Annotated in this window: 105 protein-coding genes (2 of these 105 cut by a window edge); 72 read left to right on the top strand and 33 right to left on the bottom strand. The window is 62.1% G+C overall.

Going from position 1 to position 115,343, the window contains the following annotated elements:
- A protein-coding gene (locus BLS13_RS05960) for a hypothetical protein (protein ID WP_093450560.1) crosses the window boundary here: on the top strand, positions 1 to 402 show its 3' portion. Its footprint begins 39 nt before the window's first position; the window shows 402 of its 441 coding nt (coding positions 40–441); its start codon lies off the left edge, out of view; it ends in the stop codon at positions 400 to 402.
- Between the two features lie 22 nt (positions 403 to 424).
- Here BLS13_RS05960 and lldD read toward each other — a convergent pair whose 3' ends face one another.
- On the bottom strand, positions 425 to 1,567 hold the full coding sequence (gene lldD, locus BLS13_RS05955) for an FMN-dependent L-lactate dehydrogenase LldD (RefSeq protein ID WP_093450558.1): 1,143 nt from the start codon (positions 1,565 to 1,567) through the stop codon (positions 425 to 427).
- 222 nt (positions 1,568 to 1,789) lie between these two features.
- Here lldD and BLS13_RS05950 point away from each other — a divergent pair, with 222 nt between their 5' ends.
- Positions 1,790 to 2,605 carry a DUF2189 domain-containing protein gene (locus tag BLS13_RS05950; RefSeq protein WP_093450557.1) on the top strand — a complete coding sequence of 272 codons (816 nt, stop codon included), beginning with the start codon at positions 1,790 to 1,792 and terminating at the stop codon, positions 2,603 to 2,605.
- Between the two features lie 33 nt (positions 2,606 to 2,638).
- Here the strand turns inward: BLS13_RS05950 and BLS13_RS05945 are convergent, their stop codons facing one another.
- The 8 genes from BLS13_RS05945 to BLS13_RS05910 all read right to left on the bottom strand — a co-directional run bounded on the left by BLS13_RS05945 (position 2,639) and on the right by BLS13_RS05910 (position 13,775).
- A complete protein-coding gene (locus BLS13_RS05945; protein ID WP_176943453.1) occupies positions 2,639 to 3,226 on the bottom strand; it encodes a TetR/AcrR family transcriptional regulator in 588 nt (195 codons plus the stop codon).
- 119 nt (positions 3,227 to 3,345) lie between these two features.
- Positions 3,346 to 4,599, bottom strand: a complete 1,254-nt coding sequence (locus BLS13_RS05940) for a spinster family MFS transporter (RefSeq protein ID WP_093450554.1) — start codon at positions 4,597 to 4,599, stop codon at positions 3,346 to 3,348.
- A gap of 150 nt (positions 4,600 to 4,749) precedes the next feature.
- Positions 4,750 to 7,230, bottom strand: a complete 2,481-nt coding sequence (locus BLS13_RS05935; RefSeq protein WP_176943452.1) for a TonB-dependent receptor — start codon at positions 7,228 to 7,230, stop codon at positions 4,750 to 4,752.
- Positions 7,231 to 7,274: 44 nt separating this feature from the next.
- Positions 7,275 to 8,180: an alpha/beta fold hydrolase gene (locus BLS13_RS05930; protein WP_176943451.1), complete on the bottom strand. Its 906-nt coding sequence runs from the start codon at positions 8,178 to 8,180 to the stop codon at positions 7,275 to 7,277.
- A gap of 1 nt (position 8,181) precedes the next feature.
- The gene (locus BLS13_RS05925; protein WP_093450550.1) at positions 8,182 to 9,414 is read right to left on the bottom strand and encodes an amidohydrolase family protein; all 1,233 of its coding nucleotides are present in this window, start codon (positions 9,412 to 9,414) and stop codon (positions 8,182 to 8,184) included.
- A gap of 425 nt (positions 9,415 to 9,839) precedes the next feature.
- Positions 9,840 to 11,453, bottom strand: a complete 1,614-nt coding sequence (locus BLS13_RS05920) for a serine hydrolase (RefSeq protein ID WP_093450549.1) — start codon at positions 11,451 to 11,453, stop codon at positions 9,840 to 9,842.
- A gap of 81 nt (positions 11,454 to 11,534) precedes the next feature.
- Positions 11,535 to 13,076 carry a class I adenylate-forming enzyme family protein gene (locus BLS13_RS05915; RefSeq protein WP_093450547.1) on the bottom strand — a complete coding sequence of 514 codons (1,542 nt, stop codon included), beginning with the start codon at positions 13,074 to 13,076 and terminating at the stop codon, positions 11,535 to 11,537.
- 129 nt (positions 13,077 to 13,205) lie between these two features.
- The gene (locus BLS13_RS05910; RefSeq protein WP_093450546.1) at positions 13,206 to 13,775 is read right to left on the bottom strand and encodes a LexA family protein; all 570 of its coding nucleotides are present in this window, start codon (positions 13,773 to 13,775) and stop codon (positions 13,206 to 13,208) included.
- A gap of 368 nt (positions 13,776 to 14,143) precedes the next feature.
- Between BLS13_RS05910 and BLS13_RS05905 the strand changes: the two genes are divergently transcribed.
- From BLS13_RS05905 to BLS13_RS05895, 3 genes are all read left to right on the top strand, one after another.
- On the top strand, positions 14,144 to 14,341 hold the full coding sequence (locus BLS13_RS05905; protein ID WP_093450544.1) for a hypothetical protein: 198 nt from the start codon (positions 14,144 to 14,146) through the stop codon (positions 14,339 to 14,341).
- A gap of 31 nt (positions 14,342 to 14,372) precedes the next feature.
- Positions 14,373 to 15,131, top strand: a complete 759-nt coding sequence (locus BLS13_RS05900) for a hypothetical protein (RefSeq protein ID WP_143011887.1) — start codon at positions 14,373 to 14,375, stop codon at positions 15,129 to 15,131.
- 121 nt (positions 15,132 to 15,252) lie between these two features.
- A complete protein-coding gene (locus BLS13_RS05895; RefSeq protein WP_093450541.1) occupies positions 15,253 to 15,480 on the top strand; it encodes a hypothetical protein in 228 nt (75 codons plus the stop codon).
- Positions 15,481 to 15,520: 40 nt separating this feature from the next.
- Here the strand turns inward: BLS13_RS05895 and BLS13_RS05890 are convergent, their stop codons facing one another.
- Together BLS13_RS05890 and msrB are read right to left on the bottom strand one after the other, a co-directional pair.
- A complete protein-coding gene (locus BLS13_RS05890) occupies positions 15,521 to 15,748 on the bottom strand; it encodes a hypothetical protein (protein WP_093450540.1) in 228 nt (75 codons plus the stop codon).
- A gap of 27 nt (positions 15,749 to 15,775) precedes the next feature.
- On the bottom strand, positions 15,776 to 16,276 hold the full coding sequence (gene msrB / locus BLS13_RS05885; RefSeq protein ID WP_143011886.1) for a peptide-methionine (R)-S-oxide reductase MsrB: 501 nt from the start codon (positions 16,274 to 16,276) through the stop codon (positions 15,776 to 15,778).
- A 225-nt stretch (positions 16,277 to 16,501) separates the two neighbouring features.
- On the opposite strand from msrB, the gene BLS13_RS05880 reads away from it, so the two are divergent.
- From BLS13_RS05880 to BLS13_RS05870, 4 genes are all read left to right on the top strand, one after another.
- On the top strand, positions 16,502 to 18,328 hold the full coding sequence (locus BLS13_RS05880; protein WP_093450538.1) for a DUF885 domain-containing protein: 1,827 nt from the start codon (positions 16,502 to 16,504) through the stop codon (positions 18,326 to 18,328).
- On the top strand, positions 18,325 to 18,921 hold the full coding sequence (locus BLS13_RS05875) for a DUF2585 domain-containing protein (protein WP_256325723.1): 597 nt from the start codon (positions 18,325 to 18,327) through the stop codon (positions 18,919 to 18,921). The genes BLS13_RS05880 and BLS13_RS05875 overlap by 4 nt, the downstream gene beginning before the upstream one ends.
- 79 nt (positions 18,922 to 19,000) lie before the next feature.
- Entirely contained in the window at positions 19,001 to 19,219 is a 219-nt protein-coding gene (locus BLS13_RS20620; protein WP_176943450.1) for a hypothetical protein, read from the top strand.
- Between the two features lie 31 nt (positions 19,220 to 19,250).
- Positions 19,251 to 20,033, top strand: a complete 783-nt coding sequence (locus BLS13_RS05870) for an alpha/beta fold hydrolase (protein ID WP_176943449.1) — start codon at positions 19,251 to 19,253, stop codon at positions 20,031 to 20,033.
- Between the two features lie 25 nt (positions 20,034 to 20,058).
- On the opposite strand, the gene BLS13_RS05865 is transcribed toward BLS13_RS05870, so the two are convergent.
- Positions 20,059 to 20,964 (bottom strand): DMT family transporter, encoded by a 906-nt coding sequence (locus tag BLS13_RS05865; protein WP_256325722.1) that lies wholly within the window; start codon positions 20,962 to 20,964, stop codon positions 20,059 to 20,061.
- A 190-nt stretch (positions 20,965 to 21,154) separates the two neighbouring features.
- On the opposite strand from BLS13_RS05865, the gene BLS13_RS05860 reads away from it, so the two are divergent.
- On the top strand, positions 21,155 to 22,141 hold the full coding sequence (locus tag BLS13_RS05860) for an SPFH domain-containing protein (RefSeq protein WP_093450686.1): 987 nt from the start codon (positions 21,155 to 21,157) through the stop codon (positions 22,139 to 22,141).
- Positions 22,138 to 22,587, top strand: coding sequence for an NfeD family protein (locus BLS13_RS05855; protein ID WP_256325721.1), 450 nt, complete (start codon positions 22,138 to 22,140; stop codon positions 22,585 to 22,587). Before BLS13_RS05860 ends, BLS13_RS05855 begins: the two co-directional genes overlap by 4 nt.
- Positions 22,588 to 22,774: 187 nt before the next feature.
- Here BLS13_RS05855 and BLS13_RS05850 read toward each other — a convergent pair whose 3' ends face one another.
- On the bottom strand, positions 22,775 to 23,332 hold the full coding sequence (locus BLS13_RS05850; protein WP_093450535.1) for a hypothetical protein: 558 nt from the start codon (positions 23,330 to 23,332) through the stop codon (positions 22,775 to 22,777).
- Positions 23,333 to 23,487: 155 nt separating this feature from the next.
- On the opposite strand from BLS13_RS05850, the gene BLS13_RS05845 reads away from it, so the two are divergent.
- The 5 genes from BLS13_RS05845 (at position 23,488) to BLS13_RS05825 (ending at position 28,034) form a co-directional block, all read left to right on the top strand.
- On the top strand, positions 23,488 to 23,805 hold the full coding sequence (locus tag BLS13_RS05845; RefSeq protein WP_093450534.1) for a hypothetical protein: 318 nt from the start codon (positions 23,488 to 23,490) through the stop codon (positions 23,803 to 23,805).
- The gene (locus BLS13_RS05840; RefSeq protein WP_176943448.1) at positions 23,802 to 25,376 is read left to right on the top strand and encodes a methyl-accepting chemotaxis protein; all 1,575 of its coding nucleotides are present in this window, start codon (positions 23,802 to 23,804) and stop codon (positions 25,374 to 25,376) included. Before BLS13_RS05845 ends, BLS13_RS05840 begins: the two co-directional genes overlap by 4 nt.
- Before the next feature lie 403 nt (positions 25,377 to 25,779).
- Positions 25,780 to 26,115 (top strand): hypothetical protein, encoded by a 336-nt coding sequence (locus BLS13_RS05835; protein ID WP_093450531.1) that lies wholly within the window; start codon positions 25,780 to 25,782, stop codon positions 26,113 to 26,115.
- 72 nt (positions 26,116 to 26,187) lie between these two features.
- Positions 26,188 to 27,720, top strand: coding sequence for a DHA2 family efflux MFS transporter permease subunit (locus tag BLS13_RS05830; RefSeq protein ID WP_093450529.1), 1,533 nt, complete (start codon positions 26,188 to 26,190; stop codon positions 27,718 to 27,720).
- 83 nt (positions 27,721 to 27,803) lie between these two features.
- Positions 27,804 to 28,034 carry a hypothetical protein gene (locus BLS13_RS05825; RefSeq protein WP_093450528.1) on the top strand — a complete coding sequence of 77 codons (231 nt, stop codon included), beginning with the start codon at positions 27,804 to 27,806 and terminating at the stop codon, positions 28,032 to 28,034.
- A 27-nt stretch (positions 28,035 to 28,061) separates the two neighbouring features.
- Here the strand turns inward: BLS13_RS05825 and BLS13_RS05820 are convergent, their stop codons facing one another.
- Positions 28,062 to 28,565, bottom strand: a complete 504-nt coding sequence (locus BLS13_RS05820; RefSeq protein WP_093450527.1) for a glycine zipper 2TM domain-containing protein — start codon at positions 28,563 to 28,565, stop codon at positions 28,062 to 28,064.
- Between the two features lie 227 nt (positions 28,566 to 28,792).
- On the opposite strand from BLS13_RS05820, the gene BLS13_RS05815 reads away from it, so the two are divergent.
- The 4 genes from BLS13_RS05815 to BLS13_RS05800 are packed head-to-tail and all read left to right on the top strand — an operon-like array spanning position 28,793 to position 32,665.
- Positions 28,793 to 29,662 (top strand): FAD binding domain-containing protein, encoded by an 870-nt coding sequence (locus BLS13_RS05815; protein WP_093450525.1) that lies wholly within the window; start codon positions 28,793 to 28,795, stop codon positions 29,660 to 29,662.
- Complete coding sequence (locus BLS13_RS05810; protein ID WP_093450524.1) at positions 29,659 to 30,147, top strand: (2Fe-2S)-binding protein; 489 nt, start codon at positions 29,659 to 29,661, stop codon at positions 30,145 to 30,147. Before BLS13_RS05815 ends, BLS13_RS05810 begins: the two co-directional genes overlap by 4 nt.
- Entirely contained in the window at positions 30,144 to 32,414 is a 2,271-nt protein-coding gene (locus BLS13_RS05805; protein WP_093450522.1) for a xanthine dehydrogenase family protein molybdopterin-binding subunit, read from the top strand. The genes BLS13_RS05810 and BLS13_RS05805 overlap by 4 nt, the downstream gene beginning before the upstream one ends.
- Before the next feature lie 2 nt (positions 32,415 to 32,416).
- Complete coding sequence (locus BLS13_RS05800; protein WP_256325720.1) at positions 32,417 to 32,665, top strand: MoaD/ThiS family protein; 249 nt, start codon at positions 32,417 to 32,419, stop codon at positions 32,663 to 32,665.
- Between the two features lie 47 nt (positions 32,666 to 32,712).
- Here BLS13_RS05800 and BLS13_RS05795 read toward each other — a convergent pair whose 3' ends face one another.
- From BLS13_RS05795 to BLS13_RS05785, 3 genes are all read right to left on the bottom strand, one after another.
- The gene (locus BLS13_RS05795) at positions 32,713 to 34,161 is read right to left on the bottom strand and encodes an aldehyde dehydrogenase family protein (protein ID WP_218123239.1); all 1,449 of its coding nucleotides are present in this window, start codon (positions 34,159 to 34,161) and stop codon (positions 32,713 to 32,715) included.
- A 274-nt stretch (positions 34,162 to 34,435) separates the two neighbouring features.
- Complete coding sequence (locus BLS13_RS05790) at positions 34,436 to 35,527, bottom strand: sensor histidine kinase (RefSeq protein WP_093450521.1); 1,092 nt, start codon at positions 35,525 to 35,527, stop codon at positions 34,436 to 34,438.
- A 259-nt stretch (positions 35,528 to 35,786) separates the two neighbouring features.
- Positions 35,787 to 36,734 (bottom strand): aldo/keto reductase, encoded by a 948-nt coding sequence (locus BLS13_RS05785; RefSeq protein ID WP_093450519.1) that lies wholly within the window; start codon positions 36,732 to 36,734, stop codon positions 35,787 to 35,789.
- Positions 36,735 to 37,307: 573 nt separating this feature from the next.
- Between BLS13_RS05785 and BLS13_RS05780 the strand changes: the two genes are divergently transcribed.
- Entirely contained in the window at positions 37,308 to 38,084 is a 777-nt protein-coding gene (locus tag BLS13_RS05780) for a transglutaminase-like domain-containing protein (protein WP_093450518.1), read from the top strand.
- Between the two features lie 154 nt (positions 38,085 to 38,238).
- On the opposite strand, the gene BLS13_RS20615 is transcribed toward BLS13_RS05780, so the two are convergent.
- On the bottom strand, positions 38,239 to 38,469 hold the full coding sequence (locus BLS13_RS20615; protein ID WP_176943447.1) for a hypothetical protein: 231 nt from the start codon (positions 38,467 to 38,469) through the stop codon (positions 38,239 to 38,241).
- 230 nt (positions 38,470 to 38,699) lie between these two features.
- Between BLS13_RS20615 and BLS13_RS05770 the strand changes: the two genes are divergently transcribed.
- From BLS13_RS05770 to BLS13_RS05760, 3 genes are all read left to right on the top strand, one after another.
- Entirely contained in the window at positions 38,700 to 39,047 is a 348-nt protein-coding gene (locus tag BLS13_RS05770; protein WP_093450515.1) for a hypothetical protein, read from the top strand.
- A gap of 82 nt (positions 39,048 to 39,129) precedes the next feature.
- A complete protein-coding gene (locus BLS13_RS05765) occupies positions 39,130 to 39,558 on the top strand; it encodes a hypothetical protein (protein WP_093450513.1) in 429 nt (142 codons plus the stop codon).
- Between the two features lie 149 nt (positions 39,559 to 39,707).
- The gene (locus BLS13_RS05760; protein WP_218123238.1) at positions 39,708 to 41,450 is read left to right on the top strand and encodes a c-type cytochrome; all 1,743 of its coding nucleotides are present in this window, start codon (positions 39,708 to 39,710) and stop codon (positions 41,448 to 41,450) included.
- A 26-nt stretch (positions 41,451 to 41,476) separates the two neighbouring features.
- Here BLS13_RS05760 and BLS13_RS05755 read toward each other — a convergent pair whose 3' ends face one another.
- Complete coding sequence (locus BLS13_RS05755; protein WP_176943446.1) at positions 41,477 to 43,537, bottom strand: ATP-binding protein; 2,061 nt, start codon at positions 43,535 to 43,537, stop codon at positions 41,477 to 41,479.
- An 88-nt stretch (positions 43,538 to 43,625) separates the two neighbouring features.
- Positions 43,626 to 44,387, bottom strand: a complete 762-nt coding sequence (locus BLS13_RS05750) for an NRDE family protein (protein ID WP_093450678.1) — start codon at positions 44,385 to 44,387, stop codon at positions 43,626 to 43,628.
- A 272-nt stretch (positions 44,388 to 44,659) separates the two neighbouring features.
- On the opposite strand from BLS13_RS05750, the gene BLS13_RS05745 reads away from it, so the two are divergent.
- Both BLS13_RS05745 and BLS13_RS05735 read left to right on the top strand, forming a co-directional pair.
- Positions 44,660 to 47,440, top strand: coding sequence for a patatin-like phospholipase family protein (locus BLS13_RS05745; protein WP_093450510.1), 2,781 nt, complete (start codon positions 44,660 to 44,662; stop codon positions 47,438 to 47,440).
- A gap of 541 nt (positions 47,441 to 47,981) precedes the next feature.
- Complete coding sequence (locus tag BLS13_RS05735; RefSeq protein ID WP_093450509.1) at positions 47,982 to 48,149, top strand: Flp family type IVb pilin; 168 nt, start codon at positions 47,982 to 47,984, stop codon at positions 48,147 to 48,149.
- 33 nt (positions 48,150 to 48,182) lie between these two features.
- On the opposite strand, the gene BLS13_RS05730 is transcribed toward BLS13_RS05735, so the two are convergent.
- Together BLS13_RS05730 and BLS13_RS05725 are read right to left on the bottom strand one after the other, a co-directional pair.
- On the bottom strand, positions 48,183 to 49,310 hold the full coding sequence (locus BLS13_RS05730) for a sensor domain-containing diguanylate cyclase (protein WP_093450507.1): 1,128 nt from the start codon (positions 49,308 to 49,310) through the stop codon (positions 48,183 to 48,185).
- Positions 49,311 to 49,682: 372 nt separating this feature from the next.
- Positions 49,683 to 49,982, bottom strand: coding sequence for a glutathione S-transferase family protein (locus BLS13_RS05725; RefSeq protein ID WP_218123237.1), 300 nt, complete (start codon positions 49,980 to 49,982; stop codon positions 49,683 to 49,685).
- A 155-nt stretch (positions 49,983 to 50,137) separates the two neighbouring features.
- On the opposite strand from BLS13_RS05725, the gene BLS13_RS05720 reads away from it, so the two are divergent.
- From BLS13_RS05720 to BLS13_RS05710, 3 genes are all read left to right on the top strand, one after another.
- Positions 50,138 to 50,434 carry a metalloregulator ArsR/SmtB family transcription factor gene (locus BLS13_RS05720; protein WP_093450506.1) on the top strand — a complete coding sequence of 99 codons (297 nt, stop codon included), beginning with the start codon at positions 50,138 to 50,140 and terminating at the stop codon, positions 50,432 to 50,434.
- Entirely contained in the window at positions 50,410 to 51,078 is a 669-nt protein-coding gene (locus BLS13_RS05715; protein ID WP_143011885.1) for a hypothetical protein, read from the top strand. The genes BLS13_RS05720 and BLS13_RS05715 overlap by 25 nt, the downstream gene beginning before the upstream one ends.
- Positions 51,079 to 51,166: 88 nt before the next feature.
- Positions 51,167 to 51,901, top strand: a complete 735-nt coding sequence (locus tag BLS13_RS05710) for a hypothetical protein (RefSeq protein ID WP_143011884.1) — start codon at positions 51,167 to 51,169, stop codon at positions 51,899 to 51,901.
- Positions 51,902 to 51,951: 50 nt separating this feature from the next.
- Here BLS13_RS05710 and BLS13_RS05705 read toward each other — a convergent pair whose 3' ends face one another.
- Positions 51,952 to 52,350: a putative quinol monooxygenase gene (locus BLS13_RS05705; RefSeq protein ID WP_093450501.1), complete on the bottom strand. Its 399-nt coding sequence runs from the start codon at positions 52,348 to 52,350 to the stop codon at positions 51,952 to 51,954.
- 308 nt (positions 52,351 to 52,658) lie between these two features.
- On the opposite strand from BLS13_RS05705, the gene dcp reads away from it, so the two are divergent.
- The 4 genes from dcp to BLS13_RS05685 all read left to right on the top strand — a co-directional run bounded on the left by dcp (position 52,659) and on the right by BLS13_RS05685 (position 58,794).
- The gene (gene dcp, locus BLS13_RS05700; protein ID WP_093450499.1) at positions 52,659 to 54,797 is read left to right on the top strand and encodes a peptidyl-dipeptidase Dcp; all 2,139 of its coding nucleotides are present in this window, start codon (positions 52,659 to 52,661) and stop codon (positions 54,795 to 54,797) included.
- A gap of 148 nt (positions 54,798 to 54,945) precedes the next feature.
- Entirely contained in the window at positions 54,946 to 56,757 is a 1,812-nt protein-coding gene (locus tag BLS13_RS05695; RefSeq protein ID WP_093450497.1) for an adenylate/guanylate cyclase domain-containing protein, read from the top strand.
- A 143-nt stretch (positions 56,758 to 56,900) separates the two neighbouring features.
- On the top strand, positions 56,901 to 57,200 hold the full coding sequence (locus BLS13_RS05690) for a hypothetical protein (protein WP_093450496.1): 300 nt from the start codon (positions 56,901 to 56,903) through the stop codon (positions 57,198 to 57,200).
- Positions 57,201 to 57,357: 157 nt separating this feature from the next.
- Positions 57,358 to 58,794, top strand: coding sequence for a hypothetical protein (locus BLS13_RS05685; protein ID WP_093450495.1), 1,437 nt, complete (start codon positions 57,358 to 57,360; stop codon positions 58,792 to 58,794).
- A gap of 7 nt (positions 58,795 to 58,801) precedes the next feature.
- On the opposite strand, the gene BLS13_RS05680 is transcribed toward BLS13_RS05685, so the two are convergent.
- A complete protein-coding gene (locus BLS13_RS05680; protein ID WP_093450493.1) occupies positions 58,802 to 59,233 on the bottom strand; it encodes a hypothetical protein in 432 nt (143 codons plus the stop codon).
- Between the two features lie 198 nt (positions 59,234 to 59,431).
- Here BLS13_RS05680 and BLS13_RS05675 point away from each other — a divergent pair, with 198 nt between their 5' ends.
- The 6 genes from BLS13_RS05675 to BLS13_RS05650 all read left to right on the top strand — a co-directional run bounded on the left by BLS13_RS05675 (position 59,432) and on the right by BLS13_RS05650 (position 67,975).
- Positions 59,432 to 59,854, top strand: coding sequence for a glycine zipper 2TM domain-containing protein (locus BLS13_RS05675; protein WP_093450491.1), 423 nt, complete (start codon positions 59,432 to 59,434; stop codon positions 59,852 to 59,854).
- Between the two features lie 608 nt (positions 59,855 to 60,462).
- Complete coding sequence (locus tag BLS13_RS05670; RefSeq protein WP_143011883.1) at positions 60,463 to 62,916, top strand: PAS domain-containing hybrid sensor histidine kinase/response regulator; 2,454 nt, start codon at positions 60,463 to 60,465, stop codon at positions 62,914 to 62,916.
- Positions 62,917 to 63,150: 234 nt separating this feature from the next.
- Positions 63,151 to 63,489, top strand: coding sequence for a hypothetical protein (locus BLS13_RS05665; protein ID WP_143011882.1), 339 nt, complete (start codon positions 63,151 to 63,153; stop codon positions 63,487 to 63,489).
- Positions 63,479 to 64,912, top strand: coding sequence for a phage terminase large subunit (gene terL, locus BLS13_RS05660; protein ID WP_093450486.1), 1,434 nt, complete (start codon positions 63,479 to 63,481; stop codon positions 64,910 to 64,912). The genes BLS13_RS05665 and terL overlap by 11 nt, the downstream gene beginning before the upstream one ends.
- 213 nt (positions 64,913 to 65,125) lie before the next feature.
- On the top strand, positions 65,126 to 66,436 hold the full coding sequence (locus tag BLS13_RS05655) for a phage portal protein (RefSeq protein WP_093450485.1): 1,311 nt from the start codon (positions 65,126 to 65,128) through the stop codon (positions 66,434 to 66,436).
- Between the two features lie 33 nt (positions 66,437 to 66,469).
- Positions 66,470 to 67,975 carry a S10 family peptidase gene (locus tag BLS13_RS05650; protein WP_093450483.1) on the top strand — a complete coding sequence of 502 codons (1,506 nt, stop codon included), beginning with the start codon at positions 66,470 to 66,472 and terminating at the stop codon, positions 67,973 to 67,975.
- 152 nt (positions 67,976 to 68,127) lie between these two features.
- Here the strand turns inward: BLS13_RS05650 and BLS13_RS05645 are convergent, their stop codons facing one another.
- The gene (locus tag BLS13_RS05645) at positions 68,128 to 68,325 is read right to left on the bottom strand and encodes a hypothetical protein (protein ID WP_093450482.1); all 198 of its coding nucleotides are present in this window, start codon (positions 68,323 to 68,325) and stop codon (positions 68,128 to 68,130) included.
- A gap of 62 nt (positions 68,326 to 68,387) precedes the next feature.
- Between BLS13_RS05645 and BLS13_RS05640 the strand changes: the two genes are divergently transcribed.
- From BLS13_RS05640 to BLS13_RS20285, 9 genes are all read left to right on the top strand, one after another.
- Positions 68,388 to 69,359 carry a hypothetical protein gene (locus BLS13_RS05640; RefSeq protein ID WP_093450480.1) on the top strand — a complete coding sequence of 324 codons (972 nt, stop codon included), beginning with the start codon at positions 68,388 to 68,390 and terminating at the stop codon, positions 69,357 to 69,359.
- A 237-nt stretch (positions 69,360 to 69,596) separates the two neighbouring features.
- The gene (locus BLS13_RS05635) at positions 69,597 to 71,111 is read left to right on the top strand and encodes a hypothetical protein (protein ID WP_093450478.1); all 1,515 of its coding nucleotides are present in this window, start codon (positions 69,597 to 69,599) and stop codon (positions 71,109 to 71,111) included.
- 204 nt (positions 71,112 to 71,315) lie between these two features.
- Positions 71,316 to 71,498 carry a hypothetical protein gene (locus tag BLS13_RS05630; protein WP_093450477.1) on the top strand — a complete coding sequence of 61 codons (183 nt, stop codon included), beginning with the start codon at positions 71,316 to 71,318 and terminating at the stop codon, positions 71,496 to 71,498.
- A 3-nt stretch (positions 71,499 to 71,501) separates the two neighbouring features.
- Entirely contained in the window at positions 71,502 to 72,050 is a 549-nt protein-coding gene (locus tag BLS13_RS05625; RefSeq protein WP_093450475.1) for a phage head-tail connector protein, read from the top strand.
- Positions 72,047 to 72,520, top strand: coding sequence for an HK97 gp10 family phage protein (locus tag BLS13_RS05620; RefSeq protein ID WP_093450474.1), 474 nt, complete (start codon positions 72,047 to 72,049; stop codon positions 72,518 to 72,520). The genes BLS13_RS05625 and BLS13_RS05620 overlap by 4 nt, the downstream gene beginning before the upstream one ends.
- On the top strand, positions 72,517 to 72,939 hold the full coding sequence (locus tag BLS13_RS05615) for a hypothetical protein (protein ID WP_093450472.1): 423 nt from the start codon (positions 72,517 to 72,519) through the stop codon (positions 72,937 to 72,939). The genes BLS13_RS05620 and BLS13_RS05615 overlap by 4 nt, the downstream gene beginning before the upstream one ends.
- Before the next feature lie 186 nt (positions 72,940 to 73,125).
- Entirely contained in the window at positions 73,126 to 73,884 is a 759-nt protein-coding gene (locus BLS13_RS05610) for a hypothetical protein (protein ID WP_093450471.1), read from the top strand.
- Entirely contained in the window at positions 73,884 to 74,255 is a 372-nt protein-coding gene (locus BLS13_RS21155) for a hypothetical protein (RefSeq protein WP_093450470.1), read from the top strand. Before BLS13_RS05610 ends, BLS13_RS21155 begins: the two co-directional genes overlap by 1 nt.
- 995 nt (positions 74,256 to 75,250) lie before the next feature.
- A complete protein-coding gene (locus BLS13_RS20285) occupies positions 75,251 to 77,032 on the top strand; it encodes a hypothetical protein (protein ID WP_143011881.1) in 1,782 nt (593 codons plus the stop codon).
- 318 nt (positions 77,033 to 77,350) lie between these two features.
- Here the strand turns inward: BLS13_RS20285 and BLS13_RS05585 are convergent, their stop codons facing one another.
- From BLS13_RS05585 to BLS13_RS05575, 3 genes are read right to left on the bottom strand one after another with little or no spacing between them, the layout of a single operon-like run.
- Complete coding sequence (locus BLS13_RS05585; RefSeq protein WP_093450465.1) at positions 77,351 to 77,545, bottom strand: YqaE/Pmp3 family membrane protein; 195 nt, start codon at positions 77,543 to 77,545, stop codon at positions 77,351 to 77,353.
- Positions 77,546 to 77,584: 39 nt separating this feature from the next.
- A complete protein-coding gene (locus BLS13_RS05580; protein ID WP_093450464.1) occupies positions 77,585 to 78,406 on the bottom strand; it encodes a S1C family serine protease in 822 nt (273 codons plus the stop codon).
- A 36-nt stretch (positions 78,407 to 78,442) separates the two neighbouring features.
- Positions 78,443 to 78,949 carry a heavy metal-binding domain-containing protein gene (locus tag BLS13_RS05575; RefSeq protein ID WP_093450462.1) on the bottom strand — a complete coding sequence of 169 codons (507 nt, stop codon included), beginning with the start codon at positions 78,947 to 78,949 and terminating at the stop codon, positions 78,443 to 78,445.
- 116 nt (positions 78,950 to 79,065) lie between these two features.
- Here BLS13_RS05575 and BLS13_RS05570 point away from each other — a divergent pair, with 116 nt between their 5' ends.
- The 16 genes from BLS13_RS05570 to BLS13_RS05500 all read left to right on the top strand — a co-directional run bounded on the left by BLS13_RS05570 (position 79,066) and on the right by BLS13_RS05500 (position 98,636).
- The gene (locus BLS13_RS05570; RefSeq protein WP_093450461.1) at positions 79,066 to 79,668 is read left to right on the top strand and encodes a DUF2460 domain-containing protein; all 603 of its coding nucleotides are present in this window, start codon (positions 79,066 to 79,068) and stop codon (positions 79,666 to 79,668) included.
- A complete protein-coding gene (locus BLS13_RS05565) occupies positions 79,665 to 80,519 on the top strand; it encodes a DUF2163 domain-containing protein (RefSeq protein ID WP_176943445.1) in 855 nt (284 codons plus the stop codon). Before BLS13_RS05570 ends, BLS13_RS05565 begins: the two co-directional genes overlap by 4 nt.
- Before the next feature lie 206 nt (positions 80,520 to 80,725).
- The gene (locus BLS13_RS05560) at positions 80,726 to 81,142 is read left to right on the top strand and encodes a C40 family peptidase (protein WP_218123236.1); all 417 of its coding nucleotides are present in this window, start codon (positions 80,726 to 80,728) and stop codon (positions 81,140 to 81,142) included.
- Positions 81,132 to 84,503 carry a phage tail protein gene (locus BLS13_RS05555; protein ID WP_093450458.1) on the top strand — a complete coding sequence of 1,124 codons (3,372 nt, stop codon included), beginning with the start codon at positions 81,132 to 81,134 and terminating at the stop codon, positions 84,501 to 84,503. Before BLS13_RS05560 ends, BLS13_RS05555 begins: the two co-directional genes overlap by 11 nt.
- Positions 84,500 to 85,048 (top strand): DUF4376 domain-containing protein, encoded by a 549-nt coding sequence (locus BLS13_RS05550; RefSeq protein ID WP_176943444.1) that lies wholly within the window; start codon positions 84,500 to 84,502, stop codon positions 85,046 to 85,048. Before BLS13_RS05555 ends, BLS13_RS05550 begins: the two co-directional genes overlap by 4 nt.
- Before the next feature lie 10 nt (positions 85,049 to 85,058).
- Positions 85,059 to 85,484: a hypothetical protein gene (locus BLS13_RS05545; RefSeq protein WP_093450454.1), complete on the top strand. Its 426-nt coding sequence runs from the start codon at positions 85,059 to 85,061 to the stop codon at positions 85,482 to 85,484.
- Positions 85,485 to 85,648: 164 nt separating this feature from the next.
- On the top strand, positions 85,649 to 86,341 hold the full coding sequence (locus BLS13_RS20610; protein ID WP_093450452.1) for a glycoside hydrolase family 19 protein: 693 nt from the start codon (positions 85,649 to 85,651) through the stop codon (positions 86,339 to 86,341).
- A gap of 130 nt (positions 86,342 to 86,471) precedes the next feature.
- The gene (locus tag BLS13_RS05535; protein WP_093450450.1) at positions 86,472 to 86,900 is read left to right on the top strand and encodes a holin family protein; all 429 of its coding nucleotides are present in this window, start codon (positions 86,472 to 86,474) and stop codon (positions 86,898 to 86,900) included.
- A gap of 43 nt (positions 86,901 to 86,943) precedes the next feature.
- Positions 86,944 to 88,059, top strand: coding sequence for a hypothetical protein (locus BLS13_RS05530; protein WP_093450448.1), 1,116 nt, complete (start codon positions 86,944 to 86,946; stop codon positions 88,057 to 88,059).
- 215 nt (positions 88,060 to 88,274) lie between these two features.
- Complete coding sequence (locus BLS13_RS05525; protein WP_093450446.1) at positions 88,275 to 91,601, top strand: sialidase family protein; 3,327 nt, start codon at positions 88,275 to 88,277, stop codon at positions 91,599 to 91,601.
- Positions 91,602 to 91,613: 12 nt separating this feature from the next.
- Positions 91,614 to 92,564 (top strand): hypothetical protein, encoded by a 951-nt coding sequence (locus BLS13_RS20275; RefSeq protein ID WP_143011878.1) that lies wholly within the window; start codon positions 91,614 to 91,616, stop codon positions 92,562 to 92,564.
- Positions 92,565 to 93,339: 775 nt separating this feature from the next.
- Entirely contained in the window at positions 93,340 to 94,560 is a 1,221-nt protein-coding gene (locus BLS13_RS05520; protein ID WP_143011877.1) for a glycosyltransferase family 61 protein, read from the top strand.
- Between the two features lie 65 nt (positions 94,561 to 94,625).
- Positions 94,626 to 95,852, top strand: a complete 1,227-nt coding sequence (locus tag BLS13_RS20270) for an alginate O-acetyltransferase AlgX-related protein (RefSeq protein WP_143011876.1) — start codon at positions 94,626 to 94,628, stop codon at positions 95,850 to 95,852.
- Positions 95,853 to 96,216: 364 nt separating this feature from the next.
- Positions 96,217 to 96,417 (top strand): hypothetical protein, encoded by a 201-nt coding sequence (locus BLS13_RS05510; RefSeq protein WP_143011875.1) that lies wholly within the window; start codon positions 96,217 to 96,219, stop codon positions 96,415 to 96,417.
- A gap of 48 nt (positions 96,418 to 96,465) precedes the next feature.
- A complete protein-coding gene (locus BLS13_RS05505; RefSeq protein ID WP_093450439.1) occupies positions 96,466 to 97,041 on the top strand; it encodes a hypothetical protein in 576 nt (191 codons plus the stop codon).
- A gap of 92 nt (positions 97,042 to 97,133) precedes the next feature.
- Positions 97,134 to 98,636, top strand: coding sequence for a Ppx/GppA family phosphatase (locus BLS13_RS05500; protein ID WP_093450438.1), 1,503 nt, complete (start codon positions 97,134 to 97,136; stop codon positions 98,634 to 98,636).
- Between the two features lie 189 nt (positions 98,637 to 98,825).
- On the opposite strand, the gene BLS13_RS05495 is transcribed toward BLS13_RS05500, so the two are convergent.
- Positions 98,826 to 99,734 (bottom strand): AraC family transcriptional regulator, encoded by a 909-nt coding sequence (locus BLS13_RS05495; RefSeq protein ID WP_093450436.1) that lies wholly within the window; start codon positions 99,732 to 99,734, stop codon positions 98,826 to 98,828.
- A 163-nt stretch (positions 99,735 to 99,897) separates the two neighbouring features.
- Here BLS13_RS05495 and BLS13_RS05490 point away from each other — a divergent pair, with 163 nt between their 5' ends.
- Both BLS13_RS05490 and BLS13_RS05485 read left to right on the top strand, forming a co-directional pair.
- Complete coding sequence (locus BLS13_RS05490) at positions 99,898 to 100,212, top strand: putative quinol monooxygenase (RefSeq protein ID WP_176943443.1); 315 nt, start codon at positions 99,898 to 99,900, stop codon at positions 100,210 to 100,212.
- Between the two features lie 103 nt (positions 100,213 to 100,315).
- Positions 100,316 to 100,699, top strand: a complete 384-nt coding sequence (locus BLS13_RS05485) for a VOC family protein (protein ID WP_093450433.1) — start codon at positions 100,316 to 100,318, stop codon at positions 100,697 to 100,699.
- Positions 100,700 to 100,819: 120 nt separating this feature from the next.
- Here BLS13_RS05485 and BLS13_RS05480 read toward each other — a convergent pair whose 3' ends face one another.
- Entirely contained in the window at positions 100,820 to 101,098 is a 279-nt protein-coding gene (locus BLS13_RS05480) for a metal/formaldehyde-sensitive transcriptional repressor (protein WP_093450672.1), read from the bottom strand.
- A gap of 416 nt (positions 101,099 to 101,514) precedes the next feature.
- Between BLS13_RS05480 and BLS13_RS05475 the strand changes: the two genes are divergently transcribed.
- The 3 genes from BLS13_RS05475 to BLS13_RS05465 are packed head-to-tail and all read left to right on the top strand — an operon-like array spanning position 101,515 to position 105,984.
- Positions 101,515 to 102,846 (top strand): carbohydrate porin, encoded by a 1,332-nt coding sequence (locus BLS13_RS05475; RefSeq protein ID WP_093450431.1) that lies wholly within the window; start codon positions 101,515 to 101,517, stop codon positions 102,844 to 102,846.
- 58 nt (positions 102,847 to 102,904) lie between these two features.
- Positions 102,905 to 104,650 (top strand): ABC transporter permease, encoded by a 1,746-nt coding sequence (locus BLS13_RS05470; RefSeq protein ID WP_093450429.1) that lies wholly within the window; start codon positions 102,905 to 102,907, stop codon positions 104,648 to 104,650.
- Between the two features lie 26 nt (positions 104,651 to 104,676).
- Positions 104,677 to 105,984: an ABC transporter ATP-binding protein gene (locus BLS13_RS05465; protein ID WP_093450427.1), complete on the top strand. Its 1,308-nt coding sequence runs from the start codon at positions 104,677 to 104,679 to the stop codon at positions 105,982 to 105,984.
- A gap of 98 nt (positions 105,985 to 106,082) precedes the next feature.
- Here the strand turns inward: BLS13_RS05465 and BLS13_RS05460 are convergent, their stop codons facing one another.
- The 3 genes from BLS13_RS05460 to BLS13_RS05450 all read right to left on the bottom strand — a co-directional run bounded on the left by BLS13_RS05460 (position 106,083) and on the right by BLS13_RS05450 (position 108,832).
- On the bottom strand, positions 106,083 to 106,658 hold the full coding sequence (locus tag BLS13_RS05460; RefSeq protein ID WP_093450425.1) for a cytochrome P460 family protein: 576 nt from the start codon (positions 106,656 to 106,658) through the stop codon (positions 106,083 to 106,085).
- Positions 106,636 to 107,640 (bottom strand): GlxA family transcriptional regulator, encoded by a 1,005-nt coding sequence (locus BLS13_RS05455; RefSeq protein WP_218123235.1) that lies wholly within the window; start codon positions 107,638 to 107,640, stop codon positions 106,636 to 106,638. The genes BLS13_RS05460 and BLS13_RS05455 overlap by 23 nt, the downstream gene beginning before the upstream one ends.
- Before the next feature lie 85 nt (positions 107,641 to 107,725).
- Positions 107,726 to 108,832, bottom strand: coding sequence for an NADH:flavin oxidoreductase/NADH oxidase (locus BLS13_RS05450; RefSeq protein WP_093450424.1), 1,107 nt, complete (start codon positions 108,830 to 108,832; stop codon positions 107,726 to 107,728).
- Positions 108,833 to 108,963: 131 nt separating this feature from the next.
- Between BLS13_RS05450 and BLS13_RS05445 the strand changes: the two genes are divergently transcribed.
- From BLS13_RS05445 to BLS13_RS05435, 3 genes are all read left to right on the top strand, one after another.
- Positions 108,964 to 109,821 (top strand): alpha/beta fold hydrolase, encoded by an 858-nt coding sequence (locus tag BLS13_RS05445; RefSeq protein WP_093450666.1) that lies wholly within the window; start codon positions 108,964 to 108,966, stop codon positions 109,819 to 109,821.
- Between the two features lie 42 nt (positions 109,822 to 109,863).
- Complete coding sequence (locus BLS13_RS05440) at positions 109,864 to 110,517, top strand: alpha/beta hydrolase (RefSeq protein WP_093450422.1); 654 nt, start codon at positions 109,864 to 109,866, stop codon at positions 110,515 to 110,517.
- 257 nt (positions 110,518 to 110,774) lie between these two features.
- On the top strand, positions 110,775 to 115,343 hold the 5' portion of the coding sequence (locus BLS13_RS05435) for a HAMP domain-containing protein (RefSeq protein WP_256325718.1). Its footprint extends 1,056 nt past the window's final position; 4,569 of the gene's 5,625 nt are visible here — the first part of the coding sequence; it begins with the start codon at positions 110,775 to 110,777; its stop codon lies beyond the right edge, outside the window.

Genomic DNA, 115,343 nt, shown 5'->3' with positions numbered 1-115,343 from the left:
CTGGTCGCCGTGATCGCCATCCTCTTCAACGCGATCGGCGTGTTTGACTTCGTGATGTATAGGTTGAAGGGCCGGGCCTATCTCGCCGGCGCGGGCATGACGCCGGACCAGATCGTTTATTATCAAGGCATGCCGGCCTGGGTGACGATCGTCTGGGCGGTTGGCGTCTTTGCGGCTTTGCTGGCGTCGATCCTGTTGCTGTTGCGGAACCGCCACGCATTTCCCGTCTTCGCGTTGTCGCTGGCGGCATTCCTGATCAATCTCCTCCACAGCTATGTCCTCACGGATGGTGGCGCGATCATGGGACGGCAAATGGCGATCACGAATGGCATCATCGCCGGGCTGCTGCTGCTCTTCAGTTGGTACGCGCGGGCAATGGCCGCAAGGCATGTGTTGCGCTGACGGCGCACCGCATCAGCCTTTCCTATCTGACGAGAATATCCGGCCCTATCTGCTCGATACGGGTAATGCCGGTCAGCGCCATGGCGACGCGCATTTCGGCCTCGACGAGCTGCAGCATATGCGCGACCCCCGCCTGTCCGCCACCCGCCAGCGCATAGGCCCAGGCCCGGCCGAGCAGAACGCCGCGCGCGCCCAGCGCCAGCATGCGAACGACGTCGAGCCCGGATCGCACGCCCCCATCCGCGAGCACGGTCAGTTTGTCGCCGACGGCTGCCGCAATGGGCGGCAACATGTGCGCGGTGGAAGGTACGCCGTCGAGCTGCCGGCCGCCGTGGTTCGACACGACAATCCCGTCGGCGCCGATCGCGGCCGCCTCGCGTGCGTCTTCGGGGTCGAATATGCCCTTGAGGATCAGTGGCCCGTCCCAGATGCTGCGCACGAACGCCAGGTCCGCCCAGGAGACGGTCGGATCGAAATTGGCGCGCATCCAGCCGAAGAAATCCTCGATACCGCTTTTGCCGCCCAGCACCGGAGCGACATTGCCCAGATTATGGGGTCGCCCCAGCAGCCCGACGTCCCAAGCCCAGCGCGGGTGGCAGGCGGCCTGCCACAGTCGCCGCATATTCCCCAATATCCCCGGCGCGCCGGCCAGCCCCGAACGATAATCGCGATAGCGCGATCCGGGCACGGGCATGTCGACGGTGAAGATCAGCGCCGAGCAGCGTGCCGCTTTGGCACGCTCCAGCAGATCGCGCATGAAGGCCCGATCGCGGATCATATAGAGCTGAAACCAGATCGGCGCCTTCACGCCGGCGATGACCTCCTCGATCGGGCAGGCGGACACCGTCGACAGGGTGAACGGAATGCCGGCGGTCTCCGCCGCGCGCGCCGCCTGCACTTCGCCCCGCCGCGCACTCATGCCGGCGAGGCCGATCGGCGCGAGCGCCACCGGCATCGCCGTGCTGTGGCCGAACAATGTGGTTCCCAGGTCTATCGTCGAGACGTCGCGCAACACCCGCTGGCGCAGCGCAACCTGTTCCAGATCCGCGATGTTCCGCCGCACCGTTACCTCGGCATAGGATCCGCCGTCGATATAGTCGAACAGGAAACGGGGCAGACGCCGCCGCGCAAGTTCCCGATAATCTGTCGCCGATGCTGCCTTCATGCGCCCTTTCTATCGGTTCTCCCGTCCGCCGCCACCCCGCTATCGGCCAGACTTCGCCACGGCTGAAAACGTCGCGAAAATCTGTTAAACCAGCCTTCCTTCGACTCGACAGTCCCGCTGTCGGAACGACGACCACGATGATGGCCTGCCCATGCGGGTGCTGCGTGCCGATCGACGATCCCGGAAGCCGCAGCGGCGCGGACCGGGCAGGAGGAGGATATCATGATCGCGATCACTGAAAGATCATTGCAGCCTGCGCCCGAAACGATTGAAATCCGCCGGATCGGCGCTGCCGATCTCGGCTGGGCATTGCGGAGGGGCTGGGACGATTTCCGCGAGAAGCGCGGTGATATCATCGTCATTGCCATCATCTACCCGATCGTCGGACTATTCACCGCCGCGATCGCCGTGCAGGGCAAATTATTGCCGTTGATATTTCCACTGTTCGCGGGTCTCTCGCTGATGGGGCCGGCGATGGCGGCGGGCTTCTACGAATTGGCAAAGCGCCGCGAGCAGGGTGAAGACGCCCATTGGCGGCATTTCCTCGATGCCTATCGCGGGGCGACACTGGGGGCGATCCTGCCGGTGACGATATTCCTGGCACTGCTGTTCATGGCATGGCTGGGTGCGGCCTGGTTGTTGTACGTCGCCAGTTTCGGGCCGAATATTGCTTCGGCACCTGATGGCTTCATCGCGATGATGCTGGGAACGGCGGCGGGCTGGCGTGTGATATTGACTGGCAATCTGGTCGGCCTCGGCTTCGCGGCCGTCGTGCTGGCCACCAGCGTGATCTCACTGCCGATGCTGGTCGACAGGCACGGCGATCCGATGGCGGCGGTGATACTTTCCGTGAGGGCATGCTGGCACAATGCCGGCATGATGGCCGTGTGGGGTTTGATCGTCGCTGCGCTGCTGGCGATCGGGACGATGGTGATGCTGGTCGGACTGGCGGTGGTGCTGCCCGTGCTCGGCTATGCGACCTGGCATCTCTATACGCGGATAATCCCATCTTCCCGGGATGGCCGCCCATCCTCATGAAGGTAGCCACTTGATCGCACGGATATGGTGACGTCAATCCAGGGCGAGCTGGCGCAATCGGGCGATCGTATCGAGATGCATTGCGTCGTACAACTTAATGACGTTGTTCAGCGGATAGTCGTCCGGCTGGCGCATCCACCAGGCGAAGATTTCGAACGTGCAACTGGCGTAGAAGCGGATCGAGAGATCCAGCGGCAATGCAGGATTGGCGCGCTGGTAGGTGTCCGCCATCGCCCGTGCGGCCAGCGCAAACTCCTCGCGCATGGCCGAGGCGGCGCCTCCTATCAGCAGCGATTTCCACAGCCTTCGGCGTTGCTGTATATATTCACATGCGTCCCTGCCGCGCTCAGCCCGCCCGGTGTCGAACGCGCGCTTCGTCAACGACAATAATGTGTGGACCTCGCTCCGGGCGATATCGACCAGCAGTTCTTCCTTGCTGGCGAAGCGGCGGAAGAAGGTGGGATAGCTCAACCCTGCGACTTCGGTGATCTCCCGTAGAAGAATCTGGTCGAGCGGCTTGAGTTCGAGGAGTTCGAGAAACGCCGCGTGCAACGCGTCGATCGAACGCTGCGCGCGCGCGTCGATCGGCTTCGTCGGCGTGTTCGTGCGCTTTCTCGCCAAAAAATCCGATCTCCGTGTTGAGGCTATGGTCCGAAATTCCTTGGGACAAGAAACTCCGCTGACCAACATTCATTCTGAGAAAATTCGGGGCTTGGTGCAATTCTTGTTCACGCGCTTCTTCAATTGACGCTGTCCTGCAAGCTTCTTCTAGCCGCAAGCAGGTAGTGGAACGCGGCCCATGGCAGGAACAGGCTGGCGATCAATATGCCGTACCGCAGGCTCTCGGTGCCGAAAGCGGGCGCAAGAAGGTCGCTCGCGAGGCCGATGATATAGGGACCGAACCCCAGGCCAAGTGCCGAGTGGAAGAAGAGCACCAGCGAAACGGCGGTCGCGCGCCGATGGGGCTCGACGAACGCCTGCAGCGCGGCGATGGCTACTCCGGACGCGACCGACGAACCTACCGCCATGACGATCTTGAACGTCAGCGCCATCCACACGACGGGGCTGAGCGCGAGTAGGACAGCGCAGGGAAAGGCGAACAACGTCGCGATTGCAGGAATCCATAGCTCCCAGCGCGTGTCACGGCGTGCCGCCCATGTCGCGACATAACCGCCCGCCAGCAGGCCGAGAATGCTGCCGACCGCCGTCGCCAATCCTGCCCAGGCGCCGACCTGCGCCATGCTTAGCCCAAAGCTGCGCATCAGGTAGGACGGATTCCATTGCCCGATACCGAGCGATGTGATCCCCGCGAGCGTATAGGCGATCATGATATGGATGAATGCCCGCCGGCCGAGCAGCGCCCCGAAAACCCGGCGGATCGGCTCGTTCCCGGCCTCCTTGCGTTGCGGCCGGAGCGACTCCGGCACGGTGAACAGCACCAGCAGCGCAAATGGGAGCCCTGCGAGCCCAATCAGCTGCAAACAGGCGCGCCAACCGAGATAATGCCCGAACACGCCGACGATGAAGGTCCCAACGCTGATTCCGATCGTCCCGCCGCATTGGAATATGGCGATCGTCAAGGTTCGGCGCGTGCGCGGAAAGGTGTCGGCAATCAGCGAATAGGAAGCAGGCAGGCTGCCCGCTTCTCCGATGCCAACGCCGACGCGCGCAAGGAACAATTGTGGAAATGTGCGTGCGAAACCGCTCAGCGTCGTCATGACTGTCCATAACGCCAAGCAGGCGGACAACAGGCGCGTGCGTGAGGCGCGATCGGCATAGCGCGCCAAGGGTAAGCCCAGCGCAGCATAAAGCAGCGCAAAGGCCAGCCCGGAAAGAAGGCCCAATTGCTGATCGCTCAGGTGAAGCTCGCTCTTGATAGGCTGCAGCAACACCGCCAACGCGATTCGATCCATCTGGGCGAGACTGTTGATCGCCGTCAGCACGGCGAGACCGTACCACGCCCTCCAGGGCACCGGAGCCGAAGCCTCGCTCATTTTCTGCTTTCCCTTTGACCAGCAGCTCCACAGAAGCCGACTTTGAACCGGGCACCAATTTATGCGGGTACTCGTAATGCTAACGACACATTCCACATATCGATACGAGAAGGGCGCGGCACCGCCTGAAGGCGGCGCCGCGATAAGGCATCAATTTCCGAAGTTGTAGCGAAGACGGGCGCCCCAAATGCGCGGTTGGCCCAGCAGGAGATTGTCGTAAGCGGCGCTCGACGTTGTGGCGACAGCATAGATCTTGTTGGTGACGTTGGTGCCGAAAATTGCGGCATCGAAAGCGCTGCCCAACACACTGTTCCAGGTGAGATTGAGGTTGAGCAGGTCGGTCGCCGGGAGAACGCCGAACAGCGCGGTCGCATTGGCGACCTGTTTGTCGGTGTGGGTGAACGTTGCCGACACGGTCATGTCGCCGCTCCTGGCCGGCAGGGGCACCGTATAAGTCGCGGTTGCCGTCACCCGATTTTTCGGTGCGAAGGTCAGGCCTGACCCGTTGATGACCGTCGGCGTGATCGAGGTTATGGCGCCTCCGGTCACGGGGACGGACGCCGGAATCCCTGTAATCCTGGTGGTGAGATAGGTATAGCCGACATCGATCCGCAGGCTATTGAAGAATAGCGCCGAACCATCCAGCTCCAGACCCTTGATCGTCCCCACGCCGGCATTGAGGATGGCGATGCTCGAAGTCAGTCCCGATGAGGGGAGCGGTACAGTGGTGCCCGCGACCTGCGCGTCGTGGATTTTGTTGTAGAAGGCTGCGACGTTCAGATAACCGCTGATCTGGCCGTGAAACGTCGTTTTAGTGCCGATCTCGTATGAATCGACGGTTTCCGGTTTCCAGGTTTCCGCGGCGACCGGCGTCGTGTTGATGCCGCCTTGCCGATAGCCGCGCGCATAGCGGCCGTAGAGCATGATACCACCGGTTGGCTTGTAGGTCAGGTTGGCATTCCAGGTCGGTTTGCGTGAGTTCTCGTTGAATTCGGCATGGCATTGGGCAGGGCTGGTTACGGTAAGGGCGTTGGGCCTGCCCGCGGCGTTGAATCCCGAGTTGAAGCGAAATGTGTCGGTGCAGACACGCGCCTGGGTAGCGGTGCCGACGCGTACAATCCGGGAATTCTCGGCCTCCGCGTGTGATTTATCCCAAGTATATCGCGCGCCCAGAGTCAGTGCGAGCTTTTCGGTGAAGTCATAGGTGCCTTCGCCGAACAGGCCCTTGCTGTCATAGTCGTACTTGTTGCGGGATTCCGAGATGGAGCCGATCCCGAATGGGTCGGTGCATTGCTGCGTGTCGTAATTTGTGCAGCTCAGCGAAACAAAATTACGGCGCGGATCGATTTTCGGCTCGCGATTTTTCTCGTAATAGCCGCCCAGCACCCAGTTGAACTTTTCACCTTTGCCCTGAATCTGGAATTCGTCGGTCAAGGCGAATTTTTCGACGCCATCCTGCCCCGGAATGACGCTGGAGACGTTGAGGTTGAACGGCGTGCCGGGGACGAGCGAAATAATAGCTGCGCCCGCCGCCACCTGTAGTCTCGGTGTCCGGGCCGATACGACCGGATTGTCGCTGAACGAACTGATCCGCGAATTCTCGCGGTACTGGCCGTAGCTCGCGATATTCTTGACCTTGATGCTGTCGCTGGCGTCCCAGGTTGTGGTGTTGATGGCCTGCCACTGCTCGATATCGAGAAACGCGCCCGGCGTGTTGACGTCGACATCCAGCAGCCCGTCGCCGCGCGCAGCCTGCCGGTCGATCTGATCGCAGGCTGCCGCCGCCTGGATACCATTGAAGTTGGTGGGGTTGGTTGGTGTGGCTCGGTTGCACGAAATCAGCCGTGCCGCATAGCCGTTGGTCATCGACTTGCTGTAGTGGACGATCGTGACACTCTCGAGGTTGGGCGTCAGCTCCGCGAGGACTGTGCCGCGCAGCGCGATATAGTCGGTGTCGTTGAACGTGTCCGGGCCTATGCCCGAGCGATTGCGCAGATAGCCGTCGCGCTTGTTGCGATCGACCGCGAAGCGCACCTTGAACGTGTCGGCAAGGGGGATGTTTATGACCGCCTGGACGCGGCGCGCAGAATAGTTGCCAAGCTGACCCTCGACCCATCCTTCGAACTTGTCGGTCGGCCGGTTGGGCACGAGCAGGATGGCGCCGCCGGTTGTATTGCGGCCGAACAACGTACCCTGCGGCCCCTTCAGCACCTGCACGTTTTGAAGATCCATGAAGACGCCCGGCCCGACCGTGTTGCCGGAGAGTGAACCGCCCTGGACCCGGATGCCGGGAACTTCGGCGAAATAGACGCCGACCGAGGGCGAGGTGCCGGGGTCCTGGCTGAAGCCGCGAATGGCGAAAGTCGCCCGTTCGGGGCCAAAGCGCTGGTTTACGGAGAGGCCGGGGGTGTAGGAGGCCAGATCCGCGAGCTGGACGACGTTGCGGTTGGTCAGCGCCTGCTGGCTCAGGACCGAGATCGAGATCGGCACGTCGCTGAGTTTTTCTTCGATGCGGCGCGCGGTGACGATGATGTCGCCTTCAGGCTTCTCCTGCGCATATGCTGGTAGCGTCGGAGTCATTCCGATGGCTGTGGTCAGAAGAAGCGCGATTCTGTGATGCTGCTTTTTCATGTCTCTCTCCCAATTTTCATGTTTTTGATTGTTTTGTCGTCGGATCAGCTGTGGCGCAATTCCTCCCGAATAAGAGCGGCGATATGCTTCGCGCCGGTTTCTCCTAGCAGGATCGTATAGTGATTTTCGCCGGAGACTAGCCTGTCGTGCAGGCTGGCGACACGATCGCACCATTGGCGGACGACCGCGTCGGAATATTGCGGATGCTCTTCGTCCGCCATGTTGCGCGCTGCACGGATCAGTGTTGCGCGATGCCGCAGTTGGACCATCGCCCGTTCGGCGAGACCGCTCTGCGCATAGGTGCTGGCAATATCAGCCGTGAATGCTTCGGGTTTCAGATTGCAACGCAACGAAGGTGCCGTTCCGGCCAGATCCGTCGCGAAGGCGCGCTTGATATGTTCGTTCCAGTGGTGGCCGAGACCCGGCTGCCCGCGCCAGATATCGAGATAGGTATCGACCGAGGCGAAGGTCGATGCCAGCCGCGCCAGCACGCGTTGGCTCGCGCGGTCGGTCGATTGGTCGCTAGCAACCCCTGCCGCCGGCGGCAGTCCCCCATCGACCAGCAATATGCTTCGAACCAGATCGGGATGAAGGTGGGCGACAGCAAGCGCCACGACGGCACCCCAGGAGTGCCCGACAAGCACCACGGGAGGGCCGCCCAGATGCGCCAGCACTGCCGCAACATCCTCTACATGGGCTTCAAGCCCATAAGGCGGGGGGAGTTCAGCGCTCGCACCGCGGCCCCTGAGGTCGGGGGCGATCATGCGTGCAGAGCCGGCGAGGCTTTCGCCGAGCAAATGGAATTCGGCGTGGTTGAGAGTCAGTCCATGGAGAGCCAGAACCGACACATCACCCTCGCCCCATGAACCGATATGGAGATCGCCGCCGGCAACCGGGACTTCCAGGCTCTGGAAGTGCGCCATATGCTGTGTCGCCCCAAGCGTTGCCATGTCAGCCGATCTGGAGGCTGGAGGCGCTTGCCGGTGTGAACGAATAGACGCGACAGGCATTGTCCCGGAGGATCTTCGCGCGCTGATCGGTGGTCCGATCGGCCAGATCCCGCTGTGCAGCGGCGGCAGAATGCGGAAATTCCGCGTCGGGATGAGGGAAATCGGTTTCGATCATGACATTGTCGAAACCGAGATAGTCGAGCGCTTCCCACCCAGTATCGCCCGCAATGGCACTGATGAAGATCGATTGGCGAAACAATTCAAGCGGATCGAATCCATCGGGGATGTCGCCAAATACGGAGCGCTCACCGCGCGAAGCGGTATCGCCCGTCAGGATATCGCCTTCGAAGTCGGTCTTCGCCGTCCGTGCCCAGCGCCAGCGGTGGAGATCGCGGCGCATACGTTGGAGTATGGGCGGAACCCAGCCGATGCCGCTCTCCGAAAGCACGATCTTGAGATCGGGATGGCGCAACAGATTGCCGCTCCACATCCAGTCGACAAATGCGTCGACCGCGCCGAGCGCCATGAATGAGGCACCTTCGATCAACGGAGCATCGGGGGCCATCATGCGCCGGACCGAGGTTCCGAGATGGATCGACAGCGGAAGCCCGTTATCGGCACAGGCCTTGAACAAGGGATCCCAATAGCGATTCTTGTCATGGAGCGAGGGTAGTCCGATCGACGAAGGATTCTCTGTGAAGGAAATCGACTTTGCGCCCTTCGCCGCGGCGCGGCGGGCTTCCTCTGCCGCCAGCCCAGCGTCCCATAGCGGCACCAACGCGAGCGGAATGAAACGGTCGGGCGCACTGGCTGCCCACTCATCGATCATCCAGTCGTTATAGGCGCGGATGCAGGCTAGCCCGAGGTCTTTGTCTTGTGTCTCCAGGAATGTCTGCCCGCAGCTGTTCGCATATGTCGGGAAGATCAGCGAAGCGATGATGTGATCCTCATCCATCGCCGCAAGGCGTACTTTAGGATCGCCCGAGCCTGCCGACGGCGGCGCATTCAAATTCATTGGCATCGGGTCCCATTCGGTGCTGGGCGTTCCCGCAACAGCGACGAGGCCTGTAATTACCTTTCGCTTACCCTCCAGCTCCCACTTCCAAACGCCGTCATCGCAGACGACCTTGGGGGCTCGGTCGCGATATTTCGGCGACATATGGCGCTGCCATACATGCGGTGGTTCGACGACGTGATCGTCGACCGAAATCATCCAGTCTTTGTAATTGCTCACGCGTCTGCTCTCCCGGGTGGCCGGTCTATTATTTATCTTTGTTGATTGTCACTTGCGTGGCCATAGGGGTGACCCCGCACGCGGATGCTGTCAATCTGTGGGAGAGTGGCTGCAGGGAAGCGGTAGCTCGAAGATGTGGTCACAGTGGCCCGATCAACCTTTCACCGGGATCATTTCTTGTGAACGTGCAAGTCTGATTATTTTTATATAAATTATTGATATATAATAATATTATTAGAATAAGCGCGTCGCGCCGGTGGCGCTCAGAAATGGTGACTTCCTCATGTATATTCAACATGACTGCAGGCTATTTTAGCAAGTGAAATTGCATTTCATCACAATAGTGTTATATGAGATATACGATCATTGGTTGGGAATTGCCCGTTGGGCGTCGTTGGCCGCGTGCTTGTGATGGCAGTGTCCGGTCACGAGCCCCGCGTTATTCGTCGCGGTGCGAGGTCCTGGAAATCGAAGCTGAAATCGGCGATCGGCGAGATCGCCCGAAGTCTGAGCTGCATCGGCACGCCATTCTCGATCAGGAAGGTCACCACCGCATCTTCGCCGCTCCCCTGGCCGAAGCGGGTGCGGAACGTATCCGGGCCGAATGGTTCGAGGGCGCATTTGAACACGGGCGTGTGGGTGAAATCAATCATCAGCCGGCCGCGCTGCGCGCTGACCACGATATCGCCATACCAGGGATCACGATATCGGCCTGCATAATGATCGAGCGCGAGCGATGGACCGCCGGCTGGAATCGCGAAATCGCCGCCCGAAATCCGGGAGCGTACCTTGTCTTCCTCGGCCGTCATCTGGTGGCGGGTGACGGCGATCCAGTCAGTGCCGCCTGTGCCGAGCAGATAATCAAGCAGGGCGTTGCGCAGGCCGAGGCCCGGCAGGCGGTTTTCGATATTGGTGAACACCGCGAGGCCGACGCCCATTTCGGGGAGCATGGCGATATTGGTAATCTGTCCGCTCAACGCGCCACCGTGCGACAGCAGCCATTGCTTGCGATAATCCGCGACCTTCCAGCCCAGCGCATAAGCGCTGAGCACCGGCCGTGTCGGATCGTCGGGGGTAGGGCCTGTGCTGCTCGCGGTGATCACCTGCGGCGTCCACATCGTGTCGGCGCTGGCCTCGCTCCACAGCCGTCCGCCGTCCGCCAACCGGCCGCGCGCGAGCTGAACGGCCAGCCAAGGGACGATATCGGTCACGCTGGCATGGATGCCGCCCGCCGGACTCGCCGCCACCGACTCGTCGGGCTCCACCACTTCCTGTTCGCCGAAACCGCGTGTCGGCGGGCCGAGCCGGGCGTGGCGCGCGGCGATATTGGTGGTCTTCAGCAGCGCGCGACTGGCGACCGCGGTGCGCATCCCCAGCCGCACGAACAGCCGGGCGGTGACGAACGCCTCCCAGCTCATGCCCGAAATCCGCTCGATCAGGATACCGGCAACGACATAAAGGATATTGTCATAATCATAGCCGGTGCGAAAACCGCGTGCGGGCTTGAGGAAGCGCAGCGCGTGCAGCATGTCGGTGCGGTCATGATCGGTTTGCGGGAATTGGAGGAGATCGCCGGCGCCGAGCGGCAGGCCGCTGCGATGGCACAACAGGTCCCGCACCGTCATCATTCGCGTAACGACCGGATCATACATCGCAAAATCGGCCATATAGTCGACGACCGGATCATCCCAGCCAAGCTTGCCGACCTCGACCAGCATTGCAATTGAGGCGGTGACAAATGCCTTGCTGTTCGATGCGATCGCGAACAGCGTGTTCGTATCAACGGGATCGGGCGCGCCGAGCTTGCATACGCCATAGCCGCGCATAATCGGCGGCTGATCGCTGCGCACAATCGCCACCGCCGCGCCTGGTATCTCGAAGGCCGCGAGGAAGCTACGTATCAGGGCATCGAATATATCGTCGGGCAGCGGCGCCTTTGCCGCGAGGTTTGTGGCGGCTGCTGGCATGGTCGCTGCGAACAGTCCCGCCAAACCCGCAGACAGCGCCATACGGCGGCTGATCGCCATGTCGAGCGTCATCGGTTCGTTCCCCCTGCGTCACGAGGTTGACGGGTGACGGACGCACGTGCAATCGAATTCGCGATTGGTTAGGCCGGCATTTTACGCCCGTCCGAGCTTCTGCGCCATCAACCGTTCGATCTGACGCCGCGACACCTTGTTGCTGAGCAGCATTGGCACCTCTGCGCGTGTGATCGCCACATAAGCGCGCGGCACCTTGTAGCTCGACAAACGCTGACGCAGCTTGCCTTCTATGTCGGCGAAGTCGAGTTCAGCGCCTTCACGAGGGACTACCGCTGCCACTACCAATTGTCCTCTTTGCGTATCCGGCAGGCCCACCACATAGGCCGAGTGGATGCCGTCCAGCTGTTGCATTTCCTGTTCGACCTCGGCCGGCGATACGTTCGCGCTGGCCGTCTTGATCATGTCGCCATCGCGGCCGGTAAAGAGGATGCGGCTGCCCTGAACGAGGCCGAGATCGCCGGTGTGATAGAAGCCGTCCGGCGTGAAATACAGATCGCGTTCGACCTTGTGGAGTCCGGGCGTCAGCGCATAGCCGCGTATCTGGATCTCGCCGATCTCGCCTTCGGCAACCGGCCGCCCCGCTGTGTCGGCTACCCGCACCTCATAGCGATCGGCGATATGGTCCAACGGTGCGCACAGCGGATATCCGGGCACGCGCCGTTCATCGGCGTAGGAATAAGGGCCGATCGTCTCGGTCATGCCGAGCCCCCATATGGTCGCCATCTTCGGGACAGCTTTCAGATCTTCATCGGCCAGCACGCTGCCCAACGCATGGCTGCTGCTGGTGGACGTTCCTTCGGTGCATATCGTCGTCGCGCCGACTTCCCAATGCGGCATCAGGAACATCATCAGTCCGCCGATCCAGAACATCGGCAGCGGTGCGCCGAGTTCCGTGCCGCGCTCGGGCACGATCATCGACCGGATATAATGGGTGCGGAACAGAATCGGGCCGTGATTGTGCCGAACGCCCTTGGGCAATGCCATCGATCCCGACGTATAGATCTCGATCATCTGGTCGGTCGTGTGCACTTCGGATTCGATTTCGCGCAGCATGTCTTCGCTCACCGATGGCGCGGCATCGGTCAGGAACCGCATGTCGTGAAAGGTCGGCGGCAGGTCGTCGCCCGCGGAGATGATCCAGCGAAGATAGGGCGTCTGGGCGATCCGCAGTTCCGGGCTGGCGCCCTTGCGCAGATCGGGGAGTGCTTCGCAGAGGCGATCGACATAGTCATGGCCCAGCAATCTGCGCTGCACGATCAGGCCGCACACGTCGGACTGCCGCAGCATGCGCACCAACTCGTTGGATTTGATCAGCGTGCTGAACGGGATGGCGATTGCGCCGATGCGCGCGATTGCGGCGAGCATCAAAGCGAATGAGGGGCCGTTCCCCTGAATGAAGCCGATCCTTGAGCCCTTGCCCGCGCCGCGCGCGATCAGGCCGCGGGCCAGTTCGGCCGATCGATCGTCAAGCTCGCGGAACGTCAGTGCATCGTCCGGGATCGTATCGCCCTTCAGCCTGATGGCGATATCGTCGCCATAAGCCGCGGCGGTGGCGCGGATGAATTGCGGAAAAGTGGTCGCCAGCTTCGGATCGCCCAATATGTCGTCTTCCCTGCTCACCGAACCATCACTCCCCGCTTCCGCGATCTGGAGAATGCGCTACCATCCATTGTCAGCCCGGCGCCAGCGCGGTTGCGACATATCATCATGGCGCCTGCTCATGCGGAATTGGCCGGGCCATCATCATGCTTACATCCGGCTGCCCCGCCAGATCACCCGCCCGACGATCTCGAACGAACCTTCGCCGACCATTATTTCCTTGTGCACGGGGTTGGTGGAGCAGGGGCTCAGTCGTGCCGGTTCCTCCAGATATTGCTTGAACGTCGTTTCGCCGTCGCCGTTGCGGACGATATAAAAGCGCTTGGGGTAAAGCGCGCGATCGTCGGGATCGACGATGATCGTGCCACCATCTTCGATGATCCGATCCATCGAATCCCCATCCACCCGCACCGCAAACGCATTGCGCGGTGTGCCGGGATCGAACAGCGGCATCCGCTCGCCGGCCAGCGCGATCGCTTCCTTCCAGCGGCCGGCAGAAACCATGCCCAGCACCGGGATGGTACGCGCGGGCGTATCGCCATCGGCCGGCGGGTTGAGCCGCAGCACTTCGCGGATGCGATCGACCTCGTCGGCCTTGAATGCGCGAATGCCCTTCAGCGACTTGGAAACCTTGTCCGGGCTGATGCCGATCCATTCGGCAAGATCCTTGCTCTTCAGACCGATGCTATCCATCCGCGCCCTGATGATGTCGATGTCCATGGTCCTGCCGTGTTGAAGCTTCGATAAAATGCCAATATCGCATTTTTCCGCTTGCGTCAAAAATGCGATTATCGCATCTTTATGGTCATGCTTCGTGATGCGGATTCGCCTCCGCCGATCGTAGCCATTCCGCCGACATTGTCCCGTTCATATTGACAAGAAAACAGTCATATAAACAAATATATAAGGTGAAAATTGGTGACAGATACCTTTGATGAGTCGTTGCGCATTGGGGCTGTGTCGTGGCTTCTGGCCAAGTACCGGTCATGGCATATGCGCCTATCCGATACAGGCAATGCGAAATTCGCAAAATATGTACACTGCCGTCGCACGGGCAGGATGCGACGTGCGGCGAAGGGAGGCCGCTGATGGCGGTAAGGTCTTCGCTGTCGTCGGTGGCGCCGCTCGCCCGTGATGCCGATCCGGCAAAAGCCCGCGCGGCGGCGCGCGAGGCATGGCTTCGGCACGGGCTGATCCTGATCAACCCGGACTGGCTGACGAGTTGGGCCGACCGCAAACAGGCCGAAATCCTTGCCGAATTGCTGCACGGGCGGCGCCGGACCTGATCGCATATATTGAACGGGAGACGATATGGACATGATGCAACAATTCGATCGTTGTGCCGATGCGGTCGAACGGCTCGCGCGGCTGGCCGAGCGGGCGGAACGCGAGGCGGATCGGGTCGCACAGCTGATCGCCGCCGATCGGGTGGCCCGGCCGGCGCGCAAGAGCAAGGCCGGACGCAAGGCGCGGGCGGCGCCGCGTGTCGAGATCGTAGCGCCCACGCCGGAGGCGGCCGCGCAGGCACCCTATGTGCTGCAACCCGTGCATACTGAACAGGGGCAATTGCTGGGCCGGGCGTGGCGCCGGCAGCCATGGTTCGAAAGCCTCGCCAAACGCGAGGCCGGAGAGGCCGAGCGCGCCGGGCGGGTGCCGCTGATCGGCGGTGACGAACTGGCCGCGCTGCGCTTCTATCGCAACGCCTTCGAGATGGCCGAACGATCAGCGATGAAGAGTTCGCTCGACATATTGCCGGGCGGCGCCGGGCCCGGGCAGGCACGCGATCTGCCGCCAGCGGTGCTGACAGCGCGCGCCGACGTCGCCTTGTGTGAAAGCCTGATGGGCGAATGGCGGCCGACGATGCGCGCGGTGGCGATTGAGGATCGCACCTATGCGGCCGTCGCCATGGCGCGGTTCGGATCGCGCAATCAGGACTGGTACGATGGGGCGAGGGGGGCGTTCGTCGCAAAACCGGTTCCGCGATCGAACCGCCATCCGCAGATCATTCGCGCCGAATTCCTGGCCGGATTACAGGCGCTGGCCGAGGCGGTGCGCGGGCGAGTGCGGACAGGGTAGAGCCCTTCCGCTTCAGGCCTCTCCAGGGGAGGGGAAGGTGTGTGAGCGCCATCACATGCTGAACTGTTGGTTTTCGCTAACAGTCGGTGCGTAACAAGCATAGCGGTGAAGAAGATCGAAGATGGGCAGCAAGATAAGAACCCTGGACGAGATTGCCCGTCATCTGGCCGCTGACCGGGGCGTGAGCTGGGAATCGCTGAACGACCACCCCGGCTACGCCAAGAATATATGGCGCGGCGAAGCGCAGTTGATGATTTGCGCGGTGAAGCCCGACGTCATCATCATTCCTGGCAAGACCCGCTGGGACGGAAGTATGTCCGACACGCTCGTGCTCGGCTACGAGCCGTAATCCACTATTTCGGACGGCGACGGCAATCTCCGCAGGCCGATCATCTTCGCTTGTAATATTGCTCGCGCGTGTTGCTCCAGATGATCTGGCACACGCCCACCACTGCCAGCATCGCGCCATAGACGGCCCAATGCTTGTCGCCGACCATGAAGCCGACGCGAAAGGCGAGGTTGAAGCCCTGGAGGATCCAGATGCCGCCCATACACACCATGCCCACGCCGAGCAGGCTGCTCACCCCCCGCATGATCCCGTTGAAGATTTCGCCCATGGCTTTGCCTTTCCTCTCTTCGTGATGTCATGCGGTGGCATGCTGAAACGCCATCGCTGCCCCGTTCATACAATAGCGCAATCCCGTCGGTTGTGGCCCATCGGTGAATACATGACCGAGATGACCACCGCATCGCGCGCAGCGGACCTCGGTGCGCGACATGCCGATCGAACTGTCGTCACGCTTTATGATGGCCTGCGGAAGCACGTCCCAGAAGCTGGGCCAGCCAGTATGGCTGTCATATTTGGTGCGCGCGTCGAACAAGTGCTGGTCGCAGCCGAGGCAGGCGAAAAGGCCAGGGCGATGCTCGCCCAGCAACGGGCTTGAGAAGGGCGCTTCGGTGCCCGCCTGCCGCAGGATCTTGTAGCCGGAGGGAGGCAGCAATGCGCGCCATTCGGCGTCGCTATGCTGGACTGGGAATGTCTCGCCGGACACTTCAGGCAATTTTGCCGTAAAGGCGACCCGCGCGGCAATGGCGACCGCCACCGCGCCGACGCTCGCCATGCCGATGAACTCCCGCCGAGTCATTGTGATGTCCTTTGCGAAATCGTCATCGGTAGCCACCCCGCGGCCCGGCAGATGACGCTAGGCCTGGGGACAAGAGCCTGTCCAGCATCTTTGGCATTCGATCCGATGCGCTGTGATAACACGCTAAGGCGGCTCTGGCGCACCGCGAAATGACGCGCTAGCCTGTGGCCATGCGCGGTCGCTTCGGGCGCCGCACCACCATCTGATCGAAGGTAACCTCCCGATATGAATCTCAACCGTCGCTCCTTCCTGCTGTCTGCTGCGGCTGCCACCGGCCTGGCCGCGATCGGCCGGCCGGCTTTTGCCGCGATCGAACCCAAATTCGCAAAACTGCTCGACGATATAGCGATGCAGAACCTCAAGGATTCGCCCGAGGGCTTCAGCTATCTCGGTCTTGATACCGGCGCCAACGCTTGGGCGCGTGCGCAGCTCGGCGATCGATCGGCGGCGGCACGGGCGAAGACGATTGCGGACATACCGCGCTTCCAGAACATGCTCGCCAGCATCGATCGCGCTTCGCTCGCGGGCCATGACAAGCTGATCTATGATAGCGTTGCCTATGAACTGGCCAGTGGCGCTGCAGGCTCGCGCTTTGCCTATGGCGGAATCGGCACCTTTGGCGGCGGCAACCCTTATGTCATCAGCCAGCAGGACGGCGCCTATCAGGGCATTCCCGAATTCCTGGACTCGGTCCACCGCGTCGAGAACAAGGCGGACGCCGAGGCCTATCTGTCGCGCCTTGCCGCGCTCGCGACCGCACTCGATCAGGAGACCGAGCAGGCGAAGCATGATGCCGGGCTCGGCGTGATCGCGCCCGATTTCGTGCTCGATACCACGCTGGAGGGGCTGCGCGGCCTGCGGGCGACACCGGCGAAGCAGGCGCGGATGGTGACGTCGCTCGTCAGGCGCACCGACACGAAGATCCCAGGCGACTGGGCGCCGCGCGCGACGAAAATCGTCGAGACGATGGTCTATCCGGCGCTCGATCGGCAGATTGTGGCGATGGCGGCACTGCGGGCTAAGGCCACCCATGATGCGGGTGCGTGGAAGCTGCCCGACGGCGATGCTTATTATCGCTGGCTGCTGCAATATTCGACGAGCACCGATCTTTCGCCGGAGGCTGTCCATCAGATGGGGCTCGATCAGGGCCGCGATCTCGATGCGCGGATGGATGCCGTGCTCAAATCGCAAGGAATGACGCAGGGCACGGTCGGCGAGCGGATGTCGGCGCTCAGCCGCGATCCGAAGCAATTGTTCGCCAACACCGATGCAGGCAAGATCGAGGCGGTCGCTTATGTGAAGACCAAGATGAACGAACTGCGTGCGATGCTGCCGCTTGTGTCGCGGATGAAGATGAAGGCCGACGTGACCGTCAAGCGCGTGCCGGTCGATATCGAGGCGGGCGCTGCGCTCGGCTATATGAACTTTGCGTCGCTCGATGGTTCGCGCCCAGCGATCTATTATATCAACCTGAAGGATACGGGTAACTGGCCGAAGTTCACGATCCCGTCGCTTTCGGCGCATGAGGGACTGCCCGGCCATACCTGGCAGGGCGCCTATGTTGCCGAGCATCGCGACGACGTACCGTTGATTGCCTCGCTGATGGGCTTTAACGCCTATACCGAGGGCTGGGCGCTCTATTCGGAGCAACTCGTCGACGAACTGGGTTTCTACAAGGAGGATCCGTTCGGCCAGCTGGGCATGTATCAGGCGCTGCGCTTCCGCGCGTCGCGGCTCGTTACCGATACCGGCCTCCACGCCAAGAAATGGAGCCGTGAACAGGCGATCGATTATCTCACCAGCAGCACAGGCCGTGCGCGCGCGGCCTGCACCAGCGAAGTCGATCGCTATTGTGCGTCGCCAGGGCAGGCATGCGGCTACAAGGTCGGCCACACTCAGATCGTTACCCTGCGCGACAAGGCGAAGGCGGCGCTGGGCACGCGTTTCGACGTGCGCGACTTCAACGACGCGGTGATCCAGGCCGGCGCGGTGCCGCTTGCGGTGCTGGCGACCGCGATCGACGACTATGTGGCGAAAGCGAAAGTTGCGTGACCGGTTTGGGGGGAAGGCGGCTGTGGCCGCCTTTCCGCTTCCGTCTAATAGCGGCGATCATTGCGATCGTCGCCACACTGGCAATCGTACTGCTGGTGATGGGAAGGGCGCCAATCTGCACCTGCGGGACGGTCAGGCTTTGGGAAGGGGCGGTGAATTCGCCGGGCAACAGCCAGCATCTCACCGACTGGTACAGTTTCAGCCATATCGTCCATGGCTTGATTTTCTACGGCGCGACCTGGTGGCTGCTGCGTGGGCGCTTGGCAACTGACATGCGGCTGCTCGTCGCGGTGCTGGTGGAATCGGCCTGGGAAATGCTGGAGAATTCGCCGCTCATCATCGAGCGCTATCGATCGGCTACGATCGCACTCGGCTATACGGGCGATTCCGTCATCAATTCGCTCAGCGATGTGACGATGATGGTACTGGGTTTTCTGTTCGCCGCACGAGCGCCGATCCGGATATCCGTACTGCTCGGCCTGGCACTGGAACTGCTGATGCTTTTTGCCATCCGCGACAATCTGACGCTGAATATCGTGATGCTGATATGGCCCGTCGATGCTATCCGGGCTTGGCAAGCGGGACTATCGTGATGGACAACATATCGAGATCCGACATCGGGATTTTGCCCGTGCGGGCCTGCTCTTGCGGTCGATGAAGGAGAGATTGCCGATGGAACCTGCCGGTCGCCGCGAACATGCCCGGCTCATCCGCCGATCGGATCATGGCACCGAGGATGTGGTGCAAGACGGCACGCTGGCCGATATGGCCAAGGTGTTGTTCGCTCTGCCGCCCGAATTGCGCAGCTTTCATTATGTCGAGACGATCGACGGGCAATATGAGGAACAGGATCTCATCGAGCGGTTGCGATCGGGCGAACTGGAGGGATGAAAGCGGCCGGAGACGATCGGGCAAGCATATGATGATCGATCTGTCCGGAGTGCACATCCATTATCAGGCGCAAGGGGCCGGGCACTGCGCGATATTGGTGCACGGTATGGGCGGAGATCTCCACGGATGGGATCGGCTTTGGCCGCTTCTGGATGCAGGACGACGCTGGCTTCGATATGATCTGCGCGATTTCGGGCGCTCGACGGCGCGTTCCGATGCGGCCTTCACCCATGTCGACGATCTTGCGGAACTGCTCGATGCGCTGGCGATCGATCGGTGCGATCTCGTTGGTGCGTCGATGGGCGGCGGCGTCGCGCTCCGATTTGCGCTCGATCATCCGGATCGGGTGGGGCGGCTGGTCCTGATCAGTCCGCAGATCGCCGGATGGGAATGGTCGGAGGGTTGGCAAGCGCGCTGGGAGCCCATGCTCGAAGCGGCGCGAGCAGGGCGGATGGAGGAGGCGAAGCGGCTCTGGTGGCTGCATCCGATGTTCGACACGATCCGCGAAAGGGATGCTGCCGATGACTTGCGACGGGAGATCGCGCGCTTCGCCGGCCGGCAATGGCTGCGCGACAATCATGCGCTGGTGATGCCCGATATCGAGCGCCTTCACACGTTAAGGCCGGCGACGCTGCTGCTTACCGGTGAAGCCGACATGGCGGAGTTTCAGCTGATGGCCGATATCATCGAATCGAGTTCATCTCAGGTGCGGCGCATCGTCATACCGGGGCGTGGCCACCTGCTTCATCTGGAGGCGCCAGAGCGGTGCGCAGAGGAGTTTGCCACTTTCCTGAACGCGGCTGCAGCGGTGTGAATCTGATGTCGGCGGTGAACGTCAGTTATGGCGCGCGTCGTCGATCTATCGCCCAACCAACCACAATGCCGGTCAAGATCAGCGCCATGCCGATCATGTGGTAGCCAGCGAGATTCTCGCCGAGCAGCGCTGTCGCCAGCAACGCGCCGAACAAGGGCATCAGGCTGATCGTCTGCCCTGCGGCGCCAGGGCCGATCCGGGCGACGGCGGCGTTGTAGAGGAAATAGGCAAATATCGAGGGGAAGATTGCGACGTAAGCGAATGCCGCGAATGTGGCTGGTTGCCACCGCATGGCGGCGATGGCCTGGGCTTCGCCGAGGGCGAAGGGCACCATAGCCAGCGCACTGATCGCGAATGTGACAAAGACGAAGGTTATCGGTTGAATGGCGGGGCGCAGGCGCAGGCAGGCGGTGTACAGAGCCCAACACACGCACCCGCACAGGATGAACATATCGCCAGTTCCGAAATGGAGCGCCAGGATCACCGCGATGTCACCGCGAAAGACGATCAGCCCGACGCCGATCGTCGACAAGGCAATGCCGATGATCTGGCCGACACGCGCGCGATCCCGAAACCCGATCGCACCGACCAGCAGCACCAGCGAGGGGATCAATGCCTGCAGCAGCAGTCCGTTGGTCGCCGTCGTGTAGCGCAGGCCCGAATAGAGCAGCCCGTTGAACGCCGCACCGCCAACGATTCCCAGGAACAGGCTCGATCGCCAGTGCCGCCTCACGACCGGCCACTCGGCGATCAGAGGCCGCAGCGCGAAGGGCGCAAGCAGGATAAGTGCACCCGTCCAGCGGACCAGCGCCAAGGTGATCGGAGGAATGTCGTCGCGAACCGCGCGACCGACGATCGAGTTACCGGCCCAGAAGAGCATGGTGAAGCCAAGCATGACATAAGCGCGCAGCTGCGGGGATTTCGTGAGCATGGTCCTCCTTAGGGGAGAGGTTTGCCGATGGACAGAAGGTGGAAGGTCGTCGGGTGCGGGCGCTGGCTATGGGCGCGATCGTCGGTCGGAGGCGGCTCCGGTGTGCGTGATGCCGCCGGTGGCTGCCACTCGCCTGTGCGGGTTCACCTATGGTAGGTTTGGCAGCATAAACAATTGGAGCGGTGCGATCATGGCTACGGTTATCCTATTCTGGCTTCTCGTCCTGCTCGCCGTGACATTCGTCTGGCGCGCGGTCGTCGTCGTGCGGCAGGGCTATGAATATACGATAGAGCGCTTCGGCCGCTACACCGCCACGGCGCGCCCGGGCTTCACGTTGATCATGCCATTCGTCGATCGGGTCGGCCGGAAGATCAACATGATGGAGCAGGTGCTCGATATTCCTGGGCAGGAGATCATCACCAAGGATAATGCGATGGTCGCGGTCGACGGTGTCGTCTTCTTCCAGGTGCTCGATCCGGTGAAGGCGGCTTATGAGGTGTTCGACCTCTATCGCGCGCTGCTGCAGCTCACGACCACCAATTTGCGCACGGTGATGGGATCGATGGATCTCGACGAGACCTTGTCCAAGCGCGACGAGATCAATGCGCGGCTGCTGAGCGTGGTCGATCATGCGACCGGCGCCTGGGGTGTGAAACTCACCCGCGTCGAACTGAAGGATATCAGGCCGCCACAGGATATCGTCACCGCGATGGGCAGGCAGATGAAGGCCGAGCGCGAGAAACGTGCGCTGATCCTCGAATCCGAAGGACAGCGCGCCTCCGAAATCCTCAAAGCCGAAGGGCAGAAGGCCAGCCAGATCCTACAGGCCGAAGGCCGCCGCGAAAGCGCCTATCGCGACGCGGAGGCGCGCGAACGCGCGGCGCAGGCCGAGGCAACCGCGACCAAGCTCGTCTCCGATGCCATCGCCAGCGGCGAGGCGCTGGCCATCAACTATTTCATCGCGCAGAAATATGTCGAGGCGGTCGGCAAGTTCGCGACCTCGCCCAATGCCAAGACGATCCTGTTCCCGATCGAAGCCACGCAGCTCATCGGTACGCTGGGCGGGATCGGCGCACTTGCCAAGGCGGCGCTGGGCGAAGATGCGCCGGCACCGCCGGCGCGCGGGCGGGCTGCCAGCGGATCGGGCGTGCCGATCCCGCCCGTCGAACGGCCATGAGCACCTTCCTTGCCATGATAGACGGGCGGCTGGTGTGGTGGATCGCCGCTGCCGCCTTGGCGGTGGCGGAGATCGCGATACCGGGGGTCTTTCTGATCTGGCTGGCATTGGCCGCCGCGATTACCGGCGCGATCATGCTGCTGTTGGATCCGCCGACACTGGCGGGATTTGCGATCTTCGTGATTGCCGCGATTGCATCGGTCTATGTCGGTCGCAACGTCTATCGTCGCAATGCCGCCGAGCCCGATCCTCTGCTCAATGATCGCGCGGCCCGTATGGTTGGTGCCCGCGTGACGATTTGCGAGTCGATCGTCGCCGGTCGTGGTCGCGCCGCGGCGGGCGACGGTTCATGGCTCGCGCAGGGGCCGGATATGGCCGCGGGGGCGGTCGCGACGGTCGTCGCGGTCGAGGGGAATGTGCTGACGGTGGAGCCGGTAAGCCGTTAGGGAATTATCCCTTGGCGGAAAGCGCTACATGTCGATGGCGTAACAAACCTGAAATCCTAAAGCTATAGAAGGAGGCAACACGATCTTGCCCGGCCGAGCCCGGGTGGCGGACGTTGCGATCGGCCTGTCGCGCGTGGCGGGGTGTGGCCCCACTGGCCGCCGGATTGCCCCCGGCGCCCCGCCAGGCTCAGGCGCTGGTATTGACGAGCGCCGAGGTGAGGCCGCTCGTCTGCGTGCCGTTGCTGTTATAGGCGCTCGTCGAGGAGAGAGTGGTCTCCAATTTCTGCAGGAAGTCGATCAGCTTCGACAAAGGATTACTGCCGCTGCCAGAGGTCGACGCGGTCTGCGCCGAACCGGTGTTGCCATCGCCGTCGCAATCGCCCCCACCGCTCTTCGCGGACGATTCGCTGTCGGCGCCTTGGGCTTGATGGTGGTGGCCCATCGCCCGCGATGCATCGGCGAACACCTGTTTCAGTTCGCTTGCCTGATCAGCGCTGAGCTTACCGTCCTTGACTTCCTGATCGATCAGACTGTCGACCTTGTCCTTCATCGAAGTTGGCGCTGTCGATTGCGCGGGCGGCCCCGATGCCTTCAACGCCGAGCCGATATCATCGATCGCGCTCGACAGCGCGGTCTGGTCGGCTTGCTTGACGGTGCCAGCCGTTACCGCCGATTGTAATTGGGTGAGCAGCCGATCTCTCGGCGAATGGGACGCATAGGATGCGCCGGTCGAAATGGAGGTCATCTTTCTGTCTCCAGGGCGGAATGGCCCGCGTGTGGAGCTAGAGGAATATGGTTAGCGAGAGGTTTACCATGTTTGTCTCAACCTGAGTGATGCTGCTGCAGACCGGCACCGTGGCGGTTTACGGCCTGATAACGATTAATGGTTAATCGGGCGCGATGACCGATGATCACTACAAGTGCTGTGCAAAACCGTTGCTGGTCGGGCAAATTCTCGGTGCGATGATCGTCTTGGTGGGCCTCGGTCTTTTGGCGCCTCAGGGCAACATGCTCTTGATGCCCCTTAATTCCGGTGGTCGGGTGGCCGCGCTGGCGACCATGAGCGGAGCGCGTATTGTCTCTTCGGCATCGGTTCGAGGGTCGCTGTTAAGTGTCGTCCAGCGCGATCAGATGTTTCTCCCAACGTTGAAGGCGGGAATATTGTTCATGGTGGCGCCGGTCGCAGAATGCGGCGAACGGCAGGTGGCGCGGTCATGATGCGCGAGCTTGACGATCTGCGCCTCCGTGGCGCGCGGATCCTTACGGTGGCAGGGTGGATCGGTGCGGCCGCGATTGTGGCAATCGGCTATCTGCGTGGAGTCGACGGGGCGTGGGGTGCCTTCACCGTTGCCGTTCTCGCCAATATCGTGCCGACGATGGTCGTGCTCCGCAATCGATCCGATAGCGGGGCGCGGATGGCAGTTGGGACGCTCGCGGCGATCATACCGGCGCTGCTTGTTTTCGTCCTGTCCGGCAGCCCCTGGCAGATGGACGCCCATTTGTATTTCCTCGTCACGCTCGCAGGGCTCACGATATTGTGCGACTGGCGACCGATCGCGATCGCCGCCGCCCTGACCTGCTTTCATCATTTGATCTTGGCTTATGTAGCTCCGGCATCGGTTTTCATAGACGGTGGCAATCTGGGCCGGGTTCTGTTGCATGCGTTAGCTGTGCTGATGGAGTTTGCGACCCTGGCTTTCGTGACCAGCCGGTTGAGTGCGCTCATGCTGGAGCAAGGTGCTGCGCGCGTGGACAGTGAGCAGCTTGCCGAGAAAGCCGAGGCTGAACGATGTCGGGCGGATGCCGAGCGGGAAAAAGCTGTTGAGGCGCTGCGGCTTGCACATGCGGCGCAGGCGGAGGCGACCCGCGAGCGTCATCGCCGCGAAGCGATCGAGAGCCAGGCATCGAGGAAACGTCGGGAGGATTTCCTGCAGATTGCGGCCGGTGTGAAGCGATCAGTTTCCGATGTTGCGGTCTCGTTGGAGCGGGCGTCGAGCGCGCTGCTCGGGTCGGCCGCGCGGCTCCACGGTATTGCCCAGGAGACCGCGACTCAGGCGGATGAGGCGGCGGCAGGTGCCGTCCAGGCTTCTCATGCTGCGCGCGGTGTGGCGGATTCGATCGGGTCACTGACCCGTTCGATTGCCGACGTTTCACTCAGTGCGGAGCAGCAGGGGGCTTTGACGCTGGCAGCCCGCACCAATACGGATGCTACGGACGCAGCTGTGCGGGCGCTCGATGAGCGCGCGCGGGACATCGGGAATTTTACCGACGACATCCGGCAGATATCTTCCCAGACCCGCCTGCTGGCGCTCAACGCTTCGATCGAGGCGGCGCGGGCGGGGGAGGGCGGTAGTGGCTTTGCGGTCGTCGCAAGCGAGATCAAAGCGCTGGCGGCACAGACGACGGGCACCACAGGCAAGATTGAGGCGCTGATCGCTTATGTTCAGCAGGGCGTGAATGTCGCGGTCGGGAACCTCGATCAGGCTACGGTTGCTGTTGGCGAAGTCGCAGATGCTGCCGGTGCGATCCGGGTCTCGGTTGATGCGCAGCGTGCGGCCGCCGTCGAAATTGGACATAATGCCACCCGGGCTGCGTCGGGCGCGGATTTGATCGAGCGTCGGATCGAAAGCGTCGCGATCGCCATCAATATGATTGGCGCCCTGTCATCGGATGTGCGTGAAGCCGCGGCGGGATTGTCCGAACTTGCCGGGCGGTTACGCCAGTCAACGGACAGCCTGGTGGATCACCTCCGCCAAGATACCGGTATGCAGGAGGTGGCGGCCGCCTGATTCCGGGTTCGGCGCGTGCGGCGATCGGGCCGCGACCACACCTCCATAGCATATCTGTGTCGCCTTGTCGCAGCTGCCGAAACCAGCGCCCCTCAGTCGCGTTGTGATCTTGCGGGCCTTCGGGGAAACCGCCTGCCTGCTTTCTCATTAAAGTCCCGCCAACCGTGCCGTTACTTGGGGCAGGTGTGCGGGAGCGACAATGTCCGTCTGTGCGATCAGAACTGACAACAGGCTGTCAAACCCGCACGAAGCGCGTGCGGCGACACACAGTGCAGAGCATGTTGCCAGCGATTTCGTGACGCTTCTGGATGCCATGTGTGGCGGAGAAAAGACCAGGCCATCGCTCGCAGCCGCACCCGCGGCGAAAGCGGAAGTATCGAGGACAACTTCGATTGCTGGTGGCGTGCGTCGGATAGTCATCACCTACGCCGATGGTACGTCGGAAACCCAGGTTAGCGCTGCAAGCAGCGAGCAAAGCCATTCGCCGGTGGCTGCGCCGGACAGCGGCAGCGCGTGGGTTCTCGTCATGAAGGGCGACAGCGATCTCGCGCCGGAAATCGGCACGCTCCATGCCGCGACAGCGCGTATCAGCTGGCGCATTCTGCCGAATGGGCGGGCAACGGCCGGAGCCACCGGCGGGGTGGAGCCGCGAAACGAGCGCCGCCGGGATGACCTAGTGCCGGCCGACCTCGATACGGCCAAGACCGGCATGGGCCGGCTCGTCGATATACTTCTCTGAAGGAAGCATACTGGCAAAGTGCTTGCAACCACTGCGTGTTGAAAGCTGCGCTTCCGCCCCGTATGGCAAGCTATGGAGAGCGCAGCACCACTTCCGTCGCCGATCCGGCGATGGCTGATCATCGGTACGGTGATGATGGCGACTTTGGTGCAGGTTCTCGACATGACGATCGCCAACGTTGCTTTGCCGCATATGCAGGCGGCGCTCGGTGCGAATGTCGAAAGCATCAACTGGGTGCTGACGTCTTATATCATCATGGCGGCCATTCTGACGCCCGCCACGGGTTGGCTCGAGGCTCGGCTCGGGCGGCGCAATCTGCTGATGGCCGCGGTTATCGGATTCACGTTGAGCTCGGCGCTCTGTGGCTCGGCCAATTCGCTGCCGGTGATGGTCGCAGCCCGCATCTTGCAAGGCTCGTTCGGCGCGCTGATCTCGCCACTTTCGCAGGCGGTCATGCTCGATTCGTCATCGCGTGCACAGAGGGCTCAGACCCTGACGATCTTTTCGATGGGAATCACGCTGGGGCCGATCATGGGCCCGGTTGTCGGCGGTTTGCTGACCGCCAGCTTCAATTGGCGCTGGGTATTCTTCATCAACATTCCGATGGGTGTGGTTGCCGCAATCGGCGTCTTCCTGTTGATCCCCAAGGTCGATCTGCCGCGGCGCAAGTTCGATCTGTTTGGCTTTTCCTTGTTGGCGACCGGGCTTGCGAGCTTTCAACTCCTTCTCGATCGTGGCAGCCAGCAGGGCTGGTTCGAATCGACCGAAATCATCATCGAGGCGGGGGTGATGATCGCGACGTTCTGGATGTTCGCGATTCATGTCATGGTCAACAAATCGAACTTGCTGCCCATAGCGCTGCTCAAGAATCGCAACTTCGTTATTTCGATGACCTACGTCTTGCTGTTGACGGGGAGCGCAGTGGCCGGGCCGGCGCTGATGGCGCCGATGCTTCAGACGTTGATGGGATATGATACGGTGACGGCGGGGCTGACAATGGCCCCGCGCGGGTTGGGCGGTTTCATCGCCATGCCGCTCGCGGCGATCATGGTGCGTTATTTCGATCCCAGGCTAGTGGTAGGGATCGGGCTTGGCATCACCTTTTGGTCGTTCTGGCTGTTTACCGGTTATAATATCCAGGTCGGACACGGCGAGTGGCTGATTTACGCGTTCATCCAGGGAATCGGTCCGGGAATGGCATATATGCCGGCGAGCATCTTCGCATTCGCCACAATTCCGGCCTATCTCAACACCGAGGCTGCGGCGTTTTCCACCCTGCTGCGCAATCTGGGAGGATCGGTAACGGTCGCCGTGATGGGGGCGATGCTCGCGCACAACGTCCAGGTGAACCATGCCGAACTGGCGGGAAATATCACACCAGCCAAGGTTCCGCTGCTCCAGCCCGGGATCATGAATTCGCTCGGTAGCTATGGTCCCGCAGTGTTTCGCATGCTGGATGGGGAGATCAATCGACAGGCGCTCATGATCGCCTACATCGATGATTTCTGGCTGATGATGTGGGCGACTGCGCTCGTTTTCCCGTTACTGTTTTTCCTGCGCAGGCCTCGTATCGAGGGCGTAGAGCATACGGTCGTCATGGAATAGCGCGCGCAAATTCTACCGTTAGGAACTGTTAAAGCGATTGCCTGCTAGATCAGCGCAATCGTTTTACAACCAGAGGCTCCCTTATGCGCATCACCAAATCCTGCGAGCGCGCCGGCCATGTGGAGAAAGCTGACGCGACCGTACATACGGGCGGCCTACTGCGTTCGGTTTGCGCTCGCTGTGGCGCGCCGCTGGCGCTCAAGATCGGCGGCTGGAAAGTCGTCGCGCCGCAAGAGGCCAGCGCGACGGCTTTCCCGAACGATCGGCGCAAGGGGAAACGCGGCACCGTGTTCAATCGCACGATCAGCCCTTGACGGCTCGGCCGCGCGTTCCCCGCAAGATCACCGGCAGCGAATGCTGTTATTCTGGTCGATCGACTTGCCGATGATCGCACCCAGCGCGCCGCCGATCAGCGTTCCGGCCACACGCGAATGGCCGCCGTCAATGACATTGCCAAGGATGCCACCGCTGGCAGCACCGATGATCAGCCCGGTGGTTCCGTCGCTGCGCTTGCAGTAATAGCGTCCGTCGGACCCGCGATAGACACGGTCGTCGGCAGCCAGCGCGCGCTCTTGGTAGTGCGCATCATCGCGATAATATTTGGCAGCGTCATAGCCATGCTCATCGCGCTCATCGAGCGGGCGAGGCGGCGCATAATCATGGCGCCGCGCAGCATCGCGGATCGCGAAATAGCGGTCGCGCTCGGCCTGGTAGCGCTCCATTTCGGCCTGGTAGCGCCGCTGGGCATAATCCCAGCGCTGTTGATCGTCGACACTTTGAGCGGCGATCGGCACCGCTGCGCACCCCAGACCCGCGACAACCAGCGACAAGATCAAACGACGCATATACTATCCCCTCCGACCACGGCGCCATCATGGCTCCGAAACTGCCATGTTATCATGCTATCGCGCAACTGAATCGGTGATGAACCCGCCTGTCCGAGGGGCAGCGCAAGCCTCGCGGAATGCTTATCCGGCTCCTTCGCCCGACATGCCTGTCATGATGGCTGATATCGGTTGACGAAAAGGTGAGGGGGCAGGAAGCTCCGTCAATCGACCTTCAAGGGAAAACCATGTCTTCACTTGCCTATCACAGACCCGATACAATTCCGCAGGCTGTAAGTTTGCTGGCCGCGGATCCGTCCGCGCGGGTGCTGGCGGGGGGGACTGATCTGTTGATTCAGATTCGCTCCGGCCGGATTGCGCCTGCCAACGTTATCGATATCAAGCGCATCCGTGGACTCATCGGCGTGCGCGTCGAGCGAGACGCTTTCATCATCGGCGCTGCAACGCCCTGCACCGCACTGAAGGCAGATAGCGGGCTCATGAGCGCATGGCCCGGCGTGGTCGAGGCGGCAAATTTGATCGGATCGGTGCAGGTGCGGAACCGTGCGACGATAGCTGGGAATATCTGCAACGCATCGCCGGCCGCGGACGCCGTGCCGGCATTGATTGCCGCAGGGGCGACCTGCCGTATCGCAGGGCCGGACGGCGAGCGCATCGCGGCCATAGAGGATGTTGCGACAGGCCCGGGCCGCACCTCGCTAAAGCCGGGCGAATTCGTCGTCGACATTCGCCTGGCTGCGCGGCCCGCGGGTGGCGGGGATGCTTACCTTCGGCTGATTCCGCGCACCGAAATGGATATCGCGGTGGTTGGTGCCGGGGCCGCGCTGGTGCTGGCGGCGGACGGGATCTGCACCGCCGCACGCATTGCGCTGGGCGCTGTCGCTCCCACGGCTTTACTGGTGCCAGCGGCGGGCGCGGCTCTGATCGGTACGAAGCTCGACGCGGCGGCACTTGATGCCATGGCGGCGGCGGTTCGTTCGGCTGCGAGGCCGATCGATGACAAGCGCGGGCAGGCGGCCTATCGCATCGAAATGACCGGCGTGCTGGCGAAGCGCGTCGTGGCGATGGCCCGCCAGCGGGCCGAGGAGCGGGCATGAGCAAGTTTCGGGTTTCAACCATCATCAACGGCGATACGCAGGAGTTTCTGTGCAATCCCGGTGCGACTTTGCTCGATGTCTTGCGCGACGAGTTACGGCTTACCGGGACCAAGGAAGGTTGCGGTTCGGGCGACTGCGGCGCCTGCACGGTGTTGCTGGACGGGCATATGGTCTGCTCCTGCCTTGTGCTGGCTGCCGAAGCGGAAGGCCGGCAGGTCGGCACGATCGAAGGTGTGGCCGAAGGCTCCGCGCTTCATCCGGTGCAGGCCAAGTTTCTCGAGCACGGCGCGCTGCAGTGCGGATTCTGTACACCGGGTTTCATCGTCGCGTCGAAGACCTTGCTCGATCATAATCCGGCACCGACCGAAAGCGAGGTGCGCTACTGGCTGGCCGGCAATTTGTGCCGCTGCACCGGCTACGACAAGATCGTGCGCGCCGTGATGGATGCGGCCGCCGATTTGCGGCAGGAAAGGGCGATGGCATGAACGCCCCGTTCGACAAGCAGGTTTTTCGCCTCGTCGGTACCCGGCCGGTCCGCCCGGATGGCGCCGAAAAGGTCACCGGCAAGGCCGTTTACGGCCCCGATTTCGCGGTCGCGGGCATGCTTCACGGCGCGATCCTGCGCAGCCCGCATCCGCACGCGCGCATCCGCCGCATCGACACGCGCAGGGCGGAAGCTTTGGCCGGCGTCAAGGCCGTGATCACGGGCGCTGATTTCCCGAGCTTCGCCTCACCGTCAGGGGCCGGCGGCGAATCGCCGCTCGGGATCGTCAAGGTCGCACGCAACTGCATGGCACTCGAAAAGGTGCTGTATGACGGCCATGCGGTTGCCGCGGTTGCCGCGACCAGCATGGCGATCGCCGAGGCTGCGCTGAAGCTGATCGAGGTCGATTATGAGGTGTTGCCGCACGTCATCACGATCGAGGACGCGATCCGGCCTGACGCGCCGCTGCTGCACGATAATCTGTTCACCAAAGGGCTCGAGACGAAACCGGAAAAGCCGTCCAACATTGCGCTGCGCTTCGTGCTCGCCAGAGGCGATGCCGCGAACGGCCTGGCGGGCGCAGCGGCGGTGGCTTCGGGGCGCTACACCACCCAGCCGGTGCATCAGGGCTATATCGAGCCGCATGCGTGCGTCGCATCGTGGAACGCCGATGGACAGGCACAGATCTGGGCAAGCAGCCAGGGCGCCTTCATGATCCGGTCGCTGACCGCAGCGTCATTGGGCATCAGCCTGGCGGACATCCGTGTGATGCCATTGGAAATTGGCGGCGGCTTCGGCGGTAAGACCACCATCTATCTCGAACCCGTCGCGATGCTGCTGTCGCGCAAGTCGGGCCGGCCGGTGCGGCTGGTGATGAACCGCGGCGACGTGTTTCGCGCGACGGGCCCGGCGCCCGGCGCAATCGTCGACGTTCGTATCGGCGCGGCTGCCGACGGTACGCTGGTTGGTGCGGAGATCGAGTTTCATTATTGCGGCGGCGCCTATCCCGGTTCGGATACGCATAGCGGCGCGACGACGGCGCTCGGCCACTACCGGCTCGCCGATTATCGCATCACCGGCTGGGATGTGCTCGCCAACATGCCGAGTACCGCCGCCTATCGCGCGCCTGGCGCGCCGCAGGTGAATTTCGCGGTGGAGTCCTGTCTCGACGAACTCGCGCAGATACTCGGCATCGATCCGATCGACCTGCGGCTGAAAAATGCGGCGCGACCTGGTGATCCCGGCGTCATGGGGCTTCCGCGCGGCGCGATTGGCTATGTCGAATGCCTTGAGGCGGCGAAGGCGCATCCGCATTATGCGGCGCCGCTCGGCCCCCATCAGGGGCGCGGTATCGCTGGCGGAACCTGGGGCAATTATGGCGGCGCTTCGACGGCCACGCTGAGTGTCACGGAAGATGGTTCGGTGCTGGTGACGACCGGTAGCCCCGACATCGGCGGCAGCCGTGCCGCAATGGCGATCATGGCAGCGGAAACGCTCGGCATCGCCTATGAGCGGGTGCGGGTAACGATCGCCGATACGTCGTCGATCGGCTTTTCGATGCTGACAGGCGGCAGCCGCACGACCTTCGCCACGGGCGCAGCCGTGGTCGATGCAGCCCATCAGGTGATCGCGGCGATGAAGCAACGCGCTGCTGCAATGTGGAACGTCGATGTCAGCGAGGTCGAATGGCGCGACGGCGCAGCGCTGTGCCTGGCTGGAGACAAGAGGGGCGAAAGCCTGACGATCGGCGCGATTGCCGCAAAAGCCGATAATTCCGGCGGGCCGATTGCCGCACAGGCTGTGGTCGACCCTGCGGGTTATCTGCCGGGTTTCGGCGTGCATATCTGCGATGTCGAACTCGATCCCGAAACGGGCCATCTTCGGGTCACGCGCTATACGGCGGTGCAGGACGTCGGACGGGCCATCCATCCCGATTATGTCGAAGGCCAGATGCAGGGGGGCGCCGTCCAGGGGATCGGCTGGGCGCTCAACGAGGCCTATATGTTCGATCGCGACGGCCGGATGGAAAATGCCGGTTTCCTCGATTATCGCATGCCGGTCGCATCGGACATGCCGATGATCGATACGGTGATGATCGAGGTGCCGAACCCGGGCCATCCTTATGGGGTGAAGGGCGTCGGCGAAACCCCGATCGTCCCGCCGCTCGCCGCTGTCGCCAATGCCGCCAGCGCGGCGGCCGGGGTGCGCTTGCGCGATCTGCCCCTCGCCCCGGACCGGGTCTATGCCGCGCTGAAGGCGAAGATCTAGCTTTGGCGCGCATCGTCGCGATGCCGCCGTTCGCGGCGGAATTTTTCGGTGGGCAGACGGAATGGGATGTGCCCGCCAGCAACATCTTTGAACTCATTCGTGCGCTGGATGCGCGCGCGCCGGGCTTCTCCGAAAGCGCCGACAGCCGGTTGACGGTGGCCGTCGATGGCGTCGTCACCAACGACTGGTCGGCGCGGCTGTCGGATGGCGCGGAGGTGCTGCTTGTGCCGCGGATTGCGGGCGGAGTGTAGCACCGCCACCCCGCCGGGGGGTGACGGTGCCACGAAAAGAAGGGCCGTCAGGTCGAGATGACGGCGGTCTTCTCGACGGTGAACTCCATGATGTCATCATGGCCGTAGCCGCTGTCCTTGATGCCGCCAAACGGCAGCTCGTAGCGGGTCTGCAGATAGGTGTTCACCCAGACATTCCCCGATCGAATGTCGCGGATGAAGCGGTTCACGCGGGCCAGATTGGTCGTCCACAGACCTGCGGCAAGGCCGAAACGGCTGTCGTTGGCGATCGCGATCGCCTCTTCTTCGGTGTCGAAGGGGATGACGGCGGCAACGGGGCCGAAGATCTCCTCCTGGCAGATCCGCGGTGTATTGTCCTTGGCGATGAATAAGGTCGGTTCCACCCAGAATCCGCCCGGACGTGACGGTACCAGTTCGGGACCATAACGTCCGCCGAAGACGAGTTCGGCCTCGCGCTTGCCGATTTCGATATAGCCGGTGACCTTGTCGAACTGCGCCTGCGAAATCAGCGGGCCCATGGTCGTTTCGGGGTCGAATGGATCGCCGAGCTTGATCTGTTCGGCGATGGCTTTCATCCGCTTCAGCATCTCGGCGAGGATCGACCGCTGGATCAGGATGCGCGATCCGCCCACGCAGGCCTGGCCCGCATTGGTCGTGTAGATCGCCTGCGTGGTCACGCCATAAGCGGCCTTGTCGAGATCGGCGTCGGCGAAGACGATGTTCGGCGATTTGCCGCCAAGCTCGAAGATGCATGAGGTCAGATTGTCAGCGGCAGCGCGCTGGATCGCCCGCGCGGTATCGGGAGCGCCGGTCATCGTGATCTTGCGGACATCGGGGTGGCGGACCAGCGGATCGCCGACGTCGGCGCCGCGCCCGGAAACCATGTTGACGACGCCCGGCGGCAGGACTTCGGCGAGCAGCTCGCCGAAGCGCAGGATCGCCGGGGAAGCCTGTTCCGGCGGCTTGAGGACGACGGTGTTACCCGCGGCGATCGCCAGCGAGGCCTTGGACGAGGCCATGCCCTGCGGCGAGTTGTACGGCACGATCGCGGCGACCACGCCATAAGGTTCGCGCCGCGTGATGCCGAGCGTGTTGGCGTCGAGCGGTACGCTGCGGCCGGTGACGGCATCGAGCGTCAGCCCGGCGGCGCGATCCCAGAGGAAGGCAAGCCCGCCAGCAGGCGACGGTACGTTGCTCTTGCGGGCCTGGCAGCCGATGCCCAGCAGTTCGAGCCGGGTCAGTTCCTCGCTATGCTGGCGGAATATGTCGCCGACTTTGCGCAGATAATGTGCACGGCCTGCCGCCGGCAGCGCCGACCATGCGGGAAAGGCGTCGCTTGCAGCCTTGACCGCGGCTTCCACATCCGTCCGGTCGCTTGCGGGTATGCGTGCCCAGACTTCGCCGGTCGAAGGATTGATCGAATCGAGGCATTTCCCGGACGCGGCCGCCCGATATTCCCCTCCGATGAGATTCTTATATTCTGGCAGTTCGGCCACCTGGCATCTCCTCTGATCGCGATCCGTCTTCTTGATCCTTGATGGCTTCGCACATCATTCCGCAGATCACGACGAACAGCGTAAGCGCATGGCGGGTAGCTAAACAAGTCATCGCGGTGCCAATGGGAGAAAGGCAGCGTGAATTCCTGATTGGCATGAGACGCAATATATATATGAATATATAACGGATCGAATCGGTTCGACCGCCTGTGGTTATGGACGCTGACAGTCTGCCTGGGTGCGGTCAGGCGACGTCGAACTCTCGAGTGGGCGCTTACTGAGGCGCGGTCGGCGAGGCGGCGGCCCGTGGAAAGAAGATGGTGACACGGACTCCCCTGGTGGGAACGGACGTCACCACGAATTCGGCCTTGGCGTTCTGACGCAATGACTGCGCGATCGCGGCCCCCAGCTTGCCGGCCTTGGGCCATGTGACGCCTTCGGGAAAGCCTACGCCATCGTCGGCGATGGTTACGCGGCACCCCGTTTCGTCGATCAGGCTGTGCAGCGTGATCGTGCCGCCCTCTTCGGTGAACGCATGTTTGAGCGCATTGGTCAGCAGTTCGTTCACGACCAGCCCCGCCGGCATCGCGACGTTGATCGAGACCGGCCAGGTGTCGACCTTCAGATCGAGGCGGATGCCCTCGACGGCGTGGGCCTGCATCACCGACGAGGCGATCTGGCTGAGATAGATGCCGAGATCGACGCTTTGCGCGAGCCCGCTGGCCGCCAGCATATCGTACAGAAGCGCCAGCGAATGAACCCGACCCGCGAGGCGATCGAAGCGCTCGCCGGTCTCGTCATCGGCGACGTTGCGCGCCTCCAGACGGATCAGCGCGGTGATCATCTGAAGGTTATTCTTTACGCGGTGCTGCAGTTCGAGCAGCTGAACGTCCTTGTCGCCGAGCGCGCGGATGGCTTCGGCAACGTCGCCGTTCGTGCGGGCGCCGACTTTGGCAAGCGCAACCAATCGAAATAGTTCGGTGCCCTCTTCATCCTCGATGGTGTTGGACCAGGCATCGACCTCAACCGTGGTCCCATCCTGGACGATGGTGAAGGTGCCGACATATTCCTGATCTGTCGCGACCGCCTCGCTGAGGCGCCGGTCATCGCCCTGCGCGGTGGCGATGCCCGGGAGCGAACGCCAGCTCTTGCCCTCGATTTCCGCCGCGGAGAGGCTTGTGATCCGCTCGAACTCCAGATTGGCGTAGGTGATACGTTCGGACGGGCCAAGCTGCGACACGGCGATCGCGACGGGGACATGGTCCAGAAATTGCTTGAAACGATCGCTTTCCAGCGCATCCGCCAGGTGGGGCGTTCCGAGCAGATGCTTAACCTGTTCTGCGTCTTCGTCGGAAGGTTCGTTCATCGCGCAAAAGCCATCCGCGGGCCTATAACATGGCTGGCGGCCGTTTCACCTGGTTTTGGGTGCGGTGTAAAAATTATTTCCGGATTTCCGATCATTACGGGTACGGTTTGCAGATCGCTCGGCTCGGTGTGCCATGGTCCCGGAACCGGCTGTCGACCGCTTCGATGGCATCATGGCATGTTCCGACGCGCAGCACATATTCTCGCCTCGTTCCTCGCGCGATCGTGCGCTGATCTTTTGTGAATGTCGTTTCTGCGGCTCAGATCGGGCCGAGGCGGTCCGCCTTGATCTGGAGAAATTCGTGCGGATAGCCAAGCTCAATAGCACTGGCGGCTTCGAGCCGCCTTATGACATCATCCGTCAAAGTTATCTCCGCTGCGCCCAGACTTTCCTTGAGCTGCTCCGCCCGCGTCGCGCCCACCACGGGGATAACGCCTCGCTGCAGTGACCAAGCCAACGCGATCTGCGCCGGTGGCACCTCCATCTCGCGTGCAATCTCGACCACGACCTTGCCGATCTCTACGGCACGGGGCTTCGCGTAGCTGCGCTCGACGCCCATCAGAACGCCTCGGGCCAAGGGCGCCCATCCCGTTACGGCCAGGCCATGGGCCTTTGCCATCGGCAGCATTTCGCGATCGGCGGTGCGCGCGGCGAGCGAATATTCGACCTGGAGCGCACAGAAAGGTGTCCAGCCGCGGAGTTGCGAAAGGGTCACCGCGCTCGACACAACCCAGGCGGGCGTATTGCTGACGCCAATCGCGATCACCTTGCCGGCCGCCACCAGATCGTCCAGCGCGCGCACGGTTTCTTCCATCGGGGTGCGCTGATCCCAGGCATGGATCCAGAGCAGATCGATATAGTCGGTCCCCAAACGCCGCAGGCTTGTCTCGATGCTGGCGCGCAGGCTCTTGCGGTTGCTGCCGCCGGAATTGGGGTTCGCCGCGTCGGTTTCGAGCGTGAACTTGGTCGCCAGCACGATCGCATCGCGATCCTTTGCGATCATCGGGCCGATGATCTCCTCGCTCCGCCCGTAGATATTGGCGGTATCGATGAAATTGCCCCCAGCCTCCCGATAAAGATCATAGATGCGCTGGCTTTCCGATCGGCCTGCACTCGATCGCCAGTTCATGTCGTTGTCGAACATCATTGTGCCGAGGCACATTTCACTGATGCGGACGCCCGAGCGTCCGAGGAGATGTTCACGCATAATCGTCGTTCACCGAGTTCACCCTGCGATGCAGTGGATATGAGTCATCCTGCGGCCCGCCGATGGTGGCGCGCTTCTCCCCACACGACCTTGCCGCGCACGCAATGGGTTGCACGGATTTTAGCTATCACACTGGCCATGCCCAACATCCTTTCCGGCCATTTATAAATATGCTGCCGGTTAATGCCGAGAAGATCATGAACCCGCGGAGCGAGCAAGAGGCCATTCTGTGGACCAATCCCCTCAGGCCGGAGCCGGTGCCTCTGAATTGAGATGAGTCAATCTGGCAACGGCGTGCCGTGCGAGCAATCTATCGTTGCCCGCAAAGGGAACCTCGTTACGATCTGCGGGTTGAACTCGGATCGCAGGAGAAAGGATTGCCGAGATGGGTAAGGGTTTGATTTTATGGATGCTTGGCGTACCTGGCGTCGTTGTTATCGGTCTCCTCCTGTTCCACGTCATTTAGCCGGGAATTCCTGAATCGCGCAGGGTTCGAGTCAGCATCTGAAGTGACCATGCCGACTTATTTGCAGCAAACGGGCCCCTCACTGCTTCTTATTGGTTAGCGCGCGCATGAGACTTAAGATCCAAGCCCAACTCGATTATCAGTTTGCCGAAACGACCGACGTGCTCCTTCAGTTCGAAACGGCCGCCATCCCCGAACAGACGATCGAGGCATGTCACCTCGACATCACGCAGTGCGAGCATTTTGCGCGCGTCGACGCGCATGATCAAATCGGTCAGCGTATCTGGGTGCGTGTTAAGGGGCGGCTTCTGCTTGACTATAGGGCAACTGTCTCGATCGAACGGTTGTTGACCGACTGCCTCGAACTTCCGAAAGTGCCGCCACATCAATTGCCCGGCGAGACCGTCCAGTATCTGATGGCATCGCGTTATTGTCTGTCGGACCAGTTCCAAACCTTCGTCGAAGCCGAGTTCGGTCACCTCGAAGGAGGTACGCAGGTTATTGCAATGCGCGATTGGGTCATGCGTCACTTCCGCTATGTACCGGGGTCGAGCGATGCCGAGACCACCGCGCTTGACACCTTCGTCAAGCGCCAGGGCATTTGCCGCGACTATGCCCATGTCATGATCACGTTGGTACGGGCAGCAGGCATACCGGCCCGAATGGCAAGCGTTTATGCGTTGGGTGTCGAACCGCAGGATTTTCACGCCGTTGCTGAGGTCTTCCTTGGCGGCGAATGGCATCTGATCGATGCAACCGGTATGGCCCGGGAAGGGGCGATGGCCAAGATCGGGGTTGGCCGCGATGCCGCCGATATTGCCTTCCTTACGGCCTATGGCCCGGCCGAGATGAACAGTCAGAGTGTTCGCGTCGAACCGGCGTGAAGATCATCTCGGTAATGCAGTAAGCGCCAGCCATTTTTTCCGCGTCGCGCCAATTTGATGCCGATGCGGCGGGTGATTTCTCAGTTTCGTCAATAGCCTTGGCGACCGTATGCGCGATGTCGAGTGCCATTGTCGCACTTGCCAGTCGTGCCGGCTATTCCCCGATCCGAAACCGCTTCACTCTTTCTTCCACTTGAGGATTGATTGCCAGCGCCGCGGCGCGGTCGGCGTCGGCCTGAGCGGTTTTGCCGGTGCGGCGTTCGATGATGCTGCGGACGTAGAGCGACCAGGCGTTGCGCGGCTGTGCTGCCACGGCGGCATCATAATCGGCAAGTGCCTTGCCAAGATCGCCGCGCCGGAACCACACCAGTCCGCGGCTGTCCAAAAAAAAAGCGGCCTCGCCGGGCCGCAGCCGGAGCGCCGCGTTGCAATCGTCGAGCGCCTTGTGGAGATCGCCGTTTAGCAGCGCCCGCGCCCAGCAGCGGCCGTTATACGCGGTCGCGCGGCCATTGTCCTCGGGGTGGCTTTTGAGCCATTGGTCTAAGCTGGCAATCGCGGGCGCATAATCGCCGGTTCCGTCATTCCCCGGCGATCGGCACGCTGCTGATCGGCGGCGTGGGGATCGCCTGCTGCTTCCTGCCGCTGCGGTTCCTGCTGGTGCTCAGCGGGGCGGGGCTGATCGCCATCTATGCGGGGATCAGCCTGGCGGTGGTGGTGGGCCGGCACAAGGGAAGCTCGGCCCATGCTTGTTATCGTATGCCGCTCAATCCGCTGGCCCCGCTCACCACCTTCGTCGCTCTCGGTTATGTGATCTGGACAAGTTGGGAGGACGTGGCGGAGGGGCGGCCGGGGCTGATCGTTACGGCCGGGCAGATCCTGCTGTCGGCGCTCTATTACGGGCTGGTGCTGCGGCGGCGCGGCACGTGGCTGCCGCATATTCCCGAAGCCGCACCCGTGCCGTGAAGCGGCGGCGCTGGCGTCGCGCGTCAGGTCCGCTATGAAACCCGCCGCGGCGCATCTGCGTCCTTCAAGCAGGAGTGGTTGAGTGACCGACCGGGAACGCCAGCGCGCGGAGGCGCGCGAAGCGCGCGCGCAGGAGCGCAGCGCAATGGCGCAAGCGCGCGTCGATCGCCGTGCGGCCGAACGCGATCAGGCTTCGCAGGTGCGCCAGCAGTCGCGCGAAGCCCGGCAGCGCGAGGTGGACGAGCGGATGGCGGCGCTGCGGCCCACTCCGGCCGGCACCGACGACGGCGCCGAATCCGCACCGAGGCGTCGCGCGTCGGGCGCGATACGGCGTACCGGCGATGTGCGGATCGAGCGCGACACCCGCCATTATGCGACGCGCGTCGATATTCGCCGTATCCGTGAACTATCCCGCCGCGGGGCGAGCGTCTCTGGCCTGGCCACTGTGTTCGGCATAACAGCTGAAGAGGTTGAAGCGGCGCTCGCCGATCCGCAGGTGGCGGGCGAATGAGCGGCGTGCCGGACGGCGAAATCTGAGGTTTCGATCTTCCGATATTTGAAGCTCGCGTGATGGCAATCACGGACGGCTTCGTGCGATTTGCCGATCATGTCGGGCAAGATCCATCGATCGGTACGTGATCGGGGCAGGGGAGATCGGCGATGATGAACCGGGGCGGGCTGCGTGGCATTGCGGCGCTGGCTGGCGGGGTCGCGGCGTTGATCGCGATCGGCGGCATCGCGTCTCGCGGAACAGCGCAGGCGGGCCTGCATTATCTGGACCAGGGGAACGACTGGACCGAGGCGGCCCGGACGGAGTTCTATTCCAAGGATCAGGGATCGCAGATCATCAAGCTGGCCTGGCTGCAGGCACTCAGGCAAGAGGACGGCCAGCCCTTTCTTGCCGACGGGTTGGCGCGTTATGGTTATCTCCATAACCCTGACGCGTCGTTCAACTTGCCGGTCGGCTTCACGGTGGCGGATACGGCGTCGGACAAAATCGTCGGCATGACCTGTGCCGCTTGCCACACACGGCAGATCAATATCGGCGGTGCTGCCTACCGGGTCGATGGCGGCCCGGCGATCAGCGACTTCCAGGCCTTCCTGACCGATCTCGATCGCGCGGTCAGCCGTGTGATTGCCAGCGATATTGCGTTCGACGCTTTCGCCCGTGCGGTGCTCGGTTCGGGTGCGACGCCGGGCAGGGTCGCCACGCTGAAGGGCGAAGTATCGCTCTGGCATGATCGCCAGCACACGTTGTTTTCGCGTGCGCTGCCAGCGCAAAGCTGGGGCGTCGGCCGGCTGGATGCGGTCAGCATGATCTTCAATCGGGTGTCCGGACTCGATATCGGGCCGGCGGCCGATGGCATCATCGCCGGGAACATCCAGCCGGCCGATGCGCCGGTGCGCTATCCGTTCATCTGGGACGCGCCGAAGCAGGACAAGACCCAGTGGCCGGGCTTTGCCGAGAATGGCGACGTGATCCTGGGAATGGCGCGTAATCTGGGCGAGGTTTACGGCGTGTTCGCCGAGTTCCGACCGGCCCATCGCGGCGGGTTGATCCCTTATGATTTCCGCAGCGTCAATTCGGCGAACTTCAAGGGGCTCAATCGGCTCGAGGCGCTGGTCCGGCTGATGGGGCCGCCGCGCTGGCCCGAACAGGGCGACGCCGCGGAAACGGCGCGCGGGGCGGTGTTGTTTCAGCAGAACTGCGCGAGCTGCCATGGCATTACACCGGGCAAACCGCGTTTCTTCCCGATTTCGACGACCTGGCATACGCCGCTGGTCGATGTCGGTACCGATACACGGCAATATGATGTCCTGGGCCGCATTGCCAGCAGCGGCGTATTGGCGGGCGCGCCATATGGACTGGGCAAAAATCTGCAGCCGACGGACAAGCAGTTCAATATCCTTGCGGCATCGGTGATCGGATCGCTCGCCGAGCGCTTTCTGCATGATGGCTTGCCCAAGGGCAGCATATTCGGCCGGCTGCCCGCATGGCCGGTCTCGGGCACGGCGCCGATCGGTTCGGCGAAGCGGGAACTGCTGACGACATATGACAGCGATGCTGCCAACCGATCGCCGCGCGAGGCCGCACATCCTTATGAAGCGCGCGTGCTGCGTGGGATATGGGCGACGGCGCCCTATCTGCATAACGGATCGGTGCCCACTTTGGCGCAGCTGCTGACTCCGTCCGACCAGCGGGTGCGGGTGTTCGAGGTGGGTGCGGATTATGACATGGACAAGATCGGCCTCGCCGAGCGCCAGTCGGGGTGGCGCGAAATCCGGACAACTACCGGTTGTGAGGATCGGCATTCGGGCAACAGCCATTGCGGGCATGATTACGGGACGCAGCTTGGCGATGCCGAAAAACGGGATCTGCTGGCCTACATCAGAACGCTTTGAGTCATTCGCTTTTCTGCAGGCACAGTTTAACGCGACTCATCCAACGCCGAGCGAACGAACCGGGCAAGTTCGGCAACGCTGAACGGCTTGCGCAGGATTGGCCGATCATCCTGTTCATTCTCATCGCGCTCGAACCCGGAAACGAAAAACGTGCGAATGGCGGGTTGAAGCCGGGCAATCCGTTTCGCCAGTTCGCGCCCGCTCATACCGGGCATGACGATGTCGGTCAGCACGATCCTGATGCCGGGCCATCGTTGGACGATGATGAGCGCGTCTTCGCCGTCCGCCGCATGGAGCACCGTGAAGCCGATGCTGCGCAATGCTTCGACCGTGGTGGTGCGTACCTGATCCTCGTCCTCGACGACCAATATGATCTCTTCGGGCTTTCCTTCGGGCGTTTGACCATCCTTCAGGGAAGTCTGGGTCTGGATCAGCTCGCCTGTGCGGAGGCGATGGCGAGGCAGGAGAATGGTGACGGCGGTTCCCTTGCCCGGTTGGCTCGATATTAGGGCTTCGCCGCCCGACTGAACCGCAAAGCCGTGAATCTGCGACAGGCCGAGCCCGGTTCCGCGGCCGACATCCTTCGTGGTGAAAAAGGGTTCGAATGCCCGGGAGACAACGTCCGGCGTCATGCCGGTTCCGGTGTCGGTCACGGTGATCGCGACATGATCGGCCTTCTCCCCCGGTCGCCGGTCGACATTCGCGGTTGTGATCGTCAGCGTGCCGCCGTCGGGCATGGCATCGCGTGCATTGATAGCGAGATTGAGAATGGCATTTTCAAGCTCGGCAGCGTCGACGAAGGTTGGCCACAGATCGGCGGCCAGCCGGGTCGCGATCGTGATATCGGCGGCGAGCGTACGATGCAGCAGTTCGCCCATTGTCGAAATGAGTTGGTTGGTATCGACGGGGGCCGGAGTCAGCGATTGGCGGCGCGAAAATGCCAGCAGCCGGCGGGTGAGATCGGCGGCGCGGTGGGCGCCGCCCATTGCATTGTCCAGATAGCGTCCAATGTCGGTATCGCCTTTGGTAAACCGGCGCTGAGCCAGATCGAGACTGCCGATGATGATGGCCAGCATATTGTTGAAATCATGAGCGATCCCGCCGGTAAGCTGGCCGACGGCTTCGAGGCGGCCCATCTGCTGCGCGCGCTGGTCAGCCGCCCGCCGCTGTGCGACGAGGTTCAGGATGACGAAGGTCAGCAGAACGGCAAGAGCAAGGCTGGCGAGTGCCGCGAGTATTGATGCAAGCCGCCCGCTGGTTTGGGGCGTATCGATCAGCGCGGACGATACCGCGACGTGCGAGCTCCAGCCCGTCAGAGGTGAGGTCGTGAAGGCCGTATAATTGGGAAACCCCTCCCAAGTAACGCCCTTGTAAAGTCCGCTCCGGCCGTGGGCGATGGCATTTTGCACATAGATGGTGCCGGGTGTGCCCAGCCGTTCGGGCCATCCCTTGCTGCGCGCTATGAACAGGCCATTCCGATCGACCACGGCGCTGACACCTTCATGCGGAGCTGACGCGAGCAATATCCGCTGAACAAGTTGCGGATTGAGGCTGACCTTCAAGAGATAGGTGGACCCAGGAGCCGCGCCGATCGCCAGAAAGGCCTGGATTTCAAATTGGCGATCGGGGCCGGCAACAACGCCGCTGAAGGTCGGCACCGTGCGGCTGCGGACGGCGAGTGCGCGCGCGGTCGTTCCATCGATGTGCCGGCTCTGGCCTTTGGGGCGTCGCAGATCAAACAGCTCGGTGTCCTCTTTGAGGTCGATCAGCGCAACGCTCTTCCAGTCGGGATCAAGCGCCGCGATTTCAGCCGAGCGATCATAGGCCTCGCTCCAGTTCCGGGCCTTGATCGACCTGATCGTGCTCAGGGCACGCATCGTTGCGGCTGTGGCTTCCAGCCGGGTGTCCACCCGATCGCCGATTTGCCGGGCACGGGCGAGTGTGGCCGTCTCGGTCGTTACACGATCGTCGCGATAGTCCAGGCTGATCGTGATGAACGCGTAGATTGCCAGGGGCAGCATCGTTGCCGCGATCAACGCGAACAGCATCCGCCAGCCGAGGCCAAACCGTTGACTGGTGTCGATCACCTGCATGGTCTGAAAGCTAGCACGCAGGGCCGACCGCTAACAACGGCGTTCGGCACGTCGCCGTATCGACCGGTGACGACATTCGCGGTCAGGCCGGCCAGGCAAAGGCTATCGCTGTTTCGCCAGCGGTGTTGCCATCGGGCGTGAAGCGTCGCTCGATCATGATCCCTTTGCCATCTGTGTCGATTGCGATCACGGTGCTGCAACGTGTCCCATAGACGGCATTGCGGATGAAGATCGGCGTGATGGGCGGCCCCTGCGCGGCATCGGAAGGCTGACCCGGATCGAGCCCGAAATCGGGCAGGGTTTCGATGCGGAGCGGCTCGAACAGGTCCTCGGGATGTTGTGCGCCAGAGACGATCCATGCGAGCATGTGCGCTTTGAGCTGTATCGTCTTGGGCCATGGTTCATCGAGCGAACCGTTGGACAAGCCATAAACACCGGGGCCCAGCTGGCTGCAGATTGGTTCGGGCCGGTTCGATAGGAAGCAAGCGTGGCGGTTGTCCGCGACGATCAGATTGAAAGGGTTGAAATCGGTCAGATCGGCCTGCGCCGGATCGGCATGAAGTCCGTGGCCGGTCAGAAGATCGGCGACCAGCGCTCCGCGCGATGCCCGGCGCGGATCGGGATCGCCATAGCCCCGAATATTGGTGACGACGGCAAAGCGCCCCTGCTCGGAAACGCCCATCCAGGTTCCGCCTGATTGCAGATCTCTGCCGGCGATCACATGATCGGGCTGCACCCACCGTGCGAGCGGAGCCGCCGGCCGAATATGTCGCTCGTCACGATTGCCGGCGGCGACGAGGCGCCAGCGAGGATGAGCCCGCCACGCGAGCACCAGGATGCACATCGGCGTCTTATCGCCGAACAATTGCGGCAGGCGAAGGGAAATCCGCCAAGGCGGCCAGCGTTCGTATTCGATCTGTTTCTATATAGATCCGATTCGGTCCTAAATTGTCGGTGCCGCAACGACAAATATGCTATTCTCAAAAGATACCCGGCTGTGGCCGATGAAGAACGGAATGAACCGCATGCGGCGGGCGATGGTGCCGCGCGAAATTCGGATCAGGGGCGGGCCATTTTTTCTCGCCAATATCTTGGTGCGCCGGGGGGAGATAAGTGATGAGGCTGCTTGCGATCGTCCACGGGTTGAAGCGCAAGGCTGAAAGAGTCCGGCCGTTCGAAGTGGCCGCGGCGACTGCCCAAAAGCTCGATGAACGGCGCCTCGCGCTGGAGAAGAGCGGCTATGTTGCCGATGGTGAGCCGATCGAAAAGGGCGCGATGGGACTTGCCTTTTCGGGTGGGGGCATCCGTAGCGCCACGATTTCGCTGGGCGTTGCGCAGGCGCTCGCGCGATATCGGCGGTTGCTCGATTTCGATTATCTCTCCACCGTGTCCGGCGGCGGCTATACCGGGAGCTTCCTGACCAGCCTGTTCCTGCCCGACTCCGCGCGCGGCGCGGCGAATCACGATCCCGCACCGCCAACCGCTGCCGAACTCGCCGAAAAGCGGGCCTTTGCCGAGCAGGTGTTGACCGAGGCGCCGGATGTTCACGAAATGGGAGATCGCGGGCATCGCCAGCCGATATGGTGGCTACGCGAGCATAGCCGCTATCTGGCACCCAACGGTGCCACCGATTTCGCGCGGGCGGCTTTCTATATGGTGCGCAACTGGGTGGCGATGCTCTACGTCTTCACCCTGCCACTGATGTTGTTCTTCCTCGCGATGACGGTCGGCGGGTGGTGGGCGCTGCATCATCTTCCGCATATCGCGGGCGATCCGCTGCACTGGCTGGCCAAAATCCATGTCGGAGGCGGCGTTATCGTCGACGATGACTGCGCCTGCGTACGGGACGTTGGCAAGGCGGCCGCGATCTACGTGATCAGCCCTGTGCTGCTGCTGGTTCCTTTATCTGCTTTTGTCTGCCTGTGTTGTGGCATCGCCTATTGGCTGACCGAGAATCTCAAGCTTGGGCTGATCTGGCGGAAAGGAACGAGTTCGTCGCCGCGGGTGCCTCCGCAACTGAAGGTGTTCGGGTTGATCGGCACGGCAGCGCTCGGCGCAATCGGCCTCTATCTGTTCATCGCGGCAAAGCCCTTCGATACCAACCTCTTCACCCAGGCCTTCCTGCGCTTCGGCGAAGCCCTTGCGCTGGGGGCCGCGGTGATCGCCACCCTCGGCGTCATCATCACGATGTGGAAGGCTTGGCGCCAGGCGCGCGACAGGCGTGGGCAACCGGAAGATGCGTTCACGATCAGCATAAGATCGACGCTAACTGGCATCGGCACATGGTGGATGATGTGCACGTTGATCCTGTTGATGCTGGGCGTTGTCGATACGCTGGCATTGGCGATCCACGATCATTGGGAGGAATGGATCGCGCCGCGTAAGTTCAAATCGATCTTTTCGACCGCGCTGATTCCGGCGGCGGCATGGCTGATCAACAAGATCTCGGCGGCGATGTCGGACAGCGAAGGCAAGTGGACAAAGGCGCTGTCGGTTTATGCTCCGGCGCTGTCCGCTGTGGCGGGCGTGTTGCTGTTCGGCGCGCTCGCGGTGGCGGCCGATGTAATCATCCAGCTGGCAATCTGGCGGGGTGATGTGAGCTGGCCGATCGATCGGTTTCATGGCGGCGCGACCTATCGCGAAACCATCTCCCTGATGGCGGGCGCGGTGACATTGCTTGCCGGGATTACGGGCTATTCGACAGGCTTCATCAACCTGTCGTCGATGCATAGCCTCTATGCGTCACGCCTGACCCGTGCCTATCTCGGCGCTACCAATATCCAGCGTCTCAAAAGCCGCAAGCCGATCACTGATACCGACAGCGGCGATTATATCGATATCGCCCGCTATCAGCGTCATGCGACGGCCGCGCCGCTCCACCTGATCAACGTCACGCTGAACGAAACGCTTCACCGTGGAGGCTCGACGCTGGTGGTGCGCGATCGCAAGGGGGTGCCGCTGGTCTTCGCGCCGGAAGGAATATTCGTCGATGCCGCACATGATGATGCGCCGGGCGTCGAGCGCAGGCATATGCCGCCGACGGTGCATTCGTGGGAATGCCTGCGTGAGGCCGGCGTGGAGTCGCTGAACGTTGGGCAGCTCTGCGCGATTTCCGGGGCGGCGGCATCGCCCGGCATGGGCGCACGGACTTCACTCGGCACATCGCTTGCACTGACGTTCGCGAATATCAGGCTCGGATATTGGTGGGATGTCGGCAATTTGCTGCGCGTTCCATGCCAGCAGCGCCGCATGCGCCGCTGGCTCGCCCGGGGCGCTACCTTGCTGCACACCTATTTCTATCTCGGCAATGAAATGCTCGGCCGATATTCGCGCGACTATAAGCGCGTCTATTTGAGCGATGGCGGCCATTTCGAAAATAGCGGCGCCTATGAACTGTTGCGGCGCGGCGTGAAGCTGATCCTGGTGTGCGACAATGGTGCCGACCCGGCCTATCGCTTCGAGGATTTCGAGCAATTGGTGCGGAAGGCACGGATCGATCTTGGCCTCGAGCTGCGCGTTGCGCCAGGGGAGAGCGTTGCGGCGATATTCGGAGATCTTGGCGCGAAACTGTTCCTGAACCGGTCTGGCGACAGTTGGCGCCCGGCAGATGGCGAACATCCGACGCGGGCGTTCGTGCTGCTGGTCGAGGTCTTCGACGAAGAGGGCAACCATAAGGGATGGATGTTCTGGATGAAGCCAACCGTAACCCCCGACATGCCCGAGGACGTCGTCGGCTATGCGAAGGCGCATCCCGATTTCCCGCAACAGACGACCGGGGATCAGTTTTTCGACGAAGCACAATGGGAAAGCTATCGCATGCTCGGCTACGGCATGATGGAGCGACTGCTGACCGGGACGGCAGCCGGAACCGATTGCCTGAGGGCGGTGGTGAGTTGACACACTGAGATTCTGAAGGCCAGCTCGCCGCGCTTGAGGGCCAGCTTCTTGTGTCGGCAGAAAAAAAAGTACCGGATTGTTTTTCCGCGACATCAGGTTTCTGGAGGACCATATGCAACGCGGTGACAAGGATGCTTATACCGGTAAAAAGAAGCGCAAAGCCGAGCATGTCGAGGCATGCTATGGGGGCGCGGCGTGCCGAAGGCGGAGGCCGGACGGCGAGTTCGGGCGACGGTTAACAGCGACTCCGGTGGCGGTAATCAATCCGGTTCCGGTCGCGGCGAGGACTCCATTCATATGTCGTCCTCACGCGGTCGCGTGCACAAGTCGGGTTCGTCCGAGCAGTGCTCCCCCGCGGCACGCAAGGGATGAGGAACGCGTAAGCATTCGGCCGGCCGAACCGATAGGCTGAGCGGTTGGGGCTGCAGCGTCGCTTGGCTTTGACGCGGAATTATCGGTTACGGCATGTTAAGCGCCATTCCTCTCACCATGTTAATAAGAAAGAGGAATAAGCGAGGCATAGCCAGGCAGGGGTTCTTGAATGTGGAAATTTTCAGGCATGTTGCGCGAACAACGCGGCGCCACTGCCATCGAGTATGGGCTCATCGCAGCCCTGATCGCTGTTGCAGCGATCGGCGCGATGTCGACATTGGGTGGGCAGATCTCGACGACGTTCAATAACGTCAGTGCCAATATGAAGGCGTCGTAGCCCCCGACTTGAGGTTCCCGCGCGAGCCGGCAATCAGCCGCCGTTGTGGGCGATATCAAGATTATCCTGTTTGGCGCGAACCAGCGCTTCCTGCGCACAGCGGAGGAAATGTTCAAGGTCAGCGCCGTGGCGCGGGCCGAAATGATAACCGATCTTCGCACCGACTTCGATCGCCTGTCCCTCAATCGAGTAGGGCCGGATGATCGTCGAGACGATGCGGCGCGCGAGCATTTCGGATTCATGGGAATTGGCGGTTTCCATCTGAACAATTGCAAACTCATCGCCACCGAGGCGTACCGCGAAGTCGCCGGCCCGCAGGATCCGGTTCAGCCTTTCGGCGACCGCCTTCAACACGGCATCCCCGGTGGGATGGCCGTAATGATCGTTGAGCGGCTTGAACCGATCGAGATCGAGGCAATGAAGCGCAATCGACGAGCCATCGTCGGTCGCGTCAAGCATCGCATCGAACCGTTCGCTGAGCAGCAGTCGATTGGGCAGGCCGGTCAGTTGATCGTGCCGCGCCAATGTCGAGAGAAGGCGACGCATCGTGACTTGCGCAGCCGTGGTGCGATAACGGTTAGTCATACTGACGATCCCGCCTGCAAGAAACATCGCCATCAACAGCGCGGTCATCCAATAGGCCGGACCGGGGCCGAATGGCATGACCAGGATCGTGGGGACGATCGCTATCAATATGCTTGGCACGCTGATCCAGGGGCGGAGCGATACGCCAGCGGCAACACCCGCGCCATAACCGACGAGAAGGCAGACGATCATCATATGCGCTTGCGGCGTCGCTATGAGGAAGGCACGTACGGAAAAGACTGAGAAAATCGCCGCAAACGCGAAATAAGCGCCCGCGAATCTCAGTTCGAGTGTGCGGGCTGCCTCCGGATCAAGATCGTCCGCCGTGGCGCGTTTGCGGTGGGCGATCAGCACGGAAACGCGCGTTATTCCCGCAAGTGCGCATAATGATACAATCAGGGCCAGCGGTGTATCCGGCGTCTCCTGAAGAATCAGCAGCCCGGCTGCGACCAGACCGGCAGACATTATCGATGCCGGAAGCAGTGTGATGAACAGGCTTCGCACCAGTTCGACATAGGTGCCGTCAGGCAGGGATCGATTACCTTCGTCCGCCTCAAATGCCAGTTGTCGAGCCATCTATCGCGTTTCAGCCTCTCCGCCCGCGGCAAGGTGCCGCGCAAACGCCATGCCACCGCAGCTGTTGCCAAGCAGATTATCGCTCGGTTATCGACGCTGGCCCGCTATAAAACGGATCGAAACGGTTTCACGACGGTAGCACCATAATCGGTCAAAACTGATCCGAACAGCGCCACTTGAAGGAGCATTTGTACCGTTGTGGAACGAACGATCGTCGTACAACGCGGGCGGTAGCCATTTGTCCAATATGGGGAGGCCGAAATTGAGCCGCCGATTGGCGTTGCCGGCAATCCAGTGAGAGCAAGCGCTGGTGGTTTCGATCAATCTGCTGCTGCCGGTAGTCACCGAATTTTCGACCGGGATGGCGCTCGATCACCAATCGCTGACGTTGATCATCTGATCCATCTTCGCAGCCGCCTTGGGATTGGCGGGCGTCAGCGCGGGCTCGGGCAGGATGCGATCGATATAGCGGAGGATCGCCTGCGTTTCGTACAGGCTGAATCCCTCATGTTCGATCACCGGCACCCGCGCGAACGGATGGCGCGCAAGATGGGCCGGATCGCGCGGGCTGGTCGGCTGCAACCGCCAGCTCGCGCCTTTTTCTTCCAGCGCGATCAGCACCGATCGGCCGAAGGGGCTTCCGGGCACGCTATAGACGGTGAATTCGGTCATGCATCCTCCTTCGATCGATCGCCGGCGCGACTGGCGATTCCGTCAGCCATCAGATCGGGGGATGATAAATCAACGCTGGCCTTTGTCGATCAGGCAACAGCTTGACAGCTCATTATTCGTTATTTATCTAATTAGTAGATATCCGAAGGATGGGTATGGACGTCTTCGCCGCACTCTCCAACCCCGTACGCCGCGACATCCTGGCATTGTTGCGCGATGGCGAGCGTTCGGCGGGCGAACTCGCCGAGCAGTTTTCGCTGAGCAAGCCGACTCTGTCAGGCCATTTCACCGCGTTGAAGGAGGCGGGACTGATCCTTTCGGAACGGCGCGGCACGCAGATCATCTACAGTATCAACCTCAGCCTCCTCGAAGAGACTTTACTCGGATTGATGCGAAGGGTGTCCAAAGGGAGCGGAGAGGAGGGCGCATGGTCGTTCGGCAAACGCGGATAGTCGCAACGCTGATGCTGGCGACGATCCTGGCGATAGCGCTGGGATCGGTGCTGTGGCTCGGCACCAGCTATCCGTTCCTCGTGAAACGCAACGCGGATGGCAATGTCCTCTCGGTGACGACGGCAGGGCATGCCGCGCTGATGTGCGGCGGCAATGCGTTGCTGTGGCACGGGCTTTGCGAATGGGCGCTGCGGGTGAGGCGCTGGCGCCGGAATATCATTCGCGCGGGCGGCATCTTTGCAACCAGCTGGATTGGATCACTGACGCTGGTGCTGGCGATGCAGATGATGGCGCTGGCCGATGTGATCGGGCAGCCGTTCGATCATCACCGCGCCTTTGCGATCGTGGTTGCGGTGTTGCTGCTGTTCAAGGCCAATCTGCTACCCAAGTCGCGGCCGGGCTGGTTCAACGGCGTAACATTTCCATTGTTCGTGCGAGATCCCGATGTCTGGCGGCGAGTGCATCGCGCTTCGGCGATCAGGATTGCCGTGGTGGCGGTTGCGACCTTGCTGATGGCGGTGGCATCGGGGCCGGATCCGCTGCCGATCGTTATGCGATTGCTGATGGCCGAACTCTGCGGAGCCACGTTGCATGGCCTGTGGCTCGGCAGGCGGCCGGGCCGTAAGCGAGTGGCACGCAGCTAACCAGATCATCCGTCCAGAATCGACCCCGTCATCCTTCGCGCGGCGGAGGCTGGGTGAGCCTTGCCGCGCGATCGACATGGAGACCGGAATGGGACACCCAATAGCGGAAATCTATCGGCGGGGCTTCGGGTTGGTGGTGGCGCTGCCGTGGCTGTTGGCGATGCCGGCGGCGGCTGAGTTCGCGCAGCATGGCGCCGAAATCTTGCTTGGCATGTATGGGCCTGGCGGAATGCCGTCGGGTGGCGAGACGGTTCGCCTGAAGTTCGGTATCGTAAAGATCGTGTCGATCTTTGTCGTGCTGCTGGTCGCGCTTCGCTGGTGGCGGTTCGATGGCGACATGCATCGCGCGATCCGGCCGACATGGGCGATGGCGCGCGGGCTGGTGATAGTGCTCACCGTCCAGCTTGGCGGCGAGGCGCTGACTTTGCTGACGGGGACGGAGCTGGCCGCCATGGTGGGGGCGTTCGGGCCGAGGGCACGGTTCGCAACGCTGATCACCCCGCTGCTGGTGTGGCTGTTTGCCGCGGGCTTGCTCTTTCCCTGGTATGTCGGACTTCTCACCGAGGATCGGACGATGGGCCTGCGCCGATCGGTGCGTGCGACGCGATCGCAGCTACCGGCGGTGTTCGGGTGCCTGTTGGGTGGGGTCTTGCCGCTGATGATCGCTCATTATGCGATCGGCTATGGTTCGATGGGCCGGGCGGCTCCCCTTGTCTGGTCGCTGATGGCAATTGATGCCGCGATCGTCGCCTTGCTGGCGGCGATGCTTGCGGCAAGCTATTTCACGATTTACCGCCGGGCGGCGGAGCGCCAGCCGTTCTGACGCGCCAGCCTCTCCGTTTTGTGCGAGAGGGGGCCGCTGGTGTCCTCCAGCTATGCCGCCGTCGGCAGGCCCGTGCCGCCCACCGGTGCCGTCTCGAAGCGGCTGCCGAAGCCTGCGATCATCGGGCGGCCTTCGGCGATGGCGGCCTGAACGGCCGGGAGCTTGAGCGACGCCATATGGCTTTCCTTGCTGTCCCAGACTTCGGTGATCCAGATCGCGTCGTCGCGGGCGAGATCGGCGGCAACGATATAGGAGAGGCAGCCGGGCATTGCTGCCGATGCGCGTGTCAATATGGCGATCAGCGCATCGCGCTTTGCCGCGATGCACAGCATCTGGCCGATCAATCCGTACATGGGTTTCGCTTTCATTGGGGCCGCGATCGCGGGAAGCACGGCCGTCAGTGCGAAGGCGGCGCCGGCCAGGGTGAAATCGCGGCGGTTCTTATCCATTCCCGGAGGTTAGGGCGGCGTTTGCCGGGCGGCAATCGATCAATGCTTCGTTCACGAGCGGATGCTCCAGAAGCCCATTTCGCCGATATGAGGCTGGAAGCAAAGCGACCCGTTTAATCATCAAGCATTCCCGAGTTAGAATCTTTCTATTTTTTAGGTTCAGGACGATTGAAAATTACGGTCCATCGGAAAAATTCCGATTGCGATGCCGTTCGTTGTCCGATGGGCTTGTCGTCACCTCGAAATTTCCGCATCTCCGTTGGCACAGAAGGAAGGCGCGTCGGAAGGCCGCCGAGGAAAGGACAAATATGCATCCGAAAACCCGCCTGAAGGCCGCTGCTGCGATGGCCGTAATGGTTGCCGCCTTGCCGGCCGTGGCCGCCGCGCCGAAATCACATCACCTCAATCCGTTCGCCGTCGCCAGCACCTTGCCGTTGCAGGCACCGCCCTTCGACAGGATCAAGGATAGCGATTACCAGCCGGCGATGGAGCAGGGCATGGCCCAGCAGATCGCCGAGATCCAGCATATCGCGACCAACCCGGCCGCGCCGACGTTCGACAATACCATTGCTGCGATGGAGCGTTCCGGCCGGATGCTCGAACGGACGAGCCAAGCGTTCAACGGCGTGGTGCAGGCCAATACCAACGATGCGTTGCAGAAGGTGCAGACGATCGAGGCGCCCAAGCTCGCCGCGCATCAGGATGCGATCTTCCTCAATCCGAAGCTGTTCGCGCGGGTGAAGGCGATCTGGGACAAGAGCAAGACGTCGAAGCTTGATGCCGAGCAGCGCAAGGTGCTCGACGTCTATTATCAGCAGTTCATCCATGCCGGGGCGCAGCTTTCGGACCCCGATAAGGTGAAGCTGCGCGGGCTCAACAACCAGCTTTCGAAACTGGAAACAGCGTTCCAGCAGAAATTGCTCGCCGGCACGAAGGCTGGAGCCTTGGTGGTCGACGACAAGGCCAAGCTAGCGGGCTTCGACGATGCGCAGATCACCAATGCAGCGAACGCGGCCAAGGACCGAAAGCTCGACGGAAAATATGTGATCCCGTTGCAGAATACGACGCAGCAGCCATCGCTTCAGTCGCTCCAGGATCGGGCGACCCGCGAAGCGCTGTTCAATGCGAGCTGGACGCGCACCGAGAAGGGTGACGCCAACGATACACGCGATACGATCGCGACGATCGCGCAGTTGCGTGCTCAGAAGGCGAAGCTGCTCGGCTATCCGACCTATGCCCATTATGTGCTGTACGACCAGATGGCAAAGACCCCCGAGGCGGCCGAGAAGTTCATGGCACAGCTCGGGCCGGTGACGGCTGCCGAACAGCGGGCCGAAGCCGCGGAAATCCAGAAGATGATTGCCAGCGAGGGCGGCAATTTTGAATTGAAACCGTGGGATTGGAACCATTATTCGGAAAAGGTCCGCAAGGCGAAGTACGATCTCGATGAAAGCGCCGTGAAGCCCTATTTCGAGTTGAACCGGGTGTTGCAAGATGGCGTCTTTTTCGCGGCGAACCAGCTTTATGGAATCAGTTTCAAGGAGCGGAAGGACATTCCGGTCTATCATCCCGACGTCCGCGTGTTCGACGTGATCGACAAGGATGGATCGCAGCTGGGGATGATCTATTTCGATTATTTCAAGCGCGACAACAAATCGGGCGGTGCGTGGATGAGCAACTTCGTCAACCAGTCGAAGCTGCTCGGCACCAGGCCGGTGGTCTATAATGTCGCCAACCTGCCCAAGCCCGCGGCCGGACAGCCTGCCTTGATCAGTTTCGATGACGTGACGACGATGTTCCACGAATTCGGCCATGCGCTGCACGGCCTGTTCGCGGCGCAGACCTATCCGACGATCTCCGGCACGAATACGGCGCGCGACTTCGTCGAATTCCCGTCGCAGTTCAACGAGCATTGGGCGCTCGATCCGAAGGTGCTGGCCAATTATGCCAAGCATTACAAAACCGGCGAACCAATGCCGCAGGAACTGGTCGACAAGATCCAGAATGCCGCGAAGTTCAATCAGGGCTATGCGCTGGGCGAACTGGTCGAGGCGGCAGAACTCGATATGCAGTGGCATGCGCTGGCCGCGAACAGCCCCAAACAGGATGTCGACGCTTTCGAGGCAAAGGCATTGGCCAAGACCGGGCTCGATACAGTCGACGTGCCACCGCGTTATCGATCGAGCTATTTCCTGCACATCTGGGCGAACGGCTATTCGGCCGGCTATTATGCCTATCTGTGGACGCAGATGCTCGAGAATGACGCATTCAGCTGGTTCAAGAAGCATGGCGGGCTGACCCGCGAAAATGGTCAGCGCTTCCGCGACATGATCCTCTCGCGCGGGAATACGATGGATTATGGCGCCATGTTCAAGGCGTTCTACGGCAAGGATCCGGATATCGGACCGATGCTCGAGGATCGCGGACTGATCAAGAAAGCGGACTGAATTGCCGCGGCGTGTCACCCCCTTGCCGGGGTGACACAACCTTCCGGGCGATCACGACGCGATCTGCAAGGGCGTGCGCGAACTTCTGTGCTATCAGCCTTCCGATGGGCCGTGCGGGGGCATCCGGGCGGCATAAGGGAGGGGCGTCGTGACTCATCTGCAACCGCTTTTGCGCGACGATGTTCTGAGCGTATCGGCGCCTGATTCCACGCCGATCGACAAATTTCGACTCATCATGCGGCTGACCATCGGCTTTAAGATATTGGGGATCGCGATCGGCCTGCTGGTGCTGACGATGGCGGCGGCGCTGACCGTGCTGCGGATGACCCAGAAGGTTGACGATCAGCTTGCGTTGGTCAGCAGTAATTATCTGCCGGCTTATGCGAACCTCGCCCTGGCGAACAATCGCTCGCTTGCGGAATCCGCTTATATCCGGCGCGAGATGCTGGCCCTGGGCGAAGACCCGCGCGACGATGCGAAGGTCTCCGATCTGCAGCGGCGCGCGGCGGCTGCCGCAGCCGACAGCGACCGGGAGACGGCGCAGGCGCGCCGGCGGATCAACGAGCAGATCGACGATGCGCTCGACTTCGACGACAATGTCGCGCTCGCGCGGCTCGACACCCGCATCGAGTTTTTGCAGGATGAGCGTCGGCAATATGAAGGTCTGCACGCCCAAGTGCTCGATGCGGCCCGTAACCGGCGTCCCGAGGTGCTTTCCTTGCTGACCGATCTCGATCGCATCCGCGACGATTACGATCAGCGGATCGGCGCTGCGCAGGGCGAAATGCGCCGGCTCGCTGACCAGGCGATCGCCGACACGCGTGCCTATCAGCGGCATGTCATTCAGATCGGACTGGGGCTGCTCATCGTGGCGGGGCTGCTCGGCATCACCATCGCCGCAGCGGTGACCAAAGGGCTTGTCCGCCCGGTGCACCGGCTGCTCGCGGGTACGGTCGCAGTGCAAGGGGGCGCACTCGACACGGTGGTGGCGATCACGTCGAGTGACGAGATCGGGCGGCTGACCCAGGCGTTCAACCATATGGTCGGCGAGTTGCGCACCAAGGCGCAGATTCGCGAGACGTTCGGTAAATATGTCGATCCGCGCATTGTCGCCGGGCTGCTCGACCGGCCCGAACTGACCGATCCGCAGGGTGCGCGGCGCGAGATGACGATCCTGTTCTGCGACATGGCCGGGTTCACGAGCTTCAGCGAGCGGATGACGCCGGTCGGGCTCGTCAATGTGATGAACCGCTATCTGACGATGCTGTCGGATCCGGTGCGCCGCAACAGCGGCATCATCGACAAATATATCGGCGACGCGATCATGGCGTTCTGGGGCCCGCCCTTCGTCAGTGCTGAAGACGAGGCGCGGCTCGCCTGTTTTGCGGCGATCGAGCAGCTCGCCGTGCTGCCTTTCTTCCAGGCCGAGTTGCCCGATCTGACCGGGGTGCGGCACGGCTTTCCACAGATCGGCGCGCGCATCGGCATCGCCACCGGCGATGTCGTGGTCGGCAATATCGGCTCCGAGCAGACGCGCAACTATACCGTGCTCGGGGACACCGTAAACGTCGCCTCGCGGCTCGAAGGCGTCAACAAGGTCTATGGTACGCGCATCCTGATCAGCCAGCGCACCCATGAGTTGGCCGGTGATGCGGTGGAAACACGCGAGATCGATTCGGTGCTGGTGGTTGGCAAGAACGAGCCCGAACGCATCTTCGAAGTGCTAGGCCGTCGAGGGGAGGTCGCTCCCGAGCGACTGGAGCTGCGCGATACATTTGCCGCCGCTCTCGCCGACTATCGCGCGCAAAAATGGGACATATCGGCCAAGGGCTTCCGTGCCTGCCTGTCAATCGTGCCCGACGATCCGGCGAGCCAGCTGTTCCTCGATCGCATCGGGCGGCTGCGCATCGACCCACCGCCGGGTGACTGGGGCGGGGTGTGGACGCTGAAACTGAAGTAAGGTGCGATCTTCTGTCGCAGGCCGTCAATGTAAAGGTGAGAAAAATATTGGCCTTGCCAAAATTGGAAAAATAATTTGTGTCGTTGCCGTTTGATGTGATCTGACGAATATTGGCGATGTCGGGCAGGATGAGGCTAATTTCGATGATATTCGTGATTCTTGCTCAAGTCGGGTCAACGCTGCCCGCCATCGACTTCGACCTGGCAAAGGTCGTGGCGGATGGGCCCGCTTGCGGGACGGCGCCGGGCGGCGGCGATATCGTGGTCTGCGCGGGCAGGAGGCATGACCGCCTGACGCCGCTGGATCCCATGGCGACAAATGTCATGCCTATGGCCGATTTTGGTCTGGTCGGGCAGCTTCGCGGCAAGGTTCAGTCAGAACAGGCTGATGTCGGTGGATTTGCGAGTAATCGCGTCAAGCTCACGCTCGGTGTGCCATTCTAGGAGCAGCCGCGACCTGCTGCGTGCAGCTGCGGCGCGAATGTAAATTTTGATCGCAAAACAAAGGAAACGGCCTTCGCGGCCGCACAAAAATTCTCCTTGCTGCAATTGCGCTGCTCAGTCATCCTGCGGGCGTTCGATTGTATCGGCCAAGGGGGCTATGGCGGCAGGAGCCAAGACCTATCCATATCCAACCGTCCTCGTCGCGATCGCGGCGGGGGTTCTGGTGCAGATCGCGGCCTATTGGCCGGGCATCATGATCTGGGATTCGACGTACCAATATACGCAAGCGCTTAGCGGCCATTATGACGACTGGCACCCGCCCGCGATGAACTGGTTGTGGCACCAATTGGTGCGGATTCATCCAGGCCCGGCGCCGTTCTTCATACTGCAAATGCTGCTATATTGGGGTGGCTTCGCGTCGTGGAGCGCCTGGGCACTGCGGCAGCGGCGGCCGCTGCTGGCGATCGGGATTGTTGGTTGCGCACTGATTCCGGTGGGCTTCGCGCTGATCGGCGCGATGATCAAGGACAGCCTGATGGCGGGCGCGTTGTTGACAGCGTCGAGCCTGCTGGCTTGGGTTCACGCCACGGACGGCCGATATGTGCGCCGGATCTGGATTCTGCGGATCGTGGCGGCTTTTCTGGTGCTGTTCTCGGCAACGTTACGATTCAATGCTTTCGTTGCGGGTGTGCCGCTGTTGGTCGCGTTGATGCCGGGGGTGTGGCAGTCGACACGACTGCGAATGGCAACCATGTCTCTGCTGGCGGCGGTCCCGTTGTTTCTTGCGGTGCCGGTGGCCAACCGCCTGCTTCATGCCGAACGCAGCGGGGTGGAATATTCGCTGATCATCTTCGATCTGGCCGGGATCACCGAATATAGCGGCGTCGATGTTTTTCCGAAGGTGGCGGTTGCCGATCCTGTGGAGGTCAACGACAATTGCTATATTCCCGAAAAATGGGATCCCTATGCGTGGTGGGACAAGGATCATTGCCCGATCGATTTTGGTAAGGTGCGCGCCGCACTGAAGGCGAGCGGGCAAAGTCCCTATCGCTTCTGGATGTCGGCTATCGTCGCGCACCCGCTGGCTTATGCCGAACATCGCATCATGCACTTCAACAGCAACACCTATTTCCTGGTGCGCGACGAGGATTATGACGAGGATGATTCCCCGGCGTTCAGCCAGTCAGATCCCAATCCGTGGAATTACCAGATCCGGCAGAACGATATCGAGCCGGTGATCGAACAGGTCGTGCTCACGACGCTCGAGACCCCGCTCGGCTGGCCGATTTGGTGGATGGCGATGACGGTCGGCGTGCTGATCCTGAGTCCGCGCCTGCCGTCGCGCGCGATCCTTCTGCCGATCGGGCTGTCGGCCTTGTTCTATGGGCTGGCCTATATCGTCGTGAGCGTGGCATCCGAGATGCGCTATCATTTCTGGACGATGACGGGGGCGGCGATCGTGATCGTGATCGCGGCGAGCGATCTGCGCAAGGATGTACGGGTTTCGCGTCGACGGGTGGCGTTGGCGGTGGCGCCAGCGGTGCTGGTCGCGTTGTTGGGGACGGCCTGGCGGCTGGCACCATTGATGGGGTGATGTAAGCTCACCCCAGCGGCGCGTCTGCCTTCTTGCCCACCTTCCGTGCTGCATCTGCAGGCGGGATCGTGCGGATTGTCGCCGCATATTCGGCGAAGAGCACCAGCACCCAGATTTCGACGCCCTTCCAATGGCCGGCATGCAGGCCGTGCGCGACATCGAATGCAAGGAATGCCAGCGACATCATGCGGAACCACATCATGCTGAACGCGGGAAGATCCGCCCGCAGCGAAGCGCTCAACATCATCATGAGGCAGAACAGGCCGGCGAAGATCTTACCGCCGAGCGTTTCGGCGATGCGCAGCTGATCGAGCGCCACGAAGAACCAGAACAGCCGCGACACAGCATATTGCGTCTGCCGCGTGATCTGACAGAGTTTGATGACCGGCGGTATGAACAGGGTCTTGCCGATCCACAGGTCGATTTTGGTCAAATCCATGGCAGATCTGTAATGCCAGAGGGGTCTCCCCTGCCAGTGCCAATTCGATCGATCTCGCTTCAGCCACACCACGTTGCAGGCTTAAAACCGTGGTCCGACGATGAATAGCCGCTGACAGAGCCGTTCAGCGTTGCGGCATGGCGAATCACCTAAAAGGCGATCGTGGCCGGATGGATCGGCCTGTGAAAGGATCATGTGATGTTGCGTAAGATAATCATGTCCACGGCGCTTGCGGCATCGGCTGCAATGGCGATCGCGCCGACCGTTGCCAATGCCCATGACTATGACGGTCGCGGCTATTATCGCGAGCATCGCGACGACGACGATCGTGGCTATCGCCGGCATGGCGAGTGGCGCGGTGATCGCGGCTACCGCGGTTATGGCTATGCGGCGCCCTATGGCGGCTATTATGCCGGCAACGAAGGCTATCGCGATCGCGGCTATTATCGCCGCGAATCCTACCGCTGCCGCAATGACGGCACCGCCGGTACGGTTATCGGCGCGATTGCGGGCGGCCTGATCGGCAACAACGTCGCCGGCCGTGGCGATCGTGCAGCCGGCACGATCATCGGCGGCGGGCTGGGTGCGCTGGCCGGTAATGCGATCGGTCGCGATTGCTGATAGCGTTTGAAGAGATGAAGGCCGCCGCCGGCAATCCTCCGGCGGCGGCATTTGATGATATCGTTTCGAACCCAATTCCCGATTGAGATAGCGATAGGGTTGGTCAACGAGATGGGTGGGCGTTTGCGCCAATCGGATGCCACCATACCATAAGCGTGGATCAAGGTAGGCACGGGGCCGCGGCTTCCGGCCTTCGAACCAGGAAATAGGGAATTTCGTGCCGTCCTTCGACGTCGCCAAACGCTGCTTCACGGTCATGGCCCACGCATCGAAGCGGGCGGGAAGCGCCAGTACCATCATGGGCGGCGTATTCGGTCGCACGACATAAAGCATCGGCAGCGCCGCGGCCGCCATGATCAACAAGGCAGTGCAGGCGAGCGGTGAGATCGGGCGGTGCGTCATCGCTTCCCCTGAATTGCGCGGACTGGCCGGAAATATGCGGCGGTGCCCCCGGGCGTTCGCAACCCTTGTCGGTCCGGCACCCTGTTGCGAAAAGACAGCCTGGGCGCCATTTCGTTTTCGCGAATGCGGAATCGGGATAGTCTGTGCCGCATGCCGACTCGGCATGCGTGTATCGGGCGGATATTGGGGGCATCGATCTTCTTGGGATGACCAGCGACAGAGCGTTGAAGGCGCGATCTGGGATTGCGGTGATCATCGTCATGATCGCCGCCGCGACCCTGATCGGCGGGGCGCTGAATATTGCGATTCTCAAATCGTTCCTGCCCGGCCTGGCGACGATGAAGGTCAATACGGCTATGGCCCTTGTTGCGGCGGCGGGTTCGGTCGCCGCGATCGGGCGGCCATCCCGCTCCACCCGGATCGTAGCGGTGGCGGGGGCATCAATCGCGGGTCTGATCGGCCTCGCCACTTTGATCGAATATGCGGCGGGGCTGGATCTGGGAATCGATCAACTGCTGGTGCGCGACCCGGATCTAGCGTCGCTAACTTATAGCGGGCAAATGTCGCCGGCGACGGCGCTCAGCTTTGTCGGGATCGCGACCAGTCTTGCGCTGCTGGCGCTGAATACATCTCGTCCCGCCGCGATGGCGGCCCATCGTATTGCATTGGTTCCCGCTACCGTCGGTTTTCTGTCGCTGTCGGGCTATGCCTATGGCGTCGAGCATTTCTATAATTTCGGGCGCTTCATATCGATAGCGCTGCACACCGGAATATGCCTGCTGCTAATGGCCGCCGCCTTATTGCTGGTGCGGCCGGGCGAAGGCTGGGCGAGGGCGATCCAGGGGCGGCCGATCGCGCGGGCGGCCTTCCTGCAGATTGCCTCGCTGGCGCTGATCCTGCCATTTGCCACGGGCTTGCTGGTGGTGTGGGGCAATCGCGCCGGCTTCTATCAGGCGCAGTTCGCACCGGCATTGTTCGCGGACGCCGCCGCGATGTCGCTGCTCCTGATGGCATTCCGTTCCGCCAGCATATTGGGACGCGCCGAATGGGACGTGCAGGTCGCACGTCAGGATGCGCAGGAAAAGGCGGACGCTCTGGAGCAGAGCGAGAGCCGTCATCGCGCCCTGGTTGAGAAATTACCGCAATTGGTCTGGACGGCGCGCCCCGATGGATGGTGCGATTATCTGAGCCCGCAATGGGTGGCCTATACCGGCATTCCGATGGACGAGCAGCTCGGCCAGCAATGGTTTGCGCAGATCCACCCCGACGATCGCGAACGCACGCTGGTCCATTGGCACGGCGCGCTCGCGGGTGAACATTCATATGATATCGAATATCGAATTCGCGGTGCCGATGGCAGCTATCGCTGGTTCAAGACCCGCGGGACGCCGATCGGCGATGCCAATGGCACCGTTACCTATTGGTTCGGCACCAGCACCGACATCCAGGAAATCGTCGAGGCGCGTGACGTGCTGCGCGGTTCGCAGATCGAGTTGGAAACGCGGATCCATGAACGTACCGCCGAACTGATGGCTGTTGAGGAGCAATTGCGCCAATCGCAGAAGATGGAGGCAATCGGCCAGCTGACCGGCGGGGTCGCGCACGATTTCAACAATTTGCTGACGGTGATCCGCGGTTCGGTGGATCTGCTGCAATTGCCGAACCTGCGTGATGACCGGCGGAAGCGCGCGATCGATGCGATCGCCGATTCGACGGACATTGCCGCCAATCTCACCAGCCAGTTGCTGGCCTTCGCGCGGCGCCAGGCGCTGCGGCCCGAAATCTTCGACGTACGGCAGAATGTGCTCGCGCTTCGGGATATGCTGGGCACGTTGACGGGCGCGCGGATCGACGTGGTGATTGATGCCGGCGACCAGCCGCTCTTCGTCAAGGCCGACCCATCGCAGCTCGGAACGTCGCTGATCAACATGGCGCTGAACGCTCGCGATGCCATGAACGGCCAGGGCACGCTGACGATCACGGTCCGCGCGATGAGCGATATTCCGGCGGTACGATCGCGGCCGGCGATTTCGGGTCAGCACGTGGCGATTTCGCTGAAGGATACCGGCACGGGCATTCCCCCGGACAAGCTCGATCAGATCTTCGAGCCCTTTTACACCACCAAGACGGTGGGATCGGGAACCGGGCTCGGCCTGTCGCAGGTGTTCGGCTTCGCGAAGCAATCGGGCGGGGAGGTGCATGCGACGAGCAGCGACAAAGGTGCGACGTTAACGCTCTATCTGCCGCAGGTGGCGCAGCCCCCGATTGAGGCCGGCGAAGCGCGCAGCCCGCTTTCGCGCGTACGGCGCGGCGTGCGGGTGCTGGTGGTCGAGGACAATGTCGACGTCGGCGCTTTTGCGATCCGCACACTGGAGGATATGGGGCACAGCGCCGTATTGGCCGCCGACGCCGAATATGCGCTGAGCACGCTGGCGGAGGACGGCCGGCATTTCGACATCGTATTTTCGGACGTGATGATGCCGGGAATGAACGGCATCGAACTGGGCAATGAGATTCGCCGGCTCTATCCGGGCCTGCCGGTGGTGCTGGCGAGCGGCTACAGCTCTGCGCTCGTTCAGGATGGTGCCCGGCAGTTCGAACTGCTGCGCAAGCCCTATTCGATCGCGCAGCTTTCCGGCGTTCTGGAGAGCGTGCACTGACGGGGAGATTATTTCAGGGACGCAATGCTGATTACTGATGCGGCTTGCTTGGCGAACGCTGGAGCACGCAATTGCATTGCGTCCCCGAAATATACGACGCCGGAAAATTATGTTCTTGATATGTTCTTTTTTCTTGACGTCGGGGGAGATCCGGTGTAGCTTTATTACAAGCTTAGAAATCCGCCCGGGACGAACGATCGTCGCCGGGCTTTTTCATGTCCAAGGGAGGCTGCGATGGCGCGAGGAGCAGGTGGGGCCGGCGCTCGTTCGCGCGGACCAGTGCTGGTGCATCCGGCGCCTGCCGCAGCGCCTCGCAATGCGACGACCGAAGCGACGCTCGCGGAGCTTGCGCGGGAGCACTGTGCGTTATGCCTCAATGTCCTCGCCCAGATAGCCGGGAATGCCGATGTCGTCGCGTCAACGCGAGTGTCGGCGGCGGTAGCCTTGCTCGATCGCGGCTGGGGGAAGCCGGCGCAGGTGGCGTCCGCAGAGGCACAGGCGCCAGTGATCAAATATGATCTGACGCTGGACGATGTGATCGCGGCCCGTGCCGAAATCCTCGATGAATGCTAGGCGTGCTGCGGCTTCGCTCGCGCGGCAGGCGGAAGCGCGGGCATCGCTCTACTGGTTCACTCGCTACGGCTTTCTCCAGCAGAGGCGACAAAAATGGCTGCATAACTGGCATCACCGGGCGGTTTGCAAGAAGTTGGAGGCGGTGTTCGAAGGGCGTTGCCGGCGGCTGATCATCAACATCCCGCCACGTTATTCGAAGACCGAGATCGCGGTCGTCAACTTCATGGCCTGGGCGCTGGGCAAGGCGCCCGATGCGGAGTTCATCCATACGAGCTATTCTGCCCAACTGGCGGTCAGCAACAGTTGGCGGTGCCGGGAGATCGTGCGGACCGAATGGTATAGGGTGCTGTTCCCTGATGTCGAAGTCGCGGTCGGCGCGAGTGCGAAGGATGACTGGCGGACGACGCGGGGCGGGGTGGTCTATGCAACCGGTGCGGGCGGCAGCCTTACGGGCTATGGCGCGGGGCGAAAGCGCGAGGTGCCGGGGTTCGGTGGTGCGATCATCATTGACGATCCGCACAAGGCCGACGAGGCGACGTCGGACGCAATGCGCGGGCATGTGATCGACTGGTTTCGCAATACGCTCGAAAGCCGGGTCAACAGCCCCGAAACGCCGATCGTGGTGATCATGCAGCGGCTGCATGAACATGATCTGGCGGGGTGGCTGCTCGGTGGCGGCAATGGCGAGCCATGGGAGCATTTGAGCATCCCGGCGATCGGCAAGGACGGCCGGGCTTTATGGCCGGCGATGCACGATGCCGAGGCGCTGCGGCGCATGGAGCAATCGAAGCCCTACGAATTTGCGGGTCAATATCTGCAGCGGCCCGCACCTTTGGGTGGCGGCATCTTCCGCACCGGCTGGTGGCGCTATTATGATCCGGCGGCTTTGCCGCAGGTGCGGCGGATCGTGCAGAGCTGGGATACCGCGTTCAAGACGGGAGCGCAGAACGATTATTCGGTGTGCATGAGTTGGGCCGAGTGCGTCGATGGCAATGTCTATGCGCTCGATCGCTGGAAGGCGAAGGTCGAATATCCCGAGCTCAAGCGGATGGCGGTGGCGCTGGCGGCGCGACATCGCCCGCATGCGATCCTGGTCGAGGACAAGGCTTCGGGGCAGTCGCTGATCCAGGAGTTGCGGCGCGACAGTGCGGGTCTCGCGATCGTGCCGATCAGGGTGGACACGGATAAGATCGCACGGGCCTTTGCCGTGACGCCGCTGATCGAGAGCGGCCGCGTGTTGCTGCCCGAAGGCGCGGACTGGATCGCCGATTATGTGATGGCGATGGGGATGTTCCCGAACGGCGCGCATGACGACGATGTCGATTCGACGACGCAGGCGCTCGGCTATCTGTCGCGCGGCGGCGGGGCGACAGGGTTTCTCGATTTTATAAGGGGCGAGGCGGAGGCTGTGCGGGGGGAGTGAGCCTGCGTGCTGCCATCGTCATGAAAGCGAAATCCCATAGGCCGTAACATTAGCGATTACGGCGTTGTTTCAGTGTGATGCGATCTCACATCCTAATCGTCATTCCCCCGAAGGCGGGAACCTATAATCTCCGAACCGCAAGAGGTTCGAACTCCAGAGCATATGGGTTCCCGCCTTCGCGGGAATGACGATTGGCAGACGGGGAGTTTTTGAATGCCCGATCACCAGTCCACCGCGACGCGTACCGTAATCGCCCCCGGCCTCATCGCCCGCATCTCGCGCGCAATCGAGGTTGTGCGCGGCGGTGATGCGGCGTGGTTCGGCCCGTCGCAACCGATAGCGCCGGTCGCCGACGCGCCCGCCGACGCAACCCAGGGGCGCCGCTTCGACTATCCGTTCGGATGGAACCAGCAGACGGCCAAGCGCGGTGGGGCGCCGGTCACCTTCGATCAGATGCGGGCGCTCGCCGATGGCTATGATCTGCTGCGGATCGTGCTGGAGACCCGCAAGGATCAGATCGCGAAGCTCAAATGGCGGATCGTGCCGATCGATCCGGCGGTGAAGCCCGGCGATGCCGCGAAGGCAGCAACCGATTTCTTAGCCTGCCCGGATCGCGAGCATGATTTCGCGACCTGGGTGCGGATGCTGGTCGAGGAAATGTACGTCACCGACGCCGCCTGCATCTATCCGCGGCGGACGCGCGGCGGGAATGTCTGGTCGCTCGACCTGATCGACGGGACGACGATCAACCGGCTGCTCGACGGCACCGGCCGCACGCCGACCGCGCCCGATCCGGCCTATCAGCAGATTTTGCACGGGCTACCGGCGATCAACTATGCGGCCGCCGAACTGATCTACCGCCCGCGCAACGGGCGGGTGTGGAAGGCCTATGGCTATAGCGCCGTCGAGCAGATCATCACGACGGTGAACATCGCGCTGCGGCGGCAGGTGAACCAGTTGTCGTTCTTCACCAACGGCAATGTCCCGTCCTTGATCTTCAACGTGCCCGAGGCGTGGGGGCCGGACCAGATCCGTCAGATGCAGAGCTGGTGGGACGAACTGACCCTCAAGGGCCGTGACTATAGCGCGCGCTTCATTCCCGGCGGGGTGAAGCCGTACGATACGCGCGAGCAGTTGCTGAAGGACGACTTCGACGAATGGCTGGCGCGGATCGTCTGCTTCGCTTTCTCGATCGAGCCGACCCCGTTCGTTAAGCAGGCCAATCGCGCCACCGCCGAAACCGCGCGCCAGCAATCGCTAGAGGAGGGCGTGGCGCCGATCCAGTTGTGGATCAAATCGGTGGTCGACCAGTGCCTTCGGGCGATGGGGCTCGGCGATCATCATTTCACGTGGGACGACGAGCGTTCGATCGATCCGCTGGTGCGGGCGCAGATTGCGGAGATCTATGTGCGGGTGGGGATATTGAGTGTCGATGAGGCACGGGTGGCGATGGGGCGGGATGCGGTGGGGGCAGCAGATGGCGCGCCAAAATCCACCCTCGACACTGCGCAGCCGCAATCCTAGCCTGCCCCAGGACCATATCGTCAGGGACACCCCATGCGCCACGCTCTCGCATCGATCACGCTCGCCTGTTCGCTCCTGTTCTCCACCGCCCCCAGCTACGCCGACGATCCCGCGCCCGCTGCCAAAGACGGCGCCGACGCGAAGAAATCCGCCATCGAACTACCGCCGATGTCGGCCGACAAGTCGATCGACCAGATCGCGATGATCGGTGGGCGGCCGGTCAAATATAAGGCGACGGTCGGCCATATCAGCGTGCGCGATGCCAAGGGCAAGGAGATCGGGCAGGTCGTCTATACCGCTTATGTCGTCGGCACGGGGGCCGCGCGGCCGGTGACGTTCGCGTTCAATGGCGGACCGGGTGCGTCGTCGGTATTCCTCAACATGGGCGCGGTCGGGCCGAAGAGGGTCGGGTTCGGGCAGCAGGGCGATAGCCCGTCGGACAGCGCGGTGGTGCGCGACAATCCGCAGAGCTGGCTCGATTTCACCGACCTGGTGTTTATCGATCCGATCGGCACCGGCTTCTCGCGCAGCCTGGTCGACGAGGCAGAGACCAAGAAGGCGTTCTATGGCGCCAAGCCCGATATCGAATATCTGAGCCGGGTCGTCTATGACTGGCTGGTCAAATATGGCCGGCTGACGAGCCGCAAATATCTGATGGGCGAAAGCTATGGCGGCTTTCGCGTGCCGCGCATGGCCTATTATCTGCAGAGCCAGCTCGGCGTCGGGATGAGCGGGCTGGTGATGGTGTCGCCCTATCTCGATCCCGCGGCGATCGGCAATGAAACGAGCCTGTCGCCGCTGCCGTGGATGATCAACCTGCCGGCGATGGCGGCCGGCAATTTCGAGCGGCAGGGCAAGCTGAACGCGGCGAATATGGCCGAGGTTGAGCAATATGTGCGCACCGATTTCGTCACCGATTATCTGAAAGGGCCGGCCGACAAGGCCGCGACCGATCGGCTGTCGGCGAAGGTGGCGACCTATAGCGGCATCGATCCGGCGCTGGTGCGCAGGCTCGACGGGCGGCTCGATATCGGGACCTATCTGCGCGAGATCCGCCGCGCGACCGGGCAGGTGGGGAGCGTCTATGACAGCAATGTCACGGCTTATGATCCGTTTCCGTCATCGGCCGAGGCGCGGTATAACGACCCCCTGCTCGACGGGCTGATCGCGCCGACGACGAGTGCGATGGTCGATTTTGTGACCAACCAGGTCGGTTGGAAGAGCGAGGCGCGGTACAACACCTTGTCCTATGACGTGAACCGGGTCTGGGACCGCGACAATAGCGACAGCCCGGTCACCGATCTGCGCAAGGCGATCGCGGTCGATCCGAAGATGGGGGCGATCATCGTCCATGGCTGGGATGATCTGTCCTGCCCCTATTTCGGATCGCGGCTGATCGTCGATCAGATGCCGAAGTTCGGTGCGGACGAGCGGATCAAACTGCGCGTCTATCCGGGCGGGCATATGTTCTATGCACGGCCGGACAGTTCGGCTGCGCTGAAACGGGATGTGATGGGGATGTATGGGGTGGCGGGGTAGTCCGAGCTGCAATTTGCACCCCTCTCCAACCGCCTTCCTCGCGAAAGCGGGGACCCATGGACGGCGGTGGCTATTGGTTCAAGCATCCCGTGACCGTGAGTTCCCGCTTTCGCGGGCATGACGATTGAGGTGTTCGCGCCCGGAAAGTCGGATCACTCCGGCTCGTCGTCCCTCATCCAGCCATAGACGTTGCGCGCGGTCATCGAGCTCAGGAAGGCGATGATGCCGATCACGATGCCGGACCCATAGCCATAGCCGTCTGCCAGCCAGAATAGTCCGACGAATACCAGAACCGCCGCCAGCCCCGCCATCATCAGCGGTAGCGCACGGCCTTGGGCTTTCTCGGTCATGCGTCGCCTTTCGGAACAGCGAAGGCCGCGCGGCCCCTTTTTAATGTTTCAAGGAGAATTCCATGAAGATCTTTGCCCCTTTCCGCAAGGTTGTGGCACAGGATGACGGGACGATCGTCGTCGCCGGCATTGCCTCGACCGAGGCCGTCGACGCCGATGGCGAGATCATCAAGGCGTCGGCGATCGCGGCCGCCTTGCCCGATTTCATGCGCCACGGAACGGGGGCGCTGCGCGAGATGCACCAGTTGAGCGCAGCCGGCACAGTGACGAGCCTTGATGTACAAGGGAGCGAGACGCTGATTGAGGCGCATGTCGTCGATCCCGTAGCCGTGAAGAAGGTACAGGCCGGGGTCTACAAGGGGTTTTCGGTCGGCGGGAAGGTGACCGCCCGCGATACCGAGATGCAGAAGATGATCACCGGCGTGAAACTGGTCGAGATCAGCTTGGTCGACCGGCCGAACAATCCCGACGCGGTGCTGACCTTCTGGAAGGTCGACGGCGAGGATCCGGCGATGGTGCCCATGAATGCGTCGCCCGAGCTGCCGGCCGCGCCGATGTGGCAGGTCGAGCGGCTGGCGCGGATACTGGCCGAGCTGAGTTGCTTGCAGCAGGATGCCGCCTGGGAGGCGCGCGAAGGCGAGGCGGCGGCGGTTCCCGTAGAATTGAAGACGGCTGTCGGCGGTCTGGCGACGTTGTTGAGTGCGATGCTGGTGTCCGCGCCCGAAGCGCCCGTGCCGTCCGAAGGCGAGACGATTGCGGCGAGAGCCGGCGTCGATCTGGCGAAGGTGGAGACGATGATCGCCCGCGCGCTGGCACCGCTGGCGGGGCAGAATGAATTGCTCAAGGCCGAGATCGCCGCGCTCAGGGCCGAACCGCTGCCGGCGAAGGCGGTACTGCGGGTTGTCGGTAAGACGGGCGATGGCGGTGTAGTGGACGACGGGTTCGAACCCGTACGCAACGCCGACGGATCGATCAACGAGCCCGCGACCGAGATGAAAAAGGTGCATGCTGCCGGGCCGGTAAGGCGCGGCTGAGCGCAGTACTTAATTCCTCCCCGAGCTCGCTCGGGGAGGGGGACCGCCGCAGGCGGTGGTGGGGCAATTCCGAACTCGCATCCCCATCGTCTTCGCCTGTTCAATCGTCGCGCTGACCCCTCCACCATGCTGCGCATGGTCCCCCTCCCGAGCAAGCTCGGTGAGGAATTTAGAGAGTTCCCCCAAGCCGCGCGGTCTCCACCGGCGGCTTTTTTCATGGCCACAGGAGACTGCATTATGTCCACCACCGACGACACCATCGCGCTGATCAAGGGCGCGCAGACGAGCCCCGACGATCTGATCAAATCCTTCGTCCAGCCGTCGACCGCGACCACGGGGTTGCAGGCCTATAATCTCGAAGGGCCGTCGAAGAAATTGTTCCCGGTGCTGACGCCGTTACGCAACCGCATTGCGCGGGTGAGCGGCGGTTTTGCGATCCAGGCGAACTGGAAGGCGATCACCAATATCAACGTCGGCAATGTCCGCGCCGGCGTCTCCGAAGGACGGCGCGGCGGCGTGATCGCGCACAGCCAGTCCGAATATTTCGCGGCCTTCCGGGCGTTCGGGCTCGAGAATAATGTCACGTTCGAGGCCGGTTACGCCGCAAAGGGCTATGAGGATGTGAAGGCGCTGGCGGTGCAGGCGACCCTGCAGGCAACGATGATCCAGGAAGAAAAACTGATCCTGGGCGGCAATACCTCCTTCCCGCTCGGCACCACGCCGACGCCGACGGTGACGCCGTCGAACAGCGGCGGATCGCTGAGTGCGGCGACCTGGTCGGTGATTTGCGTGGCGCTGGGCTTGCAGGCCTATGCCGATGTCGTCGGCATCAACAATGGCGGGATCGGGCAGGGGCTCGATCCGACCACCGCGATCGTGCCAGGCGTCGTCACCCGCGCCAATGCCGACGGCACGACCGAGACGTTCGGCGGCGGTTCCGCGCAGAAATCGGCAAACGCCACCGGCGCTACCACCGGCAGCAGCGGCTCGCTGACCGCGAGCGTGACACCGGTGCGCGGCGCGGTTGGGTACGCCTGGTATGTCGGCACGGCGGGTTCGGAGAAGCTGGCAGCCGTGACATCGATTTCGAGCGTGCTGATCACCACGGCGCCGGCCGGTGGCGCGCAGAGCGCGGCGTCGCTCGCGGTGTCGGACAACAGCACGTCGTCGCTTGACTTCGACGGCCTGCTGACGATGGCGTTCAACCCAGCGCTCAACGCTTATTATTATCAGATGCCGGCGGGGACGGCGGGGGTTGGTACCGGCCTTACCGCCGACGGCGCGGGCGGGATCGCCGAATTCGAGGTGGCATTCGCGAGTTTCTACAACAAATACCGCTTGTCGCCGACGGTGATGTTCGTGTCGGCGCAGGAGCTGACCAATATCACGAAGAAGATCGTGGCGAATAGCGGGGCACCCTTGCTGCGGCTCAATACCGATGCGGCAAATCCCGGCGTGATCCAGGCAAGCGTGAAGCTGGGCAGCTATCTCAACAAGGTGACCGGCGATGAGGTCGCGGTGGTCGTCCATCCCAATATGCCCGCGGGTACGATCTTCTTCTGGACCGATATGCTGCCTTATGATGCCTCGGGTGTCGGCCAGGTCGCGCGGATGCTGATGCGGCAGGATTATTATCAGCTCGAATGGCCGTTGAAGACCCGGCGCTACGAATATGGTGTCTATGCCGACGGCGTGCTGCAGCATTATGCGCCGTTCAGCATGGGCGTGATCAGCGGGATCGCGAACGCCTGAGGGGCAAAAGCCCTCTCCCTTCGGGAGAGGCGCAAAAGCATGCTTTTGCGGGTGAGGGTTTTCGCGGTCTGAAGTGGCCACAACTGGCCGACCACGCTCTGCCTTCGGCCTCGCTCCCCCTCACCCCAACCCTCTCCCCGCTGGGGAGAGGGGGCAAGCCGGCCCCGCCTTCCAGCGAAATCTCTTCACCCAAGGAGGCCCGATATGGCCCAGTATCGCGCGCCTGCGCATGTGCATTCGATCGCCTTGTCCTCCGGCCACCACGCCGTGCGCAATGGAATGGTCGAACTCCCCGAAACTCTGAACGAGAGCGACCGCGCCGGCCTTTCCGCAAGCGGCTTCGTGGCGGTCGCCAGCCCCGAGCCCGATCTCAAGAAGAAAGCCTGAACGATGCCCGACCTCACGACGCTCGACAGCGTCCGCGCTTATATGGGCGGGGCGAGTACCGTCGACGATGCGCTGATCGGCCAGCTGATCGGTGCTTATTCGGCGGCGGTGCTCGCGTTCCTCAACCGGCAGGTCGTCAGCGGCCCGGTCGAGACATGGCGCGACGGGCATGGCGGGCGGACGCTCACTTTGCCCGAATATCCGGTGCGGGCGATCGACCTGCTCGAAATCGACGGCTGCGCGGTTCCGCCGCAGCCTTTGATCGGGCAGGCCGGCTTTCGCTTCACGACCACGCAGATCATCCTTGATGGCTACATTTTCACGGCCGGCGCGGGCAATATCCATATCCGCTACACTGCGGGCTATGATGCGGTGCCGGCTGATATCGAGCAGGCGGTGAACGAACTGGTTGCGCTGCGTTACCGCGAGCGCGACCGGATCGGCCACCGCTCCAAATCACTGGCGGGCGAGACGGTGACCTTCGTCACCGCCGCTCTGCCTGAAAGCGCGCGGGCGATGCTCGCGCCCTGGCAGCAGGTGGCGCCGTTATGATCGAACTTTCGATGGTCGGCGCCGATGCGCTGACCGATCGGCTCGATGCGATCGCGGGGCGATTGCAGACCGAGGTGCAAGCCGGCCTGGCCGAGGCGGCCGAACGGTTGCGGCGCGAGATCGTCGACAATCGTTTGTCGGGCCAGGTGCTGAACGCTCACAGTGGCCGCTTGCGCGGATCGATCATGGTCGCGACGGGAAACCAGTCGGTCAGCGTGACGAGCGACCTGCCTTATGCGGCCGCGCAGGAATATGGCTTCGACGGTGTCGAGACGGTCCGTGCGCATGTCCGGCGGATTCGCGAGGCGTTCGGCCGGCCGATCGCCGAAAAGGCCGTCAATGTCCGATCGTTTGCGCGCCCGGCGCATCTGCCCGCGCGGTCGTTCATGCGATCGGCGCTCGCCGATCTTGAGGCCGGCGGCGTGATCCGGGGTGCTATCGAGGATGCGGTGGGGAGGGCGCTGGCATGAACCGCGAGGCGATCTTTTCCACTCTGTTCGCGATGATCGCGCCGATGCCGGCACTGGTGACAACATCGCGCCGCCTCAAGCACTGGACCGATATACCATCGTCCGAAATGCCGGCGATGATCCTGGCGCAGGGCCGCCAGATCGTCGAGGCGCCGGCCGCGCGCGGGCTGCCGACCAAGTGGCAGATCGAGGCGATGATCTACCTATACGTGCACACTATCGATCAGGCGCCGGGCACCGTGATCAACCCGATCTTGGACACGATCACGTCGATCCTCGATCCTGATCCGGCGGGCCATCCGCAGACCCTGAACGGGCTCGTCGAATATGCGCGGATCGAGGGCGCGATCGAGACGAGCGAAGGGGCGCTCGGCGATATCGAAGTCGCGATCATCCCGGTGCGGATGCTCGCATTTTAGGGCGATATGTCACCCCAAGCCGTCATTCCCGCGAAGGCGGGAACCTATAACCTCCGAACCGCGAGAGTCGGGAGCTTCAGAGCATATGGGGTCCCGTCTTCGCGGGAATGACGGCTGAGGCGCGCGACGTCGCGCCGCTATTTTCTGACGATTACCGGCCGTTTCGGCCATTCTTCTGGGAGACAGATGATGTACACATTTGGAACGGGGGCCATGTGGGGCACCCCGCTGACCGACGCGTCGGGCACGGCGATCAGCAATCCGACGCCGGTATTGCTCGGCGTATTGCAGGACGTGTCGGTCGATATCTCGTTCGACAACAAGCCGCTCCATGGCACCCGCCAGTTCGCGGTGGCGATGGGGCGCGGCAAGGGCAAGATCGGCGGCAAGGCGAAGTTCGCGCAGATCAACGGTGCGACGCTCAACTCGCTGTTCTTCGGCCAGACGGTGACGACCAGCCTGCTCGCCGATGTGCACGACATCACCGGTGCCGCGATCCCGACTACGCCGTTCACGATTACACCGACCGTGCCCAATGCGGGCACATGGAGCGTCGATCTGGGCGCGCGCGACAGCAATGGTGTGCCGATGACACGCGTGGCATCCGCGCCGACAACCGGCCAATATTCGGTAAGCGCCGGCGTCTATACCTTCGCTGCCGCGGATACCGGCAAAACGGTCTATATCTCCTACCAATATACGGCGACATCGACGACCGCGAAGACCTCGACCGTGACCAACCTGACGATGGGCGATGCACCTTCGTTCCGCTGCGATTTGTTCAGCAGCTTCGGCGGCAAGGGGCTGACGCTGAGCCTGTTCAACTGCTTCACCAACAAGCTGCAGGTTTCGACCAAGCAGGAGGATTTCCTGATCCCCGAATTCGATTTCGATGCGATCGCCGACGGTGCGGGCCGCGTCCTCCAGTGGGGGATGGGCGAATAATGGCGCGGGTCATCATAGCCGGGCGCGGCTTCGATCTCGCGCCCTACAAGCTCGCGCAGCTCAAGACGGCGGCGCCGTTCATCGACCGGATCAACGCTACGCAGGGCGCGCTGACCAGTGTCGAGGGCATGGCGGCCTCGGCCTCCGATTTCCTGGGCGTGCTCGCGGTCGGGCTGGCGCGGATCGATCCGTCGTTGAACCTGGAGGCGCTCGAGGAGATGGTGGGGCTGGCGGATATCCCCGCGCTGCGGGATGGCTTCATGGCCGTGCTGGTGGAATCGGGCATGATCGCGGGGGAAGCGGAGGCTCCCGTGCCGGCGGAGCCGACGGGAGCCTTGCCGCCAGCCTCCGCACCGTCGTCTGCGAACTGATCGCCGCCGGCATCGAAGGCGGATCGAAGCGTGCGATCGAGGACGCGTGGGATCTCCACGATGTCGCCGCGATGCGCGAGCATTGGCGGACGAACGGGCCGCCGCTCAACGTGGCTGCGGTGGCGATCGCAGCGGCGCTCGGTGTGGATCTGATGGCCGAGGAGTACACGCCATTGGGTGCGGGAGGCGGGGATAATATGGTCTTTGGTCCGTCTATTCCCGAACTATATGCAGTGGCGAGCGTGGGGGCAGGGCAGGATACGCGGTTGGCGTCGTCGATCGTCGTAAAGCGATGGTCATGTGCTGAATAAGACTTGGCAAATGGCCAGATATCGTGCTTTCTATTAACTCATTTCTTTTCGGATGGGGCGCGTATGAGGAGGATCGTTGTTATCGCGGTGTTGTTACTTGCCGTTCAGACGGGCAGCGCGTTCGCGCGTAAGGCGCCGCGTCGAGCAACTGCTCCGCTCACCGCAGCAGAGGCGATCATCAGAGATGCCGGCCCAGCTACTGACGACGATATCCTTCGAGATGCGGCTCCGGGGTTGCCCCAGCCAGCCAGCCAGGGTGCCGACCAATGTTGGATGGATTATTGTCCTTGCGCAGAGGATGGACCAATGGATCTCGGCATTTGTCGAGACATGAGGGCAGGTTTGCCCGTTGATGCTACCGTGCTTTCAGCGGCCGCAAAACTTCGCGATACGAGGCGATATATGGAGAAATGGCACCGGGATCATCCGGATAACCAAATTCCCGTCCAGCATTGATCTGGGCCTGACGCGATTGGTTCGCTGCATAGCCTAGCATAGCATAGGCGCAGCCTCACAGCCGGACGGGCTTGATCCCGTGCGCCGAACGCTCGTGCGACTGAACGTAGTAATATCAGTTCTATACCAGGTTGATGGTTCCTAAAGCCGGCATTGACGGAGCCGGGAAGGGGATCTTCGGCGCATCGTTCCCATGATGTTGGCGATGATCGAGCGATGGAGAGGGTGATGGGGAATCAGCAAGTCGGTGTTGATGTCAGCGCCAACGTCAGCGGTCTGGTAGCGGGCCTTAACGATGGCAAAAATAGCGTAGCTGATCTGGTGATGCAGGTTAGCGATATGACAAAGAAAATTGTTGAAGGGAGCAAGCCCGCTGAGGTTTTTGGAGATCATTTGAAGGACCTATTCTCGGCAATTTCGAAGATTTCTGGCGGCACGTCCGTCTTCCTGGAGATGATGGGTGGCCCATGGGGTGCTGCCATCGGCGCAGGGATTTCACTGGCAGCAGCACTGGCCGAAAAACTGTTCGCGGCCGGAGACGGAAGTGAGGCACTGGCGAAGCGCCAGGAAGCGCTGGCCCCGTATTTGGATCGCACCACCGGAAAAATGCGCGAGCAGGTCGGATTACTTGCGTTGCTCGCAACGAAGCGGGACATTGGGGAAAAGGGAACGAGTCTTCATCAGGACTATGATCAGAAGCGTCAGGATATGGTGCAATGGCTTTCACACGCCAGCCTTGTCGATCGCACCAGGAATCCCAAGTTTCCCGTAGAGGAAAAATACAACATACAGAACCTTCTGGCGAAATATGCCTCGGGAAAAATAAACGTAACAGGCCTCTATAAAGCGATCAATCAGCTGTCCGCGGCCGATCCAGCTAATGCCCAATTGAAGAGCATAGCGGAGCGTACGCTGACTCTAGCGGCCGGTGTGCAAGAATCGGCCCAAGCATTTGAGAGGAATGCTCTTGAGGCCGCGCGATACGCAGTTGCGGCTGGAACGGCGACGGAAGCTGATAAGAAGCTAGTGGCAGCCAATAGGGAGGTAACCGCTTCGCTGCCACTCGCAGTTGCGCCGCCGTCAGGAGGTCGGCATCCGTCCAAGCGGACTGGCAGCCCCGTCCCAGCCAAATTCGTGCCAGGACCGGAGCCCAAAGTAGAAGAAGCGGCTGCCTTCCAGGGCATTGCGGATACGCCGCTGCCTATCACACCAGCGATGCGTGCCGATTTCATTGCCAGCACGCAAGCGATGTACAAGCAAATCGGTAAGATCGGTGACACGACGCTCGATGAGCAAAAGGCCAAGTGGAAGGGCGTTGCCGATTCCATCGCCGGTGCGTGGGCGACCTCGCTGGCGGGCATGATCAAGGGCACGCAGAATTTCCGCGGCATGATGCTGAGCATCGGTAATGCCATATTGGGTGAAGCGACCAAGTGGATCGAGAAGAAGGCATCGGCCTTCATCTCCAACGAACTGACGCAGACCGCCGCAGTGCTCAGCGGTACGGCCTCGCGCAATGCGATCGAGGCTTCCGGTGCAGCGACGTCGATCGGCATCTCGGCTACGACATCGCTTACCGAAATCGCCCATTCTGCCGCAGTGGCCGCGTCACGCGCCTATAAGGTTATCGCGGGTATTCAGCCATATGGCCCTTTTATCGCGCCCGTCGTTGCGGCTGCCGCGCTTGCGGGCGTGATGGCGTTTGGCAAAAGCATCTTCTCCGCAGAGGGCGGGATGGGGCAGGTTCCTTACGATGGGGCGATGTTCGAACTGCACAAGGACGAAATGGTGCTACCGGCCAGCCTGGCGACACCGATGCGATCGATGCTTGCCAAGGATGGCACGAGTGGTGTCGGCTTCGCGGCAAATGATACTGGCACGACGCACAACCATTATTACAATATCAGCGCGATGGACGGGCAGGATGTGCATCGTGTGCTCATGCGGCACCACGGCTCGGTCGCGCGGGCTGCCGAGCGGGCATATCGAAACGGCTACGCCGTCAGATGACCATCAATCCGATCCTAACGACATCGAACGGGATCGCCCCATAGCCCTTTGATCAAGAGGGAGTCGTCATGTCCCTCTTCAATATCGGTATTACTGCTTCTATTGCCATTGGCCTAATATTGCCCATTTCTAGGCTGTGGTTTCTGTATCGAATAGTGCGATCGATGCCAAAGTGGTTCAGATGTTCTAAAGACAGCAAGCGCGTACGATCTCACGCGAACGGGAGATCGAGCGAATGCCACCGCTGTTTCATCGACCTCGCCTCGTTTTGCGAGCGAGGCCGGAGGGTGAAGCGTTCCCATTCCGCCGACGGGCCGTTCAGCGTCGCTGGCCCATCATCTGCTCGATCTTCCTGTCCGTCTTATACTGGCTGAGCGCGTAAACTGACCAGATTGCGGCAATAGGCCATGCTATGATCGTTAGCTGAAGAAGCAGGCAGGCCAGCCCCGCGATCGGGCGACCGATGGTAAAAAACTGCAGCCAGGGAACGAAAATAGCCAGTAAAAGTCGCACCGATGATCTCCCTTTGCCGAGTGAGGTTGAATATTTGCGTCAGAATTCCGCTACCAGTTCATGTATTTTACGGCCTCTGAGCGCCTTGTAGGGGCTTTTCGTTCCGGGCTTCTCCGTCATAAGTTGTGCTTGAAGATCTGCCGCTGAAGAGACGATATGCCCATCCCATTCGATGATTGTATCGGCCCAGTGGAGCCCCGATCGGGCCGCGACCGATCCGTTTTTGATCCATCCGACCAGCGCGCCACCGGGCAGGCCCCACATCGGCTTTGTTGTCTTGAATTCGATCCCGAAGTCGGGCGCTACGGGTGACACGATGGCGGGTGCAATGACGGTTGGCCCGTTGCGATAGTCGGCGATCGCCTGGAGCTGGGCGGCGATCTCATCGCGCGGGATGTCGAGGATCAACGTGTCGCCGCTGCGCGCGTAGAGTTTTATCTGGAATCCGGTTGTGGCCTTGGCCTCCAGCAGCGCCTCCGGCAGGTCGATCCCGATCGCCTCGCTATAGTCGCACAGTCCCTTGCAGCCGCGGGTGCCCTTGTCGAAGACCAATCGTGTGACGGCCATGTCCTGCGCATCGTCATTGGCGGCGCGCCAATAGCCGCGCGCGCCATCGACATAATCGATTGCGACATAGAGCTGATGCTCGGCCAAAGTGGTGCGGCGATCGACCCAGCTGCGGATATGCCAGGTGCGGTTCGTGCCCAGGAAGGAATCATGGCCGAACTCGGGCCCGTGAAAGGTGACGAGTGGGCTGAATCGGTCGCCTTCGATCCGGACGGCCAGATCGGGCCGTGCGGCGGCGGGGGCCGCAAGAGTCAACAGGAGCAGAACCAGCGATGCACTTGCCGTTCGCAACATGCCGTGTCCTTTCCTGGTCATCTCCGGCCGAGCCCGTCAGCTCGCCAGGAGGCTGATCAGCACCGACAGGGCGAAGATTCCGAATACCACGAAAAGCCAGGTTTGCGGATTGTTGGTGGCTTTGATCACCTCGAGATCGGGCGGCGCTATTGCAGATGAAGGCGCAGCGGCGGGCTTTTCAGATGCAGCGCCGGCAGTGGCGGGCAAATCCGTATTGCCGCAAAAGCGGCATTTCCTGGCGACCCGCTTGATCGATTCGCCGCATGATGGACACACTATCTCGTCGGATTCACGAAGAACGGCTATCCCTGTCGCCTTCATGGATCGCCAGGATGTCATCGATACGCCAGTATCATAAGCGACATTGATAACCGCGTTGGCTCCGATCTTCGACGCCATTTCTCGGAGTTTGGAATTGGCTTCATCGATCGTCGGTGCCTTCTGAAAGACAGTGGCAGCTTCGACTTTCGCCTCGAGTGCCTTGAGGGGCTTATAGGCAAAACCCACGTCGCCCACGTGAATCTGAATATCTGTCACTTCCATGGTGATGCTCCCCGATTCAACGAGGGAAGCTATGGATATGTTCTTGTTTTGTTCAGTGTGGGCGCCGTGATTTTTCCGGCAAATTTGATCCGCTTTGGTCGTTTCTGGAGGCCCCTATGGCGCTCGACCTGTTTCCCACCCTCATCGGCCAGGGCTTTTTCGCCGAAAAGGCGCCGGTCTGGTTGACCGCGATCGCCGAGGCCGCGTCGGGGCGCGAGCGGCGGCGCAGGCTCTGGTCCTATCCGCGCTGGCGGTTCAAAATCGGTTATGAGGTGCTGCGCGATGTCTCCGGCGGGCGCGATCTGACCGATCTGACGACCTTCTTCAACGCGCATGCCGGGCGCTATGCGGAGTGGGGCTTCCTCGATCCCACCGACAATCTGGTGACGGCGCAGGCGTTCGGGACGGGCGACGGCGCGACGCGCAGCTTCCAGCTGCTGCGTACGGTGACGGGGGCTTCGCTGTCGTTCACCGAGCCGGTGCGCGGTGTTTATGGGACGCCTTCGATTTATGTGAATGGCACGCTGACCACGGCGTGGTCGATCGACGACAATGGCGTGCTGACCTTCACATCAGCGCCGGCGGCATCGGCGGTGCTGAGTTGGACCGGGCAGTTCCTGTTCCACTGCCGCTTCGATCAGGACGATCTCTCGCCGGCGCAGATGATGGCGCGGCTATGGTCATTGTCCGGCCTGACATTCATGACGGTGAAACGATGAAGGCCGCGCCCGGGCCGTTGGCCGCTTTGCTCGATTCGGGCGAGGACTTCGTTATGGCCGATCTGTGGACGCTGACCTTGAGCGGCGGATCGGTGGTGCGCTGGTCGGGCGCCGATGTCGCGCTGAGCGCCAACGGCAATGTCTATGCGCTGGGGCCGGCGATCGAGCGCGGATCCGTGAGCGAGAAGCGCGGGCTCGAAGTGGCGACGCTGGAAGTGCGGATCAGCGCCAATGCCGGTGACCTGATCAACGGCGTTCCCTTGATCCCGTTCATCACGCGGCACGGGCTGGATGGCGCAGTGGTGCGGCTCGATCGCGGCTTCGGCACCGACTGGGCATCGCCGCTGTCCGGCACGATCCTGCGCTTTGCCGGCAAGGTAACGGCGATCGGCGAGATTTCGGGATCGACCGCGAAGCTGACCGTCTCGTCCTGGGCGATATTGCTCAACGTCAACATGCCGCCGAACCTGTATCAGGCGGGGTGCCTGCATGCCGTCTATGACGCCGGCTGCGGGCTTTCGGCGGCGGCCTTCGCTGTGTCGGGCGCGGTGAGTGGTGCGTCGACGGCGCTGGCATTCGGCAGTGGGCTGAGCGTTGCCGCCGGCGATTATGCGCAGGGGCGGGTGGTGTTCACCTCCGGCGCGAACAACGGCGTGGCGCGGGCGATCAAATCCAACACGGCGAGCGCCTTCACCCTGATCCAGCCTTTGCCGGCGGTGCCCGTGGTGGGCGACGGCTTCACCGTCTATCCGGGTTGCGATCGCACGATGGGGCGATGCGCCACCCGCTTCAACAATCTCGGCCGGTTCAAGGGCACGCCGTTCGTGCCACCACCGGAGACCAGCCTGTGACGGGGATTGACCAATGCCGCCCTTTGATCCTCCCCCGCCAGGGGGAGGTGTCGCCGAAGGCGACGGAGGGGGCGGGTGGCGGCCAACGGGTGCTGCGGGACCCACCTCATTCTTCCAGACGCAAGCTGTCCTCCCCCTCCGTCAGCGCTGCGCGCTGCCACCTCCCCCTGGCGGGGAAGGATTTTAGGGCGACGCGCGCGGATGTCGTGCGCGAGGCCTTGTCGTGGGAGGGGACGCCCTATCATCCGCACGCGCGGATCAAGGGCGTGGGATGCGATTGCGCGCAGTTTCCCGCAGCGGTCTATCATGCGGTCGGGCTGATCCCCGATCTGCGGCCCGATTATTCGCCGCAATGGATGATGCACCGCGACGAGGAGCACTTCCTGGAATGGGTGACGCCTTATGCGCGCGAGATCGGACGGGAGGAGCTGGGATCGGGCGATTTCGCGATCTGGAAATTCGGGCGGACCTATTCGCACGGGGGCATCGTGATCGATCCGTCGGTGGTGATCCATGCGGTGATTGCCGGTGGTGCGGTGGTGCGCGGGGATATGGATCGGGACGGCGAATTGCAGCGGCCGGCGCGGTTTTTCACATTGTTCGGAGGTGATTATGGGCGGTAAATCGACCTCCACCACCGCGCCGAAGATCAACCAGCTTGCGGTCCAGTCCTCGTCGCTGGGCCTGCCGATTACGCTGGGCTGGGGGCGCGGGCGGATCAAGGCGAATATCATCTGGTATAATGGCTTCAAAGCCATGCCGCATACGACCAAGCAGAGCGGCGGCAAGGGGATGGGCGGGGGATCGAAGAGTACGACCTTCAGCTATAGCGCCAGCATCATCATGGGGCTGTGCGAGGGGCCGGTGCAGGGTGTTCGCACAGTCTATCGCGACAAGGATGTCTATGCCGATCATGTCGTGCCGCTGACATGGGACGGTTTCACTTATGGCACGACCACCGAAACCGCGTTGCAGCAGGCGGGGCTGAGCCTCGCCACCGGCTCGTCCTCGCAGGCGCCATGGGGGTATGTGACGTCGCTCTATCCGGCGCAGGCGCTCGGCTATAGCGGGGTCGCTTATGTCTATGCGCAGGATTATGCGCTGACGGACAATGCATCACTGTCGAACCATTCGTTCGAGGTGGATTTCGGGGTGCAGCTTGCCGGCATGGCGGATGCCGATCCGGCCGATATCGTCAGCGATTTCCTGACCAATGCCGCACATGGCGTACCCGGCTGGGCAAGCGGGCTTCTGGGCGATCTTTCCGACTGGTCGCTTTATGCCCGCGCCAACAATCTGCTGCTGTCGCCGACGCTGGAGGAGCAGCGCACCGCATCCGATTGCATCACCGAATGGACCGATGCCACCAACAGCGCGGCCTTTTGGTCCGAAGGCGTGCTCAAGATCGCGACCTTCGGCGATGCCGCGGCGACCGGCAATGGCGTCACCTGGACGCCGAACCTGTCGCCCGAATATGACCTGACCGAGGACGATTTCATCGCGGCCGATGGCGGACCGGTGCAACTCGAAATCGTCGACCAGTCGGACGCCTATAATGTCGTTCAGGTCGAATTTCTCGATCGCGCGAACCAATATGGAGTCGGCATCGCGCTGGCCGACGATAATGCCAACATCACCGAATTTCGCGAGCGCAAGAAGGATCCGACGCAATATCACTGCATCTGCGATGCCGATATCGCGCGGCATTCGGCGCAGCTGCTGCTGCAGCGGACGCTCTATCGGCGCGATCTCTACAAGTTTCGGCTGCCGTGGAATTTCGTCCGGCTCGAGCCGATGGACTATGTGACGCTGACCACCACCAGCGACGAATTGCAGCTTTATCGCCAGCTCGTCCAGATCGTCGATATCGAGGAGGATGAGGAGGGCGTGCTGGCCTTCTCGGCCGAGGGCATCGATGTCGGCACGGCATCGGCAGCCTTGTACAATGCGCATTCGGGATCGGCCGTCACCGTTAACACGTCGGTCGCGCCGGGCTCGATCGCGACGCCGATCCTGATCAACGCGCCAGCGGCGCTGACCGGGCTCGATCCCGAAGTGTGGGTGGCCGTCTCGTCGCCCTCGGCGGCGTGGGGCGGGTGCGAGGTGTGGGCGAGCGCCGACAATGTGCATTTCCAGAAGGTTGGGCGGATCAGCGGGCCATCGCGGGTCGGCGTTTCGACCGCGGGACTGGCTGATCATGTCGACCCGGACACGACGAACATGCTGTCGGTGGATCTGACCGCGAGCGGCAAGACACTCGATAGCAGCACGGCGGCGAACGCGGACGCGGGCGCGACCTTGATCTGGCTGGCCGGCGAATTGATGACCTATCAGACGGCGACCCTGACCAGCGCGTTTCACTACGACCTGACGACGCTGCGCCGCGGGCTGTATGGGACCGCGCACGCTACGCACGGAGCGGGTGCGCCGTTCGCCCGGCTCGACGATGCGGTGTTCAAATTTCCGTACACGTCGCTCAATGTCGGCAGCACGATCTATCTGAAATTCCCGAGCTTCAACATCTTCGGCGCGGCGCTCGAGGACATGTCGACGGTGACGGCCTATAACCTGGCGCTGCTGGATTCGGCGCATGTGACCGACTGGCGCGTGATTGCGGATGCTGGCGTTGCCGCCGCCGCGGATGCCGTGGTCGATGCCGCGGCGGCGCAGGCCGATGCGAATGCGGCCCTTGCCGATCTGGCAGATATCGCCAGCGACAGCCTGCTGACCCCCGATGAGAAGCCGCGCGTGATCTACGATCGCGATGTCATCATCGCCGAGCAGTCCGGGATCGACACGCAGGCGGCATCGTTCGGGATCACGACCGAGAAGACCGGCTATGACAATGCCGTCGCTGCGCTGAGCAGCTATCTGGCGGCGCTGACGACGCCGGTTCCGTGGTCGAACCTGTCGGGGAATACGGCGATCGTCGGCGCGACCTTCCGATCGAAATTTTCGGATGTCTATTCCGCGCGCCAGACCCTGCTGAACAGGATCGCGGCCGTCGCGAAGGCGCAGGCCGATCAGGGCGTGACGGATGCGGCGACCGCGCAGGCCGCCGCCAATGCCGCGCAACTGACGGCCAACGGGGCGGCGGCCAGTGCGTCGACCGCGCTCGGCGAGATTGGCACGATCGTTGCGGACAATGTGCTCGATCGTTCCGAAAAGCCGGCGGTGACGGCGGATTGGAATGTCCTCTATGCCGAACAAGGCGGCATCGACGCGCAGGCGACGGCCTATTCGATCACGACCGAGAAGATCACGTATGACTCCGCAATCTCAAATCTGGCGAGCTACCTGCTCAGCCTTTCGCCGACGTGGAACGACTTCACGGTGGACACGCCGATTACACGATCGACGTTCATTTCGAAATTTCAAGATGCGTACACCGCGCGAACCGCGCTGCTCAACAAGATCGCAGCAGTGGCGGGAACGCTCGCGTCATGGGCTGGGGTCTCCGGCTCCGGGAAGCCTGCCGATAATGCCACGGTCGGCGCGGACTGGTCCAGCAATCTCGCGTCGCGGCCGACCGAGTTGACCGACGGGCGTGTATCGGCCGGGCTGGATAGCGGGGGCAACGTCAACAATGACAAGGTTTCGACGCCGGCGCTGCAGGATTTTTCGGTCACGAACTCCAATCAGGCCTATAACGCTTCGACCATCTACGGTGCAGGCGCCTTCTATTATCAGACCATCGTGAGCTTCGATGTGACGATGGCGCATGATGGCGACATCATCCTGATGCTTGCCTGCAAACAGAGCTATCATGGCAGCACGCCATCGTGGGACGGGCATATCACCATCGATGGCACCCAGGTCTTTTCCTCTGGTGGTTCGGCGACCTCCGACAGTGTCGTGATGAGCGGCAGGTTGGCCGTTTCGGCGGGCACCCGCACCGTGAGCTTCGAATGGTCGGCGAGCTCCAGTGGTATCAGCATCGATGCCGGCAATGCTTCTCTGGTCGCCTTCGTGAGGTACAAATGAGCCTGTATGCCATCACCAGGGCCGGCGAGCGCCCGCGGCTGTTCGCCGAATGCGCATCGGCCGAGGAAGCACAGCGCCGATGCGGTGACGGCGAAGTGGCTATTCCCACCACAGAGGCTGGCGATTTCGTAGCTTCGGCAGACGGCCGGGCGCTGATCCCTTATGATTTTCCCCTGGCCATCCAGAAAGTGGCACGGTGGAACGCAGTGAAGGTCCGCCGTGCGGCCGTGGCGGGCGGTGGCGTGCCGACACCGTTCGGGACCGTCGATAGTGACGACGGCAGCCTGGCGAAGATATCGGGAGCGTCGCTGGCGGCGATGATGGCGCAGGCCACCGCAGCGCCCTTCTCGATCGACTGGACGATGGCGGATAACGCGGTCGCGCGCCTGGACGCGGCGGGAATGATCACGATGGGTCAGTCGGTGATGGCCCATGTCGGCGCCGCTTATGCGCGGGCGCGGGTTTTGCGCGATGCGGTTGAGGCCGCGGCGGATGCAGAAGCGCTGGCCGCGATCGACATCGGGACGGGCTGGCCGCCGAACTGAAAGGATCGACATGACCGATACGAACGGAACCTCGCCGGGGGAACTCGGCGGGATGATCGCTGGCGTCCTGGCATTGCTGGGTACGGCGGGGGCGGGGCTCAAATGGCTCGCGGGCTGGATGAGCGGGCGCGAGGAGACGCGCGCGGCGCGCAATGCGCGCTGGGAAGCCGATCTCGATCAGCGCGAACGCGAAATGGAGAACAAGCTCTCCTCCAGCCTGGCGCGCTGCGAGGAGCATTGCGCGGCGGTCGAGGCGAAATTCGAGAAAATGCGGATCGCGATCCTGCTGGTGCTGCCGGAATTGCAGCGGGTGGCGCCCTATTCGCCTGCGCTTAAACATGCCCGCGATCTGCTGCGCGATACCTTCCCGATCCCGATCGACCTGCCGGGCGACATGGCCGGGATGATCGACGAGATCGAGCGGATAACGGTCTGATTTTGCGAGAAAAATATTCCCACCGTGCACGTCAGAAGAGACTCGCTGGCGGGGCGGGGGGGGGCAGTGCCAGCGGGTCTCAACTGATTGAATGAAGCCGGTGGGCGGGGGGGGATTGCCATCCGGCTTCGCAGTTTAAAACCCTCTTGCGGGAAAGTGGTTCCATGATCGATTGGCAAAAGGTCCAAAATGTTCTGATCGAATGCGGGTTCGATCCCGGGCCGGCGGATGGCGTCGCAGGCCCCCGCACCTTCACCGCGCTTTATGCCTGTGCCGCCGGCCGCAAGGCCGACGCTGCGATCGCATTGCGCGGCCGGATCGCGGCCGAACGCTTTGCTGATTACGGCCTGACGACGGCTCCGCGCATCGCCGAGTTCATCGCGCAATGCTGCAACGAGACCGGGGGCTTCCGGCGGTTCGTCGAGAATATGCACTATAGCGCGCTGGCGCTGCGGGCGCTGTGGCCGGCGCATTTCACACCGGAGCAGGCGAAGGCGGCGGTCGGCGACCCGATCGAGATCGCCGCGCGTGCCTATGGCGGCCGCATGGGCAATGATCCCTATCCGAGTATCGACGGATATACCTATCGCGGCCGTTATGACCTGCAGCTCACCGGCAAGGCCAATTATCGCTATTATGGCGCGCTGATCGGCGTGGATCTGATCGGCGATCCCGATGCCGCGCCGCCCGAGGTCGGGCCGCTGATCGCGCTCGAATATTTCCGCCAGGGCAAGGTGAACGATGCCGTCGACGCCGGCGATTTCGTCGAGGCGCGGCGCATCACCAACGGCGGGCGCATCGGGCTGCAGAATGTGGCGGCTATCCGGGGGCGGATTTTGGCGATTTTCGAGAGTTAGCCTCCGCTCCTTTTCCGTCATCCCCGCGAAAGCGGGGACCCATGGACGGGCGAACCGGAGCGATTCGAGTGTCTCGTAACCGTGGGTTCCCGCTTTCGCGGGAATGACGGTTTTTGATGAAAGGAAAACCATGAGCTTCGATCCCTTCACGGCACTGCTCGATATCGGCGGCAAGGTCATCGATCGGGTGCTGCCCGATCCGGCCGCGAAACAGGCCGCGCAGATCGAGTTGCTGAAACTTGCGCAGACCGGCGAACTCGCCCGGCTCACTGCCGAAACCGATCTCGCCAGGGGCCAGATCGCGGTCAACCAGGCCGAGGCGGCCAACGGCGCGACCTTCGTATCGGGGTGGCGGCCGTTCGTCGGCTGGGTGTGCGGATCGGGGCTGGGGCTCCAGTTCCTGATTGCGCCGTTGCTGAGCTGGGGCGCGGCGATGGCCGGCCATCCGGTCGCGGTGCCATCGCTCGACATGTCGACCTTGCTGACCCTGCTCGCCGGCATGCTCGGCCTCGGCGGGCTGCGCACCGTGGAGAAATTGAGCGGCGTCGCGGCGAAATAGGCGGCAAGCGCCGGCCACAACCCCAACGAAAGGAGAATCCCGCATGCGATACGTTTCGCTGATCCTTGCGCTTGCCGCGGCATCGGCCGGCGCCCAGACCGTCCGCCTGCCGCAAAGCTTCGCGCCGTCCACGGCGATCGGCTATGGTGCGGTCGACGGGCTCTATACGCCGGTGACCGCCGGCTCGCCATTGCCGGTGACGACGGGCGGGGCGGTGCTGCCGGTGCAGATCGCCCCCGACACCATGGTCGGGCCGAGCAGCGGCCTTTCCGCGCTCAACACCGATCTGCTGACCGGGGCGGTATCCGGCTGGTATGACGCCGCCAATTTTCACAGCGGATCGATCAATATCTTTACGAGTGCCGGTATTTCGGCGGGTGTGATCAGCTTCGAGCAGACCAATGACCTGACCAACGCGTCGGCCGGCGGCCTGTTCTTCGCTTATGACGCGACCGTCGTCACCGCCAACCCGATCTCGTCGCTGACCCTGGCCGCGTCGACCGTCCGCACGATCGATTTCCCGATCACGGCGCGGTACATCCGCTTTCGGATTTCCACGGCGGTGGCAGGCGGTACGGTCGGCGCCACCGCGACCTTCTCGCAATTGCCATTTGCGTCGACCCGCACCGATATCGTGCAGACATCGGCGACCAATCTTAACGCCACGGTGATTTCGGGCGCGGCGGCGGAAGACGGGGCCGCGACCTCCAGCTCCAGCACGCCTTTCATGATCGGCGGCTTCGTCCGCACCGCCAACGGCCTCACCACGCTGGTTGCCAATGATATGGCCAAGCTGACGATGACGACGGGTGCCGCGCTGGTGCAGAAGCCCTATTCGGTGCCCGATGCCGACTGGCAATATAGCGGCGCTCTGACGACGACGAGCGCCGCCGCCGCAAAGGCCGCGGGCGCCGCGAGCATCCGCAACTATGTGACGGCGTTCCAATATCAGAACATGTCCGCGACGGCGACGACGGTGATCATCCTGGATGGCGCGACCGCGATCCACACGCTCTATGCGCCCGCCAATATGGCGGCGCCCGCAGTGATGGACTTCCCCACCCCGCTGCGCGGCACCGCCGCGACCGCGCTCAACGTCAATTGCGGGACGACGGGCGCGAATGTGCTGGTCAACCTGCAAGGCTATCAGGCGCCGTAACAAATTCCTCCCCGGAACGGGGAGGGGGCGTAGCGGCGTGGCATGCCGGGGGCATGCCAAATACGCGAAGCCGGCTGCGCAGCAGCCGCGGGGCGTAGCATGGTGGAGGGGCGCCGCGCAGCGGCGTCTTCGCCGCCGCCCCCTCCACCGCTCTTCGAGCGGTCCCCCTCCCCGTTCCGGGGAGGAATTTTCACTATCTTCCCAAAGGAAATCCCATGGCCGGAACCCCGATCTCGGGAGCGCTTGCCCTGCGCTCCGGCGAGCCGTTCGTGCTGCATATAGTCCTGCTCGATGCGGCAGGGGCGCCGCAATTGTTGAGCGGGCGGCAATTTTCGCTGGTGATCGCAGCGGTCGGTGCAGCCAGTGCGGCGTTGCGTGTGCCGGCCGCGCTGTCGGGCGATGCGCTCTATGCCATGGTGGCGATCAATGGCGCGCAAACCGCGGCGTTGTTCGCCGATTTCGGTCCGCGCGATGCCGTCTATGCGATCGTCGAGACGATCGGCGACGCACAGGTGACGCGCGGCAGCGATCGGCTGCATGTGGAGGCATCGGCGGCGATTCCGTCGGGCGGGGATCCGGTGACGATCGACCTGCCTTTCATCATCGCGATCCCGAGTCCATCCGGCCTGCTGATCCGCGAGACCGGTGCGCGCGGGCTTTCCGCCGCCGAGCAGTTCGCGATCGGCGGGCTGGAAGCGGGCGATCCTGTGAGCAATGCGATGTTCGCGGCGCTGGGCGATGGCATCCGTGCCGAGGTGCAGGGCAGCGCCGATCTGGCGGTGGCCAGTATGGCGGCGGCGGCCGACAGCGCCGAGGCCGCCGCCGCATCCGCCGGGGCGGCCGATCTGGCGAAGGCGACCGCGGGCGGCTATCGCGATCAGGCGCTGGCCGCGCAGACCGCGGCCACCGATGCCGCGGCTGCGGCGATCACCGCGCTCGGCACCTTCCCCGATGTCGCGACCGGCCTCGCCGCCGCCGCGGAGGGCGGCTATTTCCTCGTCGCCGGCACGGGCGATGTCTATGCCTCGCGCTATCGCAAGCTCGGCGGGGTGGCGACCGGGCAGAGCGACTACGCGAGCAAGGCCGCGCTTGACGCGATGGCCGCGACGCTCCGGATCGATGGCAGCGCCACCGAATATCTGTGGTCGGTCGCCAATCTGAACGGCGACATATTGTTCGCCTTCCGCAATTCGCTGGGCGGGCTTGATGTGCCCAATCTGCGCGCGATGGCGATCAGCGCCGCCAGCCTCTCCGCACCCAGCCTGACGGCAACCGATCTGCTGACGATCGGCGGGGCCGCGATATCCGGCACGGTCAATCCCGGCAATCTGTGGGAATTGCGCACGCCCGTTGGCGATATCGTCGCCAAATTGGACATGACCGGCACGTTCACGATGGCGGCGGGCGCCGTCGCGGGATCGCTTTCCGTGGGTGGGGTGCTATCGGTCGGCGGCGCGCTCAACGCCGGCAGCTTCAGCGTGCCGGGCACGATCGCCGCCGGAAGCATTGCGATCGGCGATGCCAGCATCGTCGCGACATCCGCGAACCTCGTCGAATGGCGCACCCCGATCGGCGATATCGTCGCGCGGATCGACAATGAAGCCCAGGCGCATTTCGCGAGCGCGACTGTGCATGGCGATCTGGTGGTGACGGGCAGCATCTACGGCAGTTCCGCAACGCTATCGTTGCCGCCGGCGCCGTTCGCACGCGTCACCGATGCGCAGATCGCCACTCTTAACGGCTGGCCGGTCCCCTCCGTCCCTTCGGATGCCGCGCGGCCGCCCGTCCTTGCCGCCGACAGCACCAAATATGGCGCGCGCGCATCGATCATCTCGGGATCGGCGCGCTGCATCAACGGGCGCGTCTGGGCGGGCTTCATCGCCAAACTCGGCGTGACGAACTTCACCGGCTACGTCAGCGGAACCAGCCTGACGGTGCTTTCGATCGCCAATCTGGGCGCGCTTTCGATCAATGCCGGCGCGACCAACCAATTCCCCACCTTGAGCGGGGCCGGCGTCGTCACGGGCACTTTGATCAATGCGCCGCCCGATACGCAGACGGGCCCGCAGACATGGCCGGTCAGCGTGCCGCAATATGCCGGCAGCTTCCATGCGCCGATCGCGATGAGCATATCGGGCGGCTCCGGCGTCGCGGCGATCACCGGCTATATCATCGGCGCGAAGCTCTATGTCGCGACGGCCGACCATTATGACCGGCTGGTCCCGGGCGCCACGGTGGGTGGAACCGGTGTCACCGCCTGCACGATCACCGGCGCGGCATCGGGCGGGGTCTATGGGCTCGATACGAATAATGGCACGATCGGATCGCTGGCCGCGCCCATATCCCTCACGGCCACCGATGAGCCATCGGACGGCGCGGAAGGATCGGCCGCTTATGCCGTGCTCAAATATACCGACGATCTCGATACCGGCGTCTGGCAGGAGGCGCTCTATTCGCTGCCGCGCGAGCCGAGCACCGATTCCGCCGCGATCGGCCTGGCCGAACTCGATGACGGGCGGCTGGCGGTGCTGCTCCAGACCACGGGGGCCAGCCCTTATGTACCGGCCACTTATGGGCTGATCATCAACAATCCCACGGCGATATCCGGCGCCTTCGATATCGGCCGGCCGACCTTTCTGGCCTATGGCACGGCGATTTTCGGCGGGCTGATCGTGTCGCGCGAAACCTATCTGACGATCGATCTGACCGGCGCGAGCACAATCTTTGGCCGGCTGACCCATGAAGGCCGCGACGGCCTGGCTTTTTCGCCGGCATCGACCGTGCCGCAGGTGCCATCCATCGATCGCAGCTTCAACGAAAGCAGCGCGGTGCCGATCACGGGCGGCAAATGGGCCGTCTATATGCGATCCAATTCGGGCATGTATCAGGTGACCTCGGACTATGACGCGGCGAACTGGGGCACGCCGACGCTCTGGTCCCCTTCATCCGGCTATCCGACCACCACGAGCCGATCCAAATTCGTCGTCAGCCCATCGGGGCGCATGATCGCGGTGTTCAACAACAGCACGGCCGGTCGCAAGCTGATGACGCTGGCGCTGTCCGAGGATGGCGGGGTGACATGGCCATGGGCGGTGCCGATCGAGAGCCGGGGCTATACGCAGCAGCCGCCATCCTATCCTGACGTGACGTTCGATGGCGACGATATCCTGATCCTCTACGATTTCGGCCGCAATACCGGGGCCGGCCTCTATGGCGGCATCGGCAAGCGGCTGTACCTCGCGAGGATCAGCGAGAAACTGGTGCGCAACGGCGCCTCCTTCACCGCCTCGATCGGCGGGACGACATTGCATGTGACGGCGATCGACGCTGGCAGCGCGGCCATCCGGATCGGATCGTTCGTGCATGGTGGCGGCGTCGACGGCACCTCGATCATCCAGGGCCAGTCGACCGGCACGCCGGGCGGCGCGGGCGACTACACGATCGCCACCGCATCGGGCGGAAGCCAGACGGTCGGGATCTCCACCATGACGACGAGCGGCGCGGCCGAAAGCGACGTCACCAAATATGTCGTGACTTTGTAAGGGATTGAAACAATGGGCGGACTTGCGAACATCATTGCGGATAGCAGCTATAACGGCCCGAACGTGGGCTATTCCCTGCCGGTGAGTCGCGGCGCGCGGACCGTGCTGTTCCCGAGGGTGGATGGGCCTACGTCGATCGCGAATAAGGTGGATGTGTTGGCGGGGGGCGTGGGGAACGCCACGGTGGTGGGGACGCCGGGATATGGGGCAGGGTATGCGAGCTTTACGACGGCATCGAACTACTTCAATAGCGGGTCGCTCGATGCTTCGACGACGACGATCATGGCGGTTGTGCGCGCGTCGCAGTCTTTCATCAATGGGCCAACGCAGCCTATAATAGGTGGTAATTTTACGCTCGGCGTGTCTGGGTTGCATCTCGCTTTCGATGACAATATCGGTGCAAAAGGCTTCGTAGCTCGTAGAGTGACAACTGTGTCCGGCGTTCCCACTAATTCTAGCCCGCTTCGCCTTCAATATGGCGCATCTTTCACCGCCTCGATCAGCGGTAGCACAATGACTGTCACTGGGGCACCGGTAGGCGTAATTGCAATTGGAAATACGATATTCGGATCGAATGTGACCTCCGGTACAATGGTCGTTTCGGGCGGCACCGGTACGGGCGGCGTTGGAACATATAATCTCAACGTGTCGTCAAATGCCAGCGGAGCTATGGCAGCTATAGGCGACTGGGCTTTTGTCGCATGCTCGTTTCAAAACGGTGGTAACATCACCATATACAATAAAACACTAGGCATTTCGAATTTTTTGGCAGTAACAACTTCTCATATTGCGGGGGCGGGCAATTTCAAGGTTGGAACGTCATTCAGTAACACCGTAGGAGGTCTCTGCGATATTGCTTATTGGGCCGAGCACAATGTCGCTCTGACGACTTTTGAGATCGATTCTATTTATCAAGCTGTCAAATCGAAATTGTCATCATATTCTACCCCGATAATAATTTAATCATTTAATAATAATGGTTTAGCGGATAACGTTCTGGGTTCAGGGGGTAAGCCAGGGCATCGGTCGATGGTTGCACCTTGCCCAGCCAAATCGCGAGTGTTTCCCCAAAGTTGTCGAGGATCGACTGGGTTGGCTTCGTCGAAATGGGCTCGAAGGTGTCCGTGAGCGAGGGCCTTGTTCGGATCGGCGACCGCCACGATCTCATCATCCGGCGCATTCATGAGATTGCCAAACCGCGCTCGATCCTGAGCGAGATCTCGCGACTGCTTTCCCGGTGGCGGTACAATCTGCGCTGACCGTCCGACTGTAGCTGGGGATCAGAAGCGCAGATTGGCTCGGTCCGACTATCAGATGGATGCGCCTTGCCATACCCCAATGTGGCGTGGCACTAATGCGCGAGCAAACAGGAGGTGTGTCATGGCAGGGTTGGTGCGACGCATTCTTTCCGCGCGAGGGAGGCAGATCCTAGGCGAGGGCAATTTATCGCATATTCCGCCAGCGAGTGTTTCACTCAAAAACTTGCAAAAAAACCTCACCGCAGCAATTTTTCCGTCAGATTTTGATGCATAAAGGGTTCGTGCTCACGCTTTGATTGTAATGGTAATTACGACAGAAGTCATAAAAAGCTACGAAAATCCTGGAAAAAAATCTTAATGATGAGGTCTCAAAAGGAACGACGGTCAGGAGTCTAAGTGACTTATGAAAATCGAAACTACGTAAAAGTTAATTCACGACATTATAATTACGATATTATAATATAGTAGGTATCTCATTGGTGAAGCGTGTAAACAGACTGGATAAAGAAAACCTGATTGATTTTGATCAGGTCGTCGATTGGCCCAAGTTGCTTGGTTCGCTTGATGATTCTCTGCTGATCCTGCCAGAGCGCCCGCTTGCGAACTTATCGAAACCTCGAAATTGGTCAGATGTAAAGGAATGGTTAGGGCGCGACGCATTTACCTCCAAACTTGACCCCTATTGCGATGCGTTGGGGCGGGATCGTTCATACTGTCTATCGCTAAAAAATGCGATCCTGCTTCCCCCAGCCATTCTGCTTACCGAGCGCGAAGCAATTATTCCTGATACCCTGTTAAGATACGCATCACTTCCGCACGGTATTATTGAGGATGATAAATGCGAACTCAAATTGGTCTCGGAAATGAGCGATCCGATCGTGATCGATCGACCTGCCATTTATGTAGAAATGCTCTGGGGTCATTTTGGTCACGCTTTGGTTGAGGGTTTGGCGCGTCTTTGGCCACTTGCTGCTGAATGCCCGATTGATCCAAAGGACTATTTATTCGTTGGTTTTGGTAGAGGGATTCGGCATTCGCATGCACCAAAATGGTTGGTAAGCATGTTTGCTGAGCTGGGCATTGATTTTGATAAGCAAGTCATTTTTGTTGATCGGCCTATGCAATTTAAGCAGTTAATTGTTCCAAAGAGACTGTCTCCAATTTTGTCACGACCGGGTATCGAAGCGGATGATTTATTTATTCATTTGGGTAGGAAAATCGGATCGCGTTCTAAAATTGAAGATGGACCCAAAAAAATATTTTTGAGCCGGTCAGCTCTACCCTTGGAGATGCGGGGGTTGCCTAGTTCCCAAGGTGAGCGATTGGATCGCTTATTTGAGAGTATGCAATATACTGTTGTTCATCCACAAAAATTATCGTTACCCGATCAAGTTGCTTTGGTTCGCGGCGCGCAATATATTGTAGGATGTGCAGGATCGCAGTTACATCTTTCGGTTTTTTGCGAGCGCGCAACGCCTTTGTTAAAAATTGCTACGACGAAATTCAATTTGGTAACTGATTCTCGACTTTACTGGGTTAAGGGAGGTACCATAGATGAATATGTGGTTCCTTCGCCGCCGTTGATAAAGGGTAACAAAGGCAGCAAAGAGGGTTGGGTTTTGCGTGAAAGTGATTTCGATGCGCTTCCAGAAGCTATCGTGGCTTGGGAAAGTTTAAATGCTGCTCGCACTTTGGATTAATTTGCATGTGAATTGCCCGGTGTTCTCGCTTTGGTGCACTGCGGTAACGATGGCGTGAGGTGACAATGGACGGGAATAAAACAGTTGCACGCAGTACTGGGGCTGTCGGAGAAAAATCGGCAGTCCGAAATAGACCTGATATGGTGTTTTCAGACAGCAATGATGTTCTGTACTTATGTGGCGACCGTAACAAAACTCAAGAGCAACATCTTGGTCATTTGGTTATGCCCCCGGAGCTGATTGCTGAGTGGCAAAATGTGATGCGTTCCCGTGCAAGATGGTTTGAAGAGTTGGGTACAGAATTTCTTTTTATGATAGGTCCTGACAAGCAATCGGTTTATTGGTCAGCGCTAAATATCCCTCAACCGGATCATCGTAACAGTTTATTAGTTTTCAATGAGCTTTCTGATGTGCCTTGGGTTGATCCAGTGCCGGCCTTATCTGCTGCTCCTTCGTCGCCCGCGGTATATCCAGCTATTGACAGTCACTACGACGCGGTGGGTGCCTATGTAGCCTACCGCGCGTTGATGGAGCGCTCAGCGACCCATCGAAGCAGAATCTTGCAGCCAGAAGAAGACTTCGAGTATGTGGAGGTTGAATCGACGGGTGACCTTGGTAACAAGCTTATTCCGCCGAGGTTGGGAAAGTATACGAAACTAAAAAAAACTAGAATGTACGCTAAGCCGATTTATTTAAATGGTGTGGGGGGTAATGGCGGATTCAGAGTTCATCACAACCGGAAGGGTGCGGGAATAGGTTTTTTATGTGGTGATAGCTATTCGCAGACAATATTCCCTTATATTGCCGAGCATTTTAAATTTTTGATCCACCTTAGGGCGCCAATTGATAGGGGGTTTGTGCGATCTGTTGGACCAGAAATGGTAATTGGCATGGTCGCTGAGCGCTTTATGATGCAACCGCCCGTTCTATCAGACGACATCCCCTTCGAGATGCTTTTCATTGAGAAGCTAGCGCGAGGCCGAATTCGCCGTGAGGAGATTTCGAAAGGTCGGCGCGAATACGATGGATCGATTTCATTGCCTGCTCCCGTTTTGGCGGCGATCAAACGGCATGATGCATTGGCCCACGTTCTTTTGTATCCGGGACAGGTTACCGAAGAACAGCAGCTCTTCGTTGGCGCTCCATTTGACGTGGCCACTACTGCAGACGTGATTGTGGCCGCCTATCTGTCATGGGCGCTAGGATCGGGCTTCCACTCTGACTGGGCCTCGCTCTATGCGCAGCTTCCAGAGCTTATTCGTCACAAATTCGAAGAGATTTGTCCGGCGTAGTGCGATGAAGCATATGACGAATAACGAAGACCTTATCGGAGATTTGGCGATGGAATCTAAAAGACAGGTTGCGCTTTTTCGATAGCGTCTCGGCAATGTATCGGAAAAGGGAGTTGTCTCGCCACTGCGAATTCGTAATGCAATTATCTCCACGCTGGGCCTCAATAGGTTTGGCGGCACGTTGGCTGACAAGGTATTGTTGCTCTGGGGAGGTGGCGCGTCCCGCCGGCGGAAGATCTTTACGATGCCAGAGCGGAAGCGGTCGCTATTCTGCGCGAAGAAGCCTTATATTACTGATCGCACAGCAGCCTCCGTCCAAATCGCTTGCCATCCACAGCGCGCCTAGCTTTAAGTCGGGGGGATCATGACGGGGGATGAAATGGACGAACAGGTAATTCTTCTTACGAGCATTCGTGACATCCTGACCCGCATCGAGCGCGTCCTGGAAAAGATCGAAGCGAATGGCGGCGCCGCTGCCGCGCCCCAGACGGCTGCTGCACCCGCGCCGTCGGCGCCCGCCGCCGGCGGCACGCCGGCCGGCGGATCGAAATGGCGGTCGCGCTGACGATCCGGCTCCGGCCCGATGGGGCTTGAGGCCAACTGCACTTGCCGGATGGCAGATGGCTCCGCCGAGGTTCGCGCGCTGCTCGAATCACGCGAACTGATCCTGCGCGGCGGTATCCGGCGGACGATCCCGATTGCGGCGATCGCCGATCTGCGCGCCGAGGGCGGGGCGCTCTCCTTCCGCGTCGGCGGTGAGGCGATTGTGCTGGAGCTTGGCGAGAATGTCGCGGCGCGATGGGCGAAGAAGATCGCGACTCCGCCGCCGTCGCTCGCGCACAAGCTGGGTCTCGGGGCGGCGGCGAAGGTCTGGGTGATCGGCGCGGTCGACGATCCCGCGCTGATCGCGGCGCTGGGCGGAAATCGGGCGGACGGGCCGGCGGATGCGGCGCTCGCGCTCGCGGTGGTCGGCGATAGCGGGGCGCTCGATCGCGCGCTGGCGGCTTATGAAGCGGCGCGTATTTCCGGGCCGGTCTGGATCGTCCATGGCAAGGGGCCGCGCGCATCGATCGGCGACGGCGCGGTGCGCGCGTATATGCGGGCGGCGGGCTTCAAGGACAACAAGGTATCCGCCGTTTCCGATGCGCTGTCGGCGACGCGTTATGCCCGCGCGAAGGCGGTTGGCTGAGCGGTCCGCCGCGCCGGTCGGCGGGGATCTGAATCGCGCCGTTTGAAATCGCGCCGTTTGAACATCCGCGAAAATCGGCTATCGACCCGCCAATGTCATCGGTTCCGATATTTCGCCGCTCGAGCCCGTCATCTTCTGGCGAGGGCAGGGCGGGCATCATCGATATCGGCTCCAATTCGATCCGCCTCGTCATTTATGATGGCCCGGCGCGGATTCCGGCGATCCTGTTCAACGAAAAGGTGATGGCGGGCCTGGGCAAGGGCGTTTCGCGCGACGGGATGATCGATCCGCAGGCGATCGAACGCGCGCTGGTGTCGCTCGCCCGCTTTCAGCGACTGTCCGAGCAGATGGGGGTGCCGCATCCACGCACCGTGGCCACCGCGGCCGTGCGCGAGGCCTCCAATGGCCGCATGTTCCTCGATCGCGTGCTCGATCTGGGGCTGCAACCCGAATTGCTGTCCGGCGAGGATGAGGCGCGGAGCGCGGGCCTCGGCGTGCTCGCGGCGATTCCCGAAGCGGATGGCATCGTCGGCGATCTGGGCGGCGGCAGCCTGGAACTGGTGCGGATCGGCCAGGGCGTGGTGCACGAGACGAGCTCGTTTCCGCTCGGCGTGCTGCGGCTCGATGCGATGAAGGCGAAGGGGCCGCGCGCGATGGGCGCGGTGGTGGCCAAGGCGCTGAAGAAAAGCGGCTGGGTAGGGCGCGGCAAGGGCCTGCCCTTCTATATGGTCGGCGGATCGTGGCGATCGCTCGCGCGTGTCGATATGCACCTCAACGATTATCCGCTGCCGATCCTCCACCATTATCGGATGGAGCAGGCCAATGCCCAGCATCTGGTGCGGGTGCTCGCGCAGCTCGATCGCAAAAGGCTGCGCGACGTGGCGGGGCTTTCGGGTTCGCGCATTCCGATGCTCAAGCATGGCGCGGCCCTGCTCTCGCACGTTACCCGCCATCTGGGGGCGAGCGAGCTGATCATATCGGCTTATGGGCTGCGCGAAGGGCTGCTCTATGGCGGGCTGACCGAATTCCTGCGCGCGCAGCATCCGCTGATCGCCGCCACGCGCGAGGAAGGGCGCCGGCAGGGGCGGTTCGTCGAACATGGCGATCTGCTCGATCGCTGGATCGCGCCGTTGTTCGCGGGGGAGAGTGCGGCCGATGCGCTGCTGCGGCATGCGTCCTGCCTGCTTGCCGATGTCGGCTGGCGTGCCCATCCCGAATTTCGCGCCGAACGCGGGCTCGATACCGCGCTCCACGGCAATTGGGTCGGGGTCGATGCGCGCGGCCGCGCGATGATGGCGCATGCGCTCTATGTCAGTTTCGCCGGGCCGGGCGTGGACCCGATCGTCGAGCGGCTCTGCTCGCCCGAGGATCGCGCGATGGCCGAACGCTGGGGGCTGGCGATTCGCCTCGGCCAGCGGTTGAGCGGCGGCGTGGCGGATGCGCTGGTCGCCAGCCATGTCGCGATCGATGCGGCGAACCTCACGCTCGGGCTGGAGCCCGACAATCTCACGCTTTATGGCGAGGCGGTCGAGCGGCGGCTGAAGATCCTGGCTGCGGCCTTCGGCCGGGCGCCGAAGCTGACGACGCGGGGGTAGGGGGCGACCCTCCAATTCCTCCCCGGAACGGGGAGGGGGACCGCCGAAGGCGGTGGAGGGGGCGGTGGCGCAGCCGCCGCTGTTGCGGCGCCCCTCCACCATCCTGCGGATGGTCCCCCTCCCCGAGCAAGCTCGAGGAGGAATTGAGGTAGATCGAATGCGTAAATGCCGCAGTCTTATGGCGGCTTTTCACGCCACCGATCGTTCGGCCTCGGAAACCGAGCGCAGCCGCGCGGCATCGCGGACCGGCGGCTCGCCGAACAGCCGGCGATATTCGCGGCTGAATTGGGACGGGCTTTCATATCCCACGCTGAAGCCCGCGGTGGCGGCATCGGCATGGCTGGCCAGGATCAGGCGGCGTGCCTCCTGCAACCGGATCTGCTTTTGATATTGCAGCGGGCTCATCGATGTCACCGCGCGGAAATGGTGGTGGAGCGATGACGGGCTCATCCGCGCCGCCTCGGCCACGCTTTCGATGCGGAATGGCGCCTTGTAATGGCGCTTGATCCAGCCGATCGCGCGGTTGATCTGCGACAGCCGGCTGTCGGCCATCGCGATCTGGCGGAGCATTCCGCTCTGCGGCCCCTGTAGCAGCCGATAGAGGATTTCGCGTTCGGCCAGCGGCGCGAGCATCGCGATATCGTCGGGCCGCGCAACCAGCCGCACCATCCGCAGGATCGGATCGATCAGCTCGGTCGTCAGCGGGCTCAGCGTCAGCCCGGCCGCGGGTGGCCCCGCGGCCAACGCCGGCATCTCCAGCAGCATCGCCGACAGCATCGCGGGATCCAGCGTCAGCCGGAAGCCGAGAAAGGGCTTGTCCGCGCTGGCTTCGATCACCCCGCCCAGGATCGGCAGGTCGACCGAGACGATCAGATATTGGGCGCCATCATAAATATAGCGCTGATTGCCGAGCATCGCCTGTTTGCGGCCCTGCACAACGACGCAGAGCGCCGGTTCATAGACCGTGCGGATCGGCGTGGTGGGGGCCGTGACGCGCGACAGCGAGACGCGCGGAATGATGGTGGGCGTATTGCCCTCCCCGCTGAATCGTCCAATCAGCGACTGCAGCTCGGCCAGCGAGGATTCGGCACTTTCCATGGCAATATGATGAAAGCTGGGCACCGCCTGCGCAAGTCGATTGGGTGCGGATTCGTGGCGACTTGCAGGATCGTGCAAGGACTGCGGAGCATCGGGCTATCGGGTTCGCGACCATAGCCGGCATATTCGAAGCTCAGCCACATCCCCGAACAGGAGAATGATCATGCCGCACAGCACCGTGATCGCCATTTTTCGCGCTCGCCCCGGTTGCGCCGACGCGCTGGGGGCGCAGCTCGATCGCCTGGGTGCGATCGGTCGTGCCGGGCCGGGGTGCCAGAATTGTGCCGTGCGCCGGGCCGACGGGGATCCGGCGACCTGGCTGCTCCATGCGCGCTGGCGCAGCCCCGATGATGCCGCCGCTTTCTTCCGCGCGCCGGCGGTGGGCGATGTCGTCGACGATCTCGCTCCGCTGATCGCGGGCGATATCGGGCTGGCGAGCTTCGTCGAGGAGGGGGCCTATCCCCGGCTGGCCGCCTGAGCCGGGTTTTGCGGGAGGCGCGCGAAAAGATCGCGGGCTCCCTTCAAATGCTTGACGCAATCTGGCCGCTGGGCAACCCTGCGGCCGAAGGAGAGCAGCAAGCATGTTCAGTCACATCACGATCGGCAGCAACGACATCGCCCGATCCAAAATCTTTTATGACGCGCTATTGGGTGCGATGGGCGGCAAGCCCGCGATCGAGGATGGCAAAGGCCGCCTGATCTATCTGCACAAGGGCGGCATGCTGTTGGTCACCAAGCCGATCGACGGCAATCCGGCGACGATCAGCAATGGCGGCACGATCGGCTTCGCGGTGGAGAGCCCGCAGCAGGCCGATGCCTGGCATAAGGCGGGCGTCGAAAGCGGCGGCACGGCGATCGAGGATGCCCCCGGCGTGCGCCCTGGCCCTCCCGCGCTGTACCTAGCCTATCTGCGCGATCCGGACGGCCATAAGCTGTGTGCGCTGTACGCGATGCCGAAGGGATAAGGCTGGATCGCCGCACGGTTGACGCGGATTGCGTGCGCCACAGCCATTCCCTGCTTTAGAATTGACCAGCCAGATGACATCATCTGGCTGGTCATCCTCCCGCCAAAGCGCCGATCCGTCTCACGTCAGATAGGCGTGGACGATGGCGACAAGCTCTTCGGCTGCCTGGGTGCGCGGATCGTCGCGCGGGGCATCCGGATCGAGCATATGCTCGCGGATATGATCCTCGATCACCTCGGCGATAAATCCGTCCAGCGCCCCCCTGCACGATGTCGCCTGCTGCAATACGCGCGCGCATTCGGTGTCGGCTTCCACAGCACGTTCGATCGCTTCTAGTTGCCCGCGCAGCCTTTTCAACCGGTTGAGCAGCTTCTGCTTTTCCTTCGCGACGTGGCTCATCTTCCCGCTCATCTGATACCTTGATAATATACCCCCCTAGGGTATATGGCGCGATGTGTCGAGTCGCCGGTGGCGGCCCGATAAGACCCTCGACCCGCGTCTGGAAAAACAATGAACAGCCGATCTAGCCCCCCGACCGACGAAGGCGACAGTAGAGGCATAGCCTCGCTGCCGATCATCGCCGGTCTATGCCGGGCCCGGAAGAGGCCGTTGTTCGAAGGTCGGCCGGCAGGCTGATTGCGGGCGGCACCTTCGGGGTTCGGTTCAACCGAGTTCCGATAAGGATTCCGCCATGCCCCTGATCCCGAACGCACTTCTTTGTCCGAGCCAGCCTGTTGTCAGGGGCTCGTGCATGCCCAGCATCGATATTCGCTTTGTCATGGTTCGGCGCTAGGGCGACGAAAAAGGGGCATTCGATGCGCATCTGGATATTTTCCGGCCTGGCGGTGCTTGGCCTGGCAGCCGCCATGGCTCCCGCATTTGCGCAGGAAGCCGCTCAGCCGAAAGACGCGGCACAGGATTGGGCGCTGCATGCGCAGGCGACATTCGTCACACAGGGCGTGTTCGGTTTCCGCTCGCCTTATGCGGGGCCGAACAGCCTGACGCCGCGCCAGACGAAAGAGACGTTCGATACGACGCTCTATGTAGGTGTCCGGCCATGGGCGGGCGCGGAACTATGGGCAAATCCCGAGGTCGATCAGGGCTTCGGGCTGTCGAACACGCTGGGCGCCGCCGGCTTTCCGAGCGCGGAAGCCTATAAGGTCGGCAAGTCCAGCCCCTATGTCCGGCTCCAGCGGCTGTTCTTTCGCCAGACGATCGACCTCGACGGCGAGGATCAGGAGGTTGCGGCGGCCGCCAACCAGCTCGCCGGTCATCAGGCCGCCGATCGGCTGGTGCTGACTGTCGGCAAGCTCGGCATCGGCGATGTTTTCGACACCAATCGTTTTGCGCATGATCCGCGCGGCGATTTCCTCAACTGGTCGATCGTCGATGCGGGCAGCTTCGATTATGCCGCCGATGCCTGGGGCTATTCCTATGGCGTCGCAGCCGAATGGTATCGGGGGCCATGGGCGCTGCGGCTGGGTGGGTTCAATCTTTCCAAAGTGCCTAATGGCGAGACGCTGGAGACGGATTTCCGCCAGTATCAACTCGTCGGCGAGATCGAGCATCGCCACAGGATCGGCGGCCGGCAGGGGGCGGTGCGACTCACGGTGTTCCGCAATCGTGGCAATTTCGGGCGGTTCGACGATGCCATCGCGCTGGCCGGGGTAACGGGTGCGCCGGCCGATACGGGCCTCGTCCGACGCCGGACGACGCGGTTGGGCGGCGATATCAACATCGAACAGGATGTGAGCGACACAGTCGGCGTGTTCGCACGCGCCGGCATCGTCGACGGCGCGATCGAACCTTATGATTTCACCGACATCGATCGCACGGTGGCGGTTGGCGGCGCGATCAAGGGCAAAGGCTGGGGCCGTGCCGACGATAGCATCGGCTTCGCTGCGGTCGCCAACGCGATTTCCCGGTCGCACGAGCGTTATCTGGACGCGGGCGGGATCGGCGTGCTGGTCGGCGACGGCAAGCTTCCCCATCCCGGTGCCGAAATGATCGCCGAGGCCTATTATGACTGGCAGCCGCTGCGCGGCATCAACGTGACGGCCGATTACCAGTTCATCGCCCACCCTGCTTACAATCGCGATCGCGGGCCCGCGAATGTGCTGGCGCTGCGTCTGCACGGCGCCTTTTGAGCATGATCCGGGTACTGTTTCATTCGCATGCTGCCACGTCCCGCGCAGGAGGCGCGCGATGAGCCCGGAGAAACATCCGATCCGCGTCTTGCCGGCATTCTCACGGATGATGCGGTTGACCCGGCCCAATCGGGCCGATGCGATTGCCTTCATCATCCTGGCCGGCCTGGCTTTGCTGGTGTTCCGCGGCGCGGAGGGCGCGGTCGAGCCGCTGGCGCGGCCGCATCTCGAGCCGGTGACGCTCGATCCGATGCTGCTGCCTTATTATGCGCTGCGCACTGTACTGCGGATGTTCGCGGCGCTTGCGGCCTCGACGGTCTTCACCCTCGTGGTGGCAACGCTGGCCGCGCGGAGCCGCCATGCCGGGCAGATCATCGTGCCCGCGCTCGATATTCTCCAGTCGGTGCCGATTCTGGGCTTTCTGACGTTCACGGTCACCTTCTTCATGGGGCTGTTTCCGGGCAATATCCTCGGTGTCGAACTGGCGGCGGTGTTTGCGATCTTTACCAGCCAGGCTTGGAACATGGCGTTCAGCTTCTATCAGTCGCTGCGGTCGATCCCGAGCGATCTCGAGGAAGTGAGTCAAAGCTTCGCGCTGTCGCCGATCCGGCGTTTCCTGCGTCTCGACCTGCCGTTCGCGACCCCGGCGCTGGTGTGGAACGCGATGATGTCGATGTCGGGGGGATGGTTCTTCGTCGTCGCCTCCGAAGCGATCACGGTCGGCAATACCACGGTTACCCTGCCGGGCATCGGATCATGGCTGGCGCTGGCGATCGAGCGGCAGGATTTTCGGGCGATCGGCCTGGCGGTGGCGATGATGGCGGCGGTGATCCTCCTTTATGATCAGCTCTTCTTCCGGCCGGTCGTCGCCTGGGCCGATCGCTTCCGTTTCGAACAGACCGCCAGCAGCGATCGGCCGGGCTCCTGGGTCTATGATCTGCTGCGCGGGACCCGCCTGCTGCCGGTGCTGTTCGCGCCGATCGCCGGGATCGGTCGGGTGCTGCTCGCGCTCGATCCGGGCGCGCGGCGGGTGCGGGCTGTGCGCGGCACGAAGGCGAATCCGCTCGTCGAGCGGTTGTGGCAGGTCGCCGTCGTGCTGGCTGTCGGGGCCGCGTTCTGGTGGTCGGCGCGCTATGTCCTGGCGGCATTGGGCTTCGGCGATATCGTTCAGGTGTTCGGCCTCGCCGGGCTGACGATGGTGCGCGTGATCGTGCTGATCGCGCTGGCAAGCCTGATCTGGGTACCGGTCGGCGTGTGGATCGGGCTCAACCCGGTCTGGGCCCAGCGGTTGCAGCCGGTGGCGCAGTTTCTCGCTGCTTTTCCGGCCAATGTGCTGTTTCCCTTCGCGGTGATCCTGATCGTCCGCTGGAATCTGAACCCCGATATCTGGTTGTCGCCGCTGATGATCCTCGGCACGCAATGGTATATCCTGTTCAACGTCATCGCCGGCGCCAGCGCGATTCCCAACGATCTGCGCGAGGCGGCCGGCATGTTCGGGGTCACCGGCTGGCAATGGTGGCGGCAGGTCGCGCTTCCGGGGGTCTTTCCTTATTATGTCACTGGCGCGCTCACCGCGAGCGGCGGTTCGTGGAACGCCGCGATCGTGGCGGAGGCGGTATCCTGGGGTGACCGCCATCTCGAGGCGCACGGCCTTGGCACCTATATCGCGCGGGCAACGACGGCCGGCGATTATCCGCGCGTCGCGCTGGGCATCGCGGTCATGTCGCTGTTCGTGCTCGGTTTCAACCGGCTGGTGTGGCGACCGATGTACGCCTTCGCCGAACGCCGCCTTCGCCTCGCCTGATCCACCTCGTCCGGGACACATCTGATATGGCCACCATCCTTGCCCCCCGTCCGCTCGTCGAGGTCGAAGCGCTGCGTCATTATTATGGCGCGGCGGCCGGTGGCCATCTGGTGCTCGACGACGTCAATCTGACGCTCAACGAGAATGAGATTGTCGGCCTGCTCGGCCGTTCCGGTTCGGGCAAGTCGACCCTGCTGCGTTCGATCGCCGGCCTCATCCATCCGCGCGAGGGCGATATCCGCTTCACCCCGGACAAGGCCGGGACGGCGCCGACGGTCAGCATGGTGTTTCAGACCTTCGCACTCTTTCCGTGGCTCACCGTGCTGCAAAATGTCGAACTGGGGCTGGAGGCGCAGAAGGTCCCCGCCGAGGAACGGCGCGTCCGCGCGCTGGCCGCGATCGATCTGATCGGGCTCGACGGTTTTGAAAATGCCTATCCCAAGGAATTGTCCGGCGGGATGCGGCAACGTGTGGGTCTTGCCCGCGCGATCGTAGTCAATCCGTCGCTGCTGCTGATGGATGAACCTTTCTCCGCGCTCGACGTGCTCACGGCCGAAACCTTGCGGACCGATCTGCTCGATCTGTGGTCGGAGGGGCGGATGCCGATCCGGTCGATCCTGATCGTCACGCACAATATCGAGGAAGCGGTGCTGATGTGCGACCGCATCCTCGTTTTCTCGTCGAACCCGGGCCGTGTGGTGGCGGAAATCAAGGTTGATCTGCCGCAGCCGCGTGACCGCCTCGATCCGCCGTTTCGCGCGCTCGTCGACGATATCTATGCCCGCATGACCGCCCGGCCGGCGCCGGCACTGCCCACGCGCGACGGCTTGTTCCCGGGAACCGGGATCGCGATGGTGCTCCCGCGCGTTTCGACCAACACCCTCGCCGGCCTGATCGAAGAGGTGGACGCAGCCCCGTTCGAGGGCCGCGCGAGCATGGCTGAACTGGCCGATTCGCTTCAGCTCGAGATCGATGATCTGTTTCCGATGGCGGAAACGCTGCAACTGTTGCGCTTCGCCGAGTTGCAGGGCGCCGATATCCAACTGACCCAGGCCGCGCGCCATTATGCCGTGGCCGATGTCGATCAGCGCAAGGCGATGTTCGCGCAGGCCTTGCTTGCTTATGTTCCATTGGTCCAGCACATCCGCCGCATCCTCGACGAACGGGCGAACCACATGGCCCCCGCGCGTCGTTTCCGCGACGAGTTGGAAGATCATATGTCGCCGGAATATGCCGATGAGACGTTGCGCACTGTGACGCTCTGGGGCCGCTATGCCGAAATCTTCGCTTATGACGAAGATAGCGACAAATTCAGTCTTGAAGACCCCGAATGATCCGCGATGTGGTGATCACAGGCGCGCTATGGCTGGCGGCGCTGTGGCTGCTGTACCGGCTTCATGGCGGGGGCCGCCGGCGCCGATAAACATCGGCATTAAGGGGTTGGCAGGTCCTCCCGATAGGTGCCCGCTTTCATCGCGATTGGCCTGGCGGTCGGATAGAATTGCACGAAGGTGGTATCGACCGTGCCGTGCGCCTGATGGCAGGCATAGCATTGCGCATCATAGGGGACCAGCTTGGCAGGCTTGCTCCCCTCCGCCTGGAAGAACCCCCATCCGCCCTTGAAGCGGGCTTCGTCGCGGACATGAATTTCGAGGCCCATCACATCCCCGGTCTGATATTGGCCATGCTTGTTGATCGACCCGTGGCTGTTCGCGCCGCGGACTTCGAGCACCAGCATCGTCTTGTCGGGCCAGTGCCCCGTCTTCTTGAACGATGCCCATGATGCCGGATCGACGAACACATTGTCGAACATCGAATGGCCAGCCATCAATGCCTTCTCATTATAGCTCATGTCGATGCCGGCTTCGAGGAATACCCACTCGCGATAGTCGGCGGGCGGAACCAGTTCATTCCGGTCGGTAAAGAGCGGGCCGCCGGCCGCACCCGCCGCCCCGAGCAAGAACAGCAGGCACGGCGCGAGCAATTTAAGCCGTTGCGATATGGGCATGACTGTCTCCCTGATCTTGGTGGATCGCCGAGAAGCGACGGCGGTAATCTCCTGGCGACAGGCCGAAGCGTCGTTCGAAAGCGCGGCGGAACACGTCGCTGCTTGCGAAGCCGATGCTGTGGGCGACGCGCTCGATCGGCGCGTCTGATCCGGTCAGATGGTCGCGCGCCGCATCGAGCCGCAGCGCTTCCACCTTCTGCGCCGGACTGGTCCCGAATTGCTGCCGGAAGCGTCGGTTGAACTGACGCGCGCCGAGCCCGGCGCGGGCGGCGAGCGCCTCGACACCCAGATCCGCTTGCAGATGGGTGACCATCCATGCCGCCAGTTCGGCGAAGCGATCGCCGGCCTGCGCCTGGAACTGCAGTGGCTCCGAATATTGCTGCTGCCCGCCCGGCCGCTTGAGATAGACGACCAGATCGCGCGCGACCGCCAGCGCCAGCTTCGGGCCATAATCCTCCTCGATCAGCGCCAGCGCCAGATCGATCGCAGCGGTGATCCCGGCCGAACTGTAGATCGGCCCGTCCTTGATGAAGATCGCGTCGGGATCGACCGTCAGCGCCGGGAAACGCTTCGCGATATCGGTGGCAAAGCGCCAGTGCGTGGTGATGCGGCGGCCATCGGCCAGTCCCGAGGGGGCGAGCCCATAGCTTCCCGTGCAGATCGAGACGATCCGCCGCAGCGACGGTGCGTGCCGGCACAGCGCGCTTGCCACCGCGTCTGCAACGCCGTCACGCCGCAAGCCTTCGCCCCCCGGCAAGATCAAGGTGTCGATCGGTCCCGCATCGTCGAGCGCGCAATTGGGCACGATCCGCAGGCCGGCCTCGCTCGCGAAGCCGCGTCCGTCGAGGCTGGTCACGATCGTGCGATAGCTGCCCGGCCGAATGCCATTGGCCGACCCGAACGCATCCAGCGGGCCGGTCAGGTCGAGCGTCTGCACCCCGTGATATCCGAGCAGCGCAATCGTGACGGCAGATTCGGCCATGAATTCCTCCCTGCGGCTGTCTTACGCCGAGGGATGGGTGTCTGATATGCCATTCATCCGATGATTTCGGACGGCGGCGGCCGCTCTAGCGTTCGAGCAAATCGCGATACTGGCGTGGCTGCGACCGCAAATATTGCGGCGGAGCCTTCACCCTTGCCCCGAGATGGGCGGCGGCGTGCCATGGCCAGCGGGGATTGTAGAGCATGGCGCGGGCCAGAGCGATCAGATCGGCATCGCCGGTGCCGACGATCGCTTCGGCCTGTTCATATTCGGTGATCAGCCCGACGGCGATCACGGGCTTGGTCGTGGCCTGCTTCACCGCGCGGGCGAGCGGAACCTGGTAATTGGGGCCGATAGGGATCGCCTGATTAGCGGCCAGGCCACCACTCGACACATGGACGGCATCGCAACCGCGCGCCTCGAGGGCCTGTGCGAACGCGACGGTCTGTTCGATGTCCCAGCCGCCCGGCACCCAGTCAGTGCCCGAGACGCGCATGGTGACCGGCCGATCGGCGGGAAAGGCGGCGCGCACCGCATCAAAGATCTCCAGCGGAAAGCGCATCCGGTTCTCCAGGCTCCCGCCATAATCGTCGTCGCGGTGGTTGGAGAGCGGCGACAGAAATTCGTGGAGCAGATAGCCATGCGCGCCATGAACCTCGATCAGGTCCAGTCCCATGCGCGCCGCCCGGTGCGCGGCGGCGGCAAAGGCGTCGCGGATCGTGGCAAGGCCGGCGACATCGAGCGCGATCGGCGGATTTTCGGTCGGCAGGAACGGGACGGAGGACGGCGCTACCGTCTGCCAGCCATTGGCGGCATTGGGCGCGATCTGGCCGCCCCCGTTCCACGGTAAGCCGCAAGATGCCTTGCGGCCGGCATGGGCAAGTTGGAGCCCGATCTTGATATCCGAATAGCGCCGTACGATTTCGATCGCACGGGCCATGGCGCCCTCATTTGCGTCCGAATAGAGGCCCGAATCGGCGTAGCTGATCCGCCCTTCGGGAAGCACTGCGGTGGCCTCGATTATCAACATCGCAGCGCCGGACAGTCCAAGCTGTCCCAGATGGACGTGATGCCAGTCGGTCAGGCAGCCGTCCTCGGCCGAATATTGGCACATCGGCGCGATGACGATGCGGTTGCGCAGTTCGAGTTCGCCGATCCTGAATGGGCTGAACAGTATCGGTCCGGTGCTCATCGCAATTCCTTCGGGTTCGGTGTCGTGCGGAACGGCGGCTTTCTGCCAGCGTGGCGATGATCGGGCAATCCGGCACCCGCATATTGCCGATGCGATTTGATTTTTGCCGTCCGGCGTGGAAGGCAAAGCCCATGAGCGAATTTATCCAGCAGCGATTCATCGCACCCGATGGCCTGATCCTGGTTGGCGATGTCGGCGGTCCGCCCGATGCTCCCGCCGTCATTTTGCTCCACGGCGGTGGCCAGACGCGGCATAGCTGGGCGGGCGCGATGCGCCGCCTGGTGGCGGACGGCTATCATGTCGTCAATTATGATGCACGGGGCCATGGCGAGAGTGGCTGGTCGCCTGACGGAAACTATAGCTCCGGCGCAATGGCGGGGGATCTCCGCGCGGTGTTGGCATCGGTGAAGGGACCCGTGGCGTTGGTCGGCGCGTCGATGGGCGGCATGACCAGCTTCTATACGATCGGCAGTAGCGATCACCCGATCGCACAGGCGCTGGTGATGGTCGATATTGTCCTTCACCCCAGCCTGGAGGGCAGCAAGCATATCCAGGCGTTTATGACCGCGCATGATCATGGATTTGCGACGTTGGAGGAGGCTGCCGATGCCGTCGCCGCATACAATCCGGACCGACCGCGGCCCAAGGATCCCATTGGTCTGATGAAGAATCTGCGCCGGCGCGATGATGGACGGCTATACTGGCATTGGGATCCCCGCCTGCTGCAGACCCGGCCGAGCGCGGAGCCGCCGTCGTTCACGTCCGAGCTGGTGGCGGTCAGCCATAATGTCACGCTCCCAACCCTGTTGGTGCGCGGCGCCAAGAGCGATATCGTCGACGATGCCGGCGTCGCCGAAATGTGCCGGCTCGTACCGCAGACCGAGGTTTACGACGTTGCCGGTGCCGGGCACATGGTAGCAGGTGATCGCAACGACGCCTTCAATGAAGGGGTGATTGCCTTCCTCCACCGCCATCTGCCGCCGCGATGATCGTATTTGCATATTCGGACTCGCGATCCGATATGGCATGCTATGAACACCCTTGATGGCCCTCGCCTGTCGCCCGCCTCTGGCGGGGACGCCCGGCAGCTTGTTATCCTGCTCCATGGTTATGGATCGGATGGCGCCGATCTGATCGGTCTCGCTCCGTCGTTTCAGAGTATCCTGCCCGATGCGGCTTTCGTCGCACCTAATGCGCCGATGCGCTGCCCCGGTGCGGGCTACCAATGGTGGCCGCTGGCGACGTTCAGCATGGCCGAAAGGCTTGCCGGGGTGATGTCGGCCGCTCCTGTGCTCGACGCGTTCATCGATGCTGAACTGGCGCGATTTGGGTTGGATGAGGCCGATCTGCTGCTGGTCGGATTCAGCCAGGGCACGATGATGGCGCTGCACGTCGGCGTGCGGCGGGAAAAAGCGGTAGCCGGCATCATCGGCTTTTCGGGTGTGCTGATCGCACCGGAACGGCTGGCGGCGGAGGCGCGAAGCCATCCGCCGGTGCTGCTCGTCCATGGCGATGCGGATCCGGTCATACCGGTGCAGGCTTTGCAAAGCGCCAAAACGGCGCTGACAGCCGCCGGCTTTGCGGTCGAGAGCCACGTATCACCTGGTCTCGGGCACGGTATCGATCCAGCGGGACTGGCGCTGGCGAGTGGCTTTGCCCGGCGCGTGCTTGTTCGACAGGTCTGAAAAGGTCCGAATTTCTCGGCGTTTGCCGTTTTCCAAATTCTTCACCGAGCATCCCAAAAAAAATTTCGGCGTGATGGACCCAAGCTGCGATCGGAGCGTTTCCGGCGGGGGATAAGCTAACGCGCTGCTACGTTCTCATGACGAAAAGCGCTTCGGTTTGGGGGGATGGTGTGAACATCGAGACCAGGCAGTCGGATTCTCTTGATCGACGTCGATTGCTAAATGCGCTGAGGGGGTTTCGGCGCGGGGACTTCTCGGTGCGCTTGCCGGACGATCTGGGTGGCGTCGATGGCGAGATCGCATCAGCTTTCAACGATATCGTCGATATCAACGAACAAATGACCCACGAATTCGAACGCCTGTCCAAGGTGGTCGGCAAGGAAGGGAAGATCACCCAGCGTGGCCGCGTACGCGGCGCGACCGGGGGCTGGGAGCTGGCGATACGATCGGTCAACGACCTGATCGAGGATATGGTGCAGCCTACCGCGGAGGTCGCGCGCGTGATCGGCGCGGTCGCGAAGGGCGATCTTTCGCAATCGATGGCGGTCGAGATCGACGGACGGGCGCTGCGCGGCGAATTTCTGCGCATCGGCAAGGTCGTGAATACGATGGTCGAGCAGCTCGCCTCATTTGCTTCCGAAGTGACGCGCGTGGCGCGCGAGGTGGGCACCGAGGGAAAGCTCGGCGGTCAGGCGCGCGTGGTCGGTGTCGCCGGTACGTGGAAGGATCTCACCGATAACGTCAACGCGATGGCGACCAATCTCACCGGTCAGGTCCGCAACATCGCCGAAGTGACGACCGCAGTGGCCTCGGGCGATCTGTCCAAGAAGATCACGGTCGAGGTGCAGGGCGAGATCCTCGAACTGAAGAATACCATCAACGTGATGGTCGATCAGCTGAACTCGTTCGCGTCGGAAGTGACGCGCGTGGCACGCGAAGTCGGCACGGAAGGCAAGCTTGGCGGACAGGCACAGGTGCCCGGCGTCGGTGGTACGTGGAAGGATCTGACCGACAACGTCAATCTTATGGCGGACAACCTAACCGGTCAGGTTCGCAATATCGCCGAAGTGACGACCGCAGTGGCATCGGGCGATCTTTCCAAGAAGATTACCGTCGACGTGAAGGGCGAAATTCTGGAGCTGAAGAACACCATCAACACGATGGTCGATCAGCTCAACGGTTTCGCGTCCGAAGTGACGCGCGTCGCGCGCGAGGTCGGCACCGAGGGAAAGCTGGGCGGGCAGGCGCAGGTGCCCGGTGTTGGCGGAACATGGAAGGATCTGACCGATAACGTCAACCTGATGGCCGACAATCTCACTGGTCAGGTGCGGAACATTGCCGAGGTGACGACCGCGGTGGCGTCGGGAGATCTTTCCAAGAAGATCACCGTCGACGTGAAGGGTGAAATTCTGGAGTTGAAGAACACCATCAACACGATGGTGGACCAGCTTAATTCGTTCGCATCCGAAGTGACGCGCGTGGCACGTGAAGTCGGGACCGAGGGCAAGCTTGGCGGTCAGGCCGAGGTGCGCGGTGTTGGTGGCACGTGGAAGGATCTGACCGATAACGTCAACCTGATGGCGGCGAATCTCACTGGCCAGGTGCGCAATATCGCCGAGGTGACCACAGCCGTGGCGCGTGGCGATTTGTCCAAGAAGATCACCGTCGACGTGAAGGGCGAAATTCTGGAGTTGAAGGACACCATCAACGTGATGGTTGATCAGCTCAATGGTTTCGCCTCCGAAGTGACGCGCGTGGCGCGCGAAGTGGGTTCGGAAGGCAAGCTCGGCGGACAGGCGCGGGTCGAGGGTGTAGCCGGCACCTGGAAGGACCTCACCGACAATGTGAACGCGATGGCAACCAACCTGACGGGCCAGGTTCGCAACATTGCTGAGGTAACGACAGCGGTGGCGCTCGGAGATCTTTCCAAGAAGATCACCGTCGATGTGCAGGGCGAAATCCTCGAACTGAAGAACACCATCAACACGATGGTGGACCAGCTCAACTCCTTCGCGTCTGAAGTGACGCGCGTGGCGCGTGAGGTGGGGTCTGACGGCAAACTCGGCGGTCAGGCCGAAGTGCGGGGTGTCGGCGGCACATGGAAGGATCTGACCGATAACGTCAACGCGATGGCGGCGAATCTCACCGGGCAGGTTCGAAATATTGCCGAGGTTACGACTGCTGTGGCGCTCGGAGATCTTTCCAAGAAGATCACCGTCGACGTGAAGGGCGAAATCCTCGAATTGAAGAACACCATCAATACGATGGTGGACCAGCTCAACTCGTTCGCATCGGAAGTGACCCGCGTGGCCCGCGAGGTCGGTACCGAAGGCAAACTCGGCGGGCAGGCGCAGGTGCGCGGCGTGGCCGGCACGTGGAAGGACCTGACCGACAACGTCAATCTGATGGCCGATAATTTGACGGGTCAGGTTCGGAATATTGCGGACGTGACGACGGCCGTTGCCCGCGGCGACCTTTCCAAGAAGATCACCGTCGACGTGAAGGGGGAAATCCTCGAGCTGAAAAACACGATCAACACCATGGTCGATCAGCTCAACGGCTTCGCCTCCGAAGTGACCCGTGTGGCGCGTGAAGTCGGCACGGAGGGCAAGTTGGGCGGTCAGGCGCAGGTGCCCGGCGTGGGCGGTACCTGGAAGGACCTGACCGACAACGTCAACCTGATGGCGACGAACCTGACCAATCAGGTGCGCGGCATCGCCGATGTGGTGACCGCGGTGGCGCAAGGCAATCTCAAGCGCAAGCTAGCGGTCGATGCCAAGGGCGAGATCGCGGCGCTCGCCGACACGATCAACGGTATGATCGATACCTTGTCGACCTTCGGCGATCAGGTCACCAACATGGCGCGCGAGGTCGGTATCGAAGGCAAGCTGGGCGGGCAGGCGAGGGTGCCGGGCGCGGCCGGCCTGTGGCGCGACCTGACCGACAACGTGAACCAGCTCGCCGCCAACCTGACCAATCAGGTGCGATCGATCGCCGATGTGGCAACCGCTGTGACCAAGGGCGATCTCACCCGGTCGATCGCGGTCGAGGCCTCGGGCGAAATGGCCGCGCTCAAGGACAATATCAACGAGATGATCCGCAACCTCAAGGAACAGACCTTGAAGAATGCGGAGCAGGATTGGTTGAAGACCAATCTCGCGCGTTTTTCGCGCATGTTGCAGGGCGAGCGCGATCTGACGACTGTGTCAAACCTGATCATGTCGGAACTCGCACCGCTGGTGAATGCGCAATATGGCGTCTTCTACGTCACGGCGCGCGAGGAGAGTGAGACCGTCCTTGAGCTGGCTGCGAGCTACGGCGCCGAAGCTCGCGAAAATCTGAAGCAGCGCTTCAAGCTGCGGGAAGGCTTGGTAGGGCAGGCGGCCGCTGACAAGCGCCCCATCCTGCTGCAGAATGTTCCAGGCGACTTCATCCGCATCGGCTCGGGGCTGGGCCATGCCGCACCGGCAAATGTCAATATCCTCCCCGCCTTGTTCGAAGATGATGTGAAGGCGGTGATCGAACTCGCATCGTTCAGCGAGTTCAACGAGACCCACCAGAGTTTTCTCGATCAGTTGATGGAATCGGTCGGCATCGTGCTCAACACGATAGCGGCGACGATGCGGACCGAAGGGCTGCTCAAACAATCGCAATTGCTGACGCAAGAGCTGCAGGCACGGCAAACTGAACTTACCACCAAGCAGGAAGAATTACACGCAACTAACGAAGAACTACAAGAAAAAGCACAACTTCTGGAAAATGAGAAGAGGCAGGTTGAGAACAAGAACCTTGAGATCGAGCATGCCCGCCGCGCCGTGGAAGAGAAAGCCGAACAGCTGGCGCTCACCTCCAAATACAAGTCCGAATTCCTGGCCAATATGAGCCATGAGCTGCGCACGCCGCTCAATTCCCTGCTCATTCTGTCGAAGCTCCTGGCGGACAATCCCCAGGGCAATCTCAACGAAAAGCAGATCGAGTTCGCCCGCACGATCAACTCAGCCGGCACCGATCTGCTCAGCCTGATCAACGATATTCTCGATCTGTCAAAGATCGAATCCGGAACGGTCTCGATCGAAATTGGCGAAATGCCGCTGGAGACGTTGCGCAAGCATATGGAGCGCACCTTCCGTCAGCTCGCGTCGGACAAGGGGTTGGCCTTTACCATCGACTTCGATCAGGATTTGCCGTCGGCCATTCGCACCGACGAAAAGCGGCTCCAGCAGGTCGTGCTCAACCTGTTGTCGAACGCGTTCAAATTCACGTCAAACGGGGGTGTCACGCTGCGGGTGCACAGCGCGACCAGCGGCTGGAGCACAAATCATCCTGTACTCAAGGCCGTCGACCACGCGCTGGCGATTGCGGTCGTCGATACCGGCATCGGCATCCCCGAAGACAAGCAGAAACTGATTTTCGAAGCCTTCCAGCAGGCCGACGGCACCACCAGCCGCAAATATGGCGGCACCGGACTGGGCCTGTCTATCAGCCGCGAAATTGCGCGATTGCTCGGCGGTGAACTGCAGGTGCGGTCAATACCGGGCGAGGGTTCGACGTTCACACTCTACGTGCCCCTTGCGTCGCAACCCGCTCTTGAGGTTCCGTTGCAGGCGACGCCGGCGCGCTTCGTGAATAGCGGTGCTGATGTGGTGCCCTTCGCCGCCTCGCTTGAAATCAGCGACGATCGGGAGATCCTGGGCGAGGATCCGTTCGTGTTGATCGTCGAGGATGATGTCGCCTTCGCGTCGATCCTGCTCGATCTCGCGCGTGAGGCCGGGTTGAAAGGGGTTGTCTCGACGGCCGGGGCAGGCACACTTGCCATGGCACGCAAG

This window comes from Sphingomonas sp. YR710 (assembly GCF_900101455.1).
In the GTDB taxonomy this organism is placed as follows: Bacteria; Pseudomonadota; Alphaproteobacteria; order Sphingomonadales; family Sphingomonadaceae; genus Rhizorhabdus.
The sequence above is the reverse complement of the archived record's forward strand: the minus strand, read 5'-3'. Positions and strand labels throughout refer to the sequence as shown.

Coding starts and splice junctions, on each gene's coding strand:
- BLS13_RS05805 (WP_093450522.1), top strand. CDS start 30,144: ATGAACGCCCCGTTCGACAAGCAGGTTTTTCGCCTCGTCGGTACCCGG.
- BLS13_RS05635 (WP_093450478.1), top strand. CDS start 69,597: ATGTCCACCACCGACGACACCATCGCGCTGATCAAGGGCGCGCAGACG.
- BLS13_RS05815 (WP_093450525.1), top strand. CDS start 28,793: ATGTCTTCACTTGCCTATCACAGACCCGATACAATTCCGCAGGCTGTA.
- BLS13_RS21155 (WP_093450470.1), top strand. CDS start 73,884: ATGGCGCGGGTCATCATAGCCGGGCGCGGCTTCGATCTCGCGCCCTAC.
- BLS13_RS05645 (WP_093450482.1), bottom strand. CDS start 68,325: ATGACCGAGAAAGCCCAAGGCCGTGCGCTACCGCTGATGATGGCGGGG.
- BLS13_RS05760 (WP_218123238.1), top strand. CDS start 39,708: ATGATGAACCGGGGCGGGCTGCGTGGCATTGCGGCGCTGGCTGGCGGG.
- dcp (WP_093450499.1), top strand. CDS start 52,659: ATGCATCCGAAAACCCGCCTGAAGGCCGCTGCTGCGATGGCCGTAATG.
- BLS13_RS05470 (WP_093450429.1), top strand. CDS start 102,905: ATGAGCCCGGAGAAACATCCGATCCGCGTCTTGCCGGCATTCTCACGG.
- BLS13_RS05785 (WP_093450519.1), bottom strand. CDS start 36,734: ATGCGTGAACATCTCCTCGGACGCTCGGGCGTCCGCATCAGTGAAATG.
- BLS13_RS05715 (WP_143011885.1), top strand. CDS start 50,410: ATGGTCGTTCGGCAAACGCGGATAGTCGCAACGCTGATGCTGGCGACG.
- BLS13_RS05620 (WP_093450474.1), top strand. CDS start 72,047: ATGATCGAACTTTCGATGGTCGGCGCCGATGCGCTGACCGATCGGCTC.
- BLS13_RS05690 (WP_093450496.1), top strand. CDS start 56,901: ATGATATTCGTGATTCTTGCTCAAGTCGGGTCAACGCTGCCCGCCATC.
- BLS13_RS05490 (WP_176943443.1), top strand. CDS start 99,898: ATGCCGCACAGCACCGTGATCGCCATTTTTCGCGCTCGCCCCGGTTGC.
- BLS13_RS05565 (WP_176943445.1), top strand. CDS start 79,665: ATGAAGGCCGCGCCCGGGCCGTTGGCCGCTTTGCTCGATTCGGGCGAG.
- BLS13_RS05680 (WP_093450493.1), bottom strand. CDS start 59,233: ATGGATTTGACCAAAATCGACCTGTGGATCGGCAAGACCCTGTTCATA.
- BLS13_RS05895 (WP_093450541.1), top strand. CDS start 15,253: ATGGGCAGCAAGATAAGAACCCTGGACGAGATTGCCCGTCATCTGGCC.
- BLS13_RS05550 (WP_176943444.1), top strand. CDS start 84,500: ATGAGCCTGTATGCCATCACCAGGGCCGGCGAGCGCCCGCGGCTGTTC.
- BLS13_RS05510 (WP_143011875.1), top strand. CDS start 96,217: ATGACGGGGGATGAAATGGACGAACAGGTAATTCTTCTTACGAGCATT.
- msrB (WP_143011886.1), bottom strand. CDS start 16,276: ATGACTCGGCGGGAGTTCATCGGCATGGCGAGCGTCGGCGCGGTGGCG.
- BLS13_RS05905 (WP_093450544.1), top strand. CDS start 14,144: ATGGCGGTAAGGTCTTCGCTGTCGTCGGTGGCGCCGCTCGCCCGTGAT.
- BLS13_RS05725 (WP_218123237.1), bottom strand. CDS start 49,982: ATGACCGAATTCACCGTCTATAGCGTGCCCGGAAGCCCCTTCGGCCGA.
- BLS13_RS05655 (WP_093450485.1), top strand. CDS start 65,126: ATGCCCGATCACCAGTCCACCGCGACGCGTACCGTAATCGCCCCCGGC.
- BLS13_RS05900 (WP_143011887.1), top strand. CDS start 14,373: ATGATGCAACAATTCGATCGTTGTGCCGATGCGGTCGAACGGCTCGCG.
- BLS13_RS05790 (WP_093450521.1), bottom strand. CDS start 35,527: ATGAACGAACCTTCCGACGAAGACGCAGAACAGGTTAAGCATCTGCTC.
- BLS13_RS05555 (WP_093450458.1), top strand. CDS start 81,132: ATGGGCGGTAAATCGACCTCCACCACCGCGCCGAAGATCAACCAGCTT.
- BLS13_RS05750 (WP_093450678.1), bottom strand. CDS start 44,387: ATGTGCATCCTGGTGCTCGCGTGGCGGGCTCATCCTCGCTGGCGCCTC.
- BLS13_RS05625 (WP_093450475.1), top strand. CDS start 71,502: ATGCCCGACCTCACGACGCTCGACAGCGTCCGCGCTTATATGGGCGGG.
- BLS13_RS05485 (WP_093450433.1), top strand. CDS start 100,316: ATGTTCAGTCACATCACGATCGGCAGCAACGACATCGCCCGATCCAAA.
- BLS13_RS05615 (WP_093450472.1), top strand. CDS start 72,517: ATGAACCGCGAGGCGATCTTTTCCACTCTGTTCGCGATGATCGCGCCG.
- BLS13_RS05745 (WP_093450510.1), top strand. CDS start 44,660: ATGAGGCTGCTTGCGATCGTCCACGGGTTGAAGCGCAAGGCTGAAAGA.
- BLS13_RS05440 (WP_093450422.1), top strand. CDS start 109,864: ATGAACACCCTTGATGGCCCTCGCCTGTCGCCCGCCTCTGGCGGGGAC.
- BLS13_RS05850 (WP_093450535.1), bottom strand. CDS start 23,332: ATGACCTCCATTTCGACCGGCGCATCCTATGCGTCCCATTCGCCGAGA.
- BLS13_RS05665 (WP_143011882.1), top strand. CDS start 63,151: ATGGCGCGAGGAGCAGGTGGGGCCGGCGCTCGTTCGCGCGGACCAGTG.
- BLS13_RS05845 (WP_093450534.1), top strand. CDS start 23,488: ATGACCGATGATCACTACAAGTGCTGTGCAAAACCGTTGCTGGTCGGG.
- BLS13_RS05685 (WP_093450495.1), top strand. CDS start 57,358: ATGGCGGCAGGAGCCAAGACCTATCCATATCCAACCGTCCTCGTCGCG.
- BLS13_RS05705 (WP_093450501.1), bottom strand. CDS start 52,350: ATGGATAAGAACCGCCGCGATTTCACCCTGGCCGGCGCCGCCTTCGCA.
- BLS13_RS05530 (WP_093450448.1), top strand. CDS start 86,944: ATGCGATACGTTTCGCTGATCCTTGCGCTTGCCGCGGCATCGGCCGGC.
- BLS13_RS05535 (WP_093450450.1), top strand. CDS start 86,472: ATGAGCTTCGATCCCTTCACGGCACTGCTCGATATCGGCGGCAAGGTC.
- BLS13_RS05710 (WP_143011884.1), top strand. CDS start 51,167: ATGGGACACCCAATAGCGGAAATCTATCGGCGGGGCTTCGGGTTGGTG.
- BLS13_RS05570 (WP_093450461.1), top strand. CDS start 79,066: ATGGCGCTCGACCTGTTTCCCACCCTCATCGGCCAGGGCTTTTTCGCC.
- BLS13_RS05890 (WP_093450540.1), bottom strand. CDS start 15,748: ATGGGCGAAATCTTCAACGGGATCATGCGGGGGGTGAGCAGCCTGCTC.
- BLS13_RS05735 (WP_093450509.1), top strand. CDS start 47,982: ATGTGGAAATTTTCAGGCATGTTGCGCGAACAACGCGGCGCCACTGCC.
- BLS13_RS05910 (WP_093450546.1), bottom strand. CDS start 13,775: ATGGACATCGACATCATCAGGGCGCGGATGGATAGCATCGGTCTGAAG.
- BLS13_RS05720 (WP_093450506.1), top strand. CDS start 50,138: ATGGACGTCTTCGCCGCACTCTCCAACCCCGTACGCCGCGACATCCTG.
- BLS13_RS05545 (WP_093450454.1), top strand. CDS start 85,059: ATGACCGATACGAACGGAACCTCGCCGGGGGAACTCGGCGGGATGATC.
- BLS13_RS05650 (WP_093450483.1), top strand. CDS start 66,470: ATGCGCCACGCTCTCGCATCGATCACGCTCGCCTGTTCGCTCCTGTTC.
- BLS13_RS05840 (WP_176943448.1), top strand. CDS start 23,802: ATGATGCGCGAGCTTGACGATCTGCGCCTCCGTGGCGCGCGGATCCTT.
- BLS13_RS05820 (WP_093450527.1), bottom strand. CDS start 28,565: ATGCGTCGTTTGATCTTGTCGCTGGTTGTCGCGGGTCTGGGGTGCGCA.
- BLS13_RS05575 (WP_093450462.1), bottom strand. CDS start 78,949: ATGGAAGTGACAGATATTCAGATTCACGTGGGCGACGTGGGTTTTGCC.
- BLS13_RS05855 (WP_256325721.1), top strand. CDS start 22,138: ATGAGCACCTTCCTTGCCATGATAGACGGGCGGCTGGTGTGGTGGATC.
- BLS13_RS05525 (WP_093450446.1), top strand. CDS start 88,275: ATGGCCGGAACCCCGATCTCGGGAGCGCTTGCCCTGCGCTCCGGCGAG.
- BLS13_RS20275 (WP_143011878.1), top strand. CDS start 91,614: ATGGGCGGACTTGCGAACATCATTGCGGATAGCAGCTATAACGGCCCG.
- BLS13_RS20620 (WP_176943450.1), top strand. CDS start 19,001: ATGGAACCTGCCGGTCGCCGCGAACATGCCCGGCTCATCCGCCGATCG.
- BLS13_RS05830 (WP_093450529.1), top strand. CDS start 26,188: ATGGAGAGCGCAGCACCACTTCCGTCGCCGATCCGGCGATGGCTGATC.
- BLS13_RS05630 (WP_093450477.1), top strand. CDS start 71,316: ATGGCCCAGTATCGCGCGCCTGCGCATGTGCATTCGATCGCCTTGTCC.
- BLS13_RS05675 (WP_093450491.1), top strand. CDS start 59,432: ATGTTGCGTAAGATAATCATGTCCACGGCGCTTGCGGCATCGGCTGCA.
- terL (WP_093450486.1), top strand. CDS start 63,479: ATGAATGCTAGGCGTGCTGCGGCTTCGCTCGCGCGGCAGGCGGAAGCG.
- BLS13_RS05825 (WP_093450528.1), top strand. CDS start 27,804: ATGCGCATCACCAAATCCTGCGAGCGCGCCGGCCATGTGGAGAAAGCT.
- BLS13_RS05780 (WP_093450518.1), top strand. CDS start 37,308: ATGAGACTTAAGATCCAAGCCCAACTCGATTATCAGTTTGCCGAAACG.
- BLS13_RS05500 (WP_093450438.1), top strand. CDS start 97,134: ATGTCATCGGTTCCGATATTTCGCCGCTCGAGCCCGTCATCTTCTGGC.
- BLS13_RS05610 (WP_093450471.1), top strand. CDS start 73,126: ATGATGTACACATTTGGAACGGGGGCCATGTGGGGCACCCCGCTGACC.
- BLS13_RS05935 (WP_176943452.1), bottom strand. CDS start 7,230: ATGAAAAAGCAGCATCACAGAATCGCGCTTCTTCTGACCACAGCCATC.
- BLS13_RS05495 (WP_093450436.1), bottom strand. CDS start 99,734: ATGGAAAGTGCCGAATCCTCGCTGGCCGAGCTGCAGTCGCTGATTGGA.
- BLS13_RS05450 (WP_093450424.1), bottom strand. CDS start 108,832: ATGAGCACCGGACCGATACTGTTCAGCCCATTCAGGATCGGCGAACTC.
- BLS13_RS05505 (WP_093450439.1), top strand. CDS start 96,466: ATGGCAGATGGCTCCGCCGAGGTTCGCGCGCTGCTCGAATCACGCGAA.
- BLS13_RS05920 (WP_093450549.1), bottom strand. CDS start 11,453: ATGACGCTCGACATGGCGATCAGCCGCCGTATGGCGCTGTCTGCGGGT.
- BLS13_RS05475 (WP_093450431.1), top strand. CDS start 101,515: ATGCGCATCTGGATATTTTCCGGCCTGGCGGTGCTTGGCCTGGCAGCC.
- BLS13_RS05930 (WP_176943451.1), bottom strand. CDS start 8,180: ATGGCAACGCTTGGGGCGACACAGCATATGGCGCACTTCCAGAGCCTG.
- lldD (WP_093450558.1), bottom strand. CDS start 1,567: ATGAAGGCAGCATCGGCGACAGATTATCGGGAACTTGCGCGGCGGCGT.
- BLS13_RS05670 (WP_143011883.1), top strand. CDS start 60,463: ATGACCAGCGACAGAGCGTTGAAGGCGCGATCTGGGATTGCGGTGATC.
- BLS13_RS05810 (WP_093450524.1), top strand. CDS start 29,659: ATGAGCAAGTTTCGGGTTTCAACCATCATCAACGGCGATACGCAGGAG.
- BLS13_RS05455 (WP_218123235.1), bottom strand. CDS start 107,640: ATGGCCGAATCTGCCGTCACGATTGCGCTGCTCGGATATCACGGGGTG.
- BLS13_RS05870 (WP_176943449.1), top strand. CDS start 19,251: ATGATCGATCTGTCCGGAGTGCACATCCATTATCAGGCGCAAGGGGCC.
- BLS13_RS05940 (WP_093450554.1), bottom strand. CDS start 4,599: ATGAGCGAGGCTTCGGCTCCGGTGCCCTGGAGGGCGTGGTACGGTCTC.
- BLS13_RS05445 (WP_093450666.1), top strand. CDS start 108,964: ATGAGCGAATTTATCCAGCAGCGATTCATCGCACCCGATGGCCTGATC.
- BLS13_RS05460 (WP_093450425.1), bottom strand. CDS start 106,658: ATGCCCATATCGCAACGGCTTAAATTGCTCGCGCCGTGCCTGCTGTTC.
- BLS13_RS20285 (WP_143011881.1), top strand. CDS start 75,251: ATGGGGAATCAGCAAGTCGGTGTTGATGTCAGCGCCAACGTCAGCGGT.
- BLS13_RS20610 (WP_093450452.1), top strand. CDS start 85,649: ATGATCGATTGGCAAAAGGTCCAAAATGTTCTGATCGAATGCGGGTTC.
- BLS13_RS05465 (WP_093450427.1), top strand. CDS start 104,677: ATGGCCACCATCCTTGCCCCCCGTCCGCTCGTCGAGGTCGAAGCGCTG.
- BLS13_RS05580 (WP_093450464.1), bottom strand. CDS start 78,406: ATGTTGCGAACGGCAAGTGCATCGCTGGTTCTGCTCCTGTTGACTCTT.
- BLS13_RS05950 (WP_093450557.1), top strand. CDS start 1,790: ATGATCGCGATCACTGAAAGATCATTGCAGCCTGCGCCCGAAACGATT.
- BLS13_RS05860 (WP_093450686.1), top strand. CDS start 21,155: ATGGCTACGGTTATCCTATTCTGGCTTCTCGTCCTGCTCGCCGTGACA.
- BLS13_RS05640 (WP_093450480.1), top strand. CDS start 68,388: ATGAAGATCTTTGCCCCTTTCCGCAAGGTTGTGGCACAGGATGACGGG.
- BLS13_RS05865 (WP_256325722.1), bottom strand. CDS start 20,964: ATGCTCACGAAATCCCCGCAGCTGCGCGCTTATGTCATGCTTGGCTTC.
- BLS13_RS05730 (WP_093450507.1), bottom strand. CDS start 49,310: ATGGCTCGACAACTGGCATTTGAGGCGGACGAAGGTAATCGATCCCTG.
- BLS13_RS05480 (WP_093450672.1), bottom strand. CDS start 101,098: ATGAGCCACGTCGCGAAGGAAAAGCAGAAGCTGCTCAACCGGTTGAAA.
- BLS13_RS05880 (WP_093450538.1), top strand. CDS start 16,502: ATGAATCTCAACCGTCGCTCCTTCCTGCTGTCTGCTGCGGCTGCCACC.
- BLS13_RS20270 (WP_143011876.1), top strand. CDS start 94,626: ATGGACGGGAATAAAACAGTTGCACGCAGTACTGGGGCTGTCGGAGAA.